The 115,343-nt window shown below is 59.3% G+C and carries 98 protein-coding genes and 1 pseudogene (1 of these 99 running past the window's edge); 41 read left to right on the top strand and 58 right to left on the bottom strand.

From position 1 onward, the window contains the following. Nucleotides 1-32 precede the first annotated feature (32 nt). The 7 genes from E4P01_RS03135 to E4P01_RS03105 form a co-directional block, all read right to left on the bottom strand. Nucleotides 33-932: a response regulator gene (locus tag E4P01_RS03135; RefSeq protein WP_216090493.1), complete on the bottom strand. Its 900-nt coding sequence runs from the start codon at nucleotides 930-932 to the stop codon at nucleotides 33-35. 167 nt (nucleotides 933-1,099) lie between these two features. Then, entirely contained in the window at nucleotides 1,100-1,861 is a 762-nt protein-coding gene (gene phoU / locus E4P01_RS03130) for a phosphate signaling complex protein PhoU (RefSeq protein WP_017528598.1), read from the bottom strand. 70 nt (nucleotides 1,862-1,931) lie between these two features. Then, a complete protein-coding gene (gene pstB / locus E4P01_RS03125; protein ID WP_005792533.1) occupies nucleotides 1,932-2,765 on the bottom strand; it encodes a phosphate ABC transporter ATP-binding protein PstB in 834 nt (277 codons plus the stop codon). Between the two features lie 164 nt (nucleotides 2,766-2,929). Continuing rightward, the gene (pstA, locus tag E4P01_RS03120; protein WP_032878679.1) at nucleotides 2,930-4,600 is read right to left on the bottom strand and encodes a phosphate ABC transporter permease PstA; all 1,671 of its coding nucleotides are present in this window, start codon (nucleotides 4,598-4,600) and stop codon (nucleotides 2,930-2,932) included. A gap of 15 nt (nucleotides 4,601-4,615) precedes the next feature. Beyond that, nucleotides 4,616-6,649 carry an ABC transporter permease subunit gene (locus tag E4P01_RS03115; RefSeq protein WP_216092209.1) on the bottom strand — a complete coding sequence of 678 codons (2,034 nt, stop codon included), beginning with the start codon at nucleotides 6,647-6,649 and terminating at the stop codon, nucleotides 4,616-4,618. 484 nt (nucleotides 6,650-7,133) lie between these two features. Continuing rightward, entirely contained in the window at nucleotides 7,134-8,120 is a 987-nt protein-coding gene (locus E4P01_RS03110; RefSeq protein ID WP_005792536.1) for a phosphate ABC transporter substrate-binding protein PstS, read from the bottom strand. 172 nt (nucleotides 8,121-8,292) lie between these two features. Further along, nucleotides 8,293-9,573, bottom strand: coding sequence for an MFS transporter (locus tag E4P01_RS03105; protein WP_179119859.1), 1,281 nt, complete (start codon nucleotides 9,571-9,573; stop codon nucleotides 8,293-8,295). A 559-nt stretch (nucleotides 9,574-10,132) separates the two neighbouring features. On the opposite strand from E4P01_RS03105, the gene E4P01_RS03100 reads away from it, so the two are divergent. Then, nucleotides 10,133-10,537 carry an acyl-CoA thioesterase gene (locus E4P01_RS03100; RefSeq protein ID WP_003176975.1) on the top strand — a complete coding sequence of 135 codons (405 nt, stop codon included), beginning with the start codon at nucleotides 10,133-10,135 and terminating at the stop codon, nucleotides 10,535-10,537. Nucleotides 10,538-10,596: 59 nt separating this feature from the next. Then, nucleotides 10,597-11,496, top strand: coding sequence for a D-hexose-6-phosphate mutarotase (locus tag E4P01_RS03095; RefSeq protein WP_216090494.1), 900 nt, complete (start codon nucleotides 10,597-10,599; stop codon nucleotides 11,494-11,496). Nucleotides 11,497-11,613: 117 nt separating this feature from the next. Here the strand turns inward: E4P01_RS03095 and E4P01_RS03090 are convergent, their stop codons facing one another. From E4P01_RS03090 to E4P01_RS03070, 5 genes are all read right to left on the bottom strand, one after another. Further along, a complete protein-coding gene (locus E4P01_RS03090; protein ID WP_103734131.1) occupies nucleotides 11,614-12,150 on the bottom strand; it encodes a DUF3299 domain-containing protein in 537 nt (178 codons plus the stop codon). A 77-nt stretch (nucleotides 12,151-12,227) separates the two neighbouring features. Then, on the bottom strand, nucleotides 12,228-12,473 hold the full coding sequence (locus E4P01_RS03085; RefSeq protein WP_005792540.1) for a GlsB/YeaQ/YmgE family stress response membrane protein: 246 nt from the start codon (nucleotides 12,471-12,473) through the stop codon (nucleotides 12,228-12,230). A gap of 109 nt (nucleotides 12,474-12,582) precedes the next feature. Then, nucleotides 12,583-13,665 carry a 5-(carboxyamino)imidazole ribonucleotide synthase gene (locus E4P01_RS03080; protein WP_032878674.1) on the bottom strand — a complete coding sequence of 361 codons (1,083 nt, stop codon included), beginning with the start codon at nucleotides 13,663-13,665 and terminating at the stop codon, nucleotides 12,583-12,585. An 11-nt stretch (nucleotides 13,666-13,676) separates the two neighbouring features. After that, nucleotides 13,677-14,168, bottom strand: coding sequence for a 5-(carboxyamino)imidazole ribonucleotide mutase (purE, locus tag E4P01_RS03075; protein WP_003195648.1), 492 nt, complete (start codon nucleotides 14,166-14,168; stop codon nucleotides 13,677-13,679). 472 nt (nucleotides 14,169-14,640) lie between these two features. Further along, the gene (locus tag E4P01_RS03070) at nucleotides 14,641-15,549 is read right to left on the bottom strand and encodes a LysR substrate-binding domain-containing protein (protein ID WP_032881175.1); all 909 of its coding nucleotides are present in this window, start codon (nucleotides 15,547-15,549) and stop codon (nucleotides 14,641-14,643) included. Nucleotides 15,550-15,732: 183 nt separating this feature from the next. Between E4P01_RS03070 and aspA the strand changes: the two genes are divergently transcribed. From aspA to E4P01_RS03035, 7 genes are all read left to right on the top strand, one after another. After that, the gene (aspA, locus tag E4P01_RS03065) at nucleotides 15,733-17,157 is read left to right on the top strand and encodes an aspartate ammonia-lyase (RefSeq protein ID WP_003195657.1); all 1,425 of its coding nucleotides are present in this window, start codon (nucleotides 15,733-15,735) and stop codon (nucleotides 17,155-17,157) included. A gap of 392 nt (nucleotides 17,158-17,549) precedes the next feature. After that, nucleotides 17,550-18,995: an alanine/glycine:cation symporter family protein gene (locus E4P01_RS03060; RefSeq protein WP_005792545.1), complete on the top strand. Its 1,446-nt coding sequence runs from the start codon at nucleotides 17,550-17,552 to the stop codon at nucleotides 18,993-18,995. A gap of 76 nt (nucleotides 18,996-19,071) precedes the next feature. Next, a complete protein-coding gene (locus tag E4P01_RS03055; protein WP_216090495.1) occupies nucleotides 19,072-20,049 on the top strand; it encodes an asparaginase in 978 nt (325 codons plus the stop codon). 49 nt (nucleotides 20,050-20,098) lie between these two features. Further along, nucleotides 20,099-21,091, top strand: a complete 993-nt coding sequence (locus E4P01_RS03050; protein ID WP_032878669.1) for an AraC family transcriptional regulator — start codon at nucleotides 20,099-20,101, stop codon at nucleotides 21,089-21,091. A gap of 132 nt (nucleotides 21,092-21,223) precedes the next feature. Continuing rightward, nucleotides 21,224-22,258, top strand: coding sequence for a histone deacetylase family protein (locus tag E4P01_RS03045; RefSeq protein WP_216090496.1), 1,035 nt, complete (start codon nucleotides 21,224-21,226; stop codon nucleotides 22,256-22,258). Next, nucleotides 22,255-23,346 (top strand): polyamine ABC transporter substrate-binding protein, encoded by a 1,092-nt coding sequence (locus tag E4P01_RS03040; RefSeq protein ID WP_148853780.1) that lies wholly within the window; start codon nucleotides 22,255-22,257, stop codon nucleotides 23,344-23,346. Before E4P01_RS03045 ends, E4P01_RS03040 begins: the two co-directional genes overlap by 4 nt. A 151-nt stretch (nucleotides 23,347-23,497) precedes the next feature. Further along, the gene (locus E4P01_RS03035) at nucleotides 23,498-28,105 is read left to right on the top strand and encodes a DUF6543 domain-containing protein (protein WP_216090497.1); all 4,608 of its coding nucleotides are present in this window, start codon (nucleotides 23,498-23,500) and stop codon (nucleotides 28,103-28,105) included. A gap of 19 nt (nucleotides 28,106-28,124) precedes the next feature. Here E4P01_RS03035 and E4P01_RS03030 read toward each other — a convergent pair whose 3' ends face one another. Then, entirely contained in the window at nucleotides 28,125-29,663 is a 1,539-nt protein-coding gene (locus E4P01_RS03030; protein WP_216090498.1) for a PLP-dependent aminotransferase family protein, read from the bottom strand. An 88-nt stretch (nucleotides 29,664-29,751) separates the two neighbouring features. Here E4P01_RS03030 and E4P01_RS03025 point away from each other — a divergent pair, with 88 nt between their 5' ends. The 3 genes from E4P01_RS03025 to E4P01_RS03015 are packed head-to-tail and all read left to right on the top strand — an operon-like array spanning nucleotide 29,752 to nucleotide 31,515. Continuing rightward, the gene (locus E4P01_RS03025) at nucleotides 29,752-30,390 is read left to right on the top strand and encodes an FMN-binding negative transcriptional regulator (protein WP_216090499.1); all 639 of its coding nucleotides are present in this window, start codon (nucleotides 29,752-29,754) and stop codon (nucleotides 30,388-30,390) included. Next, nucleotides 30,387-30,833 carry a GNAT family N-acetyltransferase gene (locus tag E4P01_RS03020; protein ID WP_032878663.1) on the top strand — a complete coding sequence of 149 codons (447 nt, stop codon included), beginning with the start codon at nucleotides 30,387-30,389 and terminating at the stop codon, nucleotides 30,831-30,833. Before E4P01_RS03025 ends, E4P01_RS03020 begins: the two co-directional genes overlap by 4 nt. 10 nt (nucleotides 30,834-30,843) lie before the next feature. Continuing rightward, entirely contained in the window at nucleotides 30,844-31,515 is a 672-nt protein-coding gene (locus E4P01_RS03015; RefSeq protein ID WP_216090500.1) for a GNAT family protein, read from the top strand. Nucleotides 31,516-31,558: 43 nt separating this feature from the next. On the opposite strand, the gene E4P01_RS03010 is transcribed toward E4P01_RS03015, so the two are convergent. Next, entirely contained in the window at nucleotides 31,559-32,461 is a 903-nt protein-coding gene (locus tag E4P01_RS03010) for a homocysteine S-methyltransferase family protein (protein ID WP_194439617.1), read from the bottom strand. 114 nt (nucleotides 32,462-32,575) lie between these two features. Here E4P01_RS03010 and E4P01_RS03005 point away from each other — a divergent pair, with 114 nt between their 5' ends. The 4 genes from E4P01_RS03005 (at nucleotide 32,576) to E4P01_RS02990 (ending at nucleotide 37,141) form a co-directional block, all read left to right on the top strand. Beyond that, nucleotides 32,576-33,397 carry an ABC transporter substrate-binding protein gene (locus E4P01_RS03005; protein ID WP_148853775.1) on the top strand — a complete coding sequence of 274 codons (822 nt, stop codon included), beginning with the start codon at nucleotides 32,576-32,578 and terminating at the stop codon, nucleotides 33,395-33,397. Next, nucleotides 33,394-34,164 carry an amino acid ABC transporter permease gene (locus E4P01_RS03000; protein ID WP_032878659.1) on the top strand — a complete coding sequence of 257 codons (771 nt, stop codon included), beginning with the start codon at nucleotides 33,394-33,396 and terminating at the stop codon, nucleotides 34,162-34,164. The genes E4P01_RS03005 and E4P01_RS03000 overlap by 4 nt, the downstream gene beginning before the upstream one ends. A 164-nt stretch (nucleotides 34,165-34,328) precedes the next feature. Then, entirely contained in the window at nucleotides 34,329-35,624 is a 1,296-nt protein-coding gene (locus E4P01_RS02995) for an autotransporter outer membrane beta-barrel domain-containing protein (protein WP_032878658.1), read from the top strand. 125 nt (nucleotides 35,625-35,749) lie between these two features. Continuing rightward, the gene (locus tag E4P01_RS02990) at nucleotides 35,750-37,141 is read left to right on the top strand and encodes a hypothetical protein (RefSeq protein ID WP_216090501.1); all 1,392 of its coding nucleotides are present in this window, start codon (nucleotides 35,750-35,752) and stop codon (nucleotides 37,139-37,141) included. Nucleotides 37,142-37,208: 67 nt separating this feature from the next. On the opposite strand, the gene oadA is transcribed toward E4P01_RS02990, so the two are convergent. Further along, complete coding sequence (oadA, locus tag E4P01_RS02985; protein ID WP_032878657.1) at nucleotides 37,209-39,017, bottom strand: sodium-extruding oxaloacetate decarboxylase subunit alpha; 1,809 nt, start codon at nucleotides 39,015-39,017, stop codon at nucleotides 37,209-37,211. An 11-nt stretch (nucleotides 39,018-39,028) separates the two neighbouring features. After that, complete coding sequence (locus tag E4P01_RS02980; RefSeq protein WP_003195732.1) at nucleotides 39,029-40,444, bottom strand: acetyl-CoA carboxylase biotin carboxylase subunit; 1,416 nt, start codon at nucleotides 40,442-40,444, stop codon at nucleotides 39,029-39,031. Nucleotides 40,445-40,640: 196 nt separating this feature from the next. Here E4P01_RS02980 and E4P01_RS02975 point away from each other — a divergent pair, with 196 nt between their 5' ends. Beyond that, a complete protein-coding gene (locus tag E4P01_RS02975) occupies nucleotides 40,641-41,615 on the top strand; it encodes a LysR family transcriptional regulator (protein ID WP_032878656.1) in 975 nt (324 codons plus the stop codon). Here the strand turns inward: E4P01_RS02975 and E4P01_RS02970 are convergent. The 3 genes from E4P01_RS02970 to E4P01_RS02960 all read right to left on the bottom strand — a co-directional run bounded on the left by E4P01_RS02970 (nucleotide 41,545) and on the right by E4P01_RS02960 (nucleotide 45,857). After that, nucleotides 41,545-41,742, bottom strand: a complete 198-nt coding sequence (locus tag E4P01_RS02970; protein ID WP_078822668.1) for a hypothetical protein — start codon at nucleotides 41,740-41,742, stop codon at nucleotides 41,545-41,547. The two genes, E4P01_RS02975 and E4P01_RS02970, sit on opposite strands and share 71 nt — an antisense overlap. Before the next feature lie 211 nt (nucleotides 41,743-41,953). Continuing rightward, the gene (gene hexR / locus E4P01_RS02965) at nucleotides 41,954-42,820 is read right to left on the bottom strand and encodes a transcriptional regulator HexR (protein WP_003177007.1); all 867 of its coding nucleotides are present in this window, start codon (nucleotides 42,818-42,820) and stop codon (nucleotides 41,954-41,956) included. A gap of 163 nt (nucleotides 42,821-42,983) precedes the next feature. Next, nucleotides 42,984-45,857, bottom strand: a complete 2,874-nt coding sequence (locus E4P01_RS02960) for an EAL domain-containing protein (protein ID WP_032878655.1) — start codon at nucleotides 45,855-45,857, stop codon at nucleotides 42,984-42,986. Nucleotides 45,858-46,136: 279 nt separating this feature from the next. Between E4P01_RS02960 and uvrD the strand changes: the two genes are divergently transcribed. From uvrD to E4P01_RS02945, 3 genes are all read left to right on the top strand, one after another. Beyond that, nucleotides 46,137-48,320: a DNA helicase II gene (gene uvrD / locus E4P01_RS02955; RefSeq protein ID WP_032878654.1), complete on the top strand. Its 2,184-nt coding sequence runs from the start codon at nucleotides 46,137-46,139 to the stop codon at nucleotides 48,318-48,320. Nucleotides 48,321-48,553: 233 nt separating this feature from the next. Continuing rightward, the gene (locus tag E4P01_RS02950) at nucleotides 48,554-49,423 is read left to right on the top strand and encodes a Tim44 domain-containing protein (protein WP_032878653.1); all 870 of its coding nucleotides are present in this window, start codon (nucleotides 48,554-48,556) and stop codon (nucleotides 49,421-49,423) included. A gap of 135 nt (nucleotides 49,424-49,558) precedes the next feature. After that, nucleotides 49,559-49,966 carry an SMI1/KNR4 family protein gene (locus E4P01_RS02945; RefSeq protein WP_032878652.1) on the top strand — a complete coding sequence of 136 codons (408 nt, stop codon included), beginning with the start codon at nucleotides 49,559-49,561 and terminating at the stop codon, nucleotides 49,964-49,966. A gap of 16 nt (nucleotides 49,967-49,982) precedes the next feature. Here the strand turns inward: E4P01_RS02945 and E4P01_RS02940 are convergent, their stop codons facing one another. Then, complete coding sequence (locus E4P01_RS02940; protein WP_005792568.1) at nucleotides 49,983-51,746, bottom strand: cation:proton antiporter; 1,764 nt, start codon at nucleotides 51,744-51,746, stop codon at nucleotides 49,983-49,985. Between the two features lie 292 nt (nucleotides 51,747-52,038). Here E4P01_RS02940 and E4P01_RS02935 point away from each other — a divergent pair, with 292 nt between their 5' ends. Continuing rightward, complete coding sequence (locus E4P01_RS02935; protein ID WP_003195747.1) at nucleotides 52,039-52,524, top strand: acyl-CoA thioesterase; 486 nt, start codon at nucleotides 52,039-52,041, stop codon at nucleotides 52,522-52,524. A gap of 26 nt (nucleotides 52,525-52,550) precedes the next feature. Here the strand turns inward: E4P01_RS02935 and pdxY are convergent, their stop codons facing one another. Next, entirely contained in the window at nucleotides 52,551-53,423 is an 873-nt protein-coding gene (gene pdxY, locus E4P01_RS02930; protein WP_032878650.1) for a pyridoxal kinase PdxY, read from the bottom strand. A gap of 117 nt (nucleotides 53,424-53,540) precedes the next feature. Between pdxY and E4P01_RS02925 the strand changes: the two genes are divergently transcribed. Beyond that, entirely contained in the window at nucleotides 53,541-53,936 is a 396-nt protein-coding gene (locus E4P01_RS02925) for a DUF3301 domain-containing protein (protein ID WP_005792570.1), read from the top strand. Here E4P01_RS02925 and E4P01_RS02920 read toward each other — a convergent pair. The 4 genes from E4P01_RS02920 to dksA are packed head-to-tail and all read right to left on the bottom strand — an operon-like array spanning nucleotide 53,930 to nucleotide 57,218. Then, entirely contained in the window at nucleotides 53,930-54,892 is a 963-nt protein-coding gene (locus tag E4P01_RS02920; RefSeq protein ID WP_103734118.1) for a CobW-like GTP-binding protein, read from the bottom strand. The genes E4P01_RS02925 and E4P01_RS02920 overlap by 7 nt on opposite strands. 44 nt (nucleotides 54,893-54,936) lie before the next feature. Further along, nucleotides 54,937-55,581: a DUF1826 domain-containing protein gene (locus E4P01_RS02915; RefSeq protein ID WP_032878648.1), complete on the bottom strand. Its 645-nt coding sequence runs from the start codon at nucleotides 55,579-55,581 to the stop codon at nucleotides 54,937-54,939. Beyond that, nucleotides 55,581-56,786, bottom strand: a complete 1,206-nt coding sequence (gene zigA, locus E4P01_RS02910; protein WP_216090502.1) for a zinc metallochaperone GTPase ZigA — start codon at nucleotides 56,784-56,786, stop codon at nucleotides 55,581-55,583. The genes E4P01_RS02915 and zigA overlap by 1 nt, the downstream gene beginning before the upstream one ends. A gap of 27 nt (nucleotides 56,787-56,813) precedes the next feature. Beyond that, nucleotides 56,814-57,218, bottom strand: coding sequence for an RNA polymerase-binding protein DksA (gene dksA, locus E4P01_RS02905; protein WP_032881172.1), 405 nt, complete (start codon nucleotides 57,216-57,218; stop codon nucleotides 56,814-56,816). Between the two features lie 126 nt (nucleotides 57,219-57,344). Between dksA and E4P01_RS02900 the strand changes: the two genes are divergently transcribed. Beyond that, nucleotides 57,345-57,713 (top strand): hypothetical protein, encoded by a 369-nt coding sequence (locus tag E4P01_RS02900; RefSeq protein ID WP_032803757.1) that lies wholly within the window; start codon nucleotides 57,345-57,347, stop codon nucleotides 57,711-57,713. Here the strand turns inward: E4P01_RS02900 and E4P01_RS02895 are convergent. After that, entirely contained in the window at nucleotides 57,710-58,921 is a 1,212-nt protein-coding gene (locus E4P01_RS02895) for an N-acetylmuramoyl-L-alanine amidase (protein WP_078822671.1), read from the bottom strand. The genes E4P01_RS02900 and E4P01_RS02895 overlap by 4 nt on opposite strands. Nucleotides 58,922-59,049: 128 nt before the next feature. Between E4P01_RS02895 and folE2 the strand changes: the two genes are divergently transcribed. Genes folE2 through E4P01_RS02865 form a run of 6 tightly spaced genes read left to right on the top strand, consistent with a single transcriptional unit; the run spans nucleotide 59,050 to nucleotide 64,259 of the window. Continuing rightward, nucleotides 59,050-59,940 (top strand): GTP cyclohydrolase FolE2, encoded by an 891-nt coding sequence (gene folE2, locus E4P01_RS02890; protein WP_216090503.1) that lies wholly within the window; start codon nucleotides 59,050-59,052, stop codon nucleotides 59,938-59,940. Next, nucleotides 59,937-60,605, top strand: a complete 669-nt coding sequence (locus tag E4P01_RS02885) for an ATP-binding cassette domain-containing protein (RefSeq protein WP_216090504.1) — start codon at nucleotides 59,937-59,939, stop codon at nucleotides 60,603-60,605. Before folE2 ends, E4P01_RS02885 begins: the two co-directional genes overlap by 4 nt. Then, complete coding sequence (locus E4P01_RS02880) at nucleotides 60,605-61,471, top strand: metal ABC transporter permease (protein WP_005792579.1); 867 nt, start codon at nucleotides 60,605-60,607, stop codon at nucleotides 61,469-61,471. Before E4P01_RS02885 ends, E4P01_RS02880 begins: the two co-directional genes overlap by 1 nt. 11 nt (nucleotides 61,472-61,482) lie before the next feature. Continuing rightward, entirely contained in the window at nucleotides 61,483-62,361 is an 879-nt protein-coding gene (locus tag E4P01_RS02875) for a metal ABC transporter substrate-binding protein (protein ID WP_078822675.1), read from the top strand. After that, the gene (locus tag E4P01_RS02870) at nucleotides 62,358-62,918 is read left to right on the top strand and encodes a DapH/DapD/GlmU-related protein (RefSeq protein ID WP_005792581.1); all 561 of its coding nucleotides are present in this window, start codon (nucleotides 62,358-62,360) and stop codon (nucleotides 62,916-62,918) included. Before E4P01_RS02875 ends, E4P01_RS02870 begins: the two co-directional genes overlap by 4 nt. 3 nt (nucleotides 62,919-62,921) lie before the next feature. Further along, nucleotides 62,922-64,259, top strand: coding sequence for a dihydroorotase (locus E4P01_RS02865; RefSeq protein ID WP_078822676.1), 1,338 nt, complete (start codon nucleotides 62,922-62,924; stop codon nucleotides 64,257-64,259). On the opposite strand, the gene E4P01_RS02860 is transcribed toward E4P01_RS02865, so the two are convergent. Beyond that, on the bottom strand, nucleotides 64,256-64,777 hold the full coding sequence (locus tag E4P01_RS02860) for a DUF3617 domain-containing protein (protein WP_005792583.1): 522 nt from the start codon (nucleotides 64,775-64,777) through the stop codon (nucleotides 64,256-64,258). The two genes, E4P01_RS02865 and E4P01_RS02860, sit on opposite strands and share 4 nt — an antisense overlap. A gap of 130 nt (nucleotides 64,778-64,907) precedes the next feature. On the opposite strand from E4P01_RS02860, the gene cls reads away from it, so the two are divergent. Next, nucleotides 64,908-66,347 (top strand): cardiolipin synthase, encoded by a 1,440-nt coding sequence (gene cls, locus E4P01_RS02855; RefSeq protein WP_005792584.1) that lies wholly within the window; start codon nucleotides 64,908-64,910, stop codon nucleotides 66,345-66,347. A 76-nt stretch (nucleotides 66,348-66,423) separates the two neighbouring features. Here the strand turns inward: cls and cfaB are convergent, their stop codons facing one another. The 8 genes from cfaB to E4P01_RS02815 all read right to left on the bottom strand — a co-directional run bounded on the left by cfaB (nucleotide 66,424) and on the right by E4P01_RS02815 (nucleotide 75,597). Beyond that, a complete protein-coding gene (gene cfaB, locus E4P01_RS02850) occupies nucleotides 66,424-67,608 on the bottom strand; it encodes a C17 cyclopropane fatty acid synthase CfaB (protein ID WP_005792585.1) in 1,185 nt (394 codons plus the stop codon). An 86-nt stretch (nucleotides 67,609-67,694) separates the two neighbouring features. Then, complete coding sequence (locus tag E4P01_RS02845) at nucleotides 67,695-68,483, bottom strand: DNA-binding domain-containing protein (protein ID WP_216090505.1); 789 nt, start codon at nucleotides 68,481-68,483, stop codon at nucleotides 67,695-67,697. Then, the gene (locus E4P01_RS02840) at nucleotides 68,474-69,319 is read right to left on the bottom strand and encodes a DUF692 domain-containing protein (protein ID WP_216090506.1); all 846 of its coding nucleotides are present in this window, start codon (nucleotides 69,317-69,319) and stop codon (nucleotides 68,474-68,476) included. Before E4P01_RS02840 ends, E4P01_RS02845 begins: the two co-directional genes overlap by 10 nt. A gap of 65 nt (nucleotides 69,320-69,384) precedes the next feature. Then, nucleotides 69,385-69,636, bottom strand: a complete 252-nt coding sequence (locus tag E4P01_RS02835) for a hypothetical protein (protein WP_078822679.1) — start codon at nucleotides 69,634-69,636, stop codon at nucleotides 69,385-69,387. 116 nt (nucleotides 69,637-69,752) lie between these two features. Then, on the bottom strand, nucleotides 69,753-71,639 hold the full coding sequence (locus tag E4P01_RS02830; RefSeq protein WP_103734107.1) for a cation-translocating P-type ATPase: 1,887 nt from the start codon (nucleotides 71,637-71,639) through the stop codon (nucleotides 69,753-69,755). After that, nucleotides 71,636-72,670 carry a protease modulator HflK gene (locus tag E4P01_RS02825; protein WP_078822681.1) on the bottom strand — a complete coding sequence of 345 codons (1,035 nt, stop codon included), beginning with the start codon at nucleotides 72,668-72,670 and terminating at the stop codon, nucleotides 71,636-71,638. Before E4P01_RS02825 ends, E4P01_RS02830 begins: the two co-directional genes overlap by 4 nt. Then, a complete protein-coding gene (locus E4P01_RS02820) occupies nucleotides 72,667-73,662 on the bottom strand; it encodes a protease modulator HflC (protein WP_216092210.1) in 996 nt (331 codons plus the stop codon). Before E4P01_RS02820 ends, E4P01_RS02825 begins: the two co-directional genes overlap by 4 nt. A 9-nt stretch (nucleotides 73,663-73,671) precedes the next feature. After that, entirely contained in the window at nucleotides 73,672-75,597 is a 1,926-nt protein-coding gene (locus tag E4P01_RS02815) for a protease modulator HflK (RefSeq protein WP_078822682.1), read from the bottom strand. 308 nt (nucleotides 75,598-75,905) lie between these two features. Between E4P01_RS02815 and E4P01_RS02810 the strand changes: the two genes are divergently transcribed. Genes E4P01_RS02810 through E4P01_RS02785 form a run of 6 tightly spaced genes read left to right on the top strand, consistent with a single transcriptional unit; the run spans nucleotide 75,906 to nucleotide 81,586 of the window. Beyond that, nucleotides 75,906-76,529, top strand: coding sequence for a CDP-alcohol phosphatidyltransferase family protein (locus E4P01_RS02810; protein WP_078822683.1), 624 nt, complete (start codon nucleotides 75,906-75,908; stop codon nucleotides 76,527-76,529). Nucleotides 76,530-76,539: 10 nt separating this feature from the next. Then, nucleotides 76,540-78,288, top strand: a complete 1,749-nt coding sequence (locus E4P01_RS02805) for a bifunctional alpha/beta hydrolase/class I SAM-dependent methyltransferase (RefSeq protein WP_078822684.1) — start codon at nucleotides 76,540-76,542, stop codon at nucleotides 78,286-78,288. Between the two features lie 2 nt (nucleotides 78,289-78,290). Beyond that, nucleotides 78,291-79,589, top strand: coding sequence for a phosphatase PAP2/dual specificity phosphatase family protein (locus E4P01_RS02800; protein ID WP_078822685.1), 1,299 nt, complete (start codon nucleotides 78,291-78,293; stop codon nucleotides 79,587-79,589). Then, nucleotides 79,579-80,022, top strand: coding sequence for a hypothetical protein (locus tag E4P01_RS02795; RefSeq protein ID WP_032878622.1), 444 nt, complete (start codon nucleotides 79,579-79,581; stop codon nucleotides 80,020-80,022). The genes E4P01_RS02800 and E4P01_RS02795 overlap by 11 nt, the downstream gene beginning before the upstream one ends. A gap of 9 nt (nucleotides 80,023-80,031) precedes the next feature. Continuing rightward, a complete protein-coding gene (locus E4P01_RS02790; RefSeq protein WP_216090507.1) occupies nucleotides 80,032-80,652 on the top strand; it encodes a lysophospholipid acyltransferase family protein in 621 nt (206 codons plus the stop codon). A gap of 1 nt (nucleotide 80,653) precedes the next feature. Further along, the gene (locus tag E4P01_RS02785) at nucleotides 80,654-81,586 is read left to right on the top strand and encodes a phosphatidate cytidylyltransferase (protein WP_057710628.1); all 933 of its coding nucleotides are present in this window, start codon (nucleotides 80,654-80,656) and stop codon (nucleotides 81,584-81,586) included. 348 nt (nucleotides 81,587-81,934) lie between these two features. On the opposite strand, the gene E4P01_RS02780 is transcribed toward E4P01_RS02785, so the two are convergent. Next, on the bottom strand, nucleotides 81,935-86,107 hold the full coding sequence (locus tag E4P01_RS02780) for an autotransporter domain-containing protein (RefSeq protein WP_248129882.1): 4,173 nt from the start codon (nucleotides 86,105-86,107) through the stop codon (nucleotides 81,935-81,937). Nucleotides 86,108-86,539: 432 nt separating this feature from the next. Here E4P01_RS02780 and E4P01_RS02775 point away from each other — a divergent pair. Beyond that, nucleotides 86,540-87,514, top strand: a pseudogene (locus tag E4P01_RS02775) (IS5 family transposase). A 271-nt stretch (nucleotides 87,515-87,785) separates the two neighbouring features. Here the strand turns inward: E4P01_RS02775 and glmS are convergent. The 21 genes from glmS to rpmH all read right to left on the bottom strand — a co-directional run bounded on the left by glmS (nucleotide 87,786) and on the right by rpmH (nucleotide 108,079). After that, nucleotides 87,786-89,618 (bottom strand): glutamine--fructose-6-phosphate transaminase (isomerizing), encoded by a 1,833-nt coding sequence (gene glmS, locus E4P01_RS02770; RefSeq protein WP_078822690.1) that lies wholly within the window; start codon nucleotides 89,616-89,618, stop codon nucleotides 87,786-87,788. A gap of 10 nt (nucleotides 89,619-89,628) precedes the next feature. Continuing rightward, nucleotides 89,629-90,396 carry a DeoR family transcriptional regulator gene (locus E4P01_RS02765; RefSeq protein WP_032878617.1) on the bottom strand — a complete coding sequence of 256 codons (768 nt, stop codon included), beginning with the start codon at nucleotides 90,394-90,396 and terminating at the stop codon, nucleotides 89,629-89,631. A 229-nt stretch (nucleotides 90,397-90,625) separates the two neighbouring features. Beyond that, on the bottom strand, nucleotides 90,626-91,993 hold the full coding sequence (glmU, locus tag E4P01_RS02760) for a bifunctional UDP-N-acetylglucosamine diphosphorylase/glucosamine-1-phosphate N-acetyltransferase GlmU (RefSeq protein WP_216090508.1): 1,368 nt from the start codon (nucleotides 91,991-91,993) through the stop codon (nucleotides 90,626-90,628). A 123-nt stretch (nucleotides 91,994-92,116) separates the two neighbouring features. Continuing rightward, complete coding sequence (locus E4P01_RS02755) at nucleotides 92,117-92,533, bottom strand: F0F1 ATP synthase subunit epsilon (RefSeq protein WP_005792601.1); 417 nt, start codon at nucleotides 92,531-92,533, stop codon at nucleotides 92,117-92,119. A 44-nt stretch (nucleotides 92,534-92,577) separates the two neighbouring features. Then, nucleotides 92,578-93,954, bottom strand: a complete 1,377-nt coding sequence (atpD, locus tag E4P01_RS02750; protein ID WP_003195827.1) for a F0F1 ATP synthase subunit beta — start codon at nucleotides 93,952-93,954, stop codon at nucleotides 92,578-92,580. Between the two features lie 27 nt (nucleotides 93,955-93,981). Continuing rightward, nucleotides 93,982-94,842: a F0F1 ATP synthase subunit gamma gene (atpG, locus tag E4P01_RS02745; RefSeq protein ID WP_005792602.1), complete on the bottom strand. Its 861-nt coding sequence runs from the start codon at nucleotides 94,840-94,842 to the stop codon at nucleotides 93,982-93,984. Between the two features lie 50 nt (nucleotides 94,843-94,892). Continuing rightward, the gene (atpA, locus tag E4P01_RS02740) at nucleotides 94,893-96,437 is read right to left on the bottom strand and encodes a F0F1 ATP synthase subunit alpha (RefSeq protein ID WP_003195831.1); all 1,545 of its coding nucleotides are present in this window, start codon (nucleotides 96,435-96,437) and stop codon (nucleotides 94,893-94,895) included. A gap of 21 nt (nucleotides 96,438-96,458) precedes the next feature. Next, on the bottom strand, nucleotides 96,459-96,995 hold the full coding sequence (locus E4P01_RS02735; RefSeq protein WP_003195833.1) for a F0F1 ATP synthase subunit delta: 537 nt from the start codon (nucleotides 96,993-96,995) through the stop codon (nucleotides 96,459-96,461). A 12-nt stretch (nucleotides 96,996-97,007) separates the two neighbouring features. Beyond that, the gene (locus E4P01_RS02730) at nucleotides 97,008-97,478 is read right to left on the bottom strand and encodes a F0F1 ATP synthase subunit B (protein WP_003195835.1); all 471 of its coding nucleotides are present in this window, start codon (nucleotides 97,476-97,478) and stop codon (nucleotides 97,008-97,010) included. Nucleotides 97,479-97,534: 56 nt separating this feature from the next. After that, nucleotides 97,535-97,792 (bottom strand): F0F1 ATP synthase subunit C, encoded by a 258-nt coding sequence (gene atpE, locus E4P01_RS02725; protein WP_002555987.1) that lies wholly within the window; start codon nucleotides 97,790-97,792, stop codon nucleotides 97,535-97,537. 133 nt (nucleotides 97,793-97,925) lie between these two features. After that, a complete protein-coding gene (gene atpB / locus E4P01_RS02720; RefSeq protein WP_003195886.1) occupies nucleotides 97,926-98,795 on the bottom strand; it encodes a F0F1 ATP synthase subunit A in 870 nt (289 codons plus the stop codon). Nucleotides 98,796-98,811: 16 nt separating this feature from the next. Next, nucleotides 98,812-99,219 (bottom strand): F0F1 ATP synthase subunit I, encoded by a 408-nt coding sequence (locus E4P01_RS02715; protein WP_010565865.1) that lies wholly within the window; start codon nucleotides 99,217-99,219, stop codon nucleotides 98,812-98,814. 148 nt (nucleotides 99,220-99,367) lie between these two features. Next, nucleotides 99,368-100,240: a ParB/RepB/Spo0J family partition protein gene (locus tag E4P01_RS02710; protein WP_057701858.1), complete on the bottom strand. Its 873-nt coding sequence runs from the start codon at nucleotides 100,238-100,240 to the stop codon at nucleotides 99,368-99,370. 9 nt (nucleotides 100,241-100,249) lie between these two features. Further along, complete coding sequence (locus E4P01_RS02705; protein ID WP_005792605.1) at nucleotides 100,250-101,047, bottom strand: ParA family protein; 798 nt, start codon at nucleotides 101,045-101,047, stop codon at nucleotides 100,250-100,252. Nucleotides 101,048-101,065: 18 nt separating this feature from the next. Continuing rightward, nucleotides 101,066-101,710, bottom strand: a complete 645-nt coding sequence (gene rsmG / locus E4P01_RS02700; RefSeq protein WP_032878612.1) for a 16S rRNA (guanine(527)-N(7))-methyltransferase RsmG — start codon at nucleotides 101,708-101,710, stop codon at nucleotides 101,066-101,068. Beyond that, entirely contained in the window at nucleotides 101,707-103,599 is a 1,893-nt protein-coding gene (gene mnmG / locus E4P01_RS02695; RefSeq protein WP_005792607.1) for a tRNA uridine-5-carboxymethylaminomethyl(34) synthesis enzyme MnmG, read from the bottom strand. Before mnmG ends, rsmG begins: the two co-directional genes overlap by 4 nt. A 551-nt stretch (nucleotides 103,600-104,150) precedes the next feature. Beyond that, a complete protein-coding gene (gene mnmE, locus E4P01_RS02690) occupies nucleotides 104,151-105,521 on the bottom strand; it encodes a tRNA uridine-5-carboxymethylaminomethyl(34) synthesis GTPase MnmE (RefSeq protein WP_032878611.1) in 1,371 nt (456 codons plus the stop codon). A gap of 79 nt (nucleotides 105,522-105,600) precedes the next feature. After that, nucleotides 105,601-107,283 carry a membrane protein insertase YidC gene (gene yidC / locus E4P01_RS02685; protein WP_005792609.1) on the bottom strand — a complete coding sequence of 561 codons (1,683 nt, stop codon included), beginning with the start codon at nucleotides 107,281-107,283 and terminating at the stop codon, nucleotides 105,601-105,603. A gap of 2 nt (nucleotides 107,284-107,285) precedes the next feature. Continuing rightward, entirely contained in the window at nucleotides 107,286-107,531 is a 246-nt protein-coding gene (yidD, locus tag E4P01_RS02680; protein WP_019816912.1) for a membrane protein insertion efficiency factor YidD, read from the bottom strand. Then, entirely contained in the window at nucleotides 107,524-107,928 is a 405-nt protein-coding gene (gene rnpA, locus E4P01_RS02675; RefSeq protein WP_003177079.1) for a ribonuclease P protein component, read from the bottom strand. The genes yidD and rnpA overlap by 8 nt, the downstream gene beginning before the upstream one ends. 16 nt (nucleotides 107,929-107,944) lie before the next feature. Beyond that, nucleotides 107,945-108,079 (bottom strand): 50S ribosomal protein L34, encoded by a 135-nt coding sequence (gene rpmH, locus E4P01_RS02670; RefSeq protein ID WP_003213577.1) that lies wholly within the window; start codon nucleotides 108,077-108,079, stop codon nucleotides 107,945-107,947. Nucleotides 108,080-108,654: 575 nt separating this feature from the next. Here rpmH and dnaA point away from each other — a divergent pair. From dnaA to gyrB, 4 genes are read left to right on the top strand one after another with little or no spacing between them, the layout of a single operon-like run. Continuing rightward, on the top strand, nucleotides 108,655-110,172 hold the full coding sequence (gene dnaA / locus E4P01_RS02665) for a chromosomal replication initiator protein DnaA (RefSeq protein WP_032878608.1): 1,518 nt from the start codon (nucleotides 108,655-108,657) through the stop codon (nucleotides 110,170-110,172). A gap of 38 nt (nucleotides 110,173-110,210) precedes the next feature. After that, nucleotides 110,211-111,314 (top strand): DNA polymerase III subunit beta, encoded by a 1,104-nt coding sequence (dnaN, locus tag E4P01_RS02660; RefSeq protein ID WP_005783345.1) that lies wholly within the window; start codon nucleotides 110,211-110,213, stop codon nucleotides 111,312-111,314. Nucleotides 111,315-111,334: 20 nt separating this feature from the next. Further along, a complete protein-coding gene (gene recF / locus E4P01_RS02655) occupies nucleotides 111,335-112,438 on the top strand; it encodes a DNA replication/repair protein RecF (protein WP_032878606.1) in 1,104 nt (367 codons plus the stop codon). A gap of 4 nt (nucleotides 112,439-112,442) precedes the next feature. Then, entirely contained in the window at nucleotides 112,443-114,860 is a 2,418-nt protein-coding gene (gene gyrB, locus E4P01_RS02650; RefSeq protein ID WP_005783347.1) for a DNA topoisomerase (ATP-hydrolyzing) subunit B, read from the top strand. Nucleotides 114,861-114,963: 103 nt separating this feature from the next. Here gyrB and E4P01_RS02645 read toward each other — a convergent pair whose 3' ends face one another. Next, nucleotides 114,964-115,343, bottom strand: partial view of a response regulator transcription factor gene (locus E4P01_RS02645; RefSeq protein WP_005783372.1) — the 3' portion only. The gene runs 343 nt beyond the window's last position; only the last 380 of its 723 coding nucleotides appear in the window; its start codon lies beyond the right edge, outside the window — the gene reads right to left on this strand; the stop codon is at nucleotides 114,964-114,966.

Genomic DNA, 115,343 nt, shown 5'->3' with positions numbered 1-115,343 from the left:
CAGACAACCGGTCGATTGCTTGATTCAGGCCATCAGGCACCCGGCACAAAATGCTTCTGCGCCGTACCGCGCGCAATCAGGCGCGAGATGTAGTCCAGCTTCTGCGCGTCCTGGTCGATAAAACGGAAGGTCAGTTGCAACCAGTCGCTGTCGGGCTTGGGCTCGTAGGCGACGATGGCATGCAGGTAGCCGTTGAGGCGTGCGACTTCGGCGTTGTCGCCCTGCTCAAGGTCGAGCACGGCGCTTTCCAGTACCTGAGGCAGGACGTCGCCGCGCTTTACCACCAGCAACGCTTCCTTGATGCTCAGAGCCTTGATCACGCATTGCTGAGTGCCGCTTGCGAGGCGCAACTGGCCCTGACCGCGACTGCCAGCCGGCGCCGCTGCTGCTGGGGCCTTCACGGGTGGGGTGTTGAGCAGACCTTTACTGGGTGCCGCTATCGGAGCCGGCTTGACCGCTTCGGGTCTGCCGCCGGTCAGGGCGCTCAGGGAGTCGTTGCCGAAGGCCGAGTTCATCTTGGTCGGCGCGCTGGCGATCAGTGCGTCGAGGCGGCCAATCTTGTGCAGGGCCTGCTTGACCTTGTTGAGCAGTTGCTCGTTGGTGAACGGTTTGCTGACATAGCCGGAAACGCCGGCCTGGATCGCCTGAACCACGTTTTCCTTATCGCCACGGCTGGTCACCATCACGAACGGCATGGCCTTCAGATGCGCTTGCTCGCGGCACCAGGTCAAGAGCTCAAGACCGGACATCTCAGGCATTTCCCAGTCGCACAGCACCAGGTCGAAGGTTTCGCGCATCAGGATGGATTGCGCCTTTTTGCCGTTCACCGCATCTTCGATCTTGATTCCGGGGAAGTAATTGCGCAGGCACTTCTTCACCAGATCGCGAATAAACGAGGCGTCATCCACCACCAATACACTGACTTTGCTCATCGACCCTTCATCCTATAAAAACCTCGGCTGGCAGTACGCCTGACTGATGGCATTTTGCCAAAACCTTGCAGTCACGTTCGGACTTTATTCGCCGCCCGCGCAAAAAATTCAGCTGCCACAAACGAAAACGCCCGGCCAATGGCCGGGCGTTAATTTCACGGGCAACCTTACTTATCGTCAGGTTCGCCTGGAACATTAGGCGTTTGATCGGCGGAGCCTTCAACTTCGGCCTTCATGCGCTTGAGGCCCATGTGCCGAACGTCGGTGCCGCGCACCAGGTAGATCACCAGTTCCGAGATATTACGCGCGTGATCGCCGATCCGCTCCAGCGAGCGCAGCACCCAGATAATGCTCAAGACCCGCGAGATAGAGCGTGGATCTTCCATCATGTAGGTGGCCAGCTCACGCAAGGCGGTCTTGTACTCGCGGTCGATGACCTTGTCGTACTGAGCCACCGACAACGCCAGGTCTGCATCGAAACGCGCAAACGCGTCGAGGGCATCGCGCACCATGTTGCGCACCTGGTCGCCGATATGGCGCACTTCCACGTAACCGCGTGGCGCTTCACCTTCTTCGCACAGTTGGATGGCACGGCGGGCGATCTTGGTGGCTTCGTCGCCAATGCGCTCCAGGTCAATCACCGACTTGGAGATGCTGATGATCAAACGCAGGTCGGAGGCCGCCGGCTGGCGACGGGCAAGAATGCGCAGGCACTCTTCATCGATATTGCGTTCCATCTGGTTGATCTGGTCATCGATCTCGCGCACCTGCTGGGCCAGGCCCGAGTCGGCCTCGATCAGCGCGGTGACGGCATCGTTGACTTGCTTCTCCACCAGCCCGCCCATCGCCAGGAGGTGGCTGCGCACTTCCTCAAGCTCGGCGTTGAACTGCGCGGAGATGTGATGGGTAAGGCCTTCTTTGCTAATCATGTTGGCGTCCTTGGAGCGTCCGGTAAGGTGCGGAGAACCGCAGCGTCAGTGCAATCAGAACCACAGCTTCCTAGCCGTAGCGACCGGTGATGTAGTCTTCGGTCTGCTTCTTCGCCGGATTGGTGAACAGGGTATCGGTATCGCCGAACTCCACCAGCTTGCCCATGTACATGAACGCGGTGTAGTCCGAAACCCGCGCCGCCTGTTGCATGTTGTGGGTCACGATAACGATGGTGAACTTGGACTTGAGCTCGTAGATCAGCTCTTCGACTTTCAAGGTCGAGATCGGGTCGAGCGCCGAGCACGGTTCGTCGAGCAGCAGCACTTCCGGCTCTACGGCGATGGTACGGGCGATCACCAGACGCTGCTGCTGGCCGCCGGACAAGCCAAGTGCCGACTCGTGCAGACGGTCCTTGACCTCGTCCCACAACGCGGCGCCCTTGAGAGCCCATTCAACCGCTTCGTCGAGAACGCGCTTCTTGTTGATGCCCTGGATGCGCAGGCCATAGACCACGTTTTCATAAATGGTCTTGGGGAACGGGTTGGGCTTCTGGAACACCATGCCCACCCGGCGTCGCAACTCGGCCACGTCCTCACCCTTGCGGTAAATATTGGTGCCGTAGAGATTGATCGCACCTTCCACACGGCAACCGTCCACCAGGTCATTCATACGGTTGAACGTGCGCAGCAATGTCGACTTGCCGCAGCCGGACGGGCCGATAAAGGCAGTCACGCGCTGCTTGGGGATGTTCATGCTGACGTCGAACAGCGCTTGTTTTTCGCCGTAGTACAGGCTCAGGCCCGGGACTTCGATGGCCACGGTTTCCTGGGCCAGGCTCAGGCTCTGTTTGTCGCGACCCAGGGCAGACATGTTGATGCCGTGAGGTTGGTTTTCGTGTTGCATGGGATGCTCCCTGTGCTACCAATTCGTTTCGTTGAACCGCCGGGGCGGCTTACTCAAATTCTGTGTCTGTGGGAGCTGGCTTGCCTGCGATGGCATCACTGCGGTCTTACTGATACACCGCGTCGTCTGCATCGCAGGCAAGCCAGCTCCCACAGGGGGCCGTGTTAGCTGTCCAGCGCCTTGTATTTTTCGCGCAGGTGGTTACGGATCCACACCGCCGACAGGTTGAGCGTGGCGATCACCAGCACCAGCAGCAACGCGGTGGCGTACACCAGCGGCCGTGCGGCTTCGACGTTAGGGCTCTGGAAGCCGACGTCATAGATATGGAAGCCCAGGTGCATGATTTTCTGGTCCAGGTGCAGGTACGGATAGTTGCCGTCCAGCGGCAGCGACGGAGCCAGCTTCACTACGCCCACCAGCATCAGCGGCGCCACTTCGCCGGCGGCGCGGGCCACGGCGAGGATCATGCCGGTCATCATGGCCGGGCTGGCCATCGGCAGCACGATCTTCCACAGCGTTTCCGCCTTGGTCGCGCCCAGTGCCAGGGAGCCTTCGCGCACGGTGCGAGGAATGCGCGCCAGGCCTTCTTCGGTGGCCACAATCACCACCGGCACCGCCAGCAGCGCCAGGGTCAGCGAGGCCCATAGCAGGCCCGGGGTACCGAAGGTCGGTGCCGGCAGGGCTTCGGCGAAGAACAGACGGTCAACCGAGCCACCCAATACATAGACGAAGAAGCCCAGGCCGAATACGCCGTAGACAATGGCCGGTACGCCCGCCAGGTTGTTCACGGCGATACGGATGATCCGCGTCAGGGTGTTCTGCTTGGCGTACTCACGCAGGTACACGGCCGCCAGCACGCCAAACGGGGTCACGATCATCGCCATGATCAGGGTCATCATCACGGTGCCGAAGATGGCCGGGAAAATCCCGCCTTCGGTGTTGGCTTCCCGTGGGTCATCACTGAGGAACTCCCAGACCTTGCTGAAGTAGAAGCCGATCTTGGTCAGGGTGCCCATGGCGTTAGGCTGGTAGGCGTGCACCACCTTGCCGATGCCGATCTCCACTTCCTTGCCGTTGCCGTCGCGGGCAGTCAGGGCGTCGCGGTTGAACTGAGCGTGCAGGTCGGCCAGGCGCGCTTCGATATCTTGATAGCGGGCGTTGAGTTCGGCGCGGTCGGCGTCCATATCGGCCTGGGCGGCGGCGTCGAGCTTGCCTTCCAGTTCCAGTTTGCGCCCGTGCAGGCGGATGCGTTCCAGGCCGGCGTTGATCGCACCGATATCGGTTTTTTCCAGGGTCTTGAGCTGGGCGGCGAGCTTGTTGACACGGTCCACGCGAGCTTGCAGCTCTGGCCATGCGGCCTCGCCTTCAGCGATGACCTTGCCGTCCTGCTTGACGTTGACCAGGGTGCCGTAGAAGTTGCCCCACTCACGACGCTCAATGGCCATCAGGTTGGCCGGCTTGGTCTGGTCCTTCAACCATTCGCCGACGATCCAGGTGAAGTCGTTGCCGTTCAGGTCGCGGTTGCCGACCTTGATCAGCTCACGGGTCATGAATTCCGGGCCCTGGTCCGGCACCGGCAGGCCGGCGCTCTTGAGGCGCTCACGCGGCACTTCTTCTTTCTGTACCACTTCGCCGATGACGATATGGTTGGCCTGGCCCGGCACGTTGTAGTTGGCCTGGATCAGGTCGGCCGGCCAGAAATGGCCCAGGCCCCGCACCGCAATCACAGCCAGCAAACCAATGGTCATGATGACCGCGATGGACACCGCGCCACCGCTGATCCAGACGCCTGGGGCGCCGCTCTTGAACCATCCATTCAGGGAGTTCTGTTTCACAGACTTCTACCTTTCTTAAAGCGACGAGTATTTCTTGCGCAGACGCTGACGAATCAGTTCGGCGAGGGTGTTCATGATGAACGTGAACAGCAGCAGTACCAGTGCCGAGAGGAACAGCACGCGGTAGTGACTGCCACCGACTTCCGACTCGGGCATTTCCACCGCGACGTTGGCCGCCAGAGTGCGCAAGCCCTCGAACAGGTTCATCTCCATCACCGGGGTGTTACCGGTGGCCATCAGCACGATCATGGTCTCGCCCACAGCACGGCCCATGCCGATCATCAGTGCAGAGAAGATGCCCGGGCTGGCGGTGAGGATGACCACGCGGGTCATGGTCTGCCACGGCGTGGCGCCCAGGGCCAGGGAGCCCAGGGTCAGGCCGCGTGGCACACTGAACACGGCGTCTTCGGCGATGGAGTAGATGTTCGGGATCACCGCAAAGCCCATGGCCAGGCCGACCACCAGGGCGTTGCGCTGGTCGTAGGTGATCCCCAGGTCATGGGAGATCCACATGCGCATGTCGCCGCCAAAGAACCAGGTTTCCAGGTACGGGCTCATGTACAGCGAGAGCCAGCCCACCAGCAGGATTACCGGGATCAGGATCGCGCTTTCCCAGCCGTCCGGCACCCGCAGGCGAATCGACTCGGGCAAGCGACTGAAGACAAAACCGGCGACCAGGATGCCGATCGGCAATAGCATCAGCAGGCTGAAAATGCCCGGCAAGTGCCCTTCCACGTACGGCGCCAGGAACAGGCCGGCGAAGAAGCCGAGGATCACGGTCGGCATGGCTTCCATCAGTTCGATCACCGGTTTGACCTTGCGGCGCAGGCTCGGGGCCATGAAGTACGCGGTGTAGATCGCCGCCGCAACCGCCAGTGGCGCGGCCAGCAGCATGGCGTAGAACGCAGCCTTCAACGTGCCGAAGGTCAGCGGGGCCAGGCTCATCTTGGGTTCGAAGTCGGTGTTGGCGGCGGTGGACTGCCAGACGTATTTAGGCTCGTCGTAGTTCTCGTACCAGACCTTGCTCCACAACGCGCTCCACGAGACTTCCGGGTGCGGGTTGTCGAGCAACAGCGGTTGCAGCTTGCCGCCGGCCTCGACGATCACGCGGTTGGCCCGTGGCGACATGCCGAACAGGCCCTGGCCGTCGACCACCGGGTCGACCAGCAGGGTACGGTGAGCGGTGCTGTGGAAAACGCCGAACTGGCCGGAGGCATCGAGCGCGGTGAAGCCTTTGCGGCGCTCTTCAGCACCGATTTCGACAATGGGCGCAGTGCCCATCTGGAAGGTGCGGATCTGTTTCAGGCGTTGCTCGCCATCCGGGTCGCGGGCCATGAACCACTGGGCCAGGCCGCCCTTGGAGTTGCCGACGATCAGCGAGATACCGCCCACCAACTGAGTGCTGGCGGTGACTTCGGCTGCGCCGTCTTCCAGGAGTTTGTAGCGACCGTTGAGGCTGTTGTCGCGCAGGCTGAACACATCGGCCAGGGCGCGACCGTTGATCACGTAAAGCCATTGCTGGCGTGGGTCGACAAAGATGGCTTTCACCGGTTCGGTCATCTGCGGCAGCTCGATGCGCTTCTGCTCGCTGGTGACTTCACCGGTCATCATGTTTTCTTCGCGGCTCAACGACAGCACGTTCAGGTACGAACCCGCCGAACCGGCCACCACCAAGGTGGAGTCAGTGGCGTTGAGGGCGACATGCTCCAGTGGGCGACCGGCCTCATCCAACACGATCGGCGTTTCGCCGTAAGGGTATTCAATCGCTGGGGTGATGGTCTTCTTGCCGTCCGGGTACGACACTTTATAGGTGTGGCGGAACACCAGGGACTGGCCATTGGACAAACCAAGGATAACCAGCGGGCTGCCCGGCTGGTCTTCACCAATAGAAACAACGCTGGCACCGGCCGGAAGCGGCAAGTCGACACGCTTGAGCTCAGCGCCGGAGTCCACTTCAAAGAACAGCGCCTGGCCCTTGTCGGAAACCCGCATGGCGACCTGGTTCTGTTCTTCAAGGGAGATCATCAACGGCTTGCCGGCGTCCTGCATCCAGGCGGGTGTCAGCGCGTCTTCCTTGGTCAACGAGGCGCCCTGGAACAGAGGTGCAACGACGTAGGCGAGGAAGAAGAAGATCAGGGTGATGGCGCCAAGGACGGCGAGGCCACCGACCAGCACATACCAGCGGGTCAGGCGATCCTTGAGCGCGCGAATGCGGCGCTTGCGTTGCAGCTCAGGCGTATTGAAATCAATGCGCTTGGGGGGAGAAGTTGTCGTCATGGTGGAATTGGCCAGATCATTCATGCGCACACCCTAGCGATCCTGTATGACAGAAAGATGACAGTGCAGTGACGCAACAAATCCGCCGCGAAGCAGGGCTGGCAGCGGATTAAAAATTAGGGATGCAGACTGCTTATGTGGGAGCGGGCTTGCCCGCGATGGCATCAACACGATTTCAACGCTAAACCGCGTCGCCAGCATCGCGGGCAAGCCCGCTCCCACAGAAAAGCATGCGTCTACATCAGGTATCGCAGGCTTAGTTGCCTTCTTTCAGACCCAGCTCAGCCAAGGCCTTGGCGGCCACTTTGGCAGGCAGTGGGATGTAGCCGTCCTTGACGACAACTTCCTGGCCCTGCTTGGACAGCACCAGTTTCACGAACTCGGCTTCCAGCGGGGCCAGAGGCTTGTTCGGGGCTTTGTTGACATACACGTAGAGGAAGCGCGACAGCGGGTATTTGCCGTTCAGGGCGTTTTCTTCGCTGTCTTCGATGAAGTCAGTGCTGCCTTTCTTGGCCAGGGCCACGGTCTTCACGCTGGCGGTCTTGTAGCCGATGCCCGAGTAACCGATGCCGTTCAGCGAGGAGCTGATCGACTGCACGACCGAAGCCGAGCCCGGTTGTTCGTTCACGTTTGGCTTGTAGTCGCCTTTGCACAGGGCTTCTTCCTTGAAGTAGCCGTAGGTGCCGGATACCGAGTTACGCCCGAACAGTTGCACTGGCTTGTTGGCCAGGTCGCCGGTCACGCCCAGGTCGCCCCAGGTTTTAACGTCAGCTTTGGCGCCGCACAGGCGAGTCGAGGAGAAGATCGCGTCGACTTGCTCCATGGTCAGGTGCTGGATCGGGTTGTCCTTGTGCACGAACACCGCCAAGGCGTCCACGGCAACCGGGATAGCGGTTGGCTTGTAGCCGTACTTCTGCTCGAAGGCCGCCAGTTCGGTGTCCTTCATCTTGCGGCTCATCGGGCCCAGGTTGGAGGTGCCTTCAGTCAGCGCAGGTGGCGCGGTGGCGGAGCCGGCAGCTTGAATCTGGATGTTGACGTTCGGGTATTCCTTTTTGTAACCCTCGGCCCACAGGGTCATCAGGTTGGCCAGGGTATCGGAACCGACGCTGGACAGGTTGCCCGACACACCAGTGGTCTTGACGTAAGCCGGAATTGCCGGATCAACACCAGCGGCCACCGCGTTGGCGGTCGCAACGCCAGCAGCGACAAAAGTCATTGCCGCCATCAAACGTTTCAGTTTCATGCCTTGCTCCTAGCAGATAGGGATAATTGGATCGGGGCCAAGTATCGGGAGGCCGTGTGAACACTCTATGTCTGAAATATGACAATTAGATGAAAGGCCACTATCGGGAAGCAAAGGCTGATGAGGAGCGAGACGTTGAATGAACGCCTCGCCACATTAGATCAAATTGGTTTCAGCGGCCGCGTTTCCACAGATACCCACCCACCAACATCCCCATCACACACAAGACGGCTACATAGTAAGCCGGGCCCATCGGGCTCTCCTTCATCAGCAGCGACACCACCAATGGCGTCAACCCACCAAACACGGCATAGGCGACGTTGTAGGAGAACGACAGCCCGCTGAAACGCACCACCGGCGGGAAGGCCTTGACCATCACGTAGGGCACCACGCCGATGGTGCCCACGAACAAACCGGTCAATGCGTACAACGGAAACAGCCAGTCCGGGTGGGCCATCAGGCTGTGATACAGCGTCCACGAGGTCGCCAGCAACAGTGCGCAACCGGTAACCAGCACGCGACCGGCGCCAAAACGGTCAGCCAAGGCACCCGAGACAATGCAACCGAAGCTCAGGGTCACGATGGCCAGGCTGTTGGCCTGCAGGGCAACCGTAGGGTTGAAGTGATAGACCGTTTGCAACACGGTCGGGGTCATGAGAATGACCACCACGACACCGGCCGAGAGCAGCCAGGTCAGCAGCATCGACAGCACAATGGCGCCACGATGGTCACGCAGCACTGCGCGCAACGGCAGCTCAGCGGCCAGGCTCTTGCGTTGCTGCATTTCAGCGAAGATCGGCGTTTCATGCAGCCAGCGGCGCAGATACACCGCCAGCAAGCCGAATACACCGCCGAGCAGGAACGGGATTCGCCAGGCGTAATCGGAGACCTGCTCCGGGGTATAGGCCGTATTGATGGCGGTAGCCACCAGCGAACCCAGCAAAATACCCGCAGTGAGGCCGCTGGTCAGGGTGCCGCAGGCGTAGCCGATGTGGCGCGGCGGGACGTGTTCGGACACAAACACCCAGGCGCCGGGCACTTCGCCACCAATTGCAGCGCCCTGGATGATGCGCATCAGCAGCAACAGGACCGGCGCCCATAGGCCGATCTGCGCATAAGTCGGCAGCAAGCCCATGATCAGGGTCGGCACGGCCATCATGAAGATGCTCAGGGTGAACATCTTCTTGCGCCCCAGCAGGTCACCAAAGTGCGCCATGATGATGCCGCCCAGCGGGCGGGCCAGGTAGCCGGCGGCGAAGATGCCGAAGGTCTGCATCATGCGCAGCCATTCGGGCATGTCGACAGGGAAGAACAGTTTTCCGACCACGGTGGCGAAAAACACAAAGATGATGAAGTCGTAGAACTCCAGCGCCCCGCCCAAGGCAGACAGCGACAGGGTTTTGTAGTCGTTGCGGTTAAGCGGTCGTGCGGGCGGCGCAATGCTTGAAGGCACTGTGGTCATGGCAAGGCTTCTCTTATTAGTCAGATCAGGAATCCGCAACAGCGCTGGTATGGCCTGGCAGGTCCGGCACGATAGCAAATTGCCCGGAAAAGCACAGTCCAAACACCTGCCCCGCGTCAGCATCGATTCGCAAGCAACCCCCACTTGCCAAGCCGGCTTATTCCCTCTCGAATTACTGTCAGGTCCCAAAACGCCCTCAGATACTGAACGGCAGCGTTAAAAAGAAACAATGGTCAAACCCCTCAAGTTGCATGACTGGTTTGGCCATTTTTTTGACGCCTGTAAACAAGCCCACGTAGATGTACAAAATGGAGCCAGGAGAGTCGTCGCGCAGGCTATCGACCGATATACTCCCAGCCGTGCACCTATCTATCAGTGGAAGTTGCGCGAAAACGTCGTTGGCACCGGCCAGCCGATTTCGCAGAGTTTCCCTTCAGACGCCTTTCGAAAAACGTGACGAACGTAGTATGTTCGGGGCTGAATCGTTTTTCCAAGACGGCTACTCACCGATTACATAGTCAAAGAGTCACGGGTCAGAGGCACCCCCGGCATGATCGAACTCGAACAAGAAGATCCTATCCCGCAAGGCGATCTCGCCCTGCAAATCACTGCACTGCCGCGTGAAACCAATGGTTTTGGCGATATCTTCGGCGGCTGGCTGGTCGCGCAGATGGACCTGGCAGGCACGGCAATGGCCAGCAAGGTCGCCGGCGGGCGCGTAGCCACCGTCGCCATTGATCGCATGGCCTTCCTGGTACCGGTAGCCGTGGGTGCACAGCTTTCCTTCTATACCCAGGCTCTGGAAATTGGCCGCAGCTCGATCCAGATGATGGTCGAAGTGTGGAGCGATGACCCGCTTTCGAGCGAATGGCGCAAGGTCACCGAAGCGGTATTTGTGTTCGTCGCCATCGACGGCAGCGGTCGCACCCGTTCGGTACCGTCACGGGCGCGTTAAACCTCGCCGGGTTTTAACGGTCAATTGCCCCATTGCCTGCCACTTGAGAGAGCTTTGTTATGCCTACGCCTCACGTTGAGACGATGAAAATCGACGAGCTGGACTGCTGGCGCATCCGCCACAACGGCGCCGAGCTGATGGTGGCCCAACAGGGTGCGCATATCTTCAGTTACCAGCGCGAGGGCGAACAGCCGCTGATCTGGCCGAACCCTGCGGCGGTGTTCAAGCAGGGCAAAGGTATTCGTACCGGCGTACCGGTGTGCTGGCCGTGGTTTGGTGTGTTCGACCGCAACCCGCAAAGTGTAAAAGCCATGCGCCAGAGCGAGCAGCCTGCCGGAGCCCATGGTTTTGTGCGTACCGCGATTTGGGAGTTGGCCGAAACAGCAATCGAGGGTGAAGCCCTGCGCATCGAGCTGGTGCTGCCGGTTCCCGCAGGCGGCTTCCCCGGCTGGCCCCATGAGGTCGACTTGAAGTTGAGCCTGCTGCTGGACGAGCAACTGCATATCCGCCTCACCAGCCACAACCGTGGCACCGACACCGTGACCTTCAGCCAGGCACTGCACACCTACTTCGCTGTGAGCGACGTGCGCAACGTGCAGGTCGAGGGGGTGGATGGCTTGGCCTATATCGATACTGCTGATGGGTGGACCGAGAAGCAGCAATCCGGCTTGCTGCACTTCACTGGCGAAACTGATCGTATCTACCTGGATACACCGGCGCAGTTGAGCATTGTCGATAAAGACTGGCAGCGCCGCGTCCAACTCATCAGCGAAGGCTCGAAGTCCACCGTGATCTGGAACCCCTGGACCGAACGGGCCAAGGCACTTGATGACATGGCTGACGATGGCTGGCAGGGCATGTTGTGCATCGAGACGGCGAATGTGCTGAATGATGTGGTAAGCCTGGCCCCCGGTAAAAGCCACACCTTGGGCGTTCGTATCACCAATATCACTTTGTAAACCCAGTCAGAATGTGGGAGCTGGCTTGCCTGCGATAGCATCGCCTCAGTGCAACTGACACACCGAGTCGTCTGCATCGCAGATCAAGCCAGCTCCCGCAGGGATTGGTAGCGCCAGTTAGAGATCGGACTCTTTCACCACCCGCACCTTCCCCGCCTCCAGCGCATACGCGGCATCGGCCAAGTCATTGTTGACCTTCTCCACCTTCAACATGCCCGTGACCCACAGCGGCGTGTAGATATCATCCAGCTTCAGCCCCTTGGGATACCGCACCAGCACCAGTTGGTTAGGCGGCGGTGGCGGCACATGGATGCAGGCGCCCGGATACGGCACCAGGAAGAACAGCGTGCTGCGGCCTTTGGCATCGGTTTCCAACGGCACCGGATACCCACCAATGCGGATATTCTTGCCGTTCATGGCCGCCACGGTCTTGGTGGAATACATCACCGCGGGCAAGCCTTTGCTCTGCTTCAAGCCACCTTTTTCAGTGAACGTGCCTTGGGCTTCGGGGGAGTTATGGTCGATCTCGGGCATGGCTTCGAGGGCCTTCTGGTCCGAAAGCGGCATCAGGTCGAGCCAGTCGGTTTCCGGCAGTTCGCCAGCGTGCGCCAGGCCAGAGCCCAGCAGGAGGAGAGTGAAGAATAGACGGCGCATGGAGAGGCTCGGCAAATACAAGTGCCGAGCATTCTAGCCCTCTGCGCCTGCGCAGCGCAGAGGACTTTGTCGGCTGATTACTTCTTTTTGATCAGGCCGTAGATCACCAGCAACACGATGGCACCTACCAGCGCGCCGATGAAGCCCGCGCCCTGGCCTGCCTGGTAGATCCCCAGTGCCTGGCCGCCATAGGTCGCGGCCAGGGAGCCGGCGATACCCAGCAGAATGGTCATGATCCAGCCCATGCTGTCGTCACCCGGCTTGAGGAAACGCGCCAGCAGGCCAACGATCAAGCCGATAAAGATGGTTCCAATGATACCCATGGCATTTCCCTCTGATTGAATGTGAGTCATGACAAAGCCTAGTCAGGCTTTATCATCCTGCAATCAGAGAGACGACGGTGACCAATGGTTCCCGCCGACTCCCGGCTTATTACTCGGCGATCAGCGCTTCGACCTTGAGGATCTGCGCCTGCAGCGTTGCGCGATCCTTGCAGCGCAGGTTTGCATGCCCGACTTTGCGTCCGGCCTTGAACGCCTTGCCGTAGTGATGCAGGTGGCAGTCATCGATGGCAATCACCCGCTCAACCGGCGGGACTACGCCGATGAAGTTGAGCATGGCGCTCTCGCCGACCTTGGCCGTGGAGCCCAACGGCAAGCCCGCCACCGCCCGCAGGTGGTTTTCGAACTGGCTGCACTCGGCGCCTTCGGTGGTCCAGTGCCCGGAGTTGTGAACACGCGGGGCGATTTCGTTGGCCTTGAGGCCGCCGTCGACTTCAAAGAACTCGAACGCCATCACGCCGACGTAATCCAGTTGCTTGAGCACGCGGCTGGAATAATCTTCGGCCAGGGCCTGCAGTGGGTGGTCGGTGCTGGCCACGGACAGCTTGAGGATGCCGCTGTCGTGGGTGTTGTGCACCAGCGGGTAAAAGCGCGTCTCACCATCACGGGCACGCACGGCGATCAGCGATACTTCACCGGTGAATGGCACAAAGCCTTCCAGCAGGCAGCCGACGCTGCCCAGCTCAGCGAAGGTGCCAACCACATCGGCGGCGGTACGCAGCACTTTCTGGCCCTTGCCGTCGTAACCCAGGGTGCGGGTTTTCAACACGGCCGGCAGGCCGATGCTGGCGACAGCGGCGTCCAGGTCTGCCTGGGACTGGATGTCGGCGAAGGCCGGGGTGGGGATGCCCAAGTCCTTGAACATACTCTTCTCGAACCAGCGGTCCCGGGCGATGCGCAAGGCTTCAGCGCTCGGGTACACCGGTACGAACTGCGACAGGAAGGCCACGGTTTCGGCCGGGACGCTTTCAAACTCGAACGTCACCAGGTCGACTTCGTCGGCCAGTTGGCGCAGGTGATCCGGGTCGCTGTAGTCAGCGCGCAGGTGTTCACCCAGGGCGGCGGCGCAGGCATCTGGCGCCGGGTCCAGGAAAGCGAAGTTCATCCCCAGCGGAGTGCCCGCCAGGGCCAGCATGCGACCGAGTTGGCCACCACCGATTACACCGATTTTCATCGTCAACAACCTCAGGCGATGCGTGGGTCTGGATTGTCCAGCACACTGTCTGTCTGCTCAGCACGGAATTTTTTCAGCACCGCGTGGAACTGCGGGTGCTTGGCGCCCAGGATGCTGGCCGACAGCAATGCAGCGTTGATCGCGCCGGCCTTGCCGATCGCCAGGGTCGCTACCGGGATACCGGCCGGCATCTGCACGATGGACAACAGCGAATCCACGCCCGAGAGCATCGACGACTGCACCGGCACGCCAAGCACCGGCAGGTGCGTCTTGGCCGCACACATACCTGGCAAGTGCGCCGCGCCGCCGGCACCGGCGATGATCACCTCGATGCCACGGGATTCTGCTTCATCGGCATACTGGAACAGCAAATCCGGGGTGCGGTGGGCGGAGACCACCTTCACTTCATACGGAATGCCGAGTTTTTCCAGCATATCGGCGGTGTGGCTAAGGGTGGACCAATCGGACTTGGAGCCCATGATCACGCCAACCAATGCACTCATCGTCGTGCCTCTTCTCTCTGGGCGCCCGCAGGCGCGTCAAAAAACAACAAGCCACGCAGGAGACCGGCGTGGCTTGTTGTACGAATTAGTTTCGGGCCAGAACTGCCTGCGCTCAATCAGGCTGCGTTAAAAACAAACTCGGAATGCTCATTGGCTAAAGCCAACTCCGCTTCCTCGCTTGTTTTTGCCTTGCCTGATCTTCGCTCGGCGAGTTCTGACCTCGAAACGCGGCCGGTTGAACCGGCCGAAGGCCGCGCAGTATACCGTAATAATCCAGATAAACAGCCCCTGGAATGACCATCTGTCTAGCCGCTCAAACCGGCGGTTTTATTGACTCTTGAGTCAGTCCCCTACACCGCAAAACCTTGTGGGAGGGGGCTTGCTCCCGATAGCGGTGTTTCAGTGGCCTAATCAGCACCTGACACACCGCTATCGGGAGCAAGCCCCCTCCCACATTGGATCTGTGTCAGGCTCAGGTACTTTGCGCCGCGCCTCCTTCCAGTTTGCGCCACAGCAACCGCACATTCGCCTTGCGCACCAACGCACAGCGATACAAGCGAATCTCCAGGGGCACGTGCCATTGCGGCCCGCCGCACACCACCAGTTCGCCGCGAGCCAGTTCGGCACGCACGCTCAGTTGAGGCACCCAGGCGATGCCCAAGCCTTCAAGAGCCATGCTCTTGAGGCTGTCAGCCATGGCGGTTTCGTAAATGGTGGTGAACCGCAGGGCCCGCTGGCGCAGCAGCAAATTCACCGAGCGGCCGAGGAACGCCCCGGCACTGTAGGCCAGCAACGGCACACTGCCCTCGCTTTCCAGGTCGAACAGCGGCTTGCCATCGGCATCGGCGGCGCACACCGGGAGCATTTCGGTGTTGCCCAGGTGCAGCGATGGGAATATCTCGGCGTCCATCTGCATGGCGGCATCCGGGTCGTAGAACGCCAGCATCAGGTCGCAACCGCCTTCGCGCAGGGCGTGCACAGCGTCGCCGACGTTAGTGGCAACCAATCGCGTGGCGATGTTCAGCCCCTCATTGCGCAGCTGTGCGATCCAACGCGGAAAGAACCCCAGTGCCAGCGAGTGTGCGGCCGCAACCTGCATGACTTCACCCTGCCCGCCTTCCAAATGATGCAAATGCCGCAGTACTTCGCCGAGCTGTTCGACCACGGTGCGCGCCGTCACCAGGAACAACTGCCCCGCCGCTGTCAGCTCCACGGGCGTGCGCGAGCGGTTGACCAGCGTCAGGCCCAACGCGGCTTCAAGGCTGCGAATACGGCGACTGAACGCCGGCTGGGTCACAAAGCGCCGTTCCGCCGCCTGGGAAAAGCTGCGCGTCGCCGCCAGGGCGCTGAAGTCTTCCAGCCATTTGCTTTCAAGGTTCATCATTGCCTCCCACGCCGAATGCACCATTTTGGCACACACGCCCGCCATCATGGCTGGGTCACATCCACATTATGCCGTTTGTGCATAGCCCAGTGTTTAACAGCATTGGCCCAAAAACTTCTACAAGCCTAGCATTCGCAGCGTTCCGGCCAGTTCCGGGTCCATATCGAGATGATTTCCGTCATGTCCTCTGCTGCATCTTTCCGTACAGAAAAAGACCTGCTTGGCGTACTCGAAGTACCTGCTCAAGCGTATTACGGCATCCAGACCCTGCGAGCGGTGAACAACTTCCGCCTCTCGGGCGTTCCGATTTCGCATTACCCGAAATTGGTGGTCGGCCTGGCAATGGTCAAGCAAGCAGCGGCTGACGCCAACCGCGAGTTGGGCCAGCTCAGCGAAGCCAAGCACGCTGCCATCAGCGAAGCCTGTGCCCGCCTGATCCGCGGCGATTTCCACGAAGAGTTCGTGGTGGACATGATTCAAGGCGGCGCTGGTACTTCAACCAACATGAATGCCAACGAAGTCATCGCCAACATCGCGCTGGAGGCCATGGGCCATCAGAAAGGCGAATACCAGTACCTGCACCCCAACAACGACGTGAACATGGCGCAGTCGACCAACGACGCCTACCCGACCGCGATCCGCTTGGGTCTGCTGCTGGGCCATGACGCGCTGCTGGCCAGCCTCGACAGCCTGATCCAGGCGTTCGCCGCCAAAGGCGCCGAGTTCAGCCATGTGCTGAAAATGGGCCGTACCCAATTGCAAGACGCCGTGCCGATGACCCTCGGTCAGGAATTCCGCGCCTTCGCCACCACCCTGGGTGAAGACCTGGCGCGCTTGAAGACCCTGGCGCCGGAGCTGCTCACCGAAGTGAACCTGGGCGGCACCGCCATCGGCACCGGCATCAACGCCGACCCACGCTACCAGGCCCTGGCCGTACAACGCCTGGCCACCATCAGCGGTCAGCCGCTGGTACCGGCGGCCGACCTGATCGAAGCCACCTCCGACATGGGCGCCTTCGTGCTGTTCTCCGGCATGCTCAAGCGTACCGCGGTGAAGCTGTCGAAGATCTGCAACGACTTGCGCCTGCTGTCCAGCGGCCCACGCACCGGCATCAATGAGATCAACCTGCCGGCGCGCCAGCCAGGCAGCTCGATCATGCCCGGCAAGGTCAACCCGGTGATTCCGGAAGCCGTTAACCAGGTGGCATTCCAGGTCATCGGCAACGACCTGGCCCTGACCATGGCGGCCGAAGGCGGCCAATTGCAACTGAACGTGATGGAGCCGCTGATCGCCTTCAAGATCTTCGACTCGATCCGCCTGCTGCAACGCGCCATGGACATGCTGCGCGAGCATTGCATCGTCGGCATCACCGCCAACGAAGCACGCTGCCGCGAACTGGTGGAGCACTCCATCGGCCTGGTCACCGCGCTGAACCCCTACATCGGCTATGAAAACGCCACCCGCATCGCGCGTATCGCTCTTGAAAGCGGCCGCGGCGTGCTGGAACTGGTGCGTGAAGAAGGCTTGCTCGACGACGCCATGCTCGACGACATCCTGCGCCCGGAAAACATGATCGCTCCACGCTTGGTCCCGCTGAAGGCCTAAGCGTTTGTTGCACCGCTCACCAGGCTGAGGGACTAGACACCTCTCACCTTTTGAGGGCCTGAAGGCTCGTTCTTCAGGCCCTTTTTTTTGCCTCAAGGTTGTGAAATGAAGCCCATAAAAACTCCAATATCGCCCTGCAAACCCACCTTGCTTGCCACCGCGTGGCTGAAACCTTTAATCAGCCCGTGCAGACGGATCAGTCTCGCCTAGGTATAGTGCCGCCCCTCTCGCGTCTGCGGCCATCGGTAACGAGGCCCGGGTACCACGCGAAACCGCATGAATAACAACACCCGCAAAAGGATGGGGATCGAAGCGTCGTGCACTGCCTGGTGCCGAGCGATGCGTCGGACCGTCCTGCGTTTGCCATCAGAAAAATCAGCGAGGAACACTCCATGCTCGAAGTCATCAACGACTTCCTCTCAGGGAAAGTACTGATCGTGCTCATAGTCGGGCTCGGCGGTTATTTCACGATCCGCTCGCGTTTCGTTCAATTGCGTCACTTTTTCCACATGTTCTCGGTGTTTAAAGACAGCCTCAAGAGCAGCGCCGGTCAACTCAGCTCGTTCCAGGCGCTGATGCTCAGCCTGGCCGGACGCGTGGGTGCCGGTAACATCGCGGGTGTCGGTATTGCTGTGACCCTGGGTGGTCCGGGGGCGGTGTTCTGGATGTGGGTCACTGCTCTGGTGGGCATGTCTTCGAGCTTTATCGAGTGCTCCCTCGGCCAGTTGTACAAGCGCACCGACGCTGAAGGCACCTACCGTGGCGGCCCGGCCTATTACATCCAGCACGGCCTGCAGAAGCGTTGGCTGGGGATGGTCATGGCGTTCCTGCTGCTGGTGACCTTCGGTTTTGCCTTCAACGGCCTGCAAGCCCACGCCGTGACCCACTCGCTCAATAACGCCTTTGGCCTCGACACCACTTACACCGGCCTCGCGCTGGCGGTGTTGTTGGGCCTGGTGTTCATCGGCGGGATCAAGCGTATTGCGTCGATTGCCGACCTGCTGGTACCGGTCAAGACCCTGGTGTACATCGCCGTGACCCTGTACGTGATCGTGCTGCAATTCGACCACGTACCGGCCATGCTCGCGACCATCGTCAAGAGCGCGTTCGGCCTCGACCAAGCCTTCGGTGGCCTGGTGGGCAGCGCGATCATCATGGGTGTAAAGCGCGGCGTGTTCGCCAACGAAGCAGGTCTGGGCAGTGCGCCTAACGTAGCCGCGGTGGCTTCGGTAGAGCATCCGATCGCCCAGGGCGTGGTGCAAGCGTTCAGCGTGTTCCTCGACACCTTCGTGATCTGCACCTGTACTGCGTTGCTGATCCTGCTGTCGGGTTTCTACACCCCAGGCTTTGAAGGCGACGGCATTGCCCTGACCCAGAACTCCCTGGCGGCGGTGGTCGGTGACTGGGGCCGCATGTTCATCTCGGTGGCCCTGGCGTTGTTCGTGTTCACCTCGATCATGTACAACTACTACTTGGGCGAGAGCAACCTGCGCTTTCTGGTCGGCAATAACCGCAAGGTGCTGATGGGCTATCGCGCACTGGTGCTGGTGCTGATTTTCTGGGGTTCGATCGAGAACCTGAGCACCGTGTTCGCCTTCGCCGACATCACCATGACCATGCTCGCGTTCGTCAACCTGTTCGCCCTGGCATTCCTGTTCAAGATCGCCATGCGCATCCTCAACGACTACGACAACCAGCGTGCAGCGGGCATCAAGACCCCGGTGTTCGACTCCAGCCAGTTCCCTGACCTGGACCTGGACCGCAAGGCCTGGCCGGCCAATCCGGTGAAGCCTGAAGCAGCACCCTCGGCTGAACTGAGCGCTCAAGCGCAACGTTGATCACCGCTAGATGACACGCCGCCCGGCCTTGGGCATGCTCTGGGCCCGGCGGCGTTTTTCGTTCAGGAGATTTCTCATGCAACCAGCTAACAACGTGATGGTGCTCTACACCGGCGGCACCATCGGTATGCAGGCCAGCGCCAATGGCCTGGCACCCGCTTCAGGTTTTGAGGCGCGTATGCGCGAACAGCTTGCCGACGCGCCAGTGCCCACGTGGCGGTTCCGGGAAATGTCGCCACTGATCGACAGCGCCAACATGACCCCCGCCTACTGGCGGCGCCTGCGTACCGCCGTGGTTGAAGCCGTGGACGACGGCTGCGACGCGGTGCTGATCCTGCACGGCACTGACACCCTGGCGTACAGCGCGGCGGCCATGAGTTTCCAATTGCTGGGCTTGCCCGCACCGGTGGTGTTCACCGGCTCGATGTTGCCGGCCGGCGTGCCGGACAGTGATGCCTGGGAAAATGTCAGTGGTGCTTTGGCGGCATTGGGCGAAGGCCTGGCAGCGGGTGTACACCTGTACTTCCACGGCGCGCTGATGGCGCCGACCCGTTGCGCGAAAATTCGCAGTTTCGGGCGCAATCCGTTTGCGACCTTGCAACGCCAGGGTGGCATTGCCCGCGCCGAGTCCCTGCCGGCCGCGCTGGATTACCGTCAGCCCAAAGCCTTGGCGAATGTCGCCGTACTGCCGTTGGTGCCGGGTATTGATGCCGCGCAACTGGACGCTGTAATTGGCAGCGGCATTCAGGCGTTGGTACTGGAGTGCTTCGGAAGCGGCACCGGGCCAAGTGACAACCCAGCCTTCCTGGCCAGCCTTCAACGTGCGCAGGACCAGGATGTGGTGGTGGTTGCTATCACCCAATGCCATGAAGGCGGTGTAGAACTGGACGTCTACGAGGCCGGCAGCCGCCTGCGCGATGTGGGCGTACTGTCCGGTGGCGGCATGACCCGCGAGGCAGCGTTCGGCAAGCTCAACGCCCTGCTCGGTGCCGGGCTGGAGACCAGCGAAATCCGTCGCCTGGTGGAATTGGACCTGTGCGGCGAACTGAGCTGACCGGCATGTAACTTGCTCCACTTCCAGCCACTCCTGGCTGGAAGTTCCCATGCTGCACTCCCACCTCACCACCCTCAATGCCGTGTCCTTGGTACTCAGCACCTTCGAGGCCGAAGGCTTGCCCCACGAAGCGTTGCTGGCCGGCAGCGGCATTTGCGCGGCGGACTTGAGCCGCGCCGATACGCGCATCGCCACGCACCAGGAGATGCAAGTGTGCGCCAATGCCGTGGCCCGTCAGCGCGATATCGGACTGATCGTTGGCCGGCGTATGCATGTTTCTTCCTACGGCATACTGGGCTATGCCCTGCTCACCAGTGCCACTTTCGGTGACGCTTTGCATCTGGCCCTGCGGTATCCGGCGCTGTTGGGAACACTCTTCGAACTGAGCCTGGAGGAAGACGGCGAACGTATCTGGTTCACGGCCGGCGACTACCGCGAAAACCCGGCCCTGACCGCCTTCAATGTCGAGTTGTGTCTGGGATCACTGAAGGTCATCTGTGACGACCTGCTCGGCCATCCCCTGCCCTTGCTGGGCGCTCGTTTTGAGCACGACGCGCCGGATTATCAGGCGCGCTACGCCGAGAGCTTCGACTGCCCGCTACAGTTTCAGGCTATTGCCAACGCGTTCGCCTTTGATAAACGCTGGCTTGCCCAACCGTTGCCGCTGGCCGACACGGTCACCCACCAGGCCATGGTCGAACGTTGCCGCAAACAAAACACTGAATTCACCGGGCGCGAGGCCTGGCTGGGGCGAATCCGCCAGTTGCTGGCCGCACAACTGCACGCCGCCCCTGGGCTCGATGGCCTGGCGCAGCAGATGAACTGTTCGGCGCGCACCCTGCGCCGGCACCTGCATGATCTGGGCTGCAGCTATCAGGAACTGCTCGATGAGTTGCGCTTTGAACGCGCCAAACAGTTGTTGGCTGACAACCTGTGGCCGATCCACCGAATTGCCGAGACGCTGGGGTTCAGCGAAACGGCGAGTTTCAGGCATGCCTTCGTGCGCTGGAGCGGCGTGACGCCGAGCCAATTTCGTGCATGACGCGCCAATGAGGGGCGAATTGCGGACACACACTTTGGCCATATTGATCCCCTTTTGGCCGCTCCTGACGTTCTCATAAACCGCGCCCACCGCAAGACTGCATACACCGATACAGCCTGCGGAGAACAACAAATGCTGACGATCTACTCGGACGATCACCACCTGCACCACGGCCGTTGTGAACTGATGGACGGGCAACTGATGCCCTGCTTTGAAATGCCCTCGCGTGCCGACCACGTGCTGCAACGGGTCAAGACGCGGGAACTGGGCCCCGTGCAGGCCCCGCAGGATTTTGGCCTGGCGCCGCTGCAACGCGTCCATAGCCGCGACTATCTGGATTTCTTCAAAGGCGCCTGGCAACGCTGGACCGAATACGGCCAGGACGGCGACCTGCTGCCCTACACCTGGCCCGCCCGCACGTTGCGCCGCGTGATTCCCACCAGCCTGCACGGCCAGTTGGGCTATTACAGTTTCGACGGTGGCGCGCCGATTACCGCCGGCACCTGGCAAGCGGCCTACAGCGCCGCGCAAGTCGCCCTCACAGCCCAGGCCGCCATCGCGCAAGGCGCCCACAGTGCCTTCGCGCTGTGCCGCCCGCCTGGGCATCACGCCGCCAGCGATTTGATGGGCGGTTATTGCTACCTCAACAACGCAGCCATCGCGGCCCAGGCGTTCCTTGATCAGGGCTGCAAAAAGGTCGCGATCCTCGACGTGGATTACCACCACGGCAACGGCACACAGTCGATTTTTTATGCGCGCAGCGACGTGCTGTTCACCTCGATCCACGGCCATCCGGAGGCAGAGTTTCCGTTCTTCCTCGGGTATGCAGATGAGCAGGGAGAAGGCATCGGAGAAGGTTTCAACTTCAATTACCCGCTATCCGCAGGTTCAGGCTGGGAGGCTTGGAGCGCAGCGCTTGAACAAGCCTGCACAGAGATCGAGCGCTACGCCGCCGACATCATCGTGGTGTCCCTGGGCGTGGACACCTTCAAGGACGACCCTATCTCGCAGTTCAAGCTCGACAGCCCGGACTACCTGGCCATGGGCGCGCGCATTGCCCGCCTGGGCAAGCCCACGCTGTTCGTGATGGAAGGCGGCTACGCGGTGGAGGAAATCGGCATCAACGCCGTCAACGTGCTGGAAGGTTTCGAGGAAGCAGCCCAATGAACATACTCAAGTCGCTCGCCCTGTGCGCCGTGGTTGTCAGTGGCGCAGCCCAGGCCGAAGAAAAAACCCTGAAGGTCTACAACTGGTTCGACTACATCACGCCCAAGGCGCTGGAAGACTTCAAGGCACAGAACCCGTCGATCAAGTTGGTGTATGACATCTTCGACACCAACGAAGCCCTGGAAGCCAAGTTGCTCACCGGCAACTCCGGCTATGACGTGGTGGTGCCGTCCAATGTGTTCCTGGCCAAGCAGATCGAAGCCGGTGTGTTCCAGCCCCTGGATCGAAGCCAGTTGCCCAACTGGAAGCACCTGGACCCCAAGCTGATGAAGCTGATCGAAGCCAACGACCCCGGCAATCAATACGCCGTGCCCTACATGTACGGCACCATCCTGATCGGCTTCAACCCAGCCAAGGTCAAGGCGGCCCTGGGCGACAACGCCCCCGTGGACAGCTGGGACCTGATCTTCAAGGAGGAAAACCTCAGCAAGCTCAAGCAATGCGGCGTCGCACTGCTGGACTCGCCCTCGGAAATACTGCCCCTGGCGTTACAACACCTTGGCCTGGACCCCAACAGCGGCAATCCCAAGGACTACGACAAGGCCGAAGCACTGATGATGAAGATCCGCCCGTACATCACTTACTTTCACTCCTCCAAGTACATGGCCGACATCGCCAACGGGGATATTTGCGTGGCGGTGGGCTATTCCGGCAGTTTTTCCCAAGCCGCCAACCGTGCCAAAGACGCCAAGAATGGCGTGACCGTGGACATGCGCCTGCCCAAGGAAGGCGCGCCGATCTGGTTCGACATGCTCGCCATTCCCAAAGGCGCCAAAAACCCGAACGACGCCTACACCTTCATCAACTACCTGCTGCAACCCACAGTGATCGCACCCATCAGTGACTTCGTCGGGTACCCCAATCCAAACAGGGACGCTACCGAGAGGGTCGACCCGACCATTCGCCACAACCCCAACCTGTATCCGACCGACACCGCCATGGCCACGCTCTACACCCTCATCCCCCTGGACAGCAAAGCCGAACGCGCCAGGACAAGGGCCTGGACCAGGATCAAATCCGGCACCTGAAGCACCTTGGTTTGACGTGTACCTTCGAATGCGCTTGTGAAGGTGGCCTATCTAAGCACCGCCTCTCTGTGTGGCCGCGCCCTAGCATGGAAATTTCTAGCCTTGACCTCAGGGCTGGTTCCACCAAACGGCCAGACAGGGAAGCCTCACCATGAACGCCCCCGCTTCAACGACCACGCCCTCGACCACATCGCGTCCGGATGCACGCATAGCGCTGCTCACCCAATTCTCTACAGGTCCTTCGTTCAGGGAGACTGCAACCCTGCTGCTGCGCGAGGCGCTCCAGGAGCAGTACCCGACGCTGGATATCGACCCGGACACCGTCATGCTCGCAACGCCCACCTGGAACCTGGATGACGACCGGGTCAGCGCCGGCCCCACCGAGTACCAGGCCCTGAGTGACATCCTTGCCAGGCAGGCAGTGCTGGCGGTGCCGATCCTGTACCTTCAGGGCGAGCACTTTCTCACGCAGCAACCGATCATCGAGCCGGCGGTACACCTGCCCGTGCGCGTGACTGAAATCGCCAAGACCATCAACCAACTGGCGCCTTCGATGCTGCGGGCCTACCAGCAACAAACGATCAACTATTGGAATCAAACCAACGGCAGCGGCCCACATTGGCACGAGCTGTCGAACCTGCTGCGCACGGTGTGGGATGTCGAGGCCGCCGATGACTGGACCGCCACCGAGTGTGCCATGGCTCGCGCCCTGTTCACTCACCCCGACAAAGCCGACAGAAAGGGCAACGACCTCTACAAGCTCAGGGCTTGCCTGGTTGATATCGACCGAGTCGACGATGAAGGGCAGGTCAAGCACGTCAATGATGTGATCATCGCGGTATTGATCGGCGAACACGAAGGCAAAACCACAGTCCTCACGCATTCGCTGCTCAAGGGTTATGAAAAGTTTCCTTCGCTGGAGCACCTGGGCCAATCCTTGCCCGCGCACCTGTCGGGCTCTGTCACGGACCCGCAAATCCAATGGCGTCTGTTTGAACCGGACGGCAACTTCTTTGATCACCAAGCCTGTGCCTTGGTGTCATTGCAGATCGATACCATCGCTGAAATCGACTTCTCCGACCTGCGCAAAACCAACAACGTCGATATGGCACTGGGCACGCCACCTGCTGCTGCCCCGCCGCCTGCGCAAAGCAGCCCGGATCTGGCCTGGTACCGCGAGCAGATGCCCGACTGGCTGACAAACGCTTCACCCAGCGACTCGAATTTCTATGCTCGGCACCTCAAAGACCTCGCCGCGCTGCATAACCAGAATGCCGGTCGGTCGTTCCTGGACGACGTCCCTACTATCGAGGCGTACGCGTTGAAGGTCATCAAGGCAAAGGTGATCAAGGACCACCCGGATAGCACTAACCTGCCCTTGGAGAAGATCTTCCTGCAAATAGAGAGCCCGGTCGTGTGGGGCGCTTTCGTCGTTCCGGGCCAGGTTGAGAGCAACACGTTCAGCCTGGTTGAACTGGCCCTGCAAAACCTGATTGCAGTGCCCGTCGGTAACAAAGTGGTCAAGACCAGCAATGGTTCCAACCTGCCTGAGTGGATGACCCCTGCCTATTTTGAATCGCTGGCCACCGATGCCGATATTGGCCGTACCTACCCTGCGCTGATCAAGGAAAAGCTGCTGGATGACACTCGGGAATCTGCACGCCGCAATACGCTATATAGCCAACACCTGCGTATCCAACTGCCGATGCAGGCCTTGCAGGCCAAGATCCGCCAGGAAGGCAGCATTGACGAGCAGGGCTACCGTTATGTGACCGCGGTGATGCAAGAACAGGCCACTGACAGCAAAGTGGACGGGCAAACCATCGTACTCAGGCCCTTGGCCTTCGTGCCCACCCGGCGCACGGACACCTCTGTGGACACGGTCGCCAACATGTACGTGATAGGCCCCGAAGACCCGGCGGCCGGGCCATGCCTCTTGTACCGGCCGCTGTTCACGCCAGCCCTGATGCAGTTCCCGTCGCCGGCCAACCTCATCTATACGATCGCGCAATCGAGCAGCTTGTGCGAGTCGGTCTTGGCCTGGCTGCCGGATGCGGTCCGCAGCGACTATACCAACTATGTATTTCCCGGCTCGCTGCCTTCACCTTGGGCGGTCGCCGATTACCTGGTGGAGCCCGACAAGCTATGGACCATGAGCGGGCCAATGACCCTGGGCACCGAAGTACTCAACGGTGATCGATTCACCACAATGTTCAAGGCCAATGCCCAGGCCCTGATAGAACTGGCCAACCGCCAATCGGTGTCCAACGCCGAAAGCCGTTGGGCGACCTTTAAACACGCCGGCTGGGTGATCTTCAATGGGGTGCTGCCGTTTCTGGGGCGCACCATCGGCACGGGCGCCTGGATCTGGCAGGTGGTCGATCAACTGCAAACCTTTGTGCAAGCGCATGACCACGACGAAAAACAAGCCGAGTGGTCGGCACTCACCGATGTCCTGTTGAACCTCGGCATGGCGATCACGTTGCACGCCGCCAGCCGCAGCCACCGTACCGGCTACCCACGCAAGACCACGCCAAAGCTGACCAAAGCGACCAGCACAAAGCAGGTCACGATCAAACAAGAGGTGACCCTGACCAAGGAGTTGCCGGCCACACATTTACCGCACCTGCACACCAGCGGCGCAATCAAGCGCATACCCAGCGAACTCGCAACCGTGCTCGACAGCTTCAAGGTCAGCAAACCGCAAGGCCTCGGCGCGGCGCAAACCGCAAAAAACCAGTACCAGCATCTCTTTCATCAGGCACAAAAATACTACGCCCCTGTGGGGGAACGCTGGTTTGAGGTCAGTGCCGGTGAAGATGAAGCGGTATTCATCATCGACCCGAAGCAGCCCGGTCGAACAGGGCCTGCGTTGATTCACAACGCTCAGGGCCAATGGTTCATCGACACTCGTCTGCGCCTGCGCGGCGCCGGTTCCAAGCAGCTGCAGGAACAGTCAAAATCCAAAGCTGAGATCAACGCGATAGAAGCCCAAAGACGCCTGACGCTATTTGAACAAAACAAACCCACTGCGCAATTGGAGTTGCAGCAGGCCCATCTGGCGATGTCGGACACCGCGTCATCCACTTCATCCGAGGTCAGACGCCAAACCTACCTGCAAAAACTCAAAAGCCAGAGCAGCGACTACGAAAAGGCACTGCAACAGCTCAAGATATTAAACGTGTTCTCGCCCAGCGCGGACTATCAGCAACACGCACTCCGCTACGTGAAGGCCCAACTGGAGCTGGCCCGGACCGGTATCACCGAAGCGCAAGTTGCCTTCACACCTAAACTCAAAACCGTGCTGGACCAGGTCGAACATCAAATCAGCCATCCCCAGGAACGTCATATCGACGATGCCCGCATCATGAGCGAATTGAGCCAAGACATGATCCAGCGCCTGAACTACAGCCAATCGCGGCTTACCGAACTCAAAGCGCTGGGTGAGCTGGGATTCGAGCAAATTCGCAACTACCGGAGTCAATTGCCAAGCTACACCGCCCGCGACCTCAGGGCCTTGCAAGTGTCTTTGGCGCGCAACTTATGCCTGGACGGCGACAGCATCGCCACAGCCTCGTCAGCCTGGAGTGCCATTGACACCATCGTCGACACCGCCAACCTGTCGATTCAGGCCTTGCATGAAACGTCGATGGAGCGTAGCCAGGCGCGCTTGGATGAACGCATCGAAACCCTTGGCAGCCTGGTCGAACAGTTCAAGATCATCGACGAACGCCTGCAGGATTTCCCCGACGAGTTTCCTGACGCAGCGCTGCCTGCACGTATCACGACCCTGCGCGAAAAAATCCGCGATTTCTACCGCGAAACCCTGGGTAGCCTGGAACTGCTGCACGCGGATCGGGACACGCTCAGAAGCCGCCCGACACCGCCTTCAACACCGCCAAGAGCAAAGAAAAAAATCATTCACACGCGCTACAACGGGGTATTGGTGGGAGTACCACGACTGACAGAGGCCGGCGATGAAACCGGCATGGTGGATGTCATCTCTCCTCTCAACCAGCAGATCATGGCGACCTTTCACGAAAAAACCCCAGGTGTGTGGGTGCAGCACGTCAATCCCGTCGAGACCACCACTACCACCACTACTCTGGACGTCGCCACCAGTATCAGCCAGGCCCAGGAGCTTCTGGACGGGTTGGGGGCCTTCAAGCAGCGCACTGGCCAACAGGCGATCAAACCGGAGCGCAGCGCTACTGGCATTGAATGGCTGTACCACCAACATGCGTTAAAACTGGAACAGGCCTCTGCAAACATTGAGCAGGCTCTGACCCAAAGCAACTCCACCGAGAGCAACGGGGGCTCTGCGGCTCTGGTCAACAAACAACTGAGCGAAGCGGCGCAGGCACTCTATCAAGAGGCGGCTCGCCAGAAACTGCAAATGATCAAGAAACGCCCACCCACCATCAGTAGCGTGGAATGGCTTAAGCAAAACAACGAGATCGTAATCAAGAGAACCGTCAAGCGCCGCCGGCTCAAAGGGCCTGTCAAGGTCTACCTGGATGAGTACACCCTGAGTAACCGCAGTGATAAAACTGTGCTGTGGTATGCACACTTCCATTATTCGGCCGAATGGGTGCCCGCCAGGGCTTTTCTCAGGGGCCGCTTGAAAACCCCGCAAGAGCACGCCCGGGGAGTAGATGCCGACAGTCTTGACGGCCTCAACGAACAGCAAAAAACCGCGTTCTACCTCAGCGAAATAAACCGGGACCAGGCCCAGCGGTTGTTTTTCAAGGTGAAGTAACCTCAGTGCCGGATCGTATTCAAGCCAGCCACACCCGACGCAAGCGGGCCAGCGCCTGTGCGATGGCCGCCTCAGGCACGGCAGCGAACCCCAGCACCAGTCCGGCACGCTGGTCCGGTGGTGGGCCGGTATCTGCCAGCCAGTAGCCGCTCAAGCCGTTGATCTCGACATCTACCGCGCGGGCTTGGGCAAGCAGCGCTTGCTCACGGGCCAGGCTGTCCACGCGCACCGTCAGGTGTAAGCCTGCTGCAACGCTGGGCAAGGCCCCGACACCTGGCAATTCGCTGGGCCAGCCGACCAACAAAGCGTTGCGGCGGTTCAGGGCCGCACGGCGCATACGCCGAATATGGCGCTGGAAATGCCCCGCCGCCATGAATTCGGCCATTACGGCCTGAGTGCTGACTTCGGAATGACGCATGTCCACGGCGCGGCGCTGAGCAAAGGCCTCTACCAGACCTGGCGGCAATACCAGGTAACCCAGGCGCAAAGCCGGGAATGCCACCTTGCCGAATGTGCCGACATAAAGCACGCGCCCACTACGGTCCAGCGCCGCCAAGGGCGACAAGGGCGCTCCGGTGTAACGGTACTCACCGTCATAGTCGTCTTCGACGATCCAACCGCCAGTACGCTCGGCCCAGGCCAGCAATTGCAGGCGCCGCGCCAGGCTCATCACCACGCCCAACGGGTACTGATGGGACGGCGTGACATAGGTCACCCGGCAATCCTTCAGGCGGTTCAAGACCTCGCAGTCAATACCATCGCCATCCACCGGCACACCCTTCAATCGTCCACCTGCCAACGCAAAGGCATGGCCTGCCGCGCGATAACCCGGGTTTTCCACCGCCACGCAATCCCCAGGCTCCACCAGCAACTGTGCACAAAGGCTGATTGCCTGTTGCGCGCCACTGGTGATCACTATTTGCTCAGTCGTGCACTGCAGACCTCGCGCAGTGCGCAGGTAAGCGGCGATCAGGCCACGTAGACGCTCGTCACCGGCCGGGTCGCCGTAGCATAACTGCGCCAGGTCCGGCTTGCGCCAGAACGCCCCATTAAGCTTGGCCCACACCTCAAAAGGAAATAGATCAAAGGCCGGTACCCCCACCCGAAAAGCCCGTGGCGGACCGCAAGGAGGCTGGACCAAATGGTTATGTCTGACCCTGTCCAGGCCACCACTGTGGATAACTTCGCTGGCCTGAGTGTGCGCATTATCCAGACGATTTGTGGATAAGGCTGTGGGTAAGCCTGTTGAAAACCCTGTGGATAGTTTTGTGGATAGTTTTTTTGCGGTGGGCAGCTGTGAGACGTAGGTGCCGTCTCCCACCCGGCTTTCAATAAACCCCTCGGCATACAACTGATCGTATGCGCGTACCACGCTGTTGCGCGAGATCGACAACGCCGCCGCCATATCACGGGTGGCAGGCAAGCGCGTGCCACTGACCAGCCGCCCATCCAGCACGCGCTGGCGCAGGGCGTCGTACAGTTGGCGTGTCAGGCCCTGGCGGCGATCCAACTCGATGCCAGCAGGGTCGAACGACATCGAGGGGATGACGGGCGGCATATTGGACCTATGAAATGAGGGCTAGATGGCTCTTACAACGAGCCATTAGCCTGCCTAGGATGCAGGTATTCGCCAAGGAAAATTTTCCATGTACACACCTCGCGCCTTCGCCCTCGATGATTTGCCCCAAATCCAGCAACTGATCCGGCACACGCGCCTTGCGCAGTTGGTGACCGTGGGTGAAAACGGCCTGCAGGCCAGCCACCTGCCGTTACTGCTCAATCCCGACGAAGGACCCAACGGTACGCTTTATGGGCATCTGGCCAAGGCCAATCCGCAGTGGCGCGACCTGCAAAACGGCAGTGAAGCACTGGTCATCTTTGCTGGCGCCGAGGCGTATGTCAGCCCGGCGTTTTACCCCTCCAAGGCCGAGCACGGCAAAGTGGTGCCCACCTGGAATTACCTCGCCGTGCACGCCTACGGCAAGGCCGACGTGTTCAGCGACAGCGAGCGATTACTCAAGGTCGTCGGCGCCCTCACTGATCACCACGAACGCGGCCGCGCCCAACCTTGGGCCGTCGGCGACGCGCCGGACGACTACATCGACGCCATGCTCAAGGCCATCGTTGGCTTTGCCCTGCCTATCGACCGCCTGGTCGGCAAACGCAAGCTCAGTCAGAACCGCAGCGCAGCCGATATGGCCGGCGTACGTGAAGCCCTGGCCGGCAGCGCTGATCTGCGCGACCAGAATCTCGCCCGTTTCATTCCCCAAGGAGTTGCAGAATGACCCCGATCGACATCCGCCAAGTCACCGCCGCGGACCACGCCGCCTGGCTACCGTTGTGGCTGGCCTACTTGAAGTTCTACAACACCGAACTGCCGGACGCCGTCAGCCAAAGCACCTGGCAACGCCTGATAGACGCCCGCGAGCCGACCCACTCGGCGTTGGCTTGGCAGGACGGCAAGGCGGTGGGCATGGTTAACTTCATCTATCACCGCTCCAACTGGAGCATCGAGAACTCGTGCTACCTGCAGGATCTTTTAGTGGACCCATCCCAACGCGGCACCGGCGTAGGCCGTAAGCTGATCGAGTTCGTCTACGCCACCGCCAAGGCCGATGGCTGCTGCAAAGTGCACTGGTTGACCCACGAGACCAACGCCACCGCGATCCAACTCTACGAACGCATCGCCGAACGCCCTGGTTTCATCCAATTTCGCCAAGGTCTTTAAGGAGCCCAGCATGTCCACTTCCCTCGCCGACTGGAAAGGCGTCCCGTCCCCCACGGTTCAACTGCTTGAAGGGCGCTTTATCCGCCTGGAAAAACTCGATCCGGCGCGCCACGGCGATCAACTGTGGCAAGCCCTACAAGGGCCCGGTGCTGACCCGAAGCTATGGGACTATTTGCCCTACGGCCCGTTTCCCGAGCGCGGCGCCTTTGATACCTGGCTGAACAACCATGCGGCCCATAGCGACCCGTATTTTTTCAGCGTGATCGACCGCGCGACCGGTCAGGTCCAGGGCATCCTCAGCCTGATGTCCATCGTCCCAGCCCAAGGCCGCGTTGAAATCGGCCACGTCACCTTCGGCGCGCCGATGCAGCGCTCGCCAAAAAGTACCGAAGCGGTTTACCTGCTGGCCAAGTACGCGTTCGAACAGGGCTACCGCCGCCTGGAGTGGAAGTGCAACAACAGCAATGCGCGCTCCAGGTATGCGGCCGAGCGATTGGGGTTCAGTTTTGAGGGGGTGTTCCGCCAGCATATGGTGGTCAAGGGGCAGAACCGGGATACGGCGTGGTATTCGATCCTGGATTCGGAATGGCCCAAAGTGGGCGCGGGGTTTGAGGCCTGGTTGTCTGAGGCGAACCAGAGTGGTTCGGGCCAGCTGAAAACGCTGGCCGACTGCCGAATCTAGATCTCACTCGCACCGCCCCTCCCACACTTTAATCTGCGGTGGATCAGTTGGTCAGGCGCTGCGCCAGCACCGCAATATGCTCCGGCCCGATGCCACAGCACCCACCCAAATGGCTAGCGCCACGCGCCTGCCAATCAGCAGCCCAATGCAGGTAACCCGGCGGGTCGAGGTCGTCGCGCAACGGGTCCAGGCCATCGTTGGCCGTGGCTTCCTTGGGTTGCGGCGGGAAGGCGTTGGCGTAGGCACCGATCTGAATCGCTACGCCCAATCGCTCGAAGGTCTCCCGCGCGGCATCGATCGCCGCGCCGATCACTTCCGGCTGGCTGCAGTTGAACAACAACACCTGCACACCCAACTGCGCCGCCGCCTCGGCCGCTTCCGCTACCGGTTCGCCGGAGCGCAGGCGCGGTACGTCGTCGGTGTCTTCGTCTTTCAAGGTGAACGACAGCCAGAACGGTTTACCGTCCTGCGGCAGGCCGGCATGAATCGCTCGCGCTTCAACGATTGAGCTCTGGGTTTCCGCCAGCCACAGGTCGACGTGAGGCGCCAGGCCCTGCACCAGCGGTGTCAGCAACTCGCTGACCCGCTCCGGCAGGAACAAGTCGGGCCGATACGAGCCAAACAGCGGCGGCAAGGAGCCAGCGACACGCACCGCCTTGCCGGACGCCTGCACCGCCCGTCGCGCCAACTCACCGGCCAATGCGGCCAGCGCCTGGCCTTCGGCGGCGAAGCGCGCCTCACCAATATGAAAGGGCACCACCGCGTAGCTGTTGCTGGTAATCACGTCGGCACCGCTGTCGATATAGGCCGCGTGTACCGCCTCCACCGCTTGCGGCGCTTCGCTCAAGGCCAATGCCGACCACTCCGGCTGGCGGAACGGCGCGCCACGGCGTTGCAGTTCACGGCCCATGCCACCATCGAGAATTACTGTGCGTGCTGCGCCCATATGCTTTTTACTCATATGCTTATGAAAATAACTCACTATGAGAGTCGTTCTTATAACTATTTAATGCGTACCGTTCGGTTAATAACAACCTCTTTTTTATTCAGGTGTTCGATTTTGAAATTCAGACCGCTGTTGGCCCTGGGCCTGACGATGTTGGCTGCTTCCACCCAAGCCTTTGGCGGTGCCACGCTGGATCGTATCGAGCAGAAGAAGGAACTGGTCGGCGTGCTGATGGAAAGCTACCCGCCGTTTTCATTCCTCAACGAGCAGAACCAGCTCGACGGTTTCGATGTGGATGTGGCCAAGGCCGTGGCGCAAAAGCTTGGCGTGAAGCTGCGCCTGGAAACGCCTTCATGGGACGTCATTGCCGCTGGCCGCTGGAGCGGGCGCTATGACATTTGCATCTGCTCCATGACCCCGAGTAAGGCACGCGCCGAGGTGTTCGACTTCCCGGTGCAGTACTACGCCTCGCCCGCGGTGATCGTGGTCAACGCCAAGGATGATCGCATCCACGAAGCCAAGGACCTGAGCGGCAAGAAAGTCGGGCTCACCAGTGCCTCCAGCTACGAGAGTTACCTGAACAAGAACCTGGTCATCGAAGGCGCCGAAGACACGCAGCTGCAGTACCCGTTCGAAGAGGTGCAGATCGCCCCGTACGATACCGACAATGTGGCGTTCCAGGACCTGGGCCTGGGCGCCGGCGTGCGTCTGGACGCAATCCTCACCAACCTGGTTACCGCGCAGCCGCGCCTGACCCAGGACAAGCGCTTCAAGCTGGCCGGCGCACCGCTGTATTCGGAGCCCAACTCGGTAGCCATCGAGAAAGGCGACGCGCAGTGGGACAGCAAAGTGCGTGAGGTCTTCGCCCAGCTTAAACAGGACGGCACCTTGAGCAAGCTGTCGCAAAAATGGATCGGCGCCGACATCAGCCAATGAGTTTTCGCATACGGCTTTACCTGACCTGGGCGGCGCTGTTCGCCCTGTTTGCCAGTTTCTTCCTGAGCTTTGACCTGAAGTTCTCGATCATTCTCGACAAGCTGCCCAACCTGGTCGGCCTGCACCTGGCGCCCAACGGTTTTCTGCAAGGTGCGGCGCTGACGCTATTCCTGTGCCTGTGCGCCATGCTTGCGTCATCGGTGCTGGGCTTTATCACCGCGCTGGGGCGCCTGTCGAAAAGCGCGGTGGCGTTTGGCATTGCCAGTTTCTACGCCTCGTTCTTTCGTGGCACGCCGCTGCTGATCCAGATCCTGCTGATTTACCTGGGCCTGCCGCAACTGGGCCTGGTGCCGGGCGCCATCGTCGCCGGGATCATCGCGTTGTCGCTGAACTATGGTGCCTACCTGAGCGAGATTTTCCGCGCCGGCATCCTCGGCGTGCCCCATGGTCAACGCGAGGCCGCGCTGGCCTTGGGTATGCGTGACAGGGAAATTTTCTGGCACGTCACCCTGCCCCAGGCCATGCGCACCATCATCCCCCCGGCCACCAACCAATTCATCTCGATGCTCAAGGACTCGTCGCTGGTCTCGGTGATGGGGGTATGGGAAGTGATGTTCCTGGCACAGTCCTATGGCCGCTCCAGCTACCGCTACATCGAGATGCTCACCACGGCGGCAATCATTTATTGGGTACTGTCACTGGGACTGGAGCTGATCCAGGCGCGCATGGAGCGGCATTTCGGCAAGGGGTATATGCACCGCAGTTAAAGCGCAGCACCCGTTGTATAGCGCCTTGGTCGGCCAAACGCAGATGGGCTTTTTATCGCACCTGACTAAAGACAACTCCCGCAAACCAGCGGTCAATGGCCTGACAGTTATCCGCCTGTGCCCCCGCTACATTCCCGGCCTCATTCATCAGAGGTCGGTAATTCATGCCCTTTACACCGCAAAGAATCGCAGCATTTATCAGTCTTGTAATTGCCCTCAGTGTGCAACCTGCGCACGCACGAGGCGATATTGAATACAGGCCTCACCAACCCTATGATTCGCTCGACGCTGAGGGGGCCTTCAAACCTGAAGTCGATACGCCGCCAATCCCTGGGCCCTACCCCGGCTACTTCATTGGCCAAGCCTCCACCTACAATGGCGTGCAAGTGGCCAAGGTGCTGGAGCCCGCACTGCTTGAACTGCTCAAGTCCGGCGAATTGACCTCGGAGAAGCTCAAGGAGCTGCAAAAGGTAAATGACGCACTCGCCGCACAGCCCGGCGGCATCGGCGCAGCCCTGGAGCAATTGGCCGGTAGCCAAAACGCGAACCTGCTCAGCGCCACGCACGCCGTCACCAGCCACATCAGCAGCCAATTGCTCTCGTCCCTGCGCAACCTGCCCGACGATGACAACGGTCGTTTCTGGGTACAAGGGGTGAGTAACGGCGGCCACCTCGACCAACGAAGCGGCAGCGCCGGACTGAAGCACGATAGCAAGGGTCTGATGCTGGGCGCCGACTGGGCAGTGGATAACGCCTGGCGTGTGGGTGTTATGGGGGCAAAATCCGCCAGTGACCTGAAGGCGCAACGCTTCTCTACCGAACTGGACAGCTTGCACCTGGGCGCATACGCGGTGCGTCAGGACGGCCCGCTGGCCCTGCGCCTGGGGGCGATTTACAGCAGCCATGCCGGGACCAACCGGCGCGACGTCAACCTGCTCGTTTACAAGGACTCGCTCAAGTCTCGTTACGATGCTCAAAGCCAAACGCTGTTCTCTGAGCTGGGCTATCAATTGGGCAGCCAGGACCTCCACATCGAGCCTTTCGCTGGCCTCGGCTACCAGCGTCATCACCGCGACAGTTTCAAGGAAAGTGGCGGCCTGACCGCGCTGAACGTCGGCGCACAGACCCAGCAGAACCTTAACAGCACCGTTGGCCTGCGCTTGGCGACGGTTTACAGGTTCGATGATCAGGTCAGCCTCACGCCTCACCTCAGCGCCGGCTGGAAACACCTCTACGGCGCGGTTGACAGCCAGGTGCACCAAACCTATCGCAATGCGCCCGTTGCGCTTGATGGCTTCACCATTACCGGCACGTCCCTGGACCGCAATAGCCTCGACGTAAACTTGGGCGTTGATCTTGCGTTATCCAAGCAACACACCCTGGGCCTGGCCTACAGCGGCCAAGCTGGCACCCATAGCCGCAACCAGGGTTTGAAGGGGCAATGGACGATGAGCTTTTAACCGAGCATCGTCAGACGACATCCCGACAGCGAGCCTTCTTACAATCATCTGCTCTGCCAGCCGACATCTGTCGGCTGTTACCTGCGTTAGTTTTCGACCTCAAGCACACTTGAGGTCGAAACCCAATGTTACGAGTACCCCACCAGCTTGCGGCCTATATCCCCCTGCCTGGCTGTTCGGCAGCAGCCCCTGTTTATGCTGAAAAAAGTAACGCTATCGAACTCGCCACCGGCGGTCATTTTACCAACTACGGGCACATATCCACCGGGCCTTCCACGCGCTTCAAGGAGTCGTATAGCGGCATAAGCGCGAACAGCGCAGCAAGCATAATCGTCAACCACGGAGCGGTAGCGGGTGGCAGCAACGGCATCAAAGCCACCGACGATGTGACGCTGATCAATTACGGCGTAATCATCGGCCATAAAGGGGCCGGTCTGAAATCCAAGGGCAATGCAGACGTCGTCAACTACCGCATCATCAGGGGCGCGGATGCCCAGCGATCCAAAGAGAATGATGGCGACGGTGATGGCCTGGACATCGACAAACGTGCACGCGTGCACAACTACGGGCTCATTGAAGGCACCGGGGCCAATGGCGCGGACAAGAACGGAGCCCCCAACACCAGCGAAGGCATCGCCATGGGCGGCGGCGAAATCTATAACCGTGGAGTTATTCGCGGCGCACATCATGGGGTGCTGGTGGACGATGGGGACTTGGGCCCGGCCTATGGGAGCACCTCGCTGATCAACGAGGGCATCATCACCGGTCGCAACGGCTACGGCGTGAGGCTGATCGGAGAACACAATGACCAAGTCACCAACGATGGGCTGATAAGCGGCACCAAAGGCATCGCCCTGGATATGGGGGGTGGCGATGATGTGTTGACTGTGCGCGGTAACGCTCAATTCAACGGCAAAGTAGACGGTGGCAGTGGCACCAATCACGTCGTGCTGGACGATGTCCAAGGTGGCACTTTCAACGGCGCCCGTCGTATCCAGCACCTGTGGATAGGCAGCGGTGCCTGGACCCTCGACGGTGCGCTGGACGCCAATCAGCAAGGCCGAGTCTCTTGCGGGGCAACGCTGATCAACCAGAGTTACATCGGGGGCACAATGACGATTGATGCAGGCGCAACCTACACCGCAGGCACGGTAACCAATCTTGACGTTGCCGGCACGCTGCTGCTGGACCCTGCGCTGAAAAGCCAGACGCGAATCAAGCACGACCTTGACCTGGCAAACGGGTCGACCCTGGCCTTCACCCTCGGCATGGGTGAAGCGCACAGCACCTTGAAAGTCGGCAACAGCGCCCGCCTCAAGGGCACAACACTGAATATCCAGGTCGAACACGAAAACGACGAACTGCTAACCCGCCAGTTACGTGTTATCGACGCTGCTCAGATTGAGGGACGCTTCAACAGGATCACCAGCAACCTTAAAACCTTGACGCCGAGGCTGATCTACACACCCAGCGGGGTCTTTGTCAGTTTCAGGCGCAAACCCTCTACAGAGGCCTGAGTTTCAGGCAAAAAAAAGGAGGGCACCTGCCCCCCCGAGGATTAAGCGGTAGTGTCGAAGGCTGTTATCAGCCTTCGATCTCAATCAGGATCTCACCCGGGTTGACCCGGTCGCCCTTGGCCACATGAACAGCGGTCACCTTGCCGGCAATCGCGGCCTGCACTTCGGTTTCCATCTTCATGGCTTCGGTAATCAATACAGCCTGGCCGGCCTTGACCACATCGCCTTCCTTGACCAGCACGTCGACGATATTGCCCGGCATCGCCGTGCTGACATGGCCGGGTTCGGTGGCGTGCTTGCGCTTGCTGCCGCCGCTGCTGACGAACTCGTTGAGCGGCTCGAACACCACTTCTTCCGGCATACCGTCGATGGACAGGTAGAAGTGGCGTTTGCCTTCAGCCTTCACGCCGACACCGGTGATGTCTACACGGTAGCTTTCGCCGTGCACGTCGATGACGAATTCGGTCGGCACGCCTTCACCACCGGCACGGGCCACACCGCCTGCCTCCGGAATCGGCAGCAGGACTTCAGGGGCCAGGGTGCCTGCGTCGCGTTCTTCAAGGAATTTGCGCCCGATATCCGGGAACATGGCGTAGGTCAGCACGTCTTCTTCGGACTTGGCCAACGCGCCGATTTCACCGCGCAGCTTGGTCATTTCCGGCTTGAGCAAATCAGCCGGGCGAACGTCGATGACCTCTTCGCTGCCGATGGCCTGACGGCGCAGCTTTTCGTTCACAGTGCCCGGGGCCTTGCCGTAGCCGCCTTGCAGGTAGAGCTTCACTTCGTTGGTGATGGTCTTGTAGCGCTCACCGGCCAGCACGTTGAAGAACGCCTGGGTGCCGACGATCTGCGACGTCGGGGTCACCAGCGGCGGGAAGCCGAGATCTTCACGTACACGCGGGATTTCGGCGAGTACTTCGCTCATGCGATTGAGAGCGCCCTGCTCTTTCAACTGGTTGGCCAGGTTGGAAATCATCCCGCCCGGTACCTGGTTGACCTGCACACGGGTGTCGACCGCCGTGAACTCGCTTTCAAACTGGTGGTACTTCTTGCGTACCGCGTAGAAGTACAGGCCAATTTCCTGCAGCAGCTCCAGGTCCAGGCCGGTGTCGAACTCGCTGCCTTTAAGGGCGGCGACCATCGACTCGGTGCCCGGGTGGCTGGTGCCCCAGGCGAAGCTGGAGATGGCGGTGTCGATATGGTCGGCACCATTTTCGATAGCCTTGAGTTGGCACATCGCAGCCAGGCCCGCGGTGTCGTGGGAGTGGATAAAGATCGGCAGGTTCTGCTCGGCCTTGAGCGCCTTGACCAGTTCGCCAGTGGCATACGGGGTCAGCAGGCCGGCCATGTCCTTGATCGCGATGGAGTCGCAACCCATGGATTCCAACTGCTTGGCCTGGGCCACGAACGCATCGACGGTGTGCACGGGGCTGGTGGTGTAGGCAATGGTGCCCTGGGCATGTTTACCGGCCGCTTTGACGGCTTCGATGGCCACGCGCAGGTTACGCACGTCGTTCATGGCGTCGAAGATGCGGAACACATCGATACCGTTGACGGCAGCCTTGGCCACGAAGGCCTTGACCACATCGTCGCTGTAATGGCGGTAGCCCAGCAGGTTCTGGCCACGCAGCAGCATTTGCAGGCGCGTGTTAGGCAGCGCGGCGCGCAGTTTGCGCAGGCGCTCCCACGGGTCTTCTTTCAAAAAGCGCACGCAGGCGTCGAACGTTGCGCCACCCCAGACTTCCAGGGACCAGTAGCCGACTTTGTCGAGCTTGTCGCAGATCGGCAGCATGTCGTCGGTGCGCATACGAGTGGCCAGCAACGATTGATGGGCGTCGCGCAGGATAGTGTCGGTTACGAAAATCTTCTTGCTCATTCTTATATTCCTCACAGGCCTGCGTGGGCGGCGATGGCGGCGGCGATGGCCAGGGCCAGCTCTTCGGGTTTGCGCTTGATCGAGTAGTTGGTCAGCTCAGGGTGGCTTTCCACGAAACTGGTGTTGAACTGGCCGCTGCGGAATTCCGGGTTGCGCAGGATTTCCTGGTAGTAGGCGGCAGTGGTCTTCACGCCTTGCAGGCGCATGTCGTCCAGGGCACGCAGGCCGCGGTCCATGGCTTCTTCCCAGGTCAGCGCCCACACCACCAGTTTCAGGCACATGGAGTCGTAGAACGGTGGGATGGTGTAGCCGGTGTAGATCGCTGTATCGGTACGCACACCGGGGCCGCCGGGGGCGTAGTAACGGGTGATCTTGCCGAAGCTGGGCAGGAAGTTGTTCTTCGGGTCTTCGGCGTTGATGCGAAACTGCAACGCGAAACCACGGTGCTGAATGTCTTCCTGCTTCACCGACAGCGGCAAGCCCGAGGCAATGCGGATCTGTTCGCGGACAATATCGATGCCGGTGATTTCTTCGGTGATGGTGTGTTCCACCTGCACCCGGGTGTTCATCTCCATGAAGTACACCTCGCCCTCGGCGAGCAGGAACTCCACGGTACCGGCGTTCTCATAGCCCACGGCCTTGGCCGCACGCACCGACAGGTCGCCGATGTAGGCGCGCTGTTCAGGCGTCAATTGCGGGCTGGGGGCAATTTCGATCAGCTTCTGGTTGCGACGCTGGATCGAGCAATCGCGTTCGAACAGGTGCACCACATTGCCAAAGCTGTCACCCAGGATCTGCGCTTCGATGTGCTTGGGATTGACGATGCATTTTTCCAGGAACACTTCCGCCGAGCCGAACGCCTTGGTGGCCTCGGAAATGACGCGGGGGAAGGCTTGTTCAAGTTCTTCGCGACTGTTGCAACGACGGATACCGCGCCCGCCACCACCGGAAGTGGCCTTGAGCATCACCGGGTAACCAATGCGGTCGCCTTCGGTCAGCGCTTCGTGGATATCCGCGACGTTGCCTTCGGTGCCGGGAGTGACCGGCACACCGGCCTTGATCATGCTGCGGCGCGCTTCGGTCTTGTCGCCCATGCGGCGAATCACTTCGGCCGAAGGGCCAATGAACTTGATGCCGCGCTCGGCGCAGATATCCGCCAGCTCGGCATTTTCCGACAAGAAGCCGTAGCCGGGATGCAGCGCGTCGCAACCGGTTTCCACCGCCAGGTTCACCAGCTTGCGCGGGTTGAGGTAGCCGGCCAGGGGCTCGGCACCAATGCTGTGGGCTTCGTCGGCACGTTTGACGTGCAACGCGTGGCGGTCGGCGTCCGAGTAAACCGCGACCGAGCGAATGCCCATCTCGGCGCAGGCGCGCACGATTCGTACGGCAATTTCACCACGGTTGGCGATCAGGATCTTTTTTATCACTTGGAAATTCCCTTGAGCCGATTGCTGCGTTCTTCGACCCGCTTGAGGTGGGTCGGCGCGTGACCAAATGTTTCATGACAGTCGCGAGACACACACTAAGCCCGCCAAGGGATTAACAAAAATCAATAATTATTGGGTCATGCATAAGCAAAGACTTATAGTTGCCGGTATGGCCAGGGCCGAGAGGGAATAAATAATGCGCAAGTCATTGATGAGGCTGACATTAAGACAACTTCAGATCTTTCATGAGGTGTGCGATTTGCGCTCTTACAGCCGTGCCGCCGAGGAAATGTCTCTGACGCAACCGGCCGTCAGCCTGCAAATCCGCCAGCTGGAAGAACTGATCGGCCAACCGCTGTTCGATTACGTCGGCAAGAAGCTCTACATGACCGAGGCCGCCGAAGCCCTGCAACGGGCCAGTCGCGATATTTTCGGGCGCCTGGAAAACCTCGATATGCAGCTATCGGATATGCAGGGCTCACTGCAGGGCCAACTGAAGCTGGCGGTGGAATCGAGCGCCAAGTACTTCGTGCCGCACCTGTTTGCGGCTTTCAAGCGCCAGCACCCGGAAGTGCAACTGCACCTGACCGTGGTCAATCGTGCCCAGGTAATCCGCAGGCTTTCGGATAACCGCGATGATCTGGTGATCATGTCCATGGTGCCCCAGGACATGGGCCTGGAATTCCTGCCGTTTCTCAATAATCCGATTGTCGCGGTGGCGCTGCCGGATCATCCGTTGAGCCTGCAAGGGCCGCTGCGCCTGCAAGACCTGGAGCCTTACACGCTACTTATCCGCGAGCCGGGTTCCGGCACGCGGCTGGCGTGTGAAGAGTACTTCAAGGAAAAACGCGTGCACTTCACACAAACCGTGGAAGTGGCCTCGGCCGAGGCGCAACGAGAGTGCGTGGTCGCAGGTTTGGGTGTGGCGCTGCTGACGCGCCACGCCTTGAACCTGGAACTGGCCACCGGCGGGCTCAAAGAGCTGCCGGTGGAAGAACTGCCGCTGTACCGCAGTTGGTGCCTGGTGCAGGCCAAGGCCAAACGCCTGTCACCGGTGGCCCATGCGTTCCTGGGCTTTATCCGCAGCGAACGGGTGCAGATCAGCGCACTGGCTGAGCGTTTCGCTGGGCAGCCACGGGTGCCTGCCAATGGAGTTCCGGGTAGTCACTGATGCTCTGGAGCAACTGGCGCTCTTCGCAACGGTCTTCGATGGCGCGACGGAACGCCATGCGGCGCTGGTCTTCCTGCTGACGACGGGTCTTGACGGTGCTGTTGCTGTCTTCGTAATGCCGAGTCATGTGGAGTCTCCCAATGCGAGTACGGGGGAGTACAGGATGGGCGCGACGGATGACGGGGGGATGACAGCCTCATGAAGATTCTGGATGCATGGAGAATCTAATGTGGGAGGGGGCTTGCTCCCGATAGCGGAGTTTCAGTCACAGATTCATTGACTGACCTACTGCTATCGGGAGCAAGCCCCCTCCCACATTGAGTTCTGTGTGCAGGTATTTAGTCGTCGAGGGCTTTGACGGACTTGGGTGACAGACGCAGGCTGCGCAAACTGCGTTTAACGCTCTTGAGGTGGTTGACCAAGCTCGGGCCGCGAGCCATGGCCACGCCCATCGCCAACACGTCGATCACCACCAGGTGGGCAATACGCGAGGTCAGCGGTGTGTAGATTTCGGTGTCTTCATGCACGTCGATCGCCAGGTTAACCGTGGACAGCTCCGCCAATGGCGTCTGGCTCGGGCACAGGGTGATCAGCGAAGCGCCACTTTCACGCACCAGGTTGGCGGTGATCAGCAGGTCTTTGGAGCGACCGGACTGGGAAATACAGATGGCCACGTCAGTGGGCTTCAACGTCACTGCCGACATCGCCTGCATGTGCGGGTCGCTGTAGGCCGCGGCCGTCAGCAGCAGACGGAAGAATTTGTGCTGGGCATCGGCAGCCACCGCGCCGGAAGCGCCAAAGCCATAGAACTCGACGCGCTGGGCCTGGGACATCGCGGTCACAGCCTTTTGCAGCTCCACCGGGTCGAGCTTCTCGCGCACTTCCATCAGGGTGTGCAGGGTGGTGTCGAAGATTTTCAGGCTGTAGTCGGCGACGGAGTCGTCTTCATGGATGGCAAACTGGCCGAAGCTTGCGCCAGCCGCCAGGCTTTGCGCCAGCTTGAGTTTCAAATCCTGAAACCCGGAGCAACCAATGGCGCGGCAGAAGCGCACGATGGTCGGCTCGCTGATACCCACGCTGTGAGCCAGATCGGCCATGGAACTGTGCATCACGGCCGCAGGGTCAAGCAGCACATGATCGGCAACCTTGAGTTCCGATTTGCGTAACAGGTGGCGCGACTGGGCGATATGTTGCAACAGGTTCAAAGGGCAGGACTCTTGTTATTGGCAGGTGCCAGGGATGTAGCAAGCTTGTAGTTATACTACAAGAATTGTCGTTTTGCCCGTTCGATGCATCACTAAATCGCCCTGCTCCCCTCTGGTTTCAGCGGGCAGACGCCATGTAGCTATAAAGGCGGCCAACGCGGCGTTAAGAAAAATCTGCATTTTTGCGTAACAAATCCGCCAGCCCTTCGGCGTGCATTGGCGGGCTGATCAGATAACCCTGCACCTCATCGCACTGTTCACCGCGCAGGAAATCCAGCTGCTGCTGATCCTCCACGCCCTCGGCCACCACCTTGAGCGCCAGCCCATGGGCCATGGCAATGATAGCCCGCGTGATGGCGGCATCCTCACGCGCCTGACCGAGGCCACGGATAAAGGCCTGGTCGATCTTCACGTAATCCACAGGAATACGCTTGAGGTAACTGAGGGACGAATAACCGGTGCCAAAATCGTCGATGGCCAGCTTCACCCCCAGGTCACGCAACTGCTGGAAAGTGGCGATGATGTGCTCAACGCTATCGAGCAACTGGCTTTCGGTGAGTTCCAACTCAAGGTATTGCGGGTCCAGCCCGGTCTCTTCCAGAACCTGACGCACCAGGCTGACCAGCTTGCCCTGACGCAGCTGATGCACCGACAGGTTCACCGACACGCGAATCGGCGCCAGCCCCTGGCGCTGCCACTCGCAAGCTTGCCGGCACGCCTGGCGCAGCACGAACTCTCCCAACGGCACGATCAAGCCGGTTTCTTCAGCCAGGCCGATAAAGTCCCCCGGCGGCACCATGCCCCACTGCGGATGCTCCCAGCGAATCAGCGCCTCGGCGGCATTCAGCTTGCCGGTCGCCAGGCACAACTTCGGCTGGTAGAACACGCTCAGATGGCGCTCCTCGATCGCTTTGCGCAGGTGGTTTTCCAACTGCAGACGCTCCAGGGTGCTGGCTTGCAAACTGTCGGTGTAAAACTGGAAATTATTGCCGCCCAGATGCTTGGCGTGCTGCATGGCCATATTCGATTGGCTGACCAACGCAGAGATCTCCCGCGCATTATCCGGCAGCAAGCTGACCCCCATAGAAGCACTGACCACCAGTTCGTGCCCCTCCACCGTTACCGGTACCCGCAGTTTCGCCAACAGCCGCGTCGCCACGCGCGCCAGGCTCGACAAATTGCCGTAGGCATCGAACAGCACCGCGAACTCATCGCCGGACAAGCGCGCAATGGTGTCGGCTTCGGGCAGCGCATTGATCAAACGCCGGGCCATTTTCTGTAACAACTGGTCGGCCACTTCATGGCCCAGGCTGTCATTGAGCAACTTGAAACGGTCCAGGTTTATATGCAGCAGCGCCAGGCTGCGCCCGCCCTGGCGCACGCGTTGATGGGCTTCGTGCAGCCGTTCGCGAAACAGCGAACGGTTGGCCAGGCCGGTCAGCTCGTCATAGTGAGTAAGGTAGCGCATACGTTCTTCGGATTCGCGCCGTGCCGACAGATCGGCGAAAAAGCCTACAATATGACTGACGTTTCCCCGAACATCGCGCACCACATTCAATTGCAGCCACTGCGGGTAGAGCTCGCCGTTCTTGCGCGTTTCTACCAGCTCGCCCTGCCAGGTGCCATGGCTGAGCAGGGCCTGGCGGATCATCGGGAAGTGGCGCCGCGCATCGCGACTGCTGGGCAGCTCCACGACATTGCGACCAAGCATGTCGTCGATGTCAAAACCGGTGACACGGCTGAACGCTTGGTTCACCGCGATCAGCGCGTACTCGGGATCAAGGATCACGATGCCTTCGCTGGCCGCCTCGAACACCGTCGAGGCGAGCCGTTGCTGTTCTTCCAGCGCCTTGCTGGCACTGATGTCGCGGCGCGTGCCGAGCATCCGCACGACGCGGCCATTGGGCGCACGTTCTACCGCACGCCCACGGTCCTGGATCCACATCCAATGTCCATCGCCATGACGTATCCGGTATTCCACCTGATAATCCTCACTGCGACCTTTCAAGTGCTCCACCAGCGCGTGCTTGAGCAATGGCAGGTCGTCGGGGTGCAGGCGCGGCTTGAGGTGGCTGAGCATCGCCTTGACGTATTCAGGCTCCAGGCCGAACAGCTCCTTGAGCTGAGTGTGATGGACTTCGTCGGTTTGCAGGTTCCAGTCCCACAGGCCCAGTTCACTGGCTTGCAGGGCCATGGCCAGGCGCGCTTCGCTGGTATTGAGGGCGAGGCTGGCGGCATCCAGTTCCTGGCTGCGTTGCGCCACGCGGTCTTGCAGGCCGATTTGGGCTTCGCGCAGGTCCTGCTCGACCTGGCGGCGCTGCTCGACTTCACGCACCAGCTCCAGGTTCAGCTGCTCACTGCGCTGCCGGGCCTGCTGCAGGTGCTCGATCAGGGCCTGGTTCTGGAAGCGACGCAACAGCCCGCGCTGGATCAAGCGGTTGACCTGCCACGCCACCAGGCTCAGGGACGCCAGCAGGATCAGGCCAAGCACGCCCCAGCCCTGCTGCTGTGGGGTGCCATTGCAGAAAAGATAAATAATGGCCGGCAACAGGCAGGGCAAGGCAAATGACAGGAAGGCCCAAAGGCTCACGGCATAGGCCACGCTGGCCGACAAGGTAGCGGCGCCGATCAGGCCGAACACCCAGGCCTGATGCATGAAACTGTCGGCGGGTACCAGGGCGATGGCGGCAATGGACAGGGTCAGGCCGCTGACCGCTGAGCCGAGCATGAACATACGCCGCCACACCGGTTGGGCCTGGCGGCTGGGCATGGCCGAATCAAAAGCCGCCACCTGGATCACGCGCATCGCCACCAGAGCGAGTAACCAGAGCAACCAGAGACTGTCGAGCAGGTAGTGCTCGGGATTCCACAACAACCAGGCGCAGACCAGGCCATTGACCAGCATCAGCAGCGTCGGCAGCAACGAGCCCTGATACAGCAGGCGTGTGCGCTCGACCGCCATTTGGGTTGCATAGTGTTTGCGGATGACCTGCGCGGGCGCCACTGAGGGGCCAAACAGATCAGTGCTAAGGGTCATAGGCGATGTTCTTATAATGGTGAGCCCGAAACGTCGACGGAGCATACACAAGCAAGCGCCTGGGCCAAACTGCCCCACGTCATAAAAAACCGCCTGCAATGGGCCGCAAACCTTTGGCCCAGACAGCTCGAGCAAGACGCGGCGCGGGCTGCGGCCCATGACCAACCGGTCATCCCGCACGACAGAATTTTTGCCCGCTGGGTGGTGTGCGAAGTGTTTTGCGTCGACCACCGGGCATTGGGATTTGCCCGAGCCCCTTTAGGCCCATAGAATGCGTCGATGCGCGATGATCTCTCTCTTTTGCTGAACTCCCTCAACGATGCCCAACGCCAGGCCGTAGCGGCCCCCGTTGGCCGTCAGTTGGTCCTGGCCGGTGCTGGCTCCGGTAAAACCCGAGTGCTGGTGCACCGTATCGCCTGGTTGATCCAGGTCGAAAACGCGTCCCCGCATTCCATCCTGTCGGTGACCTTCACCAACAAGGCCGCTGCCGAGATGCGCCATCGCATCGAGCAGTTGATGGGCATCAGCCCGGCCGGCATGTGGGTGGGTACCTTCCACGGCCTGGCGCACCGCCTGTTGCGAGCCCATTGGCAGGAAGCGGGGCTGAGCCAGACCTTCCAGATCCTCGACAGCGATGACCAGCAACGCCTGGTCAAACGGGTGATCCGCGAACTGGGCCTGGATGAACAACGCTGGCCGGCGCGTCAGGCCCAGTGGTTTATCAACGGCCAGAAAGACGAGGGCCTGCGCCCGCAACATATCCAGGCCAGCGGCGACCTGTTCCTGGCCACCATGCGCAGCATTTATGAAGCCTACGAGGCGGCCTGCGTACGCGCCGGCGTGATCGACTTCTCCGAACTGTTACTGCGCGCGCTGGACCTGTGGCGTGACAACCCCGGTTTGCTGGCCCATTACCAGAAGCGCTTCCGCCACATCCTGGTGGACGAGTTCCAGGACACCAACGCCGTGCAGTACGCCTGGTTGCGCCTGCTGGCCAAGGGCGGCGACAGCCTCATGGTGGTGGGTGATGACGACCAGTCGATCTACGGCTGGCGCGGCGCGAAAATCGAGAATATCTATCAGTATTCCGAGGACTTCCCGGACGCGGTGACCATCCGTCTGGAGCAGAACTACCGCTCCACCGCCGGGATCCTCAAGGCCGCCAACGCCTTGATCGCCAACAACACCGGGCGCCTGGGCAAAGAGCTGTGGACTGATGGCGGCGAAGGCGAAGCGATCAACCTGTATGCCGCGTTCAACGAACACGATGAAGCACGCTACGTGGTGGAAACCATCGAAAGCGCGCTGAAAACCGGGCTGGCCCGTAGCGATATCGCGATTCTGTACCGCTCCAACGCCCAATCGCGGGTGCTGGAAGAAGCCTTGCTGCGCGAGCGTATCCCGTACCGCATCTACGGCGGCCAGCGTTTCTTCGAACGTGCCGAAATCAAGAACGCCATGGCCTACCTGCGCTTGCTCGAAGGCCGTGGTAACGACGCGGCGCTGGAGCGGGTGATCAATATCCCGGCCCGCGGCATTGGCGAGAAAACCGTTGAAGCGATCCGCGACCATGCACGCCATGCCGATGTGTCGATGTGGGAAGCCATGCGTTTGCTCATCGCCAACAAAGGCTTGACCGGCCGTGCGGCCGGGGCGCTGGGTGTGTTTGTCGAGCTGATCGAGAACCTGGCCGCCAAGTGCGCAGAAATGCCCCTGCACCTGATGACCCAGACCGTGATCGAGCAGTCCGGCCTGATCGCCTACCACGAGGCGGAAAAAGGCGAGAAAGGCCAGGCCCGGGTAGAAAACCTTGAGGAACTGGTCAGCGCTGCCCGCGCCTTTGAAAACACCGAGGAAGATGAAGAGCTGACGCCGCTCGCCGCCTTCCTGGGTCATGCATCACTGGAAGCCGGCGATACCCAGGCCGATGAGCATGAAGACAGCATCCAGTTGATGACCTTGCACAGCGCCAAGGGCCTGGAATTCCCCTATGTGTTCCTGGTGGGCATGGAAGAAGGCCTGTTCCCCCACAAGATGAGCCTGGAAGAGCCCGGCCGCCTTGAAGAAGAGCGCCGCCTGGCCTACGTGGGCATTACCCGGGCGATGCAGAACCTGGTGATGACCTACGCGGAGACCCGGCGCCTGTATGGCAGCGAGACCTACAACAAGGTGTCGCGTTTCGTACGTGAAGTGCCGAAAGGCTTGATCCAGGAAGTGCGCCTGTCCAACAGCGTCAGTCGCCCGTTCGGGGGCGGCCAGCAGCAGAACTCCAGCACTATGTTTGCCGGTTCCGAGATTCCTGAAACCCCGTTCAGCCTTGGCCAGCAGGTCAAACATGCGATCTTCGGCGAAGGTGTGATCCTCAATTTCGAAGGCGCCGGTGCACAGGCCCGGGTGCAGGTGAACTTCGCCGAAGGCAGCAAGTGGCTGATGATGGGTTACGCGAAGCTCGAAGCGGTCTGAAGCGAGCTGTTTGTGGCGAGGCAGCTCGCTCCCTCGCCACAAGAAACACTGCGTAACATGAAGATTATTGGCCCACCCTTGTTTTAGAAGAGCACGGGCCAATATCTGTAGTTAGTCCTACAGACCCTTCGGATTTGGTCTTACGCAAAAGCCCGAAACATTATGCCGCTAGCCACTGCCACGACACCTGTGCAACATGGCGCGCGTGCAATCCACAAATGGGAATTCCCTTTATGAAACGTTTTCTTAGCATCGCCATGGCGTTGTGCATCGGCTTGACGATGAGCCTGGACGCCAACGCCAAACGCTTCGGTGGCGGCAAAAGCTCTGGCGCAGCGCCGACTCACCAAACCAGTCAAATGGCTCCCTCCGCCGGTGCCGGCGGTGCTGCCGCAACTGCGGGTGCAGCCGGTGCGGCTGGCGCTGCTGCCAAGGCCGGCGGTGCTTCGCGCTGGTTGGGCCCTCTGGCCGGTATCGCCGCCGGTGGCCTGCTCGCGTCCATGTTCATGGGCGGCGGCTTCCAGGGCATGCAGATCTTCGACATCCTGATCCTGGCCGTCATCGCCTTCGTGATCTTCCGCTTTATCGCTGCCCGTCGCCGCAAGCAGCAGGAGCACCTTGCTCCAGCCGGCGCGCCGATGCAGCGTGAAGTGTTCGAGCAGAAGCCAGCCATGGGTTCGATCTTCGGTGGTTCGGCAGCACCTGCCGCCGCCCGTCCGGTGATCAATGCTCCGGCCTGGTTCAACGAAGAGCGTTTCGTCGAAGCGGCCCGCAGCCACTTCCAGTCCCTGCAACAGCACTGGGACGCTAACGAAATGGACAAGATTGCCGAGTTCGTGACTCCGCAACTGCTGGAGTTCCTCAAGCGCGAACGCGCCGAGATCGGCGATGCGTTCCAGTCGACCTACATCGACGACCTGCGCGTACAGCTTGAAGGTGTGGATGATCGTGCCGACAAGACTATCGCCACCCTGACCTTCAGCGGCGTGTCGAAGTCGTCGCGTTTCGACCAGGGCGAAGTGTTCAGCGAAAGCTGGAACATGGAACGTGCTCAGGGCGAGAACCAGCCATGGCTGGTCGCCGGTATCCGCCAGAACAGCTGATACTCACGCGTTTGAGCAAGCGGTAACAAAAACCCCGGACATGTCCGGGGTTTTCTATTTCACGGTTGCACTTATAGCGAGCTACTGTATAAAACGCCCCTATAAACCGCGCCATCTAGCAAGAGGATCCCGGCCGTGGAAGAAATCATCGAACAATTGCGTGAAGCCAACGAACCGGTCCCGGTTCCTTTGGAGCTGCCTGACGAAGACCAACTGGTGGAAGTTGAAGAACAGCTGTTCATCAATATTCCGTTCGTCTTTAAGGAATTCCTGCTGACCGTCAGTGATGTGGTGTACGGCAGCTTGGAGCCAGTGACCATTACTGACCCGGGCTCCCATACCTACCTGCCTGAAGTGGCTGCAAACGCCTGGGACCTTGGTGTACCTCGTGAGCTGATCCCAATCTGCCAAGACGGTGACGACTACTACTGCGTCGAAGAAGACGGCACCGTGGTGCTGTGGTCTGGCGAAGAAGAAATCGTCACCGAAGAATCCTGGGAATCGGTGTGGCACTGGGCGCGGGACGTCTGGCTGGAAAGCTGAGTCCCACACCCAACCTTTAGTGCTCCGGCGTATCCTTGTGGTTATCTAATGTTTCCAACAAGGCCACCTGCATCCGCGTATGCACCCGGATAAACCAGCGCCAGAGCACCGCAGCCACTGCCGCCGTGACCACGGCGATCAGCACCAGCAACTTGTTGGTCGGCAGAATGCTGGCCGACAAGGCTGCCAGTAGCAGGAAGATCACCAGCAGCGAGAGCAGCGGAATCAGCTCCGCGATCACCCTTCGCACACGCTGGGTATGCCGCCCGGCCATCTCCGGCTTCACACTCATCTCGGCCAGCAACATCGACAGCGCCTTGAGCTTGCGATACGCCGCAATCAGGAACGGCAGCGACAACAGCAGCGCCCCGCCCCAGATCAACGCCTTCTGCCAGCTCTGATCACTGATCCAGCCTTCCAGATACCCGCCGATGCGCGCCGCGAAAAAACTGCCGGCGAAGAAGATCGCGATCACCAGTGCCAGATTCACCCCGACTTGCAGGATGATCTTGCGGATCATCGACGCCAGCATTGCACCCTCGCCCTGGGGCTGGATGCTGCGCAGCCATTCGCCATACAGTCCGAATACCCGGCTCATGCGCTTGGGCATTACCGCTGCGATCTTCAACGACAGCGGGTCAGCCCCGCGAATCAGGTAGGGGGTGAGCAAGGTCGTGATTGCCGAAACAGCCACGGCCACCGGGTACAGGAAGTCGCTGGTCACCTGCAAAGTCATCCCCAGCGCTGCGATGATGAAAGAAAATTCGCCAATCTGTGACAGCCCCATACCGACCCGCAACGAAGTACGACCATCATTGCCAGCGATAAAAGCGCCCAGGCCACAGGAGAGCATTTTGCCCAGTACCACGGCCACGGTGATTACGGCGATCGGCCACGCGTATTGCAGCAAGATCTGCGGGTCGATCATCAAGCCAATCGCCACAAAGAAGATCGCGCTGAACATGTCGCGAACGGGTTCGATCAAGCGCTCAATCTTAATCAACTGACGGGATTCAGCCATGATCGCGCCAATCAGGAAGGCGCCGAGCACCATGCTGTACTCCAGCTTCACCACCAGCAGGCAGAAGCCGAAACACAGGCCCAATACGGTGATCAGCAGCATTTCGTTGCTTTCAAACTTGGCCACGTAGGCCAGCAGGCGCGGCACCAGCAAAATGCCGATCACCAGCGCGACGATCATGAACAGTGAGAGTTTGCCGACCGTGGAGAACACCTCGCCTGAGCTGACCGTGCCACTGACGGCGATGCTCGACAGCAGGGCAATGATGCCGATGCCGAGAATGTCCTCGACGATCAATACCCCGAAAATCAGCTGGGCGAAACGCTGGTCTTTCATCTTCAGGTCATTGAGGGCCTTGACGATGATGGTGGTCGAGGAGATCGCCAGGATCGCGCCGAGGAACAGCGAGTCCATGGTGCTCCAGTCGAACCAGCGGCCAATCTCATAGCCGATCCAGATCATCAGGACGATTTCCAGGAAGGCCGCGATAAACGCCGTGGCGCCCACCTTGAACAGCTTGCGCAGGCTGAACTCCAGGCCCAGGCAGAACATCAGGAAAATCACCCCTAGCTCAGCCAGGGTCTTGATCGTGTCTTCATCGTGGATCAGGCCAAACGGCGGGGTATGCGGCCCGATAATAAAGCCAGCGACGATGTAGCCCAGCACCACCGGCTGCTTGAGGCGGTGAAACAGGATGGTCACAACCCCTGCCACCAGCATGATCACGGCCAGGTCCTGGATAAAGCTGATGGCGTGCATGGCGAGGGACTCCTTGAGGTACCAGCGCTTTTCCCACTTCCGGCCGCCTTTGTACGGTCGCAAAGAGCGGAAGGAAAAGTCTGCCTTGATCGTAAGAAATGCCCTGAGATGGGCTTTTGAAGGTTAACACCGCGACTTCTGCTGAAAAGCCGGTGCAATATATGGAAACAGATCGATGCACGCGTGACGGCAAGCTGCCCACCAGCGTCCCGTTAGGGATGGCGCTGCAAAGACTCCAGCACCCGCAGAGGTGCCCTCCCCCCAACCAATGCCTACAACCCGTGAGTGTGCTATGGAACCCGGAAACGCCCAGCTGTCGATGACGGTACTGATGACCCCTGACATGGCCAACTTCTCAGGCAATGTCCACGGCGGCACGCTGCTCAAGTACCTCGACGAAGTGGCCTACGCCTGCGCCAGCCGTTATGCCGGTCGTTATGTGGTCACGCTGTCGGTGGACCAGGTGATTTTTCGCGAACCGATCCATGTCGGTGAACTGGTGACTTTCCTCGCGTCGGTCAACTACACCGGCAATACGTCGATGGAAGTGGGCATCAAGGTGGTGACCGAGAACATCCGTGAACGCTCGGTGCGCCATACCAACAGCTGTTTCTTTACCATGGTGGCCGTGGACGACCAGCGCAAACCTGCCGCCGTGCCGCCGCTGCAACCGCAGAACAGCGAGGACAAGCGCCGCTTTGTGCAGGCCCAGCAGCGTCGGCAGATTCGTCAGGAGCTGGAAAAGCGTTACCGGGAGATCAAAGCCGACGCGCCGTAATTTGTAAACCCACGGGCTCCCTGTGCTTACAAACTGATCGGTGTGGCTTCGAAGCGCACACGAGGGTGGGCAATACGGTCCTGGGCCCGCACCAGTTCCAGTTCATAACTGGCGCAGGCCTGGGTCTCCAGTAGCACTTCATGCACCGCTGCGGCGGTGAATTCAAAGGCTGCCACCAGGCTATCGCCCAACAGCACCCGCGCCAGGAACAGGCCCGACGTCAGGTCGCCCACGCCCACCGGCTGACGCGGGAACGCCAGCAGTGGCCGACGCAAGTGCCAACTGCCCTCAGCCGTCACCAACAGCATTTCAAAACCTTCCGGCAGTTTGCCTGGGTAATCCAGGTGCTTGACCAGCACCGCTTTGGGCCCGCGGGCCAGCAACGCCTTGGCCATGGCCAGGCAATCAAACAGCGATTGCGGCTTGCGCCCGGCAAAGCTGTCCAGTTCCAATTGGTTGGGGCACAGGAAATCTGCCATGGCCGCAGCCTCATCGAGCAGGAAATCGCTGACCTCCTGTGGCACGATGCAACCCTTTTCCGGGTGGCCCATCACCGGGTCGCACAGGTACAGCGCCTTCGGATTGATCGCTTTGATACGGGCCACGCCGCTAAGGATTGCACGGCCCTGATCGGCGCTGCCCAGGTAGCCGGACAGCACCGCGTCACAGTTGCCCAGCTCACCAATCGCGGCAATGCCTTCTACCAGGGCCGGAATCTGCTGCGGCGCCAACACTTCGCCCGCCCACTGTCCATACTGAGTGTGGTTGGAGAACTGCACCGTATTGAGCGGCCAGACATTCACTCCCACACGCTGCATGGGGAACACGGCGGCGCTGTTTCCGGCGTGGCCAAAGACCACATGAGACTGGATCGCAAGCAGATGAGGTGTGCGTTTCATGCGGGAGATTTCCGTAAAGCCGTTGAAATTCTGGCCGCGCAGTATGCGACTAAACGCAGCCTGTACGACAGACCGGCGACGCAGTTAAGCTGCTCTCACTTTGTTGGAGTTCATGGAATGCTGACCCTGGGAAACATCTTCGTGCTGATGCTGCTGGCGACTGGCGCCGCCTGGGTTTGGCACAACCACGGCCTGCGTGAGCGGGCACTGGAGCGGGTCAAGCAGCATTGCGCCAAGCTTGATATCGAATTGCTCGATGGTGCGGTTGCGCTCAAACGCATTGGTTTCGTCAAGGATGCCAATGGCCGGCGGCGCCTGGCACGCGTCTATAATTTCGAATTCACCGTGACCGGGGAGACCCGCCATGCCGGGACGATCACCCAATTCGGCGCCCACAGTGCGCAGATCGAACTGGCACCCTACCCGTTCGAAGCCAAGGAGCCACTGCCTAGCGCCGAAGTGATCGAATTGAGCCAATGGCGCCAGGACCACGCCACCAAGAACCGTCAGTAGCGGCAGGCTGCCAGCGCCGCCTGCAATGCGGCCACGTCCCGTGGTTCGCTGAAGATCAATTCGATACGTGAATCCCGTCGCCATTCGCTAGGTTGCCAGGTTAAAACGCTGTTATCCACAGCGTTGGCCGAGACCCAGTCTTCGCCGCTGTGGATAACCAGTTTGGCACGATGCCAGTCGAGGCTTGATAGCCAGCGATGCAGACGGCTGACATCAAATTGCTGGCTGGGGTGCCATCGCCAGCCGATACTCCACCCCCCCTCCTGGCCCTGGCTCAAACAGATGGGCAAGGCAGGATCGCTCCAGATGGCCGGCATTTGCGCGAGGCCTTCAGGCGCCGCCAAGTTATCCACAGCCGCTTGGGCCTGCGCATTCAAGCCCGGCAACTGGTCGATTGGCAGCTGAGCCTGGCGTGTCCAGTAAATCGCGCAATCGGGTAACTGCCGTTCAATCGCCTGACGCTGCGCGGCATTCAGGGCCTCATCCTTGTTCAACACCAGCAGGCCAGCACTTGCCAGCGCCGCTTGCTGTGCCTGCGGCAAGGGCTTGCCTGCTGCCAACGCCTGGGCATCCAGCACCAGCACGCTGGGCTGCACGGCCAGCACGTCTTGCCATGGCGCTTCCCGTAGTTGTTTGAGCAACTGCGCGGGATGACCCAAACCCGAAGGTTCGATAAACAGCCGATCCGGTTTGGCCTTACGCAGCAAACGGCCCAGGCCTACCTGGAACGGTGCACCATTCACACAGCACAGGCACCCACCCGCTACCTCGCCCAAGGCGACGCCGTCAGCGTCTTGAGTCAGCAAGGCAGCGTCCAGGCCGATCTGGCCAAATTCGTTGATCAGCACCGCCCAACGCTCGTTGGCCGGGCGCTGAGCGAGCAGGTGCTTGATCAGGCTGGTCTTGCCGGCGCCCAATGGGCCGGCAATCACATGGGTGGGTATGTTCTGCAACATTGGAAACATCATTCTGGCCGTGTAGAGCGTTTGATCCTACGCGGTTATGCCAGCCAATCCAGCGTCAGGATCAACCGGCGCTCATCGGCCTTGAGCGCTGGCGAACGATGGATCAGGCCATGCCCTTCGTTACCATGCCATTTGGTGCCCTTGAGCAGCGCCACCTCACCGCAGTGGATCTGCTCGATACGCTCGGTAGGTTCGGCGTCCGCCTGGCTCAGTTTGCGGCGATCCATCACACCTTCGCGCAACCATTGGCTGCCGATACCGGCATAGGTGGTGATCAGCCGAACCGGCACATGATCAACGTGAAAACGCGGGCACATGGCCTTGTCCAACAGCCGCAAACGTACGCCAATACGCTTGGCGCCGAGCAGGCAGGCAAATGCACTGACCAGCCATGACACATCGGCGATAAAACCTTCGTAACCCTCAAGATCGCGACAACTGGATGCCAGGCCCTGCAAGTTCGGCACGGCGTCCTCGTTGTCGAGCTCAATCACCAGGGATTCGGCGAGCGGCTCATTGAGCGCCACCAGCAAGGCGCCGAACTCGGCGATATGCAGGGGCAACTGACGTTGCCACAGCGCCAGGTTGACGCCATCTTCGAGGATATCGGACAGTGCCAACGGAGTTTGCCCACACGTCTGGCGGATCACGGGGCGCAGGGGGATAACCGGGGCCAGCATCAGGCGACCTGCTCATACCAAGGGCCGAAAGGATCAGGCAGCTGGCGCCAACCTTCGACACCCAGGGCCATTTCTTCATCATTGAGCAAGCAGGCATCCAGTTCCGCACGCATCAGGTTGAAGTCGATGTTTTGCCCGATAAACACCAGCTCCTGGCGGCAGTCCCCCGTGCTCAGTTGCCAGTTGCCCATGATCGCCGCCACGCTTTCCTCGTCCTGGGGCCATTGGCTTTTGGGCACAAAGCGCCACCAGCGTCCGGCAAAGCCATGGCGCATCAAGCCACCAGCCTGGGACCAACTGCCGGCGTCCTGATGTTTGCTGGCCAACCAGAAGAAGCCCTTGGAGCGCAACAGTTTGCCGTTCACCCAAGGGCGATCGATAAAGTCAAAAAACCGCTGTGGATGGAAGGGGCGGCGCGCACGGTAAGCGGTGGAGGCAATACCGTATTCTTCGGTTTCCGGTACATGCTCACCGCGCAGCTCCCGCAACCAACCCGGCGCCTGGGCAGCGCGTTCGAAGTCGAAACGGCCGGTGTTGAGGATCTTGTGCAGCGCCACCTCGCCCATGACCATCGGGATGATTTCCGCCTGGGCGTTGAGGCGCTCGAGGATGGCCATCAATTCCTCACGCTCGCGGCTGCTGATCAGGTCGATCTTGCTGATCAGGATGACGTCGGCGAATTCGATCTGCTCGATCAGCAGGTCAGTGATGGAGCGCTCATCTTCTTCGCCCAGGGTTTCGCCGCGGGAAGCCAGGCTTTCGGCGGCCTGGTAGTCGAGCAGAAAGTTCATGCCATCGACCACGGTAACCATGGTGTCCAGGCGTGCAATGTCGGCCAGGCTTTGCTCGTTTTCATCGCGAAAGGTGAAGGTTTCGGCCACGGGCAGCGGCTCGGAGATACCGGTGGATTCGATCAGCAGATAATCGAAACGCCCTTCCTTGGCCAGCTTGGCGACTTCTTCCAGCAAGTCTTCACGCAAGGTGCAGCAGATGCAGCCGTTGCTCATCTCCACCAGTTTTTCTTCGGCACGATTGAGCGTGACGTCGCGCTGCACCTCGCTGCCGTCGATGTTGATTTCACTCATGTCGTTGACGATCACCGCCACCCGCAGGTTGTCGCGGTTGCGCAGGACATAGTTGAGCAGTGTGCTTTTACCGGCGCCGAGAAAGCCGGACAACACGGTCACGGGGAGACGATTGGGCATCAGGTATTCCTCATCAGGGTTGGCCGGTCAAACTGCCCGTTTATGGCGTTCGCGCAGCTCTTCACGTTCTTTGGCTTCGATACACAGGGTTGCGGTGGGGCGCAGGAGCAGGCGTTGCAGGCCGATGGGCTCGCCGGTTTCCCGGCACCATCCGTATTCACCGCGGGCCAGCAGTTCCAGGGCATCGTCGATCTTGTCCAACAGCTTTTTTTCCCGCTCCAGTAGGCGCAACTGCCACTGGCGCTGCTCTTCAGCGCTGCCGATATCCGCCAGGTCGCTATTGGTTTCCTGCTCGCGCAGCACTTGGAACTGCGTGTCGATACGGGCCTGCAGTTCATTGCGCTGAGCCAGCAGCAGCTCGCGGAAGAAGCGCTGTTGGGCTTCATTCATGTAGTCAGCAGCCGGTTGGGCCAGCAATTCTTGTTCGGTCATGGGAATCGGTTCACGGGTGGGGCTGTGCATTTATGTTATAGTATAACAATATAAATAAGCCAACTTCCCTTGCTCCTCACGACGAAGGGCGCAATGCTTGATCACTTTCGCCCCCCGAGAAACACGATGAGATACGTGCTGTGCGCCCTGCTATTGGCAACCGCAGGACCTGCCTGCGCCCAAGTCCCAAGCCCGTTGGCCAACTGCACCCGCAGCGCCACCCTGCTGGCTTGCGTGGACCCGCTGGGCAATGCCTACAGCGTGGCGACTGCGGGCAACATCACTTACCTGCGCGGTTTCGAAGTGATCGGCAAACGCTATTGGGCACAGACCAATAGCCGCTACGGGCAACTGACGTTCTTCACCGGGTTGGCATCGGATGGCGAGGCGTGGGTTGGCTACACACGTCGCGTGGGCTGGACCACCATCAACCGGTTTTCCAGTTCAGGCGGCGCCAGCGCCAAGTTCACCTGTAACCGAATGACCGGCTGTTAAGCCTGGGTTTTCTGCTGTTCCTGCACCCAAGCCATGTAACTGTTGATGGGCGGGTTCTTCTGGAAGTACTGTTTCAACCCTTCAAAAAGCCGATCCGCCACCGCTTGTTGATGACGCGCCGTCACCAGCCGCTGGGCGTCCCGTGCATTGGAGATAAACCCGGTCTCCACCAGGATCGAAGGCACGTCCGGTGACTTGAGCACCGCGAACCCTGCCTGTTCCACCCGCTTCTGATGCAGGCTGGTGATGCTTTGCAGGCTGCCCAATACCGCGCTGCCCAGTTGCAGGCTGGAGGCGATGGTGGCGTTCATGGACATGTCGAGGATTACTCCGGCCAGCATCGGGTCCTTGTCCTTCAAATTGAGTAACGTCGTGGCGCCCAAGAGGTCTGCGCCGTTCTCGCGCTGGGCCATGAACCGCGCCGTGGCAGAGGTGGCACCGCCTTGCGACAACGCATACACCGAAGCGCCCGATGCAGTAAGCCGTGGCGCGGCGTCGGCGTGCACCGAGATGAACATATCGGCCTTGTACTTGCGGGCGATGTCCACGCGCTTGCGCAGCGGTACGAAGAAGTCGTCGTTGCGCACCAGCTTTACGGCAAAACCTTTTTCACGTTTCAAACGTTTCGCCAGCAACTGGGCGATCGACAGCACCACATCTTTTTCGCGCTGGCCCTTGGAGCCCACGGCGCCCGGGTCTTTGCCGCCATGGCCGGGGTCAACCACCACAATGATGTCGCGTTTGGGATGCGCCTTGTCCACCGGCGCCACCAAGGGCACCGGTTCAGCAGCGATTTGACGGCGCGCGTGCGTGGCGTTGGTCAGGTCCAGTACCAGGCGATGGCCTTGGCCATCCTGGGGCGGCAGCACAAAACTGTTGAGCTGCATCGGCGCGACCAAATCCAGGACGATACGCGTATCGCTCTTGCCGAAATGCCCGGAGCGGATCGAGGTAATCCCACTGTTCTTCAGCGCCAGTTGGGAAAAGTCGCCGCTGAGGCCGGCACCACTCAAGTCGATGATCAGGCGGTCCGGCGACGTCAGGGAGAACGTCTTGTATTGCACCGGGCCGCTAAGGTCGAACACCAGCCGCAGCTTATCGTCCGAACGCCACAGCCGCGCATTGCGGATCTGCGTGGCGTAGGCCCCCAAAGGCAACGTGAACAAGGGGCTGACAAGCAGTAGGTTAAGGAGCTGACGTCTGTACATGACATATACCGCAGATAAAGGAGCATCCCTACTCGACAGGACTGAACAAAGGCTGGGACAGAAATTTCATCGTGGCAGTTATTGTTATACTATAACATGACCAATCATTTCCAACGATGGACCTGCTCATGAATGCGCTGACTCTGCCGGATATCGCCGCGCAGGCTTCACGCCAAACCTTGCCACTCGACTGGGTGGGCATGTGCGGCATTGCCCTGCCTGTGCTGCTCGGCGGCCAACACCTGGCCGCTACCGCCGATGCGGGCGTAAGCCTGAACGACGGTACAGCCCGTGGCATTCATATGTCACGCCTCTACCTGGCGTTGGAAATGCTCGAACAGCAACCCCTTACATCTGCACTTTTGCGTAATGTACTGCAGCGTTTTCTCGACACACATGAAGATTTATCTAAGAACGCCTACCTGCGTATTCACACAAATCTGTTGTTAAAGCGCCCTGCGCTGGTCAGCCCTTTGGAGGGTTGGAAAAGCTATCCGGTCAGCATCGAAGCGCGTCTGGAAAATCAGATGTTCCACGTGGAACTAAAAATTGACGTTACTTATTCCTCAACCTGCCCTTGCTCCGCTGCCCTGGCCAGACAGCTAATTCAGCAGCAGTTTCTCGAAGATTTTGCCGACACTCCTCTGCAGCATGAAGACGTGTTGAGCTGGCTGGGCAGCGCCCACGGTATTGTGGCCACGCCCCATAGCCAACGCAGTACCGCGCAGTTAAACGTTCAGCTGCAGGGTGACGATCTGGCGATAGTCGACTTGATCAACGCTGCCGAAGCAGCTCTGGGCACTGCCGTACAAACCGCGGTGAAACGTGCGGATGAACAAGCGTTCGCCCTGGCTAACGGACAGAACCTCATGTTCTGCGAAGATGCCGCTCGCCGCTTGAACTTCGCCTTGAAGCGCTCGGATGCCGTCAAAGCCTTCCACCTCAAAGTGATCCACGCCGAAAGCCTGCACGCCCACGATGCGGTGGCTGAAAGCCGTTGGGCGAGAGACTTTGCATGATTACCTGCCACGCTTTGCGCTGGGGCGCCCCCGGCCAACCACTGACGCCGGCGCTGAACCTGACGCTGGAAAAAGGTAGCCTCACGGGGATTATTGGCACCAATGGCACCGGCAAAAGCAGCCTGCTCAAAGTGATCGCCGGGTTGCAAAAGCCGCTGACGGGCAAGGTGCATGTCGATGTTCCACGTCGCGGCGGCTTGTCGTTCTTGCCCCAGCAACAGCACCTGGATCGTCAGTTTCCGATCAGTTTGCAAGAGTTGGTGGCTGCCGGCTTCTGGGGCACCCAGCTGAATTCACATGAACGCAACGAGCGCCTGCACGCGGTATTGGACGACTGGTGTCTCAGCGGTTTGGAACAGCGCCCGCTGATGGCGTTATCCGGTGGCGAACTGCAACGCGCCCTGCTCGCCCGTATGAGCCTGGCCGACTCCCCCATCCTGCTGCTCGACGAACCCCACGCCGCCCTCGACGAAGACGGCCAGGCACTGTGCTGGAAACACATCCATACCTGGCACAACCAAGGCCGCACGCTGGTGGTCGTCTGTCATGACTTGGCGTCCGTGCGTCACCACACCCAGCACGTATTGCAGCTTAAAAACACCGGCTGCGTGTTCGGCCCCAGCAAAGAGCTGATCCGCCCGCAACCACAGATGCAGGTGGCCTGATGCACCTCACCGCTCACTTGTGGATGCCATTTCAGGATTTCGTGTTTATGCGCCGCGCACTGATCGGCGGGTTGGTGCTTGCATGTAGCACCGCCCCCTTGGGCGTGTTCCTGATCCTGCGACGCATGAGCCTGATCGGTGACGCCGTGGCTCACGGCATTCTGCCGGGCGCCGCACTGGGTTTCTGGTTCGCAGGGCTAAGCCTGCCCGCCCTGACCCTCGGCGGCCTCGGCGCAGGCCTGAGCATGGCCGGCCTGGCGGCGTGGATTACCCGCCGCACCGGCCTGCGCGAAGACGCCAGCCTCGCCGCCATCTACCCCATTTCGCTCGCGGCCGGTGTATTGATCCTGGGCATTGCCGGCAAACGCTTGGACCTGCTGCACCTGTTATTCGGCTCCGCCCTGGCCGTGGACGAAACCACACTGACCGGAATGCTCTGGGTGTCCAGCTTCAGCCTGATCGCCATGGCACTGATCTACAAACCCCTGCTGCTCGACACCCTTGACCCGCTGTTCCTGCAAACCGTCAGCCGCCTTGGCCCACTGGCCCACGGCCTGTTCCTGACCCTGGTGGTGCTGAACCTGGTGATCGGTTTTCAAGCCATCGGCGCACTGATGGTGGTGGGTTTGATGATGCTGCCGGCCATCGCTTCACGCTTCTGGAGCCGACGCCTGCCGGTGTTGATCGCGGTATCGGCGGTGCTGGGATGCCTGTCGGTGTGGCTGGGTTTGCTGCTGTCGTTCTACTACTCACTGCCCAGCGGCCCGGCGATCGTGTTGGTGGCGGGCGCTGGATATGTGTTGTCCGTGGTATTCGGTCCGGTGCATGGCTTATTGCGCCGCCCACCTTTGCCTACATCCTCATGAGGTGTTTCCCGATGCGCGCTCTTCTTGTGTTGTTCAGTCTGTTGCTGCCGCTGTCGATGGCTCACGCCGCAGACAAACTCCAGGTAGTCACCAGCTTCAGTATTCTCGATGACATCACCCACCAGATCGGTGGCGACCATATTCAGATCAGCAACATGGTCGGCCCGGACGCCGATGCTCATACCTATGAACCCACACCGGATGACGCCAAAGCGCTGCTCAAGGCCAAGGTCATCATCAAGAACGGTCTAGGTTTCGAGCCGTGGCTGGATCGCCTGGTCACCAGCACTGAAACCACCGCTACGGTCGTCACCGCCAGCAAAGGCGTGATCTCGCACACCATGGAGGAAGACGGCGAGACCATTCCCGACCCACACGCCTGGCACAACCTGGCCAACGCCGAAATTTATGTGAGCAACATCACCAAGGCATTGGTGACCGCCGACCCTGCCAATAAAAGCGACTACCTGCGCAACAGCCAGGCTTACCTGAAGCAAATTCACAGCCTGCTGACCGAGGCCAAGGCCAAGTTCGCTGCACTGCCGTCGGGCAACCGCCGCATCGTCACCTCCCATGACGCCTTCGGCTATTTGGGCCAGGCGTATGGCATCCAATTCCTCGCGCCCCAGGGCTTGTCTACCGAGCGTGACCCGTCGGCCGCCGAAGTCGCCGCGCTAATCACCCAGATCCGTAAAGACAAGGTCAAAGCCGTGTTTATCGAAAACATCAAGGACTCGCGCCTGCTCAAGCAGATTGCCGATGAAAGCGGCGCGCAGATAGGCGGCACGCTGTACTCCGACGCCCTCGCCGCTCAAGGCCCGGCCAGCACCTTTATCGGGCTGTTCGAATACAACCTGAACACCCTGTGCGCGGCGTTGAGCAAACCATGATCCGAAAAAACCCTTCAGGTGACCTGCCGGTCATTGCCGAGTCAGCCTACGTCGACAAGACCGCGATCATCTGCGGCAAGGTCATCATCGGCGAGAACGTCTTCGTCGGCCCCTACGCCGTGATCCGCGCCGACGAAGTCGATGCCAGCGGCGCCATGGACCCGATCACGATCGGCGCGAACTCCAACATCCAGGACGGCGTGGTGATCCACTCCAAGTCCGGCGCGGCGGTGACCATTGGCGAGTTCACCTCTATCGCCCACCGTTCCATCGTCCATGGCCCCTGCACAGTTGGCGACCGCGTGTTCATCGGCTTCAACAGCGTGCTGTTCAATTGCGCCGTCGGCGATGGCTGCGTGGTGCGCCACAACTCGGTGGTCGATGGCCGCGACCTGCCCGCGGCCTTCTACGTGCCCTCCACCACCCGCATCGGGCCTAACACCGACCTGTCGCAATTCCCGCCGGTGAGTGTCAGTGCCTCGGAGTTTTCCGAAGACGTGGCACGCACCAACGTCGACCTGGTGCGCGGCTACAAAGCCTTGCAAAACGAGTTCTGAACCATGAGTCGCCTGCTGATACGCAACGCCCGCCTGGTCAACGAGGGCCAGGTATTCGACGCCGACGTGCTGGTCGCCAATGGCCGTATCGAGAAGATTGCCGCCAGCATTGAAGGCGCTGACGAACCGGTGGAAATCGACGCCAAAGGCCAGTGGTTGCTGCCGGGAATGATCGATGACCAGGTGCATTTTCGCGAACCCGGCGCGCCAGACAAAGGCAGTTTCTACAGCGAATCCCGTGCCGCGGTGGCCGGCGGTATCACCAGCTTCATGGACATGCCCAACACCCAGCCAGCCACTTTGAACCTGCAAGCCTTGGCCGATAAGAAGCACCGTGCTGCGTTGCACTCAGTGGCCAACTACGGCTTTCACTTTGGCGTAAGCAACGACAATCTGGATATCGTCGCCGGCCTCGACCCCTGTGAAGTGGCTGGAGTCAAAGTGTTCATGGGCGCCTCCACCGGCAACATGCTGGTGGACGACCCACGTATTCTGGAACGTTTGTTTGCCGACGTGCCGACCATTCTGCTCGCGCACTGCGAACACACTCCGAGCATCCTGGCCAACGAGCAACGCTTGCGCGAGCGCTTTGGCGAGCGCATTCCCGCTGTCGCTCATCCACTGATCCGCGACGCCGAAGCGTGTTATCGCTCGTCATCGTATGCCGTGGAACTGGCCCAGCGCCATGGCACGCGACTGCACGTGCTGCACCTGACCAGCGCCCGTGAACTCGCGCTGTTCGAAGACAAGCCCCTGGCCGAAAAACACATCACCGCCGAGGTCTGCCTGCATCATCTGCTGTTCGACGACCGCGACTATCACCGCCTCGGCCACCAGATCAAATGCAACCCGGCCATCAAGACACGCGCCGACCGCGACGCGCTGCGCCTGGCGTTATTAAGTGATCGCCTGGATGTGATTGGCACTGACCATGCGCCGCATACCTGGGCGCAAAAACAATTGGGCTATCGTGAAGCACCCTCGGGTTTACCCCTGGTGCAGCACGCCCTGCCGGCACTATTGGAGTTGGTGGCCGACGGGCATTTGCCTCTGACCACACTGGTGGCGAAAACCAGTCATCGGGTGGCCGACCTGTTTGCCATTCCTGATCGCGGTTACCTGCGTGAAGGCTATTGGGCCGATCTGGTGTTGATCAAACCTGAGCCTCAGGGCAAACCGGTCAGCAGCCAACCGATTCTCGCCCGTTGCGGCTGGACACCCTTTGCAGAGCGCAGCTTTCGTCACAGCGTGAGCACCACGCTGGTGTCCGGCCACCTGGCCTGGCACAACGGCCAGGTGGTCGACAGTTGCCAGGGCTTGCCCCTGCATTTTCTGCGTTAAGCGCGGGGTTTGACCGTACCGCAATCGTTGCCCAGCCACTGAGCGTGGCTGTCCAGGCTGCCCTTCTGCTGGATGCCGGTGGCATTGAACGTACCGTTGACGGTGGTGGTGAATTCCTTCTGGCTTTGGAAGGTCGCTACACCCGTGCCCTGGGCTTTGGGGCAACTGAAACGGAACTTCCATTGGTTGCCGGTCTTGTCAGTCACTTCCTGCTTGCAGCCCGATTGCGGGTCGGTCAGCGGGATGGAATCGGTGGCAACCTGGGCTGGGGTCAGGCACACCTGCACACCCTTACCGGCCATGTTGATGCCTTGCTTTTCGAGCATGGCGCGCTGTTCAGGAGTCATTTGTTGCTTGAGCTGACCGAGGATCAGCGACAGGTCCGGCAGGTCCTGGTTATCGACTTTCATATTACTGGTGGTCAATTCCCACAAGCCCGGCGCCAGCATCTGCGCCTGCGCCGCCACCGGCAGCGACAAACCAACAACCATGGCCAAACCAAGCAGACGAGCATTCATCGGGTAACTCCTGGGTAATTGTCGGCGTTAGACGTCGTAAAGCGGCCAGTGTTGCACGGCAAATAAAATAGCGACATTCGCAGCGGTTCATGGTCTGTTACGCACTGGACTGCCTGGAGTTACGTCGTTCATGGATTTCTTCGGCCCGCACCTGCTCGCCTACTTCATTGCCACGCTGCACGTTCTCGGGAGCCTCGCCGCAATTCACGCGGTACTGACTGTCCGCACCGCCCAAGGCTCGATCGCCTGGGCCTTGTCGCTGATGTTCATGCCTTACCTGACGCTGATCCCTTACCTGATCTTCGGCCGCAGCACCTTCGACGCGTACATCCAGGCCCGTCGCCAGGCCAACCAGGAAATGCACACGGCGATCGCCGAACTGAATTGGCGCCCGTGGGTAGAGGAAGCGCTCGCGGCGCGCAACTCCAGTGCCTATGCCTCTCTGCGAGCCATGCCCAAGCTCGGGCGCATGCCGTGCCTGGCCAATAATGAAGTGCGCCTGTTGATCAATGGCGAGGCTACTTTTGGCGCGATTTTCGAGGCGATTCGCAACGCCAGAACCGCCGTGCTGTTCCAGTTTTTCATCATCCATGACGATGAGCTTGGCCGCCAATTGCAGGTGCTATTGAAGGAAAAGGCCGCCCAGGGCGTCGACATTTACGTGCTGTACGACCGCATCGGCAGCCACGCCCTGCCCCATCGCTACGTACAATCGCTGCGCGACGCCGGGGTGCAGGTCAAGGCGTTCGCCACCCGCAGCGGCTGGCTCAATCGTTTCCAGGTCAACTTCCGTAACCATCGCAAGATCGTGGTGGTGGACGGTATCACCGGCTTTGTCGGCGGGCACAATGTGGGCGATGAGTACTTGGGCAAAAAGCCGCCGCTGGCGCCATGGCGCGATACCCATGTACAGGTCACCGGCCCAGTGGTGGCCTGCCTTCAGGAGTCGTTTGCCGAAGACTGGTTCTGGGCGGCGCGGCAACTGCCGCCGCTGATCCTGCCGGATGCCTACCCCGAAGACGGCGTGCTCTGCCAACTGCTCGCCAGTGGCCCGGCAGACCCCTATGAAACCTGCTCGCTGTTTTTCGTCGAGGCCATCCACGCCGCGACCGAGCGGGTATGGATTACCAGCCCGTACTTCGTCCCCGACGAAGCCGTATTCGCCGCACTGCGCCTGGCGGTATTGCGCGGGGTGGACGTGCGCCTGTTGCTGCCATCGCGGCCCGACCACCGTATCGTATATGCCGCCTCCAGCCTTTACGCCATCGAAGCCGTGCGCGCAGGTGTGCGGGTGTTCCGCTACAAGCCCGGGTTTCTGCATCAGAAGGTGGTGTTGGTAGACAGCGAAATCAGCGCCATTGGCAGCGCCAACATGGACAACCGTTCGTTCCGACTGAATTTCGAAGTGATGTTGCTGACAGTGGATGAGGCTTTCGCCAGCCAGGTTGAACACATGCTGCTGGACGATTTTGCCCTGTCCCATGAAGTCAGTCAGGAAGAAAGCCGCGAGACGCGACGCCTGCAACAGTTGGGGATGCGGGTGGCGCGCTTGATCTCACCGATTCTCTAACAGACAACGCAGGGAAAATGTGGGAGGGGGCAAGTCCCCTCCCACATTTGGATCTTCAGTGTTCTGGAAAATCGGGTCAGCGGTAGAGATCTTCCCGCGTCCACGGCAGTTCATGACCACCATCGGCATGGGGTTTGACTGCCAATATCTGGTGCAAGTTGATCCAGCCCCGGGCAAACGCATAAGCGCAACCGGCCAGGTACAGCCGCCAGATGCGCAGCGCCTGCTCCGGCACCATCTTCGCCGCCGCTTCCAGATTGTCTTCCAGGCGCTCGCTCCAATGGTCCAACGTGCGGGCGTAGTGCAAGCGCAAACTTTCGACATCCACCACTTCCAACCCGACCTCGCTGATCTCGGCAGTCATCATCGCCAGGTGAGGCAGTTCGCCGTTGGGAAATACGTAGCGCTCGATAAACTCCCCAGCGCCTCGGCCCACTGGGCGACCATCGGTGTGTTTGGCGGTAATGCCATGGTTCATCACCAGGCCGCCTTCACGCACGGCACCGAACAGCGTCTGACAGTACTGCGCCAGGTTGGCGTGGCCGACGTGTTCGAACATACCCACGCTCACCACTTTGTCGAAGCGGCCATCCTGGGGCAGGTCGCGGTAGTCGAGCAATTGCAGATCGACCTGATCCTCCAGCCCCTCGGCTTTCACCCGTTCCCTGGCCAGCGCCAGCTGTTCCTTGCTCAAGGTGATACCAAACACCTTGACCCCGAATTCCCGCGCCGCAAACCGCGCCAGCCCGCCCCAACCACACCCCACGTCGAGCAGGTACTCGCCCGGCTGCAGCCGCAGTTTGCGGCACAGGTGACGGAATTTGTCTTGCTGGGCCTGGTCGATGGATTCGCTGCCGGTTTCGAAATAACCGCAGGAATACGCCATGTCCTGATCCAGCCATAGTTGGTAGAACTCGTTGGACAGGTCGTAATGGTAGGAAATGGCTGCCGCGTCGGTGGCCTTGTCGTGGATCGAACGCACCGGACGGCTGCCTTCGTCGTCATCGATCAAGGCGTGGCTCAACTCGTCACATACCCTGATCACCTCGGTGATGGAGCCTTCCAGCTCCAGTTTGCCTTCGACGAAGGCTTCGCCCAGTGAATCGAGCGTTGGGTGGGTCAGCTTGGACACCATCGTGGGGTCCTTGACCACAATCGTCACACTGGGCTCAGGACCCAAGTTGAATTCATGGCCGTCCCAGAGTCGCAGACGCAACGGTAGCTGAAGATTCTGTAAGGCCGGTGGAAGTTGCGCGAGCATGAGTAATCCCCCTTGTTTCAGACGTCTGGACTGAGGGTAGACCATCCGAAGACAAAGTAGGAGGCTATCGATTTAATAGCACGTCTCTATGGGGCTCGGAGTTCGAGCAAACCGTCCTGGATCCACTGTTTCAGCCATGTGGCCGCTTGCAGCGACGCACCCTCTGAATAAGTGACTGCCAACTCTGCGCACAGTTCTGAAAAATTCCAGCCGGTAGTCACCATCCCTGCCAGTGCACAGGCTTCGTCAGGCTCCAGGCTGCGGTAGTGACACACATTCTGATGACGCCATACCAGGCAGATTTGCATCGGGTCCAGCGCCTGGCTGCCGGGAAAACCCGATGCATCCTTGCTGGCTCGCCAGATCGCCACCGTGTTGAAACGGCACAGCAAATGCTGCACTGAAGGCGCCAGGCTTACCTGCAGCGTCGGCCAGTCCCCGGGTGCCAATTGCGCCATGTCATTCACGGTCAGCGGCGTCCCCTGGGGTGCATCGAACGCCAGGGTAAACGCCCACTCCAGACGCGCCAATTCAGCCAGCGGCGCACTGTGTTCTGCGACCAAGTGCTCAAGGATAAACATCGAAAAGCGCTCACCGAGCCAACGCAGGCTGTAGTGGGCCGAGGGGTAACGACGAACGTAGGCTTCGCTCAGCGCGGCAAATTCATCATCACCCAGCCAATATCGGATAGCGCTGAAGTCATGGCACAGCACTTCCTTCAATCGCGACAGATAGGCGTTGTGGTAAATCGCCAGGCCGGTGTCCACATCCAGGGTCGGCCCCCCCAGCAAGGTAGCGGCAAAGCTGCTGTTGGCCGCGCAAGGTTCAGATAACAGGTGCTCTTCAAAAGCCAATTGCCAGTCGATCAGGCGCATAGCGATTTCCTGGCCAGGGCACTGGCTGCCAGCTCGCGGGCCTTGCTCAACTCAGTGAGCAATTCTTCGAACGGCGGGAAATGATCATCGCGCTCCAACAGCGTCGACACCGGCCCCAAATGCTCCAGGGTCTGCTGGTAAAGCGCCCACACCGGGTCGCACACAGGATGGTCGTGGGTGTCGACCACATAGTCGCCGTAGTCCATATGCCCGGCCAGGTGCAGTTGGCGGATACTCTCGGGCGGCAGGTTGCGGATAAACGTCCAGGCATCAAAGCCATGGTTACGCGCACTCACATACACATTGTTCACGTCCAGCAACAACTGACACCCGCTCAGGTGGGCCAAAGCGTTGAGGAACTCCCACTCGGTGAACTCATCAGCCTTGGAGCGCACATAGCTGGAGACGTTTTCCAGCACCAGCGGGCGCTGCAACACGTCCTGCACCTGACGCACACGACCGGCCACGTGATAGAGGCTTTCTTCGGTGTAGGGCAGCGGCAGCAGGTCATGCAGCTGATGCGCGCTGCCGCGGCTCCAGCACAGGTGATCGGAAATCCAGGCCGGCTGGATGCGCTCGGAGAGCTGTTTGATTTGCGCAAGGTAATCGGTATCGAGGGCATGGGGCCCACCGATGGACAAGGACACCCCGTGCATTACCACGGGGTAACGCTCGGCTATCGCATCCAGGTAGTACAAGGCTTTGCCGCCCTGCACCAGATAATTCTCGGAGATCACTTCGAACCAATCCACGGCCGGCGACTGTTCGAGGATCTGCTGGTAGTACTCACTGCGCAGCCCCAGGCCGTAACCGAGGCTCGAAAAAGAAGTGGGCATAAGACGCTCCAGGAAAAGTGTCCGCAGCGACGGGGGGCGGTCGCTGCGGTTGCACTCGGTTGCCGTTACTCGCCGACGGTACCGCCCTTCTCGTCGCACATCGCCTTGCTCATGGACAGGAAGCCCTGGCCTTTGCAGGAACCTTGACCTTTGCACGCGTGATCTTTGGTCTTGCAGTCGTTCTGCCCTTTACAAGCGTTGACGCCATAGCAATGCACAGTGGCATCGGCTGCGTGTGCCTGGGTGGCCACACCGGCAAACATAGTGGCGGCAGCCATCGCGAGGGCGGCGCCAGCAGCAGCGGATTTAATGCTCATTGTTGTATTCCTCATGATCAGTGGTGAAGTCGGTCCGAACGGATTGTTCAGTCTCGACACACCACTAGAGTGAGGGCCCCCATTGGCGTTACAGCCGTGTGCAAATATTTCTGAAATTATTCATCAAGCTTCAACAGCGGCTCCTGGAAGCGTAATAACCGCCCAGCGTTACCCAGCACCAGCAAGGTACTGAGGTTATGCAGCACCGCCGCAATCATGGCACCCGCCGCGCCCAGCCAGCCAAAGGCCGCGAACACCACAATGGCCAACGTCCAGCCCAGGCCGATGATCACGTTCACCTGCAACGTCTGCCGGCACTGGCGGCTCAAGCGCACGCAGGTACCCAGGCGGCGCAAGTCGCTGCCGATCAACACCACGTCCGCCGATGCGAGTGCGATATCGGCACCGCCCGCCCCCATCGCCACACCAACCACACCGGCCTTGAGCGCCAACGAATCATTGATGCCATCGCCCACCACCATCGGCCGGAAGCCGCTGCTGATTTCACCCAGCACGCGGTTGAGCTTGTCTTCCGGCAAGGCTTGGGCTTCGACATCACTGATGCCCACCTCCAGCGCCAGGCTGTCGGCCACGCTTTGGCGGTCGCCGGTCAGCAGCAACTGGCGGCCCAGGCCCAAGTCACGCAACTCTTGCAGGGCCTGGCGCGCCTCCGGCTTGACGCTGTCGGCCAGCAACAGCCAGGCCAGGAAATCACCGTTCAACGCCAACCCGGCAATAGGGCCGTCATGGTTGGGAACGCCGCTGGTGACGATGCCCAATTGTTCGAACAACTCCGGCCGCCCCAGCGCCGCTTCGCCCTGTTCGGTCTGTGCGACCACGCCCAGGCCCTGACGCTCGCGAATGTCGGTGAGCGCCAGTAACTGCTCCTGAGTCGCCAACCCCGCCAACGCTCGGCTGACCGGGTGACTGCTCGCCGAGCCGAGGCTGGCCGCCAGGTTCAGCAGCTCCTGGCGATCCGGTGCGGTGGTCTCGATGGACTGCAAACGCAGGGTGCCAAAGGTCAGGGTGCCGGTCTTGTCGACCACCAACGAGGTCAGGTCAGCCAATTCTTCGAGAAACGCCGAGCTGCGAATCAGAATCCCATGACGCGCCGCCACGGCGATCCCGGCAATCGCCGTGGCCGGCGCCGACAGCACCAAGGCACACGGGCACGCCGCCACCAGCACCGCCAGCATCGCCTGCGCATCGTTGGTGACGAACCAGGTGACCGCCGCCAGCAACAGCACCAACACCATATAGCTACCGGCATAACGCTCCAGCAGCCGCGTGATCGGCGGCTTGGAGCGCTCGGCGTTCTGCATCAGTGCGATGACTTTGCCCAGGGTCGATTCGTTGCCAGTGCGCGTCACTTCAAGGCGCAGCAGACCATCAAGGTTGATCGCGCCACCAAACACCTGCACACCCGCGCTGGCTTCCAACGGCACCGACTCACCGGTGATTGGTGCCGTGTCCAGGCTCGCCTGGCCGGACAGCACCACGCCATCGGCCGGCACGCGGTCGCCGGCGCGCACTTCGACGATATCACCGGGGTTCAGCGTGGCGTTATCCACTTCGGTGATGGTTCCGTCAGCCTGTACCAAACGGGCGTGGCTGCGGGTGAGTTTGCCCAGGGCATGGATCGCCTCCTGGGAGCCGATCACGCTGCGCTCTTCCAGCACATGGCCGAAGATCATGATGATCGGCAACAACGCGGCGGTGAGCAGATCGCCGGTGGCCCAGGCGCCAAGCATGGCCAGGGCAATCAGTTGGTCAGTGATGCCGTGCAAGCTGGGAAAGCGCAGGCTGTACCAGGCCGAACGCATTACCGGCACCGCCACCAACAGCGATGCCACCCCCAGCAGCAATTGGCTCACACCGTTCTGGTCCGGCGCCAGCCAGCGCCACACCAGGCCCAGCACGAGCAACCCAAGGGCGAGCATGGCCAGGGTCAATTGCCGGGCAGCGCTGCGCTGTTCGGCCGAGGTCAGCATGGGTGCGCTCATTGTTCGGCTCCCTGGATGATCAAGCGGGAGTCGTCTTTGGGATCGACGGTGGTCACGGAACCCGCCTGGCCGAGAATCTTCGGCAGGCGTTCGCGGTATAGACGCAACAGCAAGCCGGGGTCTTTGACCTGGGCGAGGCTGGCGACGGTAGCGGTTTGCGCCTGGGCATTGGCCAAGCGTTCGCTGGCCTGGGCGTGGGCGACTTGCACCTGGCGGTCAGCCTCCTGATTCGCGGTCTGGGTGAGTTTTTCCGCTTCGGTGCGGGCGTTGGCCACCGCTTTATCCGCTTGCTGGCTGGCAGTCAGCACTGCGTTGAAGGCATTCACCGCCGGGCCCGGCAGGCTCGATTGCACATCGACGCGGGTGACTTCGATGCCCAGGCCCAAACCGCTGGCGGCCAAATCGGCCAGGCGTTTATTGATGCCTTGCACCAGATCGCCGCGCAGGCGCTCGCGGCGTTCGGCGGCGCCGTTGTCGCTGCCGATCAGTTCCGGGCGTGCTACCAGGATGGTGTCCAGATCCCGCGCTGCCGTCAGGGCTACTGCACTGCGCGTCACCAACCGATCCAGCGCGGGCAACACGTGGTCGCCCTGCAACACGAAGGCATAGGGCTCGGTCACCTTGTAGAACACCCGCACATCCAACTGCACCACCCCGGCATCGCCGGTCAGCAGGTAGCCGGAACCGGCCAGGGCATCGCTCAACGGCGTAGCGAAACTGGCCACGCGATCAGCCTGCAGCGCCGCGTCGGAACGTAGCAGGTTCTCCACTCGGCGCTCGATCACCCGGTCCGCCGCCGGCAACAACACCACCTGCTCGAACGGCTGCGGCCAGGCCAGCAACAGCCCTGCGTTCTGAATGCGATCAAGGGCGCCGAAGTGCAGGACCACCGCGCGATTCTGCGGGTCGATCTGGCGCACATTGGAAAAGGCCCAGGCCAACGCCGCCAACACAGTGACCGCGTACAGCGCCAGGAAGGTCAGGCGCCCGGCCTGAATCCAAGGGCTGTCGGGACTGCCGCGTTCGCTCATGGCTGGATGTCCTTCGGCCCATCCACCAGGGCGCGGAACGGCGCGGCGTCGGTGCGCAGGATGATTTTGGTACCCGGCGTGACCACCGTGCCCAAGGTATCCAGCGAGCGCAGCAGGTTGTACAGCTGCGGATTACCCGCGTAGGCACGGCCATAAATCTGCGCGGCTTCTACCCGCGATTGCGCTTCGATATCGGCGGCTTTCACCGTCGCATCGGCCTGCACAATGCGCGCATCACGCTCGGCGGCGGAGCGGATTTGCGCCGCTTCGCGCTTGCCCACGGCGGTGCGTTCAGTGGCGATGGTTTCCCGCTCGGCGCGCATACGATCAACCGTGGCGGTGAGTGTCACCGAAGGCAATGTCAGGCGCTCGATGCCGACCTGCGCCACGCGCACGCCGTAGGTGGCGAGCAATTGTTGATCAATCTGCTGGCGCAACTGCGCTTCAAAATCGGCGATGCGCACTTGGCTGGCGTCGGTGTTGATCAAGCTGGACAGGTCAAAGCTGGCCGCCGTGGTTTCCAGCGCCGAGCCGACGAAGGTGCGGATCTGCCGCGCCGCTTCGTCCGGCTGGTTCTGCACTGCGCGCATGAAGCGCTGCACATTGTCGGCATCGCCCTGCACCTGCCACGCCACATAGGCCTGCACGATAATCCGCAGGCCATCGCGGGTGCCCACATCCTGCAAGCCGCTGGACGTGGTGCGCAGGCGCAGGTCCACCGGGATCGCCGCTTCGAATGGCGCCGGCCAGCGCCAGCCCAGGCCCGGCTCCAACAGCACTCGCGCGGGGTTGCCGAAGCGGGTAATCACCGTGGCCTCGCCGGAGCGCACCTGCACCAGGCTCGCCGCTGCCACGGCAAACAGCACCAGTAACGCCGCCCAGGCCATGCGCCGCCAAGGGAAAGGCCCGGCCGCTTTTTCATCACCATGGTGGTGATGGTGGTGGCCGTGATGATGGTGATGACCGTGATCGTGAGAATGAGCGCTCAACAGACAGACTCCTTATTGAACGGCTTTGCGCGGCGCCAGTGGATCGGCGGGCAAAGTAAAAGAACGCAGATCAATCGTCGGCGCGCTGTCGGCGCCCAAACGATGATCCAGAATAAGCAGCTTGGCGTGGGCCAGGCCCAGGCTCAGTTGGCTCAGGTACTGTTCCAGCACGAAAGCCTGGCCCGCAGCGGCATAGGCTTTTTGTTCGGCGGCAAAGCGCAGGTTCGCCGCTTGGGCGCCGGCATTCACTTCGCGGGCGCCGGCCTGGGCCTGATCACGGACGGTGCTGGCTTGCAGCAGCGCCTGGTTGGTCTGCTCGCTGGCCGCGCCACGTTCACGGGCGATCAGTGCCTGGGCGCCGATCTGGGCGGCTTGCACACCGTGGTAAGCATTGGCGGCGCCAGCCGGTGGGTGGATCGCTTCAACCACCGTGGCGAGGATTTCCACCCCGCTGTCGAGGGTGTGCAGGTCTGCTTGCACCGTGCGGCCAATCTCGTCGGCGAGGCTGGTGCGTTGTTCACCGAGCAATTCGTCGAGAGTGCGCGAGGCAAAGTCATGCACCAGGATGCGGCTGGCGGTGCTGCGGATCAGGGTGGGTATGTCCGCGCTGTTGTAAGTGGCGGCAAGCGCAGCCTGGTCGGTGAGGCCGATGCGGTAGACAAATCGCACGTCCATGTTGACGATCTGGAAGCCCTGCTTATCGCCGCTGCTGCTGGCGATGACCTGGGATTTGTCATTCACATGGCTGGCGTCCCACAGGCGGTTGGCAATCAACGGCGCCGGGCCTTCGGCAGCGGCCAGCTCCGGTGTGGCGGCTTCGCTGACGCTGGTCGCCAACTCATGCACCACGCCGTTCTCCACGTTGAGTACGCGACCCAGCGGCCACGGCAAACCCGTATGCAGGCCGGGGCCGAACACCTCGACCGGTTTGCCGAAGCGCTCATAAATCCCACGCCCTTGCAGGGGGACTTCATGCACGCCGGTCAGCGCCCAACCTACCGTCAGCACCACCAGCAACACCGGCAGGAAAGCCCGGCGCATGTAGGTGAAGGCCCAGATCTGGCGCAGGTCGATGCCAAAACGGTTGTGCAATTCATGCTGCAACGCCAGCAACGGTTGTGGCGGCCAACGCAGCAGGCCGGCGATAAAACTCTGCGCCATCAAGCGCGGCTCAAGGCGCGGCTGGCGCGGGCTGAACAGCGACAGCACGCCCCGCAGCAGGAACTCCAGCGCCACCAGCGCCGGCAACAGGCCGACGAGTGTCGCCAGACGCAGCGGCCACACCGACTCGGCATTGGCAAACAACAGGCAGATGGCACTCAGCACCAGGCAGATAATCGCCACCCGACTCAACTGCGCCAGCTGTGAAGCTTCCGGCCACTGGGCGGCGGTTTCCTGGGCCAGGCGACGCTCGAACACCAGCAAGCCAAAAGCCAGCCCCAATGCCAGCGCCGCACCGATGCTGGCGGACTGACCGATGGCCGCAGCAGGCAAGGCCAGGTTCCAGAACTGGATAACGCTGACCAACGCCAGCAACGACCAGCCCGCCAACCACAGCACCGGTGCGCCAACCTGTGCCAGCAGGCCGTTGCCGAAACGGTTGATCAGCCCCTTGTGCCAGGCAGTGGGCTCAATGGGTTGCTCAATCAACTCAGCGCTCGGCACCTCCATCGCCTGGGCACGCCAATCAGCCACCCACCAGGCCGACTGCAACCCGGCCACCAACAGCAGCAGGGCCGAAGCGCAGTTGATCAACACCACCGGCCAGATCGACAGTGGCGCAAACAACGCCACGAACAGCGCCAACACCCATCCGCTGATCGCCAGGGTCGTCAGGCTGATACCCGCTTGGCGTAACCGACGGGCATGGAACAGCCCTTGCTGAAAACGCGCCAGGCCTTCTACCGAAGCGCCGTCAGCTTCTAAATCCACCTGCATCCGCTCAATGCCCACTTGCACACAATTCGTTACGATATAACACGAAGCGTGAAATTTTTGTTCGCTTTTGCATCCACTCTGAATCCCTTGTGGGAGGGGGCTTGCCCCCGATAGCAGTGTGTCAGTCGACTGATTAGTTACTGATACACCGCAATCGGGGGCAAGCCCCCTCCCACATTTGTTTTGCTGTGCTCTCTGGAGTGTGACTAACCCCCTATAAACACGAGCCATCACTGGTGTCGGCTGCGATTAATCGGCACACTCCGAAACAGCTTTTCGCGGGTTCACGGACAAGGAAGCGCCACCCCATGATTTCCATCTACCAACTCAAACCGCGGTTTCAAAACCTGCTGCGCCCGCTTGTGCAGCGCCTCTACGACAACGGCACCACCGCCAACCAGATCACCGTGCTGGCCGGCGTTATTTCCCTGCTGGTGGGGTTGTTGATCGCAGGCTTCGCCCAACACCTCTGGCTGTTTGCGCTGATCCCTTTATGGATGATCGTGCGCATGGCCCTCAACGCCATCGACGGCATGCTCGCTCGAGAATTCGGCCAGCAGTCACGCCTCGGCGCTTACCTCAATGAACTGTGCGATGTGATCGCCGACAGCGCGCTGATCCTGCCCTTTGCCCTGATCCCCGGCGTGAGCCCGGTGCCGGTGGTGCTGGTGACACTGCTTGCGGTCTTCAGCGAGTACGCCGGTGTGTTGGGGCCGATGGTGGGCGCCTCGCGTCGCTATGACGGGCCGATGGGCAAGAGTGATCGGGCTTTTGTACTGGGTGTACTGGCCACCGGCGTGGCGCTGGGCTGGCTCGGCGCCGGTTGGGTCGAGGCGGTGATGTGGCTGGTCGCCGCCCTGCTCGCCTATACCTTGGTCAACCGGGTGCGCCAAGGCCTCAAAGAACAGCCACAAACTCCCCCTTCTGCATAAGGATTTTGCGATGCGCGAACAGCAAGTGCACACCTTCAGTACCCATGATGGCGTCGAGCTTTTCTACCGGCACTGGCCGGCCACGGCAGACGCCGGGCCGCGCAAGGCAATCCTGTTGTTCCATCGCGGCCATGAGCACTCCGGACGTATTGCCCACCTGGTGGATGAACTGGACTTACCGGGGTTTGATTTCTTCGCCTGGGACGCCCGCGGCCACGGCCAATCCCCCGGCGAGCGCGGCGACAGCCCCAGCTTTGCCACCAGTGCCCGTGATGTGCAGACCTTCTGCGACCATATCGGCGCCACCTACGGCATCGAAGAGCAAAACCTGGCCGTGATCGCCCAAAGCGTCGGCGCAGTGATCGCGGCCACCTGGGTTCACGATTACGCGCCGAAGATCCGCGCCCTGGTGCTCGCCTCGCCCGCCTTCAAGGTCAAGCTGTACGTGCCCTTCGCCCGCCCGGGCCTGGCCCTGATGCGCAGGTTTCGCGGCAACTTTTTCGTCAACAGCTACGTCAAGGCCAAGTTCCTCAGCCATGACCCGGAACGGGTGGCGTCCTACGACAGCGATCCGCTGATCACCAAGGCCATCTCGGTGAATGTACTGCTTGGCCTGTACGAAGCGGCCGACCGGGTTGTAGCCGACGCCCTGGCGATCCAGGTGCCTACCCAGTTGCTTATCTCAGGCTCCGATTTTGTGGTGCACCGTAAACCCCAGCAGCAATTTTTCGACCGCCTCGGCAGCCTGAAAAAAGAGCTGCATATCCTCCCTGGGTTTTTCCACGACACCCTCGGTGAACGTGACCGAGCCGTGGCCGTGAGCAGCGCCAAACGCTTTATCTTGCAGAACTTCGCACACCCGCTGGACCGCGCCTCTCTACTGGACGCCGACAAACTTGGCGCCACCTGCGCCGAATCCGAATCCCTTGCCGCGCCACTGCCACGCAATTCCCTGCGCGACCTCTACTGGCGCATGACCCGCGCCAGCATGGGCCTGGGCAAGAACCTGTCGGACGGCGTGAAACTGGGCTTCGACACCGGTTTCGACTCCGGCAGCACGCTGGACTACGTGTATCGCAATAAGCCTACCGGCAAGGGCGGGCTGGGGCGGATGATCGACACCAACTACCTCAACTCCATTGGCTGGCGCGGTATTCGCCAGCGCAAGCTGAACGTCGAGGAACTGCTGCGCCTGGCCATGACCAAGCTGCGTGACGAGCACCGCGAGGTCCGTATCGTCGATATCGCCGCCGGCCACGGCCGTTACATCCTTGAAGCCTTGCAGGGCGTATCGCCGTTGCCGGAGTCGATCCTGCTGCGCGACTACAGCGACATCAACGTGCGCGACGGTGGCGCGCTGATTCGCGAGAAGGGCTTGGGGGACATCGCCCAGTTCATCAAAGGCGATGCGTTCGACCGCGCCGACCTGGCTGCCCTGGACCCCAAGCCGACCTTGGCCGTGGTGTCCGGGTTGTATGAGTTGTTTGCCGATAACGCCATGGTCGGCGGTTCACTGGCGGGCCTGGCCGAAGCTGTGGAACCTGGCGGTTACCTGGTCTACACCGGGCAGCCGTGGCACCCGCAGTTGGAGCTGATTGCCCGCGCGCTCACCAGCCACCGCCAGGGCCAGGCCTGGGTGATGCGTCGGCGCAGCCAGGCGGAAATGGACCAGTTGGTTGAAGCCGCGGGCTTTCGCAAGATCACCCAGCGCGTGGATGAGTGGGGCATTTTCACCGTGTCCCTGGCACAGAAGATCTGAACATGCGCGAACCCGGTTTATTGAAACCTGCGGTGCTTTGGCTGCTGCTGTTGGCGCCGCTGTTTTTCAGCACCTATGGCTTTGCCACCTGGGTCACCAGCCAGCGCAGCGACGTCGGCACGCTGGTGTTCGGCTGGGAAAGCCATATGCCGTTCTGGGCCTGGACCATCGTGCCCTATTGGTCCATCGACCTGCTCTACGGCTTCTCTCTGCTGCTGCCCAATACACGGCATGAGCTGAAACAACATGCACTGCGCCTGCTGAGTGCGCAGGTGATTGCCGTCAGTTGCTTCCTGATCTGGCCATTGCGCTTTACCTTTGAGCGGCCAGAACTGGACGGCGTGTTTGGCTGGCTATTCGCGGTGCTGGCCGGTTTCGACAAACCGTTCAACCAGGCGCCTTCGCTGCATATCGCATTGCTGGTGATCCTGTGGGTCATGTACCAGCGGCACACCCAGGGGGTCTGGCGCTGGGTGGTGCACGGCTGGTTTGCGCTGATCGGCATCTCGGTGCTGACTACTTATCAACATCACTTTATCGACTTACCCACAGGCGCCCTCGCGGGGTGGCTGTGCGTGTGGTTATGGCCGGTGGAGCACCCGAGCCCGTTGTCGAGTGCGTGGTTGACGCGAGATAACCAACGCTGGCGCCTGGCTGTGCGCTATGGGCTGGGCACGCTATTGCTGGTGGCACTTGCCCTGGTACTGGGCGGCGGCTGGCTGTGGCTGCTGTGGCCAGCAGTTTCCCTGGGTTTGATCACCGCCAACTACCTTGTGATCGGCGCGTCGGGCTTTCAAAAACGTGCGGATGGCCGCCTTACGCCTGCAGCCCGCTGGTTGTATGCGCCTTATTTAGCGGGTGCGTGGGTCAATTCGCGGCTGTGGACACGCAAACATCCACAGCCGGACCTGATTGTGGATAACGTCTGGCTGGGGCGCATTCCTACGGCCAGCGAGCAGGGCTCGTTCAGGGCCATTGTCGATCTGTGCGCCGAACTGCCGATTAATCCACTGGGCCGCGCTTATGCCTGCGTGCCGGTACTGGACCTCGTCACCCCAACAGCCGACGAATGCCTGGAAGCCGCACACGCCATTGAACGCCTGCGAACGAGCGGCCCCTTGCTGGTGTGCTGCGCCCTCGGTTACTCCCGTAGCGCCACTGCTGTTGCCGCCTGGCTGCTGAATACTGGCCGAGCCGCCACGGTCGATGAAGCACTGGCTATTATTCGTACAGCACGGGCCACTGTGGTCCTGCACCCCGCACACCGTAAAGCGTTGGAGGGTTTGCACCATGCACCCTGATATGGAACTCCAGATAGTTGCCAGCCTGCTACGCCGTGGCCGTTCCCTGGATCAGTTATCCACAGGCCTGACGTTGCTCGGCATACTGTTCGGCCTCGCCCAATTGTTGTTGGCCAGTATCTCGACGATCTGCCTGCTGCTGGCCCTGTGGATGATCGTGCTGGGCCTGCTGCAAAAGTACTGGGCGCTGCGAGTGGCCTTCGACGCCGACCTGTTCGCCATGCTGGCCCGCGACGTTACCCGCACTCCAGACCTTGACCAGGCCCTGCAAACCCTCGGCCTGCAATCGTCCAAGCGAGCCGGTCGGCCGTGGACCGAACGCCGCCGTGGCGCCCTTAAACTATTGCGTAAACAAGCCTGGTTGCTGGGCGCGCAAGCGCTGCTGACCTTGGGCGTCATCCTCGCCAGCCCTTGGCTGCCTTTCGCCGGATAAGGAATTCCCATGTTCGAACCCGTGGTCGCCACGCTGATTACCTCCATGGCCCGCACCGTCACCGGCGCTCGCAGCCTGTGGCTGGGGTGCGCGCCAGTACCGGTGCAACGCATCTATTTCGCCAACCACAGCAGCCACGGCGACTTCGTGCTGGTGTGGGCGTCGCTGCCGCAGAACCTGCGCAAATTCACACGCCCGGTGGCCGGCAGCGATTACTGGAACAAGAGCGCGCTGCGCCGCTACATCATCAACCGGGTGTTCAATGGCGTGCTGATCGACCGCGAGCGCAAGGACCCTGTGGATAACCCATTACTGCCCATGCTCGCGGCTTTGGAACGCGGTGACTCGCTGATCATCTTTCCCGAAGGCACGCGCAATCTCGACGAGGGTTTGCTGCCGTTCAAAAGCGGCTTGTATCACCTGGCAAAGAGTTACCCACAGGCCGAACTGGTTCCCGTGTGGATAGCCAACCTCAACCGGGTCATGCCTAAAGGGCGCGTGCTGCCGCTACCGTTGTTATGCACAACCAGCTTCGGTGCCCCTCTGCAATTGGCAGAAGGCGAAGACAAAGCCGCCTTCCTTGCTCGCAGCCGCGACGCCCTGCTCGCCCTTGCCCCGGAGCATTCCTGAGATGGATAGCCAAACCCTGATGTTATTCGGCGGCATCGGCGCGATCCTGGTCATCGCCTCGCTGATCGGCCTGATCCTCAAGCTGCGCACCCGTGGCAACCCGAATGCCGTGATCGACAACCTCAACGCCCGCATCAACGCCTGGTGGGTGATGGTGGTGGTAATCGGCATCGCCTTCTGGTTAGGCACCGGCGCGGTGATCCTGCTGTTCTACGCCGTGTCGTTCTACGCCCTGCGTGAATTCCTCACTCTCACACCCACCCGGCGCAGCGACTACCCGGCCCTGGTGGCCGCGTTCTACCTGGCCCTGCCGCTGCAATACCTGCTGATCTACGCCGACTGGTATGGGCTGTTCTCGATCTTCATCCCGGTGTACGTGTTCCTGCTGCTGCCGATCCTCGCCTCCCTTGGCGGCGACAGCACACACTTCCTGGAACGCGCCTCGAAGGTGCAATGGGGGCTGATGATCGCGGTGTTCTGCGTGTCCTTCGTCCCTGCCCTGCTGACGTTGGACATCCCCGGCTACGAAGGCCGCAACCTGTTGTTGATCGCCTACCTGGTGATCGTGGTGCAACTCTCGGACGTGCTGCAGTACGTATGCGGCAAGCTGTTCGGCAAACACAAGATCGCGCCCAACCTCTCGCCGTCGAAAACGGTGGAAGGGTTTGTGGGCGGGATTCTGCTGTCCTCCTTGATCGGCGCGGCGCTGTGGTGGACCACACCGTTCAATCCCTGGCAGTCGTTCCTGATCGCGCTGCTGATCAACTTGCTGGGCTTTGCCGGCGGGATTGTGATGTCGGCGATCAAGCGTGACCGCGGCGTAAAAGACTGGGGGCACATGATCGAAGGGCACGGCGGGATGTTGGATCGGCTGGATTCGGTGTGCTTTGCGGCACCGATTTTCTTTCATCTTGTGCGGTACTGGTGGACGTGACCCGCCCCGGCGCTGATACAGCAAAGCCACCCATTCGTGGAATGGCCCCACGCTCTCCTGGAACGTCTCGCGGTTGGGCAGTTGCCACTGTGCCATGGGCATCCCGGATGCATAAGGTCACTGCCTTGCGCAGGGGTAAAGGGCGGGCGCGCATCCAAAATAGAAAAAGGGCTGTTGAAAACAGCCCTTTTGATCGGGATTAAAAATCCGTCTCGGTTCACCCAGTAAACGCTAGAGTCAGGCGTTTAAGTCGAGTTTAGAAACTGTCTCAACTCAGCGTTACCTGCGCGCATATCCATTGGCCCAGTGTGGTGCAATGAAACTCATTGCACCACTACCGACCTTAGATCAGAACTGGAAAGTGAACCCCAAGTTGACCGCGCTGCCACCACCATGACTTGAAACCAGTCCGGTGTAGTTAAGAGACACCTGCGTGTCCTTGGTCATGGCCATCTCTGCCGAGGCTTTGACCACCGCACTATCACGGGACACTGGCACGCTGTTCACCGCAAACGCAGCTTCGCTGCCGACAAATTTCAAGGAACTTTCACGGTCCAGCTCTGCGTACTGATGCTCCCAACCCAACTCACCGCGCAGTTTCACCGAGCGAGTCGAACTCACTGGCAATTGCATCTGCCCACGCAGACCGACCGTCGAGACGACAGCATCCTGACTTTGCTTACTGGCGTGCAACGCCGTCGCTTTCCCACGTTCTTTGAATGCGTCGCTCTGAAAGTTAATGTAGGTCAGATTTGCAAAAGGCTCGAAGGCTGACCAGCCGGTATAACCGACTTCACCAAATACCTGATCCGTTCGTGCGTTATAGACAGCTTTTTGATGAGCCGATTGGCTGCCGTATCCCACGTTACGCGAGGTGTCAAAGTGGTGCCAAGTGCTCGCTCCTCCGAACCGTAGGGCGATGCTATCGAAGCGTTTACCCCCATAGATCGACAGGTGATAGTTGTCGCTATTGGCCGACTTTCTGGAGGCTCCCTTCAGATCGGTCTTGGTGTAGCCCGTCGCCCCGCCGATTCGCCATCCATCGCCGATGTCAGTGTCCAGACCGAGCAGCACGCCAGTGGTAGAGGTGCTGTAGCTGGCGGCGTTGTGATCGGAGTCGAGTTGCGTGTGACCTCCGAGTAATTGCACCCAGCCGCCGTTGCTACTGTCGACTTGAATTTTTGCATCTGGATTCAGCGCTTGCGCCTGTTGTAGGCGAGCATTCACCGCATCACGAACATAACGACTGTCGGCGATCTGCGCAGCGGCGGCATCAGCATGAACCTGGCCATCAAGTTGCTTGAAGGCCTGGCGGGCCTGTTCAGCGGAGTTGAAGGTCAAAAGGCTCTCATACACAGGGTTTCCCAGGGCTAAAGTGTCAGCCACGGCTGCAACCGCACGCTCGTTTTTAGTCTGTGCAACGCTGGCAAAGCTGGTGTTGTTGCGCTTAATAGCAATGCTCATAGCCGTCATATCGGGCACTGGCTGAACAGGTGCTACACCCACGGGTGACAGGACAGGCGCGGGAGCAATCGCTACATCAACGCTTGCTTTCGGTGTTACGGGCTCAGCAGGGGCAGGCGCAGCAACAATCTGTGCGCCAGCAACTGGCGGAACGGTTGTTTCCGGTGCCCCGGGCTCAGCAGGGGCAGGCGCAGCAACAATCTGTGCGCCAGCAACTGGCGGAACGGTTGTTTCCGGTGCCCCGGGCTCAGCAGGGGCAGGCGCAGCAACAATCTGTGCGTCAGCAACTGGCGGGACGGTTGTTTCCGGTGCTCCGGGCTCAGCAGGGGCAGGCGCAGCAACAATCTGTGCGTCAGCAACTGGCGGAACGGTTGCTCCCGGTATTGCGGACGCAGCAGGGGGCGCAGCAGGGACGGGAGGCCCATTAAGCAATTGCTGTGTCCGCGGAACGCTTATCTGACTGTCCAGGAACAGATAATTCGGCGTGATGGATGCAAACTGACCAACGATGCCTTTTTTGGCTGTAAGAATATTGAAGGTCTGGCCAACCAGCGTTTTTGCCTCGTCTTCCGTCAGGAGGTTGGAGCGGTTCTCCAATGACACCCTGACTTCACCGCCATTGAGGGTCGCGACACCGGCACTATCGATCAGGTCACTGCGCCCGTTGGGGCCGACTTCGACGGAATAAACTGAGCCCGCATCAAATGTCACATCACCGGTGTGCAGCGTACCGATGGAGTTACCCGGCGCTATCCTGCCTCCTGCGTTGATTGTCAGAGCACCCAACGTGCCTATACCACCCAGCGTAGCGCCCGGGCTCACAGTGACGGGGCTTTCCAGGCGGGCATCCGGATGATCACTGTCGCCAATGACAAGATGCCCATCCCGAACCAGAGTTGCACCGGTATAGCTATTCTGACCATTAAGGATGAGCCCACCGCTACCTGATTTTGTGAGCCCGCCGGAGCCCTCTATCGAGCCGTCATAGCGTGTATTGACGCTCTGGTCCAGGGTGAGCGACCCCGTTCCAAGCCGGACCGCGCCCCCCTTGCCTTCGAGCTTCGAAGCGATTAGATCGAATCCGTTGAGATCAAGCGCTCCACCATTGATGGAGTAAGCGGTGTTGTTCACGAACCCAACGCCTGTGTCAGCCCTGAGGATACCCTCCTCGACCAACGTTCCACCCGTATAGCTGTTGGGGCCTGAAAGCGCCAATGTTCCGGCCCCCAGTTTCGTGAGGCTGCCCGTGCCCGTCACGGCTTTCTTAGCAGACACCACGAGGCCGGATTCGGCAATATCGATCCATCCTTGCTGTTCGAGAACGATCTCACGATCGAGCTCAGGCATGGACAGCCCTGCTACCATGAGCCCGCCATTGGCAAGCCGCAGTTTAGCCTTGCTCCCTCCCAAAGCTTTATCCTCATCAACGACGAGAAGGCCCCCGTCCTTTACCAGGGTTTCACCGATAAAAGAGTGATTGTCGATACAGTAATCATCGACAGCCCGCTGAAGCTTGCTTTTGCTACCGTTGCAATTGAGCAGATCCATTTTCTCTGGAAGAGTCAGCAACGTTAAAGTGGGATTACCTGCCTCATCCGAAACTTGTCCAAGATAAACATCATTACGATAGTTATTGCGAACAAGATTAAATTTTTTGTTTCTCCCCGCAAAGTTGTAAGCATCGGCTCCCCATACAAGGCGTGTTTTTTCTTTTTTGTCTGCAATGTCTTTGTACACTTCAAGCTGCGGCCCTACCCAGCGCAGATTCTGCGCCACGGGTTCGTGGTCTGAAAGAGAGTCCTTATTATTAGGCAGCTTGGCTTGCTTGCTAAGATTACCTGATGGCTTACCATCATCAGCAATCTCAATCCATTTGGCAAAAGGTCGAGAGACCATGATGTGATCAATGGTCGCACGGTCCCAGCTTGGAGATGTGTTAGTCCAATTCTCCCCATCACTTGTCCACGTTGCACGCTGATCACCTACTTGACTAGGTTGGAATAGTTCCCTGTTCTGGTCTTTCTGAAAAAGCTGATACTGTCTCTTGAATGTGTTAAGCGTTCTCGGAAGATTGCTGTTAACTGGGTAGGTTTCATCCTGCAGCCCAGTATCTTTATTATTCTTTATAGCAGACTCTAGAGCTTCTCCCCATTCTGCCCACGACATTTTTTGAATATTTTTCCCGTCGTAATTTTCTTTTCCTTCGTAATAATTTTTAACTGTTTTCCCTACTTCAGCATATACTTGTTTACTAGCCGTATATTCACGGGCAAGCGCTGTATATAATCCATTGCTGTCAGCCTTTTTAATCACTAAATTCTGCTGCGTCTTCCTATTCAACCCTCGCTCTGAAACATCGCCGGCGTTGAAGTCACCCAGAATAATCATCGGGACGTTGCTGGCTGCCGCTGCCTTATTAAAATCTTGTGCCGCAGAGACTCGAGCGCTCGAACTGTCCGAGTGATCCAAATGAATGCCTGTTACGACACCTACCGGAAAACCATTGCCAGGATTAATTCTAATGCTATCTCCGGGCAAATCCTTAAAAGGCACGGAAGAGAAAACACTTCCAATCCCTTTATAGTATAGCCCATTTTTCTTACGATTATCTCTGTCAGTATATTCAGGACTGCCCTTAGGATATGTATCTTCATTCTTGCGAAAATCGACAAAACTATCTTGTTTTCGGGGAGCGCTATTCAAGACATTAGTTGTATTTTGCTTGAATGCGTCATAAACTTGATCACCGTACTTCGTGTTAATTGTTCTAGCATTATTATCAAGTTCAGGAAATACAAGAATATCTGGAGACACATCCAAAAGTAGTTTTTTCATAGAGTCTGAGTATGTGAGATTTTCTATACCGCTTCCCAGTTTCCAAATCCTTGAGTTCTCCGCATGATTCCAGATATTAAAAGCCATGGTTTTTATGGCGAAATTTTTCGGGATTTTTTCCTCAGCAATAGCTTCTGGAACACATAGCCCTAGGAGCAATGCACTGGTTGTTATTACTGTGGCTTTACGATGAGCCCCCCTACTTCTATTCGTGATTTTCATCACACCTCTCCTTGCGCTCTTTGGTTTCAGGTCCTGTACGATCTTTCGTGAGCAACGCAACTCTGGTAGCTGGTCAAAGGAGCATGAAATACCCCAGGCCTAAAGCAAGGGAGATCTGAGAAACACAAGATGCAGTGCGTCCCACACATACACTTTGTACCGTACCTTTCAGCACAAACGCTTTAGATGGCATAAGTTGCAGCCGTGCACTTTTTTACTCTCTGGAAGGTCTTAATCCTAATTTAATACAATCCAGACCTTTGTCTTGACACGACAACATTGAATGGTAAAACGCCAGCAACGTGTTTGTTTGCGACAGATTTTGTTCAAAATATACTGCCAGCGACATCCTTTTCACCTAAGGAAAATCTGAAAAAGAGTTCCAGATTTGATGAAGTACGCACCTCGCACAAACTGAACGGTTGAACCCCGATGAACCAGATGTCCTTCGCCAATGCCGAGTATGCCGGCAAACGTAAGCAGACCCGCCGCGAGCGCTTCCTGATCGAGATGGATCAGGTGGTGCCCTGGAAGGCGCTGATTGCGTTGATCGAGCCGCATTATCGAAGGGCGAAGGTGGCCGTCCGGCGTATCCGTTGATGGCCATGTTGCGAGTTCACCTGATGCAAAACTGGTTCGGCTATAGCGATCCGGAGATGGAAGAATCACTGTATGAGACGACGATTCTGCGCCAGTTCGTGAGGTTGAATCTGGATCGGATTCCCGATGAAACCACGATCCTCAACTTCCGGCGCTTGCTGGAAAAACATGAGCTGGCGGGCGGGATTTTGCAGGTCATCAATGGTTATTTGGGGGATCGTGGTTTGATGCTGCGCCACGGCACGGTGGTCGATGCGACGATCATTCATGCACCGAGTTCGACTAAGAACCAGGACGGCAAGCGCGATCCAGAAATGCATCAAACGAAGAAGGGAAACCAATATTTCTTTGGGATGAAAGCGCACATCGGCGTCGATGCCGAGTCTGGTTTAGTCCATAGCCTGGTGGGCACGACGGCCAATGTGGCGGACGTGACGCAGGTGGATCAGTTGCTGCACGGCGAGGAAACTTATGTCTGCGGCGACGCCGGTTACACCAGCGTGGACAAGCGAGCCGAGCATCAGGATCGCCAGATGATCTGGTCGATTGCCGCGCGTCCAAGCAGCTATAAAAAGCACGGAAAAAAGTTTGATCGGGCGGATTCGCCGCAAGATCGAGTATGCGAAAGCGCAGGTACGGGCCAAGGTTGAACATCCGTTTCGTATAATCAAGCGCCAGTTTGGTTATACGAAAGTACGCTTTCGTGGCTTGTCGAAAAACATCGCGCAACAGACAACCTTGTTCGCTTTGTCGAACCTGTGGATGGTGCGCAAACGGTTGTTAAATGCAGGAGAGGTGCGCCTGTAGTGCGGGTTGATTGCCCTGAAACACAGCAATCAGAGGAAAACCCGATGAACTAAAGGCAGGAAAGGTCTGATTTTCGACCGACTCACGATTTTTTGAGCCTCAAGTAGCGCGTGCTTCAAAAATCTGCGGGTACTTCAGACCTTCCCTAGAGTTGCGTCGAGAGCAATGCGGCACGCAGGAAAACGTCGCTGGCTGCTCAACCGGGGGGGCAGGAAGGCGCCAGCGACAGACTTTATTTCATAGCTTCACTTTTTCGACACGCCAGTAAGCCTTACTCCACCGTCACTGACTTCGCCAGGTTACGTGGCTGGTCAACGTCAGTGCCTTTGAGCACGGCAACGTAGTACGACAGCAACTGCAGCGGAATGGTGTAGAGGATCGGTGACAGGGTGTCGTGAATGTGCGGCATGTTGATGACGTGGGTGCCTTCACCGTTGGTCATACCGGCTTTTTCATCTGCGAAAACGATCAACTGGCCGCCACGGGCGCGCACTTCCTGCAGGTTGGACTTGAGCTTCTCCAGCAGTTCGTTGTTCGGCGCGACGGTAACCACCGGCATGTCGTCATCCACCAAGGCCAGCGGGCCGTGCTTGAGCTCACCGGCCGGGTAGGCTTCGGCGTGGATGTACGAGATCTCCTTGAGTTTCAGCGAGCCTTCCATCGCCACCGGGTACTGCGCGCCACGACCCAGGAACAGGGTGTGGTTCTTGTCGGCGAACAGCTCGGCGACTTTTTCCACGGTACTGTCCATGGCCAAGGCTTCGCCCAGGCGGGTTGGCAGGCGGCGCAGTTCTTCCACCAGGGTGGCTTCGACACCGTCGGCGAGGGTGCCGCGCACTTGGCCCAGGGACAGGGTCAGCAGCAACAGGCCCACCAGTTGGGTGGTGAAGGCTTTGGTGGAGGCTACGCCGATTTCACGACCAGCCTGGGTCAGCAAGGTCAGATCGGATTCACGCACCAGGGAGCTGATGCTGACGTTGCAGATCGCCAGGCTGCCGAGGAAGCCCAGTTCCTTGGCATTACGCAGGGCGGCCAGGGTATCGGCGGTTTCACCAGACTGGGAAATGGTCACGAACAGGGTGTCGGGCTGCACCACCACTTTGCGGTAGCGGAACTCGCTGGCGACTTCGACCTGGCACGGGATGCCGGCCAGTTCTTCCAACCAGTAACGCGCCACCATACCGGCGTGGTAGCTGGTGCCACAGGCGACGATCTGCACATTGCGCACTTTGGCGAACAGTTCGGCGGCTTGCGGGCCGAAAGCGTTCACCAACACTTGGTTCTGGCTCAGGCGACCTTCCAGGGTGCGCTGTACAACGGACGGCTGCTCGTGGATTTCCTTGAGCATGAAGTGGCGGAACTCGCCTTTGTCGGCGGCTTCGGCACCGTCGCGGTATTGCACGGCTTCACGCTCGACCGACTGACCGTCAACGTCCCAGATCTGTACGCTTTCACGGCGGATGTCGGCAATATCGCCTTCTTCCAGGTACATGAAACGGTCGGTCACCTGGCGCAGGGCCAGTTGGTCGGAGGCAAGGAAGTTCTCGCCCAGGCCCAGGCCGATTACCAATGGGCTGCCACTGCGCGCGGCAACCAAGCGGTCAGGCTGGCTGGCACTGATCACGGCCAGGCCGTAGGCGCCGTGCAGCTCTTTGACTGTGGCCTTGAGGGCCGTGGTCAGGTCACTGTGGTCTTTGAGCTTGTGGTTGAGCAGGTGGGCGATCACTTCGGTGTCGGTGTCCGAGGTGAACACGTAGCCCAGGCCCTTGAGTTGCTCACGCAGCACTTCGTGGTTTTCGATGATGCCGTTGTGCACCACCGCCAGGTCACCGGAAAAATGCGGGTGGGCGTTGCGTTCGCACGGCGCGCCGTGGGTGGCCCAACGGGTGTGGGCGATACCCAGGCGACCCGCCAGAGGCTCGCCGGCCAGAGCCTGGTCCAACTCGCTGACCTTGCCCGGGCGGCGCATACGCTCCAGCTTGCCGGCGTTGGTGAAGACAGCCACGCCTGCGCTGTCATAGCCGCGGTATTCCAGGCGCTTGAGGCCTTCGATCAGGATGGCAGTAACGTTACGTTCGGCGACTGCGCCAACAATTCCACACATGGTGTTTCTCCTAGATGACTGCCGCGCATATCAGCGTAATGCCGCGGGCTTGGATCTGGTCGCGGGCCTCAAGTGGCAGGCGATCATCGGTAATAAGGGTATGGACGCTGCTCCAGGGCAGCTCCAGGTTGGGAATCTTGCGGCCAATCTTGTCGGACTCGACCATCACCACCACTTCACGGGCGACCTCAGCCATCACCCGGCTCAGGCCCAGCAGTTCGTTGAAGGTGGTGGTGCCGCGCTGCAAGTCGATGCCGTCGGCGCCAATGAACAACTGATCGAAATCGTAAGAACGCAGCACCTGCTCGGCAACCTGCCCCTGGAACGAGTCCGAATGCGGGTCCCAGGTACCGCCGGTCATTAACAGCACCGGTTCATGTTCCAGTTCGCTCAGGGCGCGGGCCACATTCAAGGAGTTGGTCATAACCACCAGCCCGGGTTGATGACCGAGTTCCGGAATCATGGCGGCGGTGGTGCTGCCGCTGTCGATGATGATGCGCGCATGTTCACGCAAGCGCACCACGGCCGCACGCGCGATGGCACGCTTGTAGGCCGAGATGGGCTGGGCGGCATCGCCTACCAGCTCTTGGGGCATGGTGATTGCGCCACCGTAGCGACGCAGGAGCAGGCCGTTACTTTCGAGGGCGGCCAAGTCCTTGCGGATGGTGACTTCCGAAGTTTCGAAACGCTTGGCCAGTTGGTCCACGCTGACTTCGCCCTGCTCATTGAGCAAGGTGAGGATATTGTGGCGCCGCTGGGGAGTATTTCGTTTCGACATGGCCGTGATAAGTTTCGTTCCGAAAGATAACGAAGGCAATCAAAACCTATTGGCGAAAGATCGTCAAGCTGGGGCGATAACTATTTTTCGAACAACACCGGCAAATGTGGGAGGGGGCTTGCTCCCGATAGCGGTGTGTCAGTCACCTGATGAGTTGACTGGTCCACCGCTATCGGGAGCAAGCCCCCTCCCACATTGGAGTTTTGACGCTGCCAAGGCTGTGGATAACTCAGGTCTTCTTGATTTTGACCGGGCGTTTCCAACCGTCGATATTGCGTTGACGGGCGCGGGCTACCGCCAGCTGGGACTTATCCACATCCTGGTTGATGGTCGAGCCTGCCGCCGTATTTGAACCATCGCCAATGGAGACGGGAGCAACCAGCGAGTTATTGGAGCCAATGAATACATCTTCACCAATCGTCGTCTGGTACTTGTTGGCGCCGTCATAGTTGCAGGTGATGGTGCCGGCACCAATGTTGGTGCGGGCGCCGATGACGGCATCGCCCAGGTAAGTCAGGTGACCGACTTTTGCACCTTCGCCGAGGTGTGCGTTTTTCAGTTCGACAAAGTTACCCACATGGGCCTTGGCCCCCAGCTCGCTACCTGGACGCAAGCGCGCAAACGGCCCGGCATCGCTGCCCTCGCCCATCACGGCACCGTCGATATGGCTGTTGGCCTTGACGACCACGCCTTTGCGCAAGGTGCTGTCCTTGATCACGCAGTTCGGGCCGATGACCACATTGTCTTCAATGATCACCCGGCCTTCGAGGATCACGTTGATATCGATCAGCACGTCGCGGCCTACTGTTACGTCGCCACGCACATCGAAACGCGCCGGGTCACGCAGGGTCACGCCCTGGGCCATCAGACGCAGGCCTTCACGCAACTGGTAGTGACGCTCCAGCTCTGCAAGCTGCTTGCGGTCGTTGGCGCCCTGCACTTCCATCGGGTCGTGGGGCTGCTCAGTGGCGACCACCAGGCCATCGCTGACGGCCATCTCAATGACGTCGGTGAGGTAGTACTCGCCCTGGGCATTGTTGTTGGACAGACGGCTCATCCAGTCGCCCAGCTTATCGGCAGGGACGGCAAGAATGCCGGTGTTGCCTTCGGTAATGGCGCGCTGGGCTTCACTGGCGTCCTTGTGCTCGACGATCGCGGCAACCTTGCCGTCGGCATTGCGCACGATGCGGCCATAGCCGGTAGGATCGTCCAACTCAACGGTGAGCAAGCCCATCTGGCCAGGCACTACGTGCTTGAGCAGTCGTTGCAGGGTTTCTACTTCAATCAGCGGTACATCGCCATAGAGGATCAGCACCGTGTCGGCGGTAATGAAGGGCACGGCTTGCGCGGTAGCGTGGCCGGTGCCCAGTTGCTTGTCTTGCAATACGAAATTCAAGTCGTCCGCAGCCAGACGCTCACGGACCACATCGGCACCGTGGCCGATCACCACATGAATACGTTGCGGGTCCAATTGCCGGGCGCTGTGGATAACATGACCCAGCATGGAGTTACCCGCGACCGGGTGCAGCACCTTGGGCAGGGCTGAACGCATACGGGTGCCCTGGCCTGCGGCGAGAATGACGATTTCAAGAGACATGAATGGCTACCAATCCTGGGCGGTCCGGGTTCAGACCAAAGAAGTGTTTTGCAAAAAAAGAAAAAGGGTAGCCGAGGCCACCCTTTTTAATCAATCACGCATGAAGTGTAACGGCAAGGCCGCTTACTTCTTGCGGATCTGCTGGAGCGTGCGCAGCTGAGCTGCAGCCTCGGCCAGACGAACTGCAGCAGCGCTGTAGTCGAAGTCTGCGCCTTTTTCGTTCAGGGCCTTCTCGGCAGCCTTGACGGCTTCCTGAGCGGAGGCTTCATCCAGGTCGCCAGCACGTTGCACGGTGTCGGCAAGTACCTTGACCATGTTCGGCTGAACCTCGAGGAAACCACCAGAGATGTAGAACACCTCTTTTTCCCCGCCTTGCTTGGTCAGAGTGATCGGACCTGGCTTCAAGCTTGTGATCAGCGGGGCGTGACCCATGGCGATACCAAGATCACCCAAGTCGCCGTGCGCTGTTACAAACTCGACCAGACCGGAGAAAATTTCCCCTTCCGCGCTGACGATATCGCAATGGACTGTCATAGCCATCTGATTGCCTCAACCTGATGAGCGCCCGTTGCCGGGCGCCTGGATTACAGTTTCTTGGCTTTCTCGATCGCTTCTTCGATGCCGCCGACCATGTAGAACGCTTGTTCTGGCAGGTGGTCGTAGTCACCGTTGAGGATGCCTTTGAAGCCAGCAATGGTGTCTTTCAGGGAAACGTATTTACCCGAGGCACCGGTGAAGACTTCAGCCACGAAGAACGGCTGCGACAAGAAACGCTGGATCTTACGAGCACGGTTTACCAACTGCTTGTCGGCTTCCGACAGCTCGTCCATACCCAGGATCGCAATGATGTCCTTCAGTTCTTTGTAACGCTGCAGCACGTACTGAACGCCGCGAGCGGTGTCGTAGTGCTCCTGGCCGATCACGTTCGGATCCAGCTGGCGCGAAGTCGAGTCGAGTGGATCGACCGCTGGGTAGATACCCAGGGAAGCGATGTCACGGGACAGAACGACGGTGGCGTCCAAGTGGGCGAAGGTGGTGGCTGGCGACGGGTCGGTCAAGTCATCCGCAGGTACGTATACCGCTTGGATCGAGGTGATCGAACCTTCCTTGGTCGAAGTGATACGTTCTTGCAGAACGCCCATCTCTTCAGCCAGGGTCGGCTGGTAACCTACTGCAGAAGGCATACGGCCCAGCAGTGCGGATACTTCAGTACCGGCCAGGGTGTAACGGTAGATGTTGTCGACGAACAACAGAACGTCGTTACCTTCGTCACGGAACTTCTCGGCCATGGTCAGGCCAGTCAGTGCTACGCGCAGACGGTTTCCCGGCGGCTCGTTCATCTGACCGTAAACCAGTGCCACTTTGTCCAGAACGTTGGAGTCCTTCATCTCGTGGTAGAAGTCGTTACCCTCACGAGTACGCTCACCCACACCTGCGAACACGGAATAACCGCTGTGCTCGATGGCGATGTTACGGATCAGTTCCATCATGTTTACGGTCTTGCCTACACCGGCACCACCGAACAGACCGACTTTACCGCCTTTGGCGAACGGGCAAACCAGGTCGATAACCTTGATGCCGGTTTCCAGCAGGTCGTTGCCGCCCGCTTGTTCTGCGAACGAAGGTGCTGCGCGGTGAATGCCCCAGCGCTCTTCGGTAGCGATCGGGCCAGCTTCGTCGATCGGGTTGCCCAGTACGTCCATGATCCGGCCCAGGGTCGCTTTACCGACCGGTACGGAGATGGCAGCGCCAGTGTCGACAACGTCCAGACCGCGCTTCAAGCCTTCGGTGGAACCCATCGCAATGGTACGAACTACGCCGTCGCCCAGCTGCTGCTGAACTTCCAGGGTAGTTTCCGCGCCTTGTACTTTCAGCGCGTTGTAGATGCTCGGTACGCTGTCGCGTGGAAATTCCACGTCGATAACGGCGCCGATGATTTGAACGATACGTCCGCTACTCATAGCTGGATCCTCTGAATATTTGAACCGTTAAACCGCGGCAGCGCCGCCGACGATTTCCGAGATCTCTTGGGTGATCGCAGCCTGACGCGCCTTGTTGTAGATCAGCTGCAAATCGCTGATCAGATCACCGGCGTTATCGGTAGCGTTTTTCATCGCGATCATCCGCGCCGCTTGTTCAGCTGCGTTGTTCTCGACCACCGCCTGGTACACCTGCGACTCCACGTAGCGCACCATCAAGCCATCAAGCAGCTCTTTGGCGTCTGGTTCGTAGAGGTAGTCCCAGTGGTGCTTGAGTTCCTGATCCGGAGTCGCCACCAGTGGAATCAATTGCTCCACGGTTGGCTGCTGGGTCATGGTGTTGATGAACTTGTTGGATACCACGGAAAGGCGGTCAATACGGCCTTCCAGGTACGCATCCAGCATCACCTTCACACTGCCGATCAAATCATTGATCGACGGCTCTTCACCCAGATGGCTGATAGCTGCAACGACGTTACCGCCGAAGTTGCGGAAAAAGGCCGCACCCTTGCTACCCACCACACACAGATCGATCTCGACGCCGTTTTCGCGGTTTACCGCCATGTCCTTGACCAGGGCCTTGAACAGGTTGGTATTCAGACCACCGCACAAACCACGGTCACTGCTCACTACCACATAACCTGCACGCTTGACGGCGCGCTCGATCATGAACGGGTGGCGGTATTCCGGGTTGGCGTTGGCCAGATGCCCAATTACCTGGCGGATACGCTCCGCATAAGGACGGCTAGCAGCCATGCGCATTTGTGCCTTGCGCATTTTGCTGACCGCCACTTTTTCCATGGCGCTGGTAATTTTTTGCGTGCTTTTGATGCTCGCAATCTTACTGCGAATCTCTTTTGCGCCTGCCATGTAACACCTATCAGGTTAGCAAGCGGGAGCCTTGCGGCTCCCGCTGCGGCTTACCAGGTTTGGGTGGCCTTGAACTTCTCGATACCGGCTTTCATGCCAGCGTCGATATCGTCATTGAAGTCACCCTTCACGTTGATCTTCGCCATCAATTCGGCGTGATCGCGGTTGAAGTAAGCAATCAGCGCTTGTTCAAAGCTGCCGACCTTGGCGATTTCAACGTCGGTCAGGAACCCACGCTCAGCGGCATACAGCGACAACGCCATGTCAGCGATCGACATTGGGGCGTATTGCTTCTGCTTCATCAGCTCGGTAACGCGCTGACCATGCTCAAGTTGCTTACGGGTCGCTTCGTCCAGGTCAGAAGCGAACTGGGCGAATGCCGCCAGTTCACGGTACTGAGCCAGAGCGGTACGGATACCACCGGAGAGCTTCTTGATGATCTTGGTCTGAGCGGCACCACCCACACGGGATACCGAAACACCGGCGTTCACAGCAGGACGGATCCCGGAGTTGAACATGGCCGATTCCAGGAAGATCTGACCGTCAGTGATGGAAATCACGTTGGTCGGAACGAACGCGGAAACGTCGCCAGCCTGGGTTTCGATGATCGGCAGTGCGGTCAGGGAACCGGTTTTGCCGGTCACTGCGCCGTTGGTGAACTTCTCTACGTATTCTTCCGAAACACGGGAAGCGCGCTCCAGCAGACGGGAGTGGAGATAGAACACGTCGCCTGGGTAGGCTTCACGGCCTGGTGGACGGCGCAGCAGCAGGGAAATCTGGCGGTAAGCCACTGCTTGCTTGGACAGATCGTCATAAACGATCAGCGCGTCTTCACCGCGGTCGCGGAAGAATTCACCCATGGTGCAACCGGAGTACGGTGCCAGGAATTGCAGCGCAGGAGATTCCGAAGCACTGGCAGCCACGATGATCGTGTTGGCCAGGGCGCCGTTTTCTTCCAGCTTGCGAACCACGTTGGCGATGGTCGATTGCTTCTGACCGATGGCTACGTAGACGCAGAAAATGCCGCTGTCTTTCTGGTTGATGATCGCGTCGATCGCCAGAGCGGTTTTACCGATCTGACGGTCACCGATGATCAGCTCACGCTGGCCACGGCCGACCGGGATCATGGCATCGACAGCCTTGTAGCCAGTCTGTACAGGCTGGTCTACCGACTTACGCCAGATCACGCCTGGAGCAACTTTCTCGACCGCGTCGGTCTCGGTGTTGCCCAGTGGACCTTTACCGTCAACAGGGTTACCCAGTGCGTCGACTACGCGACCCAGCAGTTCCTTACCAACCGGAACTTCCAGGATGCGGCCTGTGCACTTGGCGCTCATGCCTTCAGCCAGACTGGTGTACGCGCCCAATACAACGGCACCTACGGAGTCTTGCTCCAGGTTGAGGGCCATACCGTAGACGCCGCCCGGAAACTCGATCATCTCGCCGTACATTACGTCGGCCAGACCGTGAATCCGCACGATGCCGTCAGATACGCTGACGACAGTGCCTTCGTTACGGGCTTGGGAGGTCACATCGAGCTTGTCGATGCGGCCCTTGATAATTTCACTTATTTCGGAAGGATTGAGTTGCTGCATTGCTCTGCTGCCCCTTCAAACTCAAGATTTCAATGCTTCGGCAAGTTTCGCGATTTTGCCGCGAATCGAGCCATCGATAACCAGGTCGCCGGCACGGATAACAACACCACCAATCAGGGATGCGTCCTCCGAAGCTTGCAGGCGCACTTCCCGATTGAGTCGTGCACTGAGAACCTTGGCGAGTTTGTCTTGCTGTTCTTGGTTCAATGCGAAAGCACTGGTCACTTCAACGTCTACCGATTTCTCTGCTTCGGCCTTGTACAGGTCGAACAGAGCGGCGATCTCCGGCAATAGCGGGAGACGGTCGTTTTCGGCAATGACGTGGATGAAGTTCTGCACCTTCACATCAAACTTGTCGCCGCACACTTCAATAAAAGTGGCGGCCTTGTCTGCGCTCGTCAGGCGCGGGGCCTTGAGCACGCGCTGCATGGTGTCGTCTTGCGACACTGCTGCAGCCAGGCCGAGCATGGCTGACCAAGAGGCCAGCTGCTGGTGGGCCTGGGCGTGCTCGAAGGCTGCCTTAGCGTAAGGTCGGGCCAACGTGGTCAGTTCTGCCATGATCGCCCTCGCTTAAATTTCAGCAGCCAGTTTGTTAACCAGCTCCGCGTGCGCGTTTTGATCGATTGTGGCACCGAGGATCTTCTCAGCACCGCCGACCGCCAGAGCACCCAGTTGGGCACGCAGCGCGTCTTTGACGCCGTTCAGTTCCTGTTCGATCTCGGCATGAGCCGAAGCCTTCACACGGTCAGCTTCGACGCGGGCTTTTTCAACAGCCTCTTCGACGATCTGGTTACCGCGTTTCTTGGCTTGCTCAATGATCTCGGCTGCCTGTGCTTTAGCTTCGCGCAGTTGCTGACCCACTTTCTCGTGGGCCAACTCCAAGTCGCGAGCTGCACGGCTGGCAGCGTCCAAACCATCCGCGATCTTCTTCTGACGTTCGTGCAAAGCCGCGATGACCGGAGGCCACACGAACTTCATGCAAAACACTACAAAAATGAAGAACGCAACGGATTGGCCAATCAGGGTTGCATTAATGTTCACGCCAACACCTCGCTCATTCGTTGTCCATCACCCCAATCACTCGAAAATTCGAGTGATTAGCCAGCGAGTTGACCAACGAAGGGGTTCGCGAAGGTGAAGAACAGTGCGATACCAACGCCGATCATGGTCACGGCGTCGAGCAGGCCGGCGACGATGAACATTTTAACTTGCAGCATTGGGACCATTTCTGGCTGACGCGCGGCGCCTTCCAGGAATTTGCCGCCCAGCAGGCCGAAACCAATGGCAGTACCCAGGGCGCCCAGGCCGATCAACAGTGCAACAGCGATAGCGGTTAGACCAACTACAGTTTCCATCTTTCCTCCCGACTTTTACGTCGTATGGTTTAGGTTTTTTAGATTTTAAAGCGGTAAAACAAATCGTTTCATAGCCCTGTTGGGCCACCTTCCCGTTTGACCGGGAAGGACATCAGACTAGTCGAGACTGGTCTTAATGGTTCTCTTCGTGCGCCATCGACAGATAGACGATGGTCAGCATCATGAAGATGAAGGCCTGCAGGGTAATGATCAGGATGTGGAACACAGCCCACGCCCACTGCAGTACTACGCCCAGGCCGCTAAGCCAGAGCAGACCGCTGCCGAACATCACAGCGATCAGAATGAACACCAGCTCGCCGGCATACATGTTGCCGAACAGTCGCAGAGCCAGGGAAATCGGCTTGGCGATCAGGGTGACGAATTCCAGCAGGAAGTTCACCGGGATCAGCAGGGCTTGAACGAAGATGTTCTTGCTGCCGAACGGGTGCAGGGTCAGTTCGCCGATGAAGCCGCCGATGCCCTTGACCTTGATGCTGTAGAAAATGATCAACGCGAACACCGATAGGGCCATGCCCAGGGTAGCGTTCGGGTCAGTGGTGGATACGGCACGGAATGGGATGTGCGGATCGCCGGAGATCGCCATGGCCAACTGAGGAATCCAGTCCACCGGGATCAGGTCGACGGCATTCATCAGGAATACCCAGACGAAGATGGTCAGTGCCAACGGTGCAATCACCGGGCTACGGCCATGGAAGCTGTCTTTCACGCTGCCATCGACGAATTCGACCAATACTTCAACGAAGTTCTGCAAAGCACCTGGCTGACCGGAAGTCGCCTTCTTTGCCGCCATGCGGAAAATCAGGACGAAGATCAGACCCAATGCGACCGACCAACCCAGAGTATCCAGGTGGAAAGCCCAGAAACCCATTTCTTTGGCTTCTGCTGCGGTGTGGGCAAAGCCCCAGCCGCCATTAGGAAGCTGACCGAAGGTCAGGTTCTGCAAGTGGTGCTGGATATAGCCCGAAGCGGTTGTTTCTGCCATGGTTGCCTCAAACGCCCTAAGGTTTCGAAAGTCTTGTTTTCATTAGCAGGGGAGCGAACCAGCTGACCAGTTGGGTCAACACGAAGACGCCGAATACAGCCAGCGGCGCCAATGGCTTCACACCTGCAAAGGTCAGTGCAAACAGCACTGCCGTCAAAATCAGTTTCCCTGCTTCGCCGGCATAAAAAGACCGCACGATAGCCTGGGCTGCTCGGGCGCCGGAAAACCGAAAGGCCCTGTGAGCAAAATACATATTGGGCAGCAAGGCTATCAGGCCTCCGCAGAGTCCTGAATATCCGGCTACGACTCCATGCCAGTACCAAAGCGCCAAAGCGGCGATCAGCAAAATGACAAATTGAGCCAACAAAACCGGAAAAACAGCCAAGCGATGGAACGGCAACGTGTTTGGCGTGCGGGTTTCCATCACTCTTGCTCCTCAATGGTCGGCTGCCGGAAATCAATAACTTGGCATAATTTGTGCCGACAAAATGCGCGCAGAGTATAGGGGCGGTTCTGCCCCTATTCAACTGTCGGGTAGTGATTTCCGATCACGCGCTACATAAGCAAATGTTTCAGCGGATGTGGGCAAGGACGCCCTGAAGCTCATCGAGAGAGTTATATCCGATGACCAGTTGGCCTTTGCCCTTCTTGCCGTGGCGAATTTGCACCGCAGAGCCTAGCCGCTCGGCCAGGCGCTGCTCGAGGCGCGCGATATCCGGATCAGGTTTGGCGGTTTCAACCGGTGCAGGTTTACCGCTGAGCCACTGGCGAACCAGGGCCTCGGTCTGACGAACGGTGAGCCCTCGTGCGACAACGTGTCGCGCCCCTTCAACCTGTTGATTTTCCGGCAAACCCAGCAAAGCACGAGCGTGGCCCATTTCCAGATCGCCATGGGACAACATGGTCTTGATGACTTCCGGCAAGGCGATCAGACGCAGCAAGTTGGAAACCGTGACACGGGATTTTCCGACCGCCTCGGCCACTTGTTGCTGGGTCAGCTGAAATTCCTGCTGCAAACGCTGCAACGCGATCGCTTCTTCGATCGGGTTGAGGTCCTCACGCTGGATGTTCTCGATCAACGCCATGGCGATGGCAGTTTCATCCGGCACATCACGCACCATCGCCGGGATGGTTTCCTTGCCTGCCTGTTGGCTGGCGCGCCAGCGACGTTCACCGGCGATGATCTCAAAGCGACCACTGCCAATTGGGCGCACCACAATCGGTTGCATCACGCCCTGGGCCTTGATCGAGTTGGCCAGTTCTTCCAGCGCCTGGGGATCCATGTCCCGCCGCGGCTGGTATTTGCCGCGCTGGATCAGATCCAGGGGCAAGTGCTGCAGCTCGCGCTCGTCGGCCTGCACCGCTTGTTCTTCAAGCGATGTGACGGTAGGACCACTCAGGAGTGCATCCAGTCCACGTCCGAGACCTCGTTTCTTGACGGCCATGGGGATTCCTTAAGTTGGCTGGGCTGCAGCGGTGCGTGAATTGCGGCGTTGACGACGAACCATCTCGCCAGCCAGCGCCAGGTAGGCAATGGCACCACGCGAGGATTTATCGTACGCCAGCGCGGGCATGCCATAGCTTGGTGCTTCGGCCAGGCGGATGTTGCGTGGAATCACGGTGTCGTACAACTGATCGCCAAAATGTTCCTTGAGCTGCGCCGAGACATCGTTCATCAGGCTCAGGCGCGGGTCATACATTGTCCGCAGCAGGCCTTCGACTTTCAGGTTCGGGTTGAGCAACTCAGCGATACGCTTGATGTTATCCACAAGGTCGCTCAAGCCCTCAAGGGCGAAGTACTCGCACTGCATGGGGATAATCACCCCATCGGCGGCAACCAGCGCGTTGAGTGTGAGCATCGACAGCGACGGCGGGCAGTCGATCAAAATGTAGTCGTAATTCTCGCGGATAGGTGCCAAGGCGCTGCGCAGACGGCTTTCTTTCATCTGCATTTCCAGCAACACCACTTCCGCCGCGGTCAAATCGCGGTTGGCCGGCAGCAGTTGGTAACCACCGTGCTCGGAATAGTGCATGGCCTGGGCCAGGTCACATTCACCAATCAGCAAATCGTAGACCGAGTTTTCAAGGCCGTGTTTATCCACACCGCTACCCATGGTGGCGTTGCCCTGTGGATCGAGATCGATCAACAGCACCCGACGCTTGGTGGCGACCAGGGATGCTGCGAGGTTGATACAGGTGGTGGTTTTACCCACACCACCTTTCTGGTTCGCAATCGCGAATACCTTAGCCATTCTTGCTTGTGTTCCCAATCATGCCGTGCGGCGCAGTATCAGCAGATGGCGTTGGCCTTGGCAACCGGGGACGGCCAAGGCGTGTTCGCTATCGAGGTGGAAGTCTGCCGGCAATGCTAACAGCTCGTCGCTTGGATGGACGCCCTTCATTGCCAGCCAGCGCGTGTCGCGATCGCCTAGATGGCGAGTCCAGTTGCTGAAGTTCTCCATGCTGCTGAACGCCCGGGAAACAATTCCGTGGAAAGGCTGTTCAGGCGTAAAGGCTTCGACGCGACTGTGGATAACGTGCAGGTTGTCCAGCTTGAGTTCGAGTTTGACCTGGGTCAGGAAGCGGGTTTTCTTGCCGTTGCTGTCCAGGCAGGTCACTTGCGACTCGGGAAACAGGATGGCCAGCGGAATACCAGGCATCCCGCCGCCGCTGCCGACATCCAGCCAGCGACCGTTTTCGATGAACGGCATCACACTGAGACTATCGAGCAGATGGCGCGAGACCATTTCGTCTGGATCACGCACTGCGGTCAGGTTGTAGGCCTTGTTCCATTTGATCAACAGGGCCAGGTAGCCCAGCAGTAACTCATGCTGGACTTCGGTCAACGCTACGCCCAACTGGCGCGCCCCTGTGGATAACTCTTCGGCGTGTTGCGAGGTGACCAACGAACTCAAGCGCTTTGCTCCAACTGACGGCCCGCGCCGCGTTTTTTCAAATGAATCATCAACAGCGAAATAGCTGCTGGGGTCACGCCAGGGATACGTGAAGCCTGCCCGAGTGTTTCAGGCCGAGTTATCCCCAGCTTGCTTTGAATTTCTTTCGACAGCCCGGAAATCCCGGTGTAGTCGATATCCACAGGTAACTTGGTATCTTCACTGGCGCGCAGGCGAGCGATTTCGTCCTGCTGGCGATCAATGTAACCGGCATACTTGGTCTTGATCTCCACCTGTTCGGCGACTTGTGGGTCTTCTGCGCCCTGGCCTGTCACTTCAACCAGACCAGCGTAGTCGATTTCCGGACGAGAAAGCAGGTTGAGCAAGTTGTACTCATGGGTCAACGGCGTGCCGAATTTTTCCGCGATCGCGTCGCCCTGCTCGGTGCCTGGGCGAACCCAGGTACTTTTCAGGCGTTGCTCTTCAAGCGCAATGCTTTCACGTTTTTTGCAGAAGGCAGCCCAGCGCGCGTCATCGACCAGGCCCAACTCGCGACCTTTTTCAGTCAGGCGTAGATCGGCGTTGTCTTCGCGCAGGATCAGACGGTATTCCGCGCGGGAAGTGAACATGCGGTACGGTTCCTGGGTGCCCAGGGTGATCAGGTCATCGACCAATACGCCGATGTACGCTTCATCACGACGCGGGCACCAGCTGTCTTTGCCTTGTGCACGCAATGCCGCGTTGGTTCCGGCCAGCAAACCTTGGGCGCCGGCTTCTTCGTAACCGGTGGTCCCGTTGATTTGGCCAGCAAAGAACAACCCCCCGATCACCTTGGTTTCCAGGCTGTATTTCAGATCACGCGGGTCGAAGTAGTCGTACTCAATGGCGTAGCCGGGACGCACGATGTGCGCATTTTCCATACCGCGAATCGATTGCACGATCTGGATCTGCACATCGAACGGCAGCGAGGTGGAAATCCCGTTGGGGTACAGCTCGTGAGTGGTCAAGCCTTCGGGTTCGATAAAGACCTGGTGGCTTTCCTTGTCGGCAAAGCGGTGGATCTTGTCTTCGATCGACGGGCAATACCGCGGGCCAATGCCTTCGATTACCCCGGAATACATCGGCGAACGATCAAGGTTCGCGGCAATGATTTCGTGGGTACGGGCGTTGGTGTGGGTAATCCAGCAACTGACCTGTTTGGGGTGCTGTTCTTTGGAACCCATGAACGACATCACCGGGATCGGCGTATCGCCGGCTTGCTCGGTCATCACCGAGAAATCCACAGAGCGCCCGTCAATGCGTGGCGGGGTACCGGTTTTCAAGCGGCCGACGCGCAGCGGCAGTTCACGCAGACGTTTTGCCAGGGCAATCGACGGCGGATCACCAGCGCGACCACCGGAATAATTTTGCATACCGATGTGGATAAGTCCGCCGAGGAACGTCCCTGTGGTCAGTACTACCGAATCTGCGTGAAAACGCAGACCCATTTGCGTGACGACACCGCGTACCTGGTCCTGCTCGACGATCAGGTCATCGGCAGCCTGCTGAAATATCCACAGGTTCGGCTGGTTTTCCAGGGTTTCGCGCACCGCTGCCTTGTACAGGATGCGGTCGGCCTGGGCTCGGGTAGCCCTTACGGCCGGGCCTTTACGGCTGTTTAGCACGCGAAATTGAATACCACCTTTGTCGGTGGCCATCGCCATTACACCGCCAAGGGCATCGATTTCCTTGACCAGATGGCTTTTGCCAATCCCGCCAATAGCGGGGTTGCAACTCATGGCACCGAGGGTTTCCACGTTGTGCGTAAGCAACAGGGTTTTTACGCCCATGCGTGCTGACGCCAGTGCTGCCTCGGTACCGGCATGACCGCCGCCGATGACGATCACTTCAAAACGGGAAGGGAAATCCACCACGCACCTCGTGCCTGCTTATGTAGGTAATCAGGAATTGTCTGTTGAAAGAGTTTTGGAGCTATGGCGGCAAGTATAGGGACTTCGCCCTTCCTAAAGAACCCTTTGCACAAAATTTAACCAGCTGTGGATGAATCACAGACAATAGAAATTAAAAGAGAGAAATTTATTAAATCTTTGTTTTTATGTTTATTTCTACTGAGCAACGTTTCTGTGGATAGATCTCTACAGCCCTTTATATTCAATGTGTACAGCGATTCAAAAGTCTGTGGTCATGTACCAATGAGGCCCTTGGATAAGTGCTTTAAGCCTGTGGATTAAAGTGATGGTTATCCACAGACGGGTTTTTACTCAGGTTTCAAGCCCTGTTATCAACTGGGCACAGGCGCGGTTACTCACAGGGTTTAATCCACAGAAAAGTACCAGCCGAGGCGAATAGCGCGCACGGAAAAACACCGATTGCTCGGCGAGTCAGTCAAAAAATGGATTGGGTTGCCCTGAAACGGGCTGAACAGACAGGCGCGAATGGCCTGTCTGTGGACAACGAAGGTCTATTTACCGATGCAGAAGCTGGAGAAGATCCTGCCCAGCAAATCGTCCGAGCTGAACGCGCCGGTAATTTCTCCCAGCAGTTGCTGTGCTTGACGTAAATCTTCAGCCAGCAGCTCCCCAGCACCCGCCAAGGTCAGCTGCGCCCGGCCGTGCTCCAAGGCGGCACTGGCATGGCGCAGTGCCTCAAGATGCCTGCGACGTGCACTGAAGCTGCTTTCCGAGGTCTGTTCATAGCCCATGCAGGCCTTGAGATGCTCACGCAGCAATTCCAGGCCGTCACCTGCCGCTTTGGCGCTCAGGCTGATAGTGACATGGCCATCCTCACTGGTTTGCAGGGCAATCGCTTCACCCGTCAGGTCGGCCTTGTTACGAATCAAGGTGACTTTGGCCGGGTCAGGTCGTTGCTCGAGGAATTCTGGCCACAGCGCAAAAGGATCCACAGCTTCCGGTGCCGTGGCATCGACGACCAACAACACACGATCGGCTTCCCCGATAGCCTTGAGCGCGCGTTCCACACCAATTTTTTCCACCTGGTCGTCGGTGTCGCGCAGCCCGGCGGTGTCGACGACGTGAAGCGGCATGCCGTCGATGTGGATATGTTCGCGCAAGATATCCCGGGTAGTGCCGGCAATCTCGGTGACGATCGCCGCCTCGCGCCCTGCCAGGGCGTTGAGCAGGCTGGATTTACCGGCATTGGGCCGCCCGGCAATCACCACCGTCATACCATCGCGCAGCAAGGCTCCCTGCCCGGCTTCACGCAGCACTGTGGATAATTCCTCACGGACCTTATCCAACATTGCCAGCACATGGCCATCCGCGAGGAAGTCGATTTCTTCTTCGGGAAAATCGATCGCCGCTTCAACGTAGATACGCAGACTGATCAGTTGTTCGGTCAGGTTATGCACACGCAGGGAAAAAGCCCCCTGCAATGAGCGCAAAGCGTTACGTGCAGCCTGTGCAGAACTGGCTTCGATCAAATCCGCAATCGCTTCGGCTTGGGCCAAATCGAGCTTGTCGTTCAGAAATGCCCGTTCGCTGAATTCCCCAGGCCGTGCCAAGCGGCAACCCAGTTGCAAGCAACGCTGCAGGAGCATATCCAGGACCACAGGACCACCGTGCCCCTGTAATTCCAGGACATCTTCACCGGTGAAAGAGTTGGGTCCCGGAAAATAGATCGCCAAGCCCTCGTCCAATACGCTTTGGTCAGCATCCAGAAACTGGCCGTAATGAGCATAACGGGGTTTCAGCTCTCGGCCACTGATTGCCATGGCCGCAACGCCCGCCAAGGGGCCGGAAATTCGAACGATACCGACTCCGCCTCGGCCCTGAGCGGTGGCGACAGCAGCGATGGTTTCACGAGGAGCGCTCATCAGCAGGTTCCAGAACAAAAGTGACGGAAAGCAAAACGCCCCACTAGGGGGCGTCTTGAGTGGTTATCCACAGAGTAAATTACGCCTCGGCTTTTTTGGTAGCCGCTTCGATCTTACGTGTGATGTACCACTGTTGAGAGATCGACAACACGTTGTTGACCACCCAGTACAGTACCAAGCCAGCAGGGAACCACAGGAAGAAGAAGGTGAAGATGATTGGCATCATTTTCATTACCTTGGCCTGCATCGGATCCGGCGGGGTTGGGTTCAGACGCTGCTGGATAAACATGGTCGCGCCCATGATGATCGGCAGGATAAAGAACGGGTCCTTGATCGACAGGTCAGTTATCCACAGCATGAACGGCGCTTGGCGCATTTCCACGCTTTCCAGCAGTACCCAGTACAGCGACAGGAACACCGGCATCTGTACCAGAATAGGCAAGCATCCACCCAGCGGGTTGATCTTCTCTTTCTTGTACAGCTCCATCATGGCCTGCGACATTTTCTGCCGGTCATCGCCATGTTGTTCTTTCAGTGCCGCCAGTTTCGGGGCAACGGCACGCATACGCGCCATCGACTTGTAGCTGGCTGCCGACAGTGGGAAGAAGATCCCCTTGATCAGCATGGTCAGGAAGATGATCGACCAGCCCCAGTTGCCGACGATGCTGTGGATATGTTGCAACAGCCAGAAGATCGGCTGGGCAATGAACCACAGGAAGCCGTAATCCACAGTCAGTTCCAGACCTGGGGACAACTCTTTCAATACGGCCTGGCTTTTAGGACCGGCGTACAGGGTAGCGCTGGTTTCAGCCTTGGCACCTGGAGCGACGGTCAACGCCGGGCCAGTGAACCCAATGATGTAGTTGCCCTGGCTGTCCTTGCGGGTTTGAACCAGGTTCGCGTCACCCTTGTTCGGAATCCAGGCGGTCACGAAGTAGTGCTGCAGCCACGCTACCCAGCCACCCTGGACGGTTTCTTTCAGCGTGCCCTTGTCGATATCTTTCATCGACACTTTTTTGTACGGCTCGTTACTTGTCCACAGGGCGGCGCCCAGGTAAGTCGCGGTGCCGGTGGCGGTGCTGGAAGACGGATCGGAACTGGCGTCACGCTTGAGCTGGGCAAACAGGTTGCCGCTCCAGGCTTTGTCGCTGGTGTTGTCGATCAGGTAAGTGACCTTCAGATCGTACAAACCACGGGTAAAGCTGAAACGCTTGATGTAGTTGACGCCGTCGAGGCTGAATTTCAGGTCGACGTTCAACTGGTTCTGGCCGTCTGCCAGTTGATAAGTCTTTTGCTCGGTCGAATAAACCGGACGACCGGTAGCACGTGCATCCGGACCATTGGTGCCGGTCAGGCCGCTTTGCGCCAGATAAGTACGTTCACCGCCGTTATCGAACAGCTGGAACGGAACATCCGGATGATCCTGGCGACGTGGATAAAGCGGCAGCTTCAGCTGTGCAATATCACCACCTTGTGGGTCGATAGCCAGGTCGAGCACATCCGTTTTCACGTGGATGAGGTCTTTGTTGGTGACCACTGGCGTTTCTAACGGGGCACTTGTCTCGCCATTCGCGCTGGGAACATCGGCACTCGCGGACGCATTGTTACCCAGCGGGGTGTCCGGAATAGCCGGCGCAGCCTGATTGGTAGCAACATTCTGAGTCGGCAGGGCAGCCTGGCCGTAGTCCTGGTTCCATTTAAGGACCATGACATAGGACACGATTGCCAGGGCGACGATCAGGATTGTGCGTTTAATATCCATGATTACTCGGCCATCGAAGAAGAACGGGAGGTAGGGATAGGTGGAACCGGGTCATAACCACCGGGATTCCACGGATGACAGCGACCTAAACGACGAAAGGTCAGCCAGCCACCGCGCAGAAGACCATGATTTTCTATGGCCTCTAACGCGTAGCAGGAACAACTGGGGTAGAAACGACAGTGGCTGGCCATCAGAGGACTAATGGCATAGCGATAAAACTGGATCGGAACGATTGCCAGTTTACGCATCAAGGCTGTCTACCCCTACAGTTTCGGTGCTGACTGCTGGTGCTGGCTTGTGGGTACGAGCCAAACGTTTCCAGAGCTTGCCGAAATGCTGAATCAATTCGGGGTTTTCTACATCACCCAAGCCTTTGCGCGCGACGATAACAATATCCCAACCAACCAGAGTGTCCTGGTGGAGGCGAAACGATTCGCGCATCAGACGCTTGAGGCGATTGCGCTCAACGGAGAGCTTGACGCTCTTCTTGCCAATCACCAGCCCGAGACGGGGGTGATCAAGATCGTTGTTACGCGCAAGGAGCAGGAGATTTTTCCCCGGAACCTTGCCGGTGGGGGAGTCAAAGACTGCCTTGAAATGCCGGGGGGTAAGCAGACGCTTTTCCCGACTGAAGTCCTGACTCACCACCAGTACCGGATTATCAAACTGCCAGACGCGCACGACCTTTGGCGCGGCGACGCGACAGGACAGCACGGCCGTTCTTGGTAGCCATGCGAGCACGGAAGCCGTGAGTACGGGCGCGTTTGATGGTGCTTGGTTGGAAAGTACGTTTCATGGCGTTGTTACCTGGTTCGTCCACAACGGGCCGGAATGGCCCCCGTTTTAAGAGACCGGCGATTCTAGAGAAAGCAAGCCTCTAGGTCAATTTCCAACCAGCTTTTCCTTCAATTAGATCTTTGCCGCCTTCCGAGCCGTTCTGCTTTCATCCGCCATGCCATAGATATAAAAATAAAGAAGGAAGTTATTTAAAGCTTTTCTGTAAAGCTTATAAAAGCTAGCCAGGCGATCATCTGTGGATAACTGCCTTTAGCCCTTATTCTGCGTGCTGTACAGAGAATGACAACACGGGGGAGAAGCAGTGCTCTGCCTGTGCTGCGCTATCGGATAAGCTGTGCGTGGAATGGGTTGTTATCCACAGGCCGGTTACCCACAGACTTTTGCCCCCACTTGTGCAACGAGCTCAGGGTGGCTTATCCACAGAGCTTATGCACAGACCATTGGTCGCCTTTTCTGCGGTTAACACATTGATTTTGGGTGCCCTGTGAGCAACCTACATGTGGATAAGTGGGCGGCTGGTCGCTACAATGGCGGCTGTTTTTGCCTCACCGGCTTTCAACTTAGGGGATATCCGTGTCAGTGGAACTTTGGCAGCAGTGCGTGGAGCTTTTGCGCGATGAGCTGCCTGCCCAGCAATTCAACACCTGGATCCGTCCGCTACAGGTCGAAGCCGAAGGCGACGAGTTGCGTGTCTACGCACCCAATCGTTTTGTTCTCGACTGGGTCAATGAGAAGTACCTGAGCCGCGTTCTCGAATTGCTCGATGAACATGGCAATGGCCTCGCGCCCGTGCTCTCCTTATTAATAGGCAGCAAACGTAGCTCAGCACCCCGTGCTGCGCCGAACGCGCCTTTGGCTGCAGCGGCATCGCAAGCCCAGGCGGCAGCGGCACCGGTTGCTGCTTCTACTGCACCTGCTGCAACGTCGTCCAAATCCTCTGCGCAAAAAAATGCGCCAGAGCATGAAGAACCGTCTCGCGACAGCTTCGATCCGATGGCAGGCGCCAGCTCCCAGCAGGCTCCCGTTCGTGCCGAACAGCGCACTGTGCAGGTTGAGGGTGGGCTCAAGCACACCAGTTATCTGAACCGCACCTTCACCTTCGAGAACTTCGTCGAGGGCAAGTCCAACCAGCTGGCCCGTGCAGCTGCCTGGCAAGTCGCCGATAACCCCAAGCACGGTTACAACCCGCTCTTCCTTTATGGTGGCGTTGGCTTGGGTAAGACGCACTTGATGCACGCCGTAGGTAACCACCTATTAAAGAAGAACCCGAACGCCAAGGTCGTGTACCTGCATTCGGAGCGCTTCGTGGCTGACATGGTCAAGGCCCTGCAGCTCAATGCGATCAACGAGTTCAAGCGTTTCTACCGCTCCGTTGATGCTTTGCTGATCGATGACATTCAGTTCTTCGCTCGCAAGGAACGTTCCCAGGAAGAGTTTTTCCACACCTTCAACGCCCTGCTCGAAGGTGGCCAGCAGGTCATCTTGACCAGTGACCGTTACCCGAAAGAAATTGAAGGCTTGGAAGAGCGCCTGAAGTCGCGTTTCGGCTGGGGCCTGACCGTTGCGGTGGAACCGCCGGAGCTGGAAACCCGGGTTGCGATCCTGATGAAGAAGGCCGATCAGGCAAAGGTTGATCTGCCTCACGACGCTGCCTTCTTTATTGCCCAACGCATTCGCTCCAACGTGCGTGAGCTGGAGGGCGCGCTCAAGCGGGTCATCGCTCACTCGCACTTCATGGGCCGTGATATCACCATCGAGTTGATTCGCGAATCCCTGAAAGACTTGTTGGCCCTGCAGGACAAGTTGGTGAGTGTGGATAACATCCAGCGCACCGTGGCCGAGTACTACAAGATCAAGATTTCCGACCTGCTGTCCAAGCGCCGTTCGCGCTCGGTTGCACGCCCGCGTCAGGTGGCTATGGCTCTCTCCAAGGAGCTGACCAACCACAGCCTGCCGGAAATCGGCGATGTGTTTGGCGGTCGCGACCACACCACGGTCTTGCACGCCTGCCGCAAAATCAACGAACTTAAGGAATCCGACGCGGATATTCGCGAGGACTACAAGAACCTGCTGCGTACACTGACTACGTGATGACACCAGCGCAGCTTATTAAGGCAAGGGACTAGACCATGCATTTCACCATTCAACGCGAAGCCCTGTTGAAACCCCTGCAACTGGTCGCAGGCGTCGTCGAGCGCCGACAGACCTTGCCGGTGCTCTCCAACGTATTACTGGTGGTCGAAGGCCAGCAGTTGTCCTTGACCGGTACCGACCTGGAAGTCGAGCTGGTTGGTCGTGTGCAGCTTGAAGAGCCCGCCGAACCCGGCGAAATCACTGTGCCGGCGCGCAAGCTGATGGACATCTGCAAAAGCCTGCCCAACGATGCGCTGATTGACATCAAGGTCGATGAGCAAAAATTGGTGGTCAAGGCTGGCCGTAGCCGGTTCACTCTGTCGACCTTGCCGGCCAATGACTTCCCAACCGTGGAAGAAGGGCCAGGCTCGCTGACGTGCAGCCTGGAGCAAAGCAAGCTGCGTCGCTTGATCGAGCGCACCAGCTTCGCCATGGCCCAGCAGGACGTGCGCTACTACCTTAACGGCATGTTGCTGGAAGTATCCGAAGGCATCATTCGTGCGGTTGCCACTGACGGTCACCGTCTGGCGATGTGCTCGATGCGTGCCGATATCGGCCAGCCTGATCGTCACCAAGTGATCGTTCCGCGCAAAGGTATCCTTGAGTTGGCGCGTTTGCTCACCGAGCCGGACGGCAATGTCAGCATCGTGTTGGGTCAGCACCATATCCGCGCGACCACTGGTGAGTTCACCTTCACCTCCAAATTGGTTGACGGCAAGTTCCCGGATTACGAGCGTGTGTTGCCTAAAGGTGGCGACAAGCTGGTGATTGGCGATCGCCAGGCCTTGCGTGAAGCGTTCAGCCGTACTGCGATTCTGTCGAACGAAAAGTACCGTGGTATTCGCCTGCAATTGGCCAACGGCCAATTGAAAATCCAGGCCAACAACCCGGAACAGGAAGAGGCAGAAGAAGAAGTGGGCGTCGACTACAACGGCGGCTCTCTGGAAATCGGCTTTAACGTGAGCTACCTGTTGGACGTGCTGGGCGTCATGACTACCGAACAGGTTCGCCTGATCCTGTCGGACTCCAACAGCAGCGCCCTGGTGCAAGAATCCGATAACGACGACTCGGCTTACGTTGTCATGCCGATGCGCCTGTAATCATGCTCAGCAGAAGCTAGATGTCCCTTAGTCGCGTCTCTGTCACCGCGGTGCGTAATCTGCACCCGGTGACCTTCTCCCCTTCCCCCCGCATCAATATCCTCCATGGCGCCAACGGCAGTGGCAAAACCAGTGTGCTGGAAGCTATCCACTTGTTGGGGCTGGCCCGTTCCTTCCGCAGTGCCCGCCTGTTGCCGGTGATTCAGTACGAACAGTTGGCGTGTACAGTGTTTGGCCAAGTCGAGTTGGCGGAAGGTGGTCAGAGTGCACTGGGGATATCCCGCGATCGCGGCGGGGAGTTTCAGATTCGTATCGACGGGCAAAATGCGCGCAGTGCCGCACAACTGGCAGAAATTCTGCCGTTGCAGTTGATCAACCCCGACAGCTTCCGTCTGTTGGAAGGTGCACCGAAAATCCGCCGCCAATTTCTGGACTGGGGTGTGTTCCACGTGGAACCCCGCTTCATGGCCACTTGGCAGCGCCTGCAGAAGGCCCTGCGGCAGCGGAACTCATGGCTGCGGCATGGTACACTTGACGCCGCTTCGCAAGCAGCCTGGGACCGAGAGCTATGCCTGGCCAGCGACGAAATAGATGAGTACCGTCGTGCCTATATCAAAGCCTTGAAACCAGTCTTTGAGCAGACCTTGAGCGAGTTGTTGGACCTCGAGGGGCTGACGCTGAGTTACTACCGAGGTTGGGATAAAGACCGTGAGCTCAGTGCTGTGCTTGCGACGTCCCTGCAGCGGGATCAGCAAATCGGACACACCCAGGCCGGCCCCCAACGCGCTGATTTGCGCCTTAGATTAGGTGCACATAATGCTGCGGATATTTTGTCCCGCGGCCAGCAGAAGTTGGTGGTGTGTGCGCTGCGTATTGCGCAAGGGCACTTGGTTAGCCAGGCAAGGCGCGGTCAGTGTATTTATCTGGTGGATGACTTGCCGTCGGAGCTCGACGAGCAGCACCGCCGTTCGCTATGCCGCTTGTTGGAAGACTTACGCTGCCAGGTATTCATTACCTGTGTAGACCACGAATTATTGAGGGAAGGCTGGCAGACGGAAACGCCAGTCGCTTTGTTCCACGTGGAACAAGGCCGTATCACCCAGACCCACGACCATCGGGAGTGAAGGCATGAGCGAAGAAAACACGTACGACTCGACCAGCATTAAAGTGCTGAAAGGTTTGGATGCCGTACGCAAACGTCCCGGTATGTACATTGGCGACACCGATGATGGTAGCGGTCTGCACCACATGGTGTTCGAGGTGGTCGATAACTCCATCGACGAAGCTCTGGCCGGTCACTGCGACGACATCAGCATTATCATCCACCCGGATGAGTCCATTACCGTGCGTGACAACGGTCGTGGCATCCCGGTAGACGTGCACAAAGAAGAAGGCGTTTCGGCGGCAGAGGTCATCATGACCGTGCTCCACGCCGGCGGTAAATTCGACGACAACTCCTATAAAGTATCCGGCGGTTTGCACGGTGTAGGTGTGTCGGTAGTGAACGCTCTGTCCGAAGAGTTGATTCTCACCGTTCGCCGTAGCGGCAAGATCTGGGAACAGACTTACGTCCACGGTGTGCCACAGGAACCGATGAAAATCGTTGGTGACAGTGAAACCACCGGTACCCAGATCCACTTCAAGCCATCGGCTGAGACCTTCAAGAACATCCACTTCAGCTGGGACATCCTGGCCAAGCGGATTCGTGAACTGTCCTTCCTCAACTCCGGTGTTGGCATCGTCCTCAAGGATGAGCGCAGCGGCAAGGAAGAGTTGTTCAAGTACGAAGGCGGCCTGCGTGCGTTTGTTGAATACCTGAACACCAACAAGACTGCGGTCAACCAGGTGTTCCACTTCAATATCCAGCGTGAAGACGGCATCGGCGTGGAAATCGCCCTGCAGTGGAACGACAGCTTCAACGAGAACCTGTTGTGCTTCACCAACAATATTCCCCAGCGCGATGGCGGTACTCACCTGGTGGGTTTCCGTTCTGCGTTGACGCGTAACCTGAACACCTACATTGAAGCGGAAGGTTTGGCGAAGAAGCATAAAGTCGCCACCACCGGTGACGATGCCCGTGAAGGCCTGACGGCTATTATCTCGGTCAAGGTTCCGGATCCGAAGTTCAGCTCCCAGACCAAAGACAAGCTGGTGTCTTCCGAAGTGAAGACCGCGGTTGAACAGGAAATGGGCAAATACTTCTCCGACTTCCTGTTGGAAAACCCCAATGAGGCCAAGCTGGTTGTCGGCAAGATGATCGATGCTGCCCGCGCCCGTGAAGCCGCGCGTAAAGCCCGTGAGATGACCCGTCGTAAAGGCGCGCTGGATATCGCCGGCTTGCCTGGCAAACTGGCTGACTGCCAGGAGAAGGACCCTGCCCTCTCCGAACTGTACCTGGTGGAAGGTGACTCTGCTGGCGGTTCCGCCAAGCAGGGTCGTAACCGTCGCACCCAGGCCATCCTGCCGTTGAAGGGCAAGATCCTCAACGTTGAGAAGGCGCGCTTCGACAAGATGATTTCCTCTCAGGAAGTCGGCACCTTGATCACTGCACTCGGCTGCGGTATTGGCCGTGATGAGTACAACATCGACAAGCTGCGTTACCACAACATCATCATCATGACCGATGCTGACGTCGACGGTTCGCACATTCGTACCCTGCTGCTGACGTTCTTCTTCCGTCAGCTGCCAGAGCTGATCGAGCGTGGCTACATCTACATTGCCCAACCGCCGTTGTACAAGGTGAAAAAAGGCAAGCAAGAGCAATACATCAAAGACGACGACGCCATGGAAGAATACATGACGCAGTCGGCCCTGGAAGATGCCAGCCTGCACCTGAACGACGAAGCCCCGGGCATCTCCGGTGAGGCGCTGGAGCGTCTGGTCAACGACTTCCGTATGGTCATGAAGACGCTCAAGCGTTTGTCGCGCCTGTATCCTCAGGAGCTGACCGAGCACTTCATCTACCTGCCGGCCGTGAGCCTGGAGCAGTTGGGCGATCACGCCGCCATGCAGGATTGGCTGGCCCAGTACGAAGTGCGTCTGCGTACCGTTGAGAAGTCTGGCCTGGTGTACAAAGCCAGCCTGCGCGAAGACCGCGAACGTAACGTGTGGCTGCCGGAGGTCGAACTGATCTCCCACGGTTTGTCCAACTACGTCACCTTCAACCGCGACTTCTTCGGCAGCAACGATTACAAAACGGTCGTTACCCTCGGCGCGCAACTGAGCACCCTGCTGGACGATGGTGCTTACATTCAGCGTGGCGAGCGCAAGAAAGCGGTCAAAGAGTTCAAGGAAGCCCTGGACTGGCTGATGGCTGAAAGCACCAAGCGCCATACCATCCAGCGATACAAAGGTCTTGGCGAGATGAACCCGGATCAGCTGTGGGAAACCACCATGGACCCGGCTCAGCGTCGTATGTTGCGTGTGACCATCGAAGACGCCATTGGCGCAGACCAGATCTTCAACACCCTGATGGGTGATGCGGTCGAGCCTCGTCGTGACTTCATCGAGAGCAACGCCTTGGCGGTGTCTAACCTGGATTTCTGATCAGGTAAACCTGCTTGAACAAAAAGGCCAACGCTTAGCGTTGGCCTTTTTTATTGGGTGATGGTTAAGCGTTTTAAAATGCTCCACGTGGAACATCAAGATTTCAACTTTGCGCCGTTGTCGCCACACTCTCCAAACGATATCCATATCCATAGATCGTCAACAGCTGCCAGCCGCGATCCGCCGTCAGCCCGAGCTTGTTACGCAGTCGGTAGATATGGGTATCCAAAGGCCGTGACGAGACCATTTCCTCATGGCTCCAAAACCGCTCATACAGGTACTCGCGAGACAGCGGCCGGGCCAGGTTGGCAAACAGGCAACTGGCCAGGCGGTATTCCCGCTCTGTCAGGTTAATGGGTTTGCCTGCGCGGGTGACGGTCAGTTCGGCATCGTCGAAGGTTAGATCATTAAAGCTCTGTACTTCCTGGGTAGCCGACTTCTGCAAGCCGTGGCGTCGCAGGACGGCGCTGACGCGTGCTTTGA

The sequence above is a fragment of the Pseudomonas sp. NCIMB 10586 genome, assembly GCF_023127895.1.
GTDB classification, from domain to species: domain Bacteria; phylum Pseudomonadota; class Gammaproteobacteria; order Pseudomonadales; family Pseudomonadaceae; genus Aquipseudomonas; species Aquipseudomonas synxantha_A.
Note: the sequence above shows the minus strand (reverse complement) of the source record. Positions and strands in the feature narration are given on the sequence as shown.

Excerpts from the sequence above, each read along its gene's own strand:
- yidC (WP_005792609.1), bottom strand. The coding sequence starts at position 107,283 with ATGGATATTAAACGCACAATCCTGATCGTCGCCCTGGCAATCGTGTCC.
- E4P01_RS02915 (WP_032878648.1), bottom strand. The coding sequence starts at position 55,581 with ATGCTGGCCCCGGTTATCCCCCTGCGCCCCGTGATCCGCCAGACGTGT.
- zigA (WP_216090502.1), bottom strand. The coding sequence starts at position 56,786 with ATGCCCAATCGTCTCCCCGTGACCGTGTTGTCCGGCTTTCTCGGCGCC.
- E4P01_RS03010 (WP_194439617.1), bottom strand. The coding sequence starts at position 32,461 with ATGGGCGCAGCACGCACAGTAATTCTCGATGGTGGCATGGGCCGTGAA.
- E4P01_RS02715 (WP_010565865.1), bottom strand. The coding sequence starts at position 99,219 with ATGGAAACCCGCACGCCAAACACGTTGCCGTTCCATCGCTTGGCTGTT.
- dnaN (WP_005783345.1), top strand. The coding sequence starts at position 110,211 with ATGCATTTCACCATTCAACGCGAAGCCCTGTTGAAACCCCTGCAACTG.
- E4P01_RS03015 (WP_216090500.1), top strand. The coding sequence starts at position 30,844 with ATGTCCACTTCCCTCGCCGACTGGAAAGGCGTCCCGTCCCCCACGGTT.
- E4P01_RS03070 (WP_032881175.1), bottom strand. The coding sequence starts at position 15,549 with ATGAACCTTGAAAGCAAATGGCTGGAAGACTTCAGCGCCCTGGCGGCG.
- E4P01_RS03080 (WP_032878674.1), bottom strand. The coding sequence starts at position 13,665 with ATGAAAATCGGTGTAATCGGTGGTGGCCAACTCGGTCGCATGCTGGCC.
- E4P01_RS03000 (WP_032878659.1), top strand. The coding sequence starts at position 33,394 with ATGAGTTTTCGCATACGGCTTTACCTGACCTGGGCGGCGCTGTTCGCC.
- E4P01_RS02825 (WP_078822681.1), bottom strand. The coding sequence starts at position 72,670 with ATGAGCGAACGCGGCAGTCCCGACAGCCCTTGGATTCAGGCCGGGCGC.
- E4P01_RS02845 (WP_216090505.1), bottom strand. The coding sequence starts at position 68,483 with ATGCGCCTGATCGACTGGCAATTGGCTTTTGAAGAGCACCTGTTATCT.
- E4P01_RS03035 (WP_216090497.1), top strand. The coding sequence starts at position 23,498 with ATGAACGCCCCCGCTTCAACGACCACGCCCTCGACCACATCGCGTCCG.
- E4P01_RS02765 (WP_032878617.1), bottom strand. The coding sequence starts at position 90,396 with ATGTCGAAACGAAATACTCCCCAGCGGCGCCACAATATCCTCACCTTG.
- atpA (WP_003195831.1), bottom strand. The coding sequence starts at position 96,437 with ATGCAGCAACTCAATCCTTCCGAAATAAGTGAAATTATCAAGGGCCGC.
- aspA (WP_003195657.1), top strand. The coding sequence starts at position 15,733 with ATGTCCTCTGCTGCATCTTTCCGTACAGAAAAAGACCTGCTTGGCGTA.
- E4P01_RS03115 (WP_216092209.1), bottom strand. The coding sequence starts at position 6,649 with ATGCAGGACGCCGGCAAGCCGTTGATGATCTCCCTTGAAGAACAGAAC.
- E4P01_RS02970 (WP_078822668.1), bottom strand. The coding sequence starts at position 41,742 with ATGACTCGGCATTACGAAGACAGCAACAGCACCGTCAAGACCCGTCGT.
- E4P01_RS02795 (WP_032878622.1), top strand. The coding sequence starts at position 79,579 with ATGCACCCTGATATGGAACTCCAGATAGTTGCCAGCCTGCTACGCCGT.
- E4P01_RS02895 (WP_078822671.1), bottom strand. The coding sequence starts at position 58,921 with ATGTACAGACGTCAGCTCCTTAACCTACTGCTTGTCAGCCCCTTGTTC.
- E4P01_RS02865 (WP_078822676.1), top strand. The coding sequence starts at position 62,922 with ATGAGTCGCCTGCTGATACGCAACGCCCGCCTGGTCAACGAGGGCCAG.
- E4P01_RS02995 (WP_032878658.1), top strand. The coding sequence starts at position 34,329 with ATGCCCTTTACACCGCAAAGAATCGCAGCATTTATCAGTCTTGTAATT.
- E4P01_RS02990 (WP_216090501.1), top strand. The coding sequence starts at position 35,750 with ATGTTACGAGTACCCCACCAGCTTGCGGCCTATATCCCCCTGCCTGGC.
- cfaB (WP_005792585.1), bottom strand. The coding sequence starts at position 67,608 with ATGCTCGCGCAACTTCCACCGGCCTTACAGAATCTTCAGCTACCGTTG.
- purE (WP_003195648.1), bottom strand. The coding sequence starts at position 14,168 with ATGAGTGCATTGGTTGGCGTGATCATGGGCTCCAAGTCCGATTGGTCC.
- E4P01_RS02920 (WP_103734118.1), bottom strand. The coding sequence starts at position 54,892 with ATGTTGCAGAACATACCCACCCATGTGATTGCCGGCCCATTGGGCGCC.
- E4P01_RS02710 (WP_057701858.1), bottom strand. The coding sequence starts at position 100,240 with ATGGCCGTCAAGAAACGAGGTCTCGGACGTGGACTGGATGCACTCCTG.
- E4P01_RS02925 (WP_005792570.1), top strand. The coding sequence starts at position 53,541 with ATGCTGACCCTGGGAAACATCTTCGTGCTGATGCTGCTGGCGACTGGC.
- E4P01_RS03100 (WP_003176975.1), top strand. The coding sequence starts at position 10,133 with ATGATCGAACTCGAACAAGAAGATCCTATCCCGCAAGGCGATCTCGCC.
- phoU (WP_017528598.1), bottom strand. The coding sequence starts at position 1,861 with ATGATTAGCAAAGAAGGCCTTACCCATCACATCTCCGCGCAGTTCAAC.
- E4P01_RS03020 (WP_032878663.1), top strand. The coding sequence starts at position 30,387 with ATGACCCCGATCGACATCCGCCAAGTCACCGCCGCGGACCACGCCGCC.
- E4P01_RS03025 (WP_216090499.1), top strand. The coding sequence starts at position 29,752 with ATGTACACACCTCGCGCCTTCGCCCTCGATGATTTGCCCCAAATCCAG.
- E4P01_RS02780 (WP_248129882.1), bottom strand. The coding sequence starts at position 86,107 with ATGAAAATCACGAATAGAAGTAGGGGGGCTCATCGTAAAGCCACAGTA.
- atpG (WP_005792602.1), bottom strand. The coding sequence starts at position 94,842 with ATGGCAGGCGCAAAAGAGATTCGCAGTAAGATTGCGAGCATCAAAAGC.
- E4P01_RS03045 (WP_216090496.1), top strand. The coding sequence starts at position 21,224 with ATGCTGACGATCTACTCGGACGATCACCACCTGCACCACGGCCGTTGT.
- glmS (WP_078822690.1), bottom strand. The coding sequence starts at position 89,618 with ATGTGTGGAATTGTTGGCGCAGTCGCCGAACGTAACGTTACTGCCATC.
- E4P01_RS03040 (WP_148853780.1), top strand. The coding sequence starts at position 22,255 with ATGAACATACTCAAGTCGCTCGCCCTGTGCGCCGTGGTTGTCAGTGGC.
- E4P01_RS02940 (WP_005792568.1), bottom strand. The coding sequence starts at position 51,746 with ATGCACGCCATCAGCTTTATCCAGGACCTGGCCGTGATCATGCTGGTG.
- uvrD (WP_032878654.1), top strand. The coding sequence starts at position 46,137 with ATGCGCGATGATCTCTCTCTTTTGCTGAACTCCCTCAACGATGCCCAA.
- E4P01_RS02755 (WP_005792601.1), bottom strand. The coding sequence starts at position 92,533 with ATGGCTATGACAGTCCATTGCGATATCGTCAGCGCGGAAGGGGAAATT.
- E4P01_RS02960 (WP_032878655.1), bottom strand. The coding sequence starts at position 45,857 with ATGACCCTTAGCACTGATCTGTTTGGCCCCTCAGTGGCGCCCGCGCAG.
- E4P01_RS02975 (WP_032878656.1), top strand. The coding sequence starts at position 40,641 with ATGCGCAAGTCATTGATGAGGCTGACATTAAGACAACTTCAGATCTTT.
- gyrB (WP_005783347.1), top strand. The coding sequence starts at position 112,443 with ATGAGCGAAGAAAACACGTACGACTCGACCAGCATTAAAGTGCTGAAA.
- E4P01_RS02870 (WP_005792581.1), top strand. The coding sequence starts at position 62,358 with ATGATCCGAAAAAACCCTTCAGGTGACCTGCCGGTCATTGCCGAGTCA.
- pstB (WP_005792533.1), bottom strand. The coding sequence starts at position 2,765 with ATGCAACACGAAAACCAACCTCACGGCATCAACATGTCTGCCCTGGGT.
- E4P01_RS02800 (WP_078822685.1), top strand. The coding sequence starts at position 78,291 with ATGCGCGAACCCGGTTTATTGAAACCTGCGGTGCTTTGGCTGCTGCTG.
- rpmH (WP_003213577.1), bottom strand. The coding sequence starts at position 108,079 with ATGAAACGTACTTTCCAACCAAGCACCATCAAACGCGCCCGTACTCAC.
- oadA (WP_032878657.1), bottom strand. The coding sequence starts at position 39,017 with ATGAGCAAGAAGATTTTCGTAACCGACACTATCCTGCGCGACGCCCAT.
- E4P01_RS02880 (WP_005792579.1), top strand. The coding sequence starts at position 60,605 with ATGCACCTCACCGCTCACTTGTGGATGCCATTTCAGGATTTCGTGTTT.
- E4P01_RS03055 (WP_216090495.1), top strand. The coding sequence starts at position 19,072 with ATGCAACCAGCTAACAACGTGATGGTGCTCTACACCGGCGGCACCATC.
- E4P01_RS02705 (WP_005792605.1), bottom strand. The coding sequence starts at position 101,047 with ATGGCTAAGGTATTCGCGATTGCGAACCAGAAAGGTGGTGTGGGTAAA.
- E4P01_RS03090 (WP_103734131.1), bottom strand. The coding sequence starts at position 12,150 with ATGCGCCGTCTATTCTTCACTCTCCTCCTGCTGGGCTCTGGCCTGGCG.
- E4P01_RS03110 (WP_005792536.1), bottom strand. The coding sequence starts at position 8,120 with ATGAAACTGAAACGTTTGATGGCGGCAATGACTTTTGTCGCTGCTGGC.
- E4P01_RS02950 (WP_032878653.1), top strand. The coding sequence starts at position 48,554 with ATGAAACGTTTTCTTAGCATCGCCATGGCGTTGTGCATCGGCTTGACG.
- E4P01_RS02885 (WP_216090504.1), top strand. The coding sequence starts at position 59,937 with ATGATTACCTGCCACGCTTTGCGCTGGGGCGCCCCCGGCCAACCACTG.
- E4P01_RS03095 (WP_216090494.1), top strand. The coding sequence starts at position 10,597 with ATGCCTACGCCTCACGTTGAGACGATGAAAATCGACGAGCTGGACTGC.
- E4P01_RS02790 (WP_216090507.1), top strand. The coding sequence starts at position 80,032 with ATGTTCGAACCCGTGGTCGCCACGCTGATTACCTCCATGGCCCGCACC.
- recF (WP_032878606.1), top strand. The coding sequence starts at position 111,335 with ATGTCCCTTAGTCGCGTCTCTGTCACCGCGGTGCGTAATCTGCACCCG.
- atpE (WP_002555987.1), bottom strand. The coding sequence starts at position 97,792 with ATGGAAACTGTAGTTGGTCTAACCGCTATCGCTGTTGCACTGTTGATC.
- dksA (WP_032881172.1), bottom strand. The coding sequence starts at position 57,218 with ATGACCGAACAAGAATTGCTGGCCCAACCGGCTGCTGACTACATGAAT.
- E4P01_RS02830 (WP_103734107.1), bottom strand. The coding sequence starts at position 71,639 with ATGAGCGCACCCATGCTGACCTCGGCCGAACAGCGCAGCGCTGCCCGG.
- E4P01_RS03085 (WP_005792540.1), bottom strand. The coding sequence starts at position 12,473 with ATGGGTATCATTGGAACCATCTTTATCGGCTTGATCGTTGGCCTGCTG.
- E4P01_RS02805 (WP_078822684.1), top strand. The coding sequence starts at position 76,540 with ATGCGCGAACAGCAAGTGCACACCTTCAGTACCCATGATGGCGTCGAG.
- E4P01_RS03030 (WP_216090498.1), bottom strand. The coding sequence starts at position 29,663 with ATGCCGCCCGTCATCCCCTCGATGTCGTTCGACCCTGCTGGCATCGAG.
- E4P01_RS02835 (WP_078822679.1), bottom strand. The coding sequence starts at position 69,636 with ATGAGCATTAAATCCGCTGCTGCTGGCGCCGCCCTCGCGATGGCTGCC.
- mnmE (WP_032878611.1), bottom strand. The coding sequence starts at position 105,521 with ATGAGCGCTCCTCGTGAAACCATCGCTGCTGTCGCCACCGCTCAGGGC.
- folE2 (WP_216090503.1), top strand. The coding sequence starts at position 59,050 with ATGAATGCGCTGACTCTGCCGGATATCGCCGCGCAGGCTTCACGCCAA.
- atpB (WP_003195886.1), bottom strand. The coding sequence starts at position 98,795 with ATGGCAGAAACAACCGCTTCGGGCTATATCCAGCACCACTTGCAGAAC.
- E4P01_RS02735 (WP_003195833.1), bottom strand. The coding sequence starts at position 96,995 with ATGGCAGAACTGACCACGTTGGCCCGACCTTACGCTAAGGCAGCCTTC.
- E4P01_RS03135 (WP_216090493.1), bottom strand. The coding sequence starts at position 932 with ATGAGCAAAGTCAGTGTATTGGTGGTGGATGACGCCTCGTTTATTCGC.
- E4P01_RS02840 (WP_216090506.1), bottom strand. The coding sequence starts at position 69,319 with ATGCCCACTTCTTTTTCGAGCCTCGGTTACGGCCTGGGGCTGCGCAGT.
- yidD (WP_019816912.1), bottom strand. The coding sequence starts at position 107,531 with ATGCGTAAACTGGCAATCGTTCCGATCCAGTTTTATCGCTATGCCATT.
- E4P01_RS03060 (WP_005792545.1), top strand. The coding sequence starts at position 17,550 with ATGCTCGAAGTCATCAACGACTTCCTCTCAGGGAAAGTACTGATCGTG.
- glmU (WP_216090508.1), bottom strand. The coding sequence starts at position 91,993 with ATGTCTCTTGAAATCGTCATTCTCGCCGCAGGCCAGGGCACCCGTATG.
- E4P01_RS02810 (WP_078822683.1), top strand. The coding sequence starts at position 75,906 with ATGATTTCCATCTACCAACTCAAACCGCGGTTTCAAAACCTGCTGCGC.
- cls (WP_005792584.1), top strand. The coding sequence starts at position 64,908 with ATGGATTTCTTCGGCCCGCACCTGCTCGCCTACTTCATTGCCACGCTG.
- E4P01_RS02875 (WP_078822675.1), top strand. The coding sequence starts at position 61,483 with ATGCGCGCTCTTCTTGTGTTGTTCAGTCTGTTGCTGCCGCTGTCGATG.
- E4P01_RS02815 (WP_078822682.1), bottom strand. The coding sequence starts at position 75,597 with ATGCAGGTGGATTTAGAAGCTGACGGCGCTTCGGTAGAAGGCCTGGCG.
- E4P01_RS02785 (WP_057710628.1), top strand. The coding sequence starts at position 80,654 with ATGGATAGCCAAACCCTGATGTTATTCGGCGGCATCGGCGCGATCCTG.
- atpD (WP_003195827.1), bottom strand. The coding sequence starts at position 93,954 with ATGAGTAGCGGACGTATCGTTCAAATCATCGGCGCCGTTATCGACGTG.
- pdxY (WP_032878650.1), bottom strand. The coding sequence starts at position 53,423 with ATGAAACGCACACCTCATCTGCTTGCGATCCAGTCTCATGTGGTCTTT.
- E4P01_RS02935 (WP_003195747.1), top strand. The coding sequence starts at position 52,039 with ATGGAACCCGGAAACGCCCAGCTGTCGATGACGGTACTGATGACCCCT.
- E4P01_RS02860 (WP_005792583.1), bottom strand. The coding sequence starts at position 64,777 with ATGAATGCTCGTCTGCTTGGTTTGGCCATGGTTGTTGGTTTGTCGCTG.
- E4P01_RS03050 (WP_032878669.1), top strand. The coding sequence starts at position 20,099 with ATGCTGCACTCCCACCTCACCACCCTCAATGCCGTGTCCTTGGTACTC.
- E4P01_RS02900 (WP_032803757.1), top strand. The coding sequence starts at position 57,345 with ATGAGATACGTGCTGTGCGCCCTGCTATTGGCAACCGCAGGACCTGCC.